The sequence below is a fragment of the uncultured Corynebacterium sp. genome, assembly GCF_946998835.1.
Classification (GTDB): domain Bacteria; phylum Actinomycetota; class Actinomycetes; order Mycobacteriales; family Mycobacteriaceae; genus Corynebacterium.
The window spans coordinates 1-115343 of the sequence record NZ_CAMQAZ010000002.1; the positions used below are offsets into that span (position 1 = coordinate 1).

General features: G+C 59.5%; 101 protein-coding genes and 4 tRNA genes. 29 read left to right on the forward strand and 76 right to left on the reverse strand.

The window, feature by feature from the left end; genetic code table 11:
* The 14 genes from Q0U90_RS00770 to Q0U90_RS00835 all read right to left on the reverse strand — a co-directional run.
* Positions 1–3151: DNA-directed RNA polymerase subunit beta (locus Q0U90_RS00770; protein WP_297450195.1), on the reverse strand; the 3151-nt coding region annotated here is incomplete at its 3' end.
* Positions 3152–3589: 438 nt separating this feature from the next.
* Positions 3590–4555: a DUF3068 domain-containing protein gene (locus tag Q0U90_RS00775; protein ID WP_297450199.1), complete on the reverse strand. Its 966-nt coding sequence runs from the start codon at positions 4553–4555 to the stop codon at positions 3590–3592.
* 213 nt (positions 4556–4768) lie between these two features.
* Complete coding sequence (gene rplL / locus Q0U90_RS00780; protein ID WP_038627619.1) at positions 4769–5152, reverse strand: 50S ribosomal protein L7/L12; 384 nt, start codon at positions 5150–5152, stop codon at positions 4769–4771.
* 124 nt (positions 5153–5276) lie between these two features.
* The gene (rplJ, locus tag Q0U90_RS00785; protein ID WP_016422046.1) at positions 5277–5789 is read right to left on the reverse strand and encodes a 50S ribosomal protein L10; all 513 of its coding nucleotides are present in this window, start codon (positions 5787–5789) and stop codon (positions 5277–5279) included.
* Between the two features lie 398 nt (positions 5790–6187).
* Positions 6188–6820: a hypothetical protein gene (locus tag Q0U90_RS00790; RefSeq protein ID WP_297450206.1), complete on the reverse strand. Its 633-nt coding sequence runs from the start codon at positions 6818–6820 to the stop codon at positions 6188–6190.
* A 229-nt stretch (positions 6821–7049) separates the two neighbouring features.
* Positions 7050–7754: a 50S ribosomal protein L1 gene (gene rplA, locus Q0U90_RS00795; RefSeq protein ID WP_297450209.1), complete on the reverse strand. Its 705-nt coding sequence runs from the start codon at positions 7752–7754 to the stop codon at positions 7050–7052.
* 96 nt (positions 7755–7850) lie between these two features.
* Complete coding sequence (gene rplK, locus Q0U90_RS00800) at positions 7851–8288, reverse strand: 50S ribosomal protein L11 (protein WP_070858514.1); 438 nt, start codon at positions 8286–8288, stop codon at positions 7851–7853.
* Between the two features lie 390 nt (positions 8289–8678).
* A complete protein-coding gene (gene nusG / locus Q0U90_RS00805; protein ID WP_297450214.1) occupies positions 8679–9584 on the reverse strand; it encodes a transcription termination/antitermination protein NusG in 906 nt (301 codons plus the stop codon).
* A 190-nt stretch (positions 9585–9774) separates the two neighbouring features.
* The gene (gene secE, locus Q0U90_RS00810; RefSeq protein WP_297450216.1) at positions 9775–10083 is read right to left on the reverse strand and encodes a preprotein translocase subunit SecE; all 309 of its coding nucleotides are present in this window, start codon (positions 10081–10083) and stop codon (positions 9775–9777) included.
* A 595-nt stretch (positions 10084–10678) separates the two neighbouring features.
* A tRNA-Trp gene (locus Q0U90_RS00815) sits at positions 10679–10751 on the reverse strand.
* Positions 10752–10854: 103 nt separating this feature from the next.
* Positions 10855–10928, reverse strand: a tRNA-Met gene (locus tag Q0U90_RS00820).
* Between the two features lie 40 nt (positions 10929–10968).
* Positions 10969–11041 (reverse strand) — tRNA-Thr (locus tag Q0U90_RS00825).
* Positions 11042–11403: 362 nt separating this feature from the next.
* A tRNA-Tyr gene (locus Q0U90_RS00830) sits at positions 11404–11485 on the reverse strand.
* A 219-nt stretch (positions 11486–11704) separates the two neighbouring features.
* Positions 11705–12760: a polyprenyl synthetase family protein gene (locus Q0U90_RS00835; RefSeq protein ID WP_297450219.1), complete on the reverse strand. Its 1056-nt coding sequence runs from the start codon at positions 12758–12760 to the stop codon at positions 11705–11707.
* Between the two features lie 118 nt (positions 12761–12878).
* Here Q0U90_RS00835 and Q0U90_RS00840 point away from each other — a divergent pair, with 118 nt between their 5' ends.
* Positions 12879–14231 (forward strand): geranylgeranyl reductase family protein, encoded by a 1353-nt coding sequence (locus Q0U90_RS00840; protein ID WP_297450222.1) that lies wholly within the window; start codon positions 12879–12881, stop codon positions 14229–14231.
* A gap of 78 nt (positions 14232–14309) precedes the next feature.
* Here Q0U90_RS00840 and Q0U90_RS00845 read toward each other — a convergent pair whose 3' ends face one another.
* The 5 genes from Q0U90_RS00845 to Q0U90_RS00865 form a co-directional block, all read right to left on the reverse strand.
* A complete protein-coding gene (locus tag Q0U90_RS00845; protein WP_297450225.1) occupies positions 14310–15002 on the reverse strand; it encodes a demethylmenaquinone methyltransferase in 693 nt (230 codons plus the stop codon).
* A 10-nt stretch (positions 15003–15012) separates the two neighbouring features.
* Positions 15013–16233, reverse strand: a complete 1221-nt coding sequence (locus Q0U90_RS00850) for a glycosyltransferase family 1 protein (protein WP_297450228.1) — start codon at positions 16231–16233, stop codon at positions 15013–15015.
* A 4-nt stretch (positions 16234–16237) separates the two neighbouring features.
* A complete protein-coding gene (locus tag Q0U90_RS00855) occupies positions 16238–16729 on the reverse strand; it encodes a DUF3592 domain-containing protein (RefSeq protein WP_297450231.1) in 492 nt (163 codons plus the stop codon).
* Between the two features lie 39 nt (positions 16730–16768).
* The gene (gene menD / locus Q0U90_RS00860) at positions 16769–18511 is read right to left on the reverse strand and encodes a 2-succinyl-5-enolpyruvyl-6-hydroxy-3-cyclohexene-1-carboxylic-acid synthase (protein ID WP_297450555.1); all 1743 of its coding nucleotides are present in this window, start codon (positions 18509–18511) and stop codon (positions 16769–16771) included.
* 353 nt (positions 18512–18864) lie between these two features.
* The gene (locus Q0U90_RS00865; protein WP_297450234.1) at positions 18865–19890 is read right to left on the reverse strand and encodes an o-succinylbenzoate synthase; all 1026 of its coding nucleotides are present in this window, start codon (positions 19888–19890) and stop codon (positions 18865–18867) included.
* A 25-nt stretch (positions 19891–19915) separates the two neighbouring features.
* Between Q0U90_RS00865 and Q0U90_RS00870 the strand changes: the two genes are divergently transcribed.
* The gene (locus Q0U90_RS00870) at positions 19916–20884 is read left to right on the forward strand and encodes a 1,4-dihydroxy-2-naphthoyl-CoA synthase (protein WP_297450237.1); all 969 of its coding nucleotides are present in this window, start codon (positions 19916–19918) and stop codon (positions 20882–20884) included.
* Between the two features lie 108 nt (positions 20885–20992).
* Here the strand turns inward: Q0U90_RS00870 and Q0U90_RS00875 are convergent, their stop codons facing one another.
* From Q0U90_RS00875 to arfB, 14 genes are all read right to left on the reverse strand, one after another.
* Positions 20993–21652, reverse strand: coding sequence for an ABC transporter ATP-binding protein (locus Q0U90_RS00875; RefSeq protein ID WP_080969612.1), 660 nt, complete (start codon positions 21650–21652; stop codon positions 20993–20995).
* Positions 21653–21831: 179 nt separating this feature from the next.
* Positions 21832–22881: an iron ABC transporter permease gene (locus Q0U90_RS00880; RefSeq protein WP_042389120.1), complete on the reverse strand. Its 1050-nt coding sequence runs from the start codon at positions 22879–22881 to the stop codon at positions 21832–21834.
* A 95-nt stretch (positions 22882–22976) separates the two neighbouring features.
* Positions 22977–24098 (reverse strand): ABC transporter substrate-binding protein, encoded by a 1122-nt coding sequence (locus Q0U90_RS00885; protein WP_224783767.1) that lies wholly within the window; start codon positions 24096–24098, stop codon positions 22977–22979.
* A 223-nt stretch (positions 24099–24321) separates the two neighbouring features.
* The gene (locus Q0U90_RS00890; protein ID WP_065421727.1) at positions 24322–25722 is read right to left on the reverse strand and encodes an MATE family efflux transporter; all 1401 of its coding nucleotides are present in this window, start codon (positions 25720–25722) and stop codon (positions 24322–24324) included.
* On the reverse strand, positions 25719–26804 hold the full coding sequence (locus tag Q0U90_RS00895; RefSeq protein ID WP_297450247.1) for a cysteine synthase family protein: 1086 nt from the start codon (positions 26802–26804) through the stop codon (positions 25719–25721). Before Q0U90_RS00895 ends, Q0U90_RS00890 begins: the two co-directional genes overlap by 4 nt.
* A 20-nt stretch (positions 26805–26824) precedes the next feature.
* Positions 26825–28318, reverse strand: coding sequence for a hypothetical protein (locus Q0U90_RS00900; protein ID WP_083296848.1), 1494 nt, complete (start codon positions 28316–28318; stop codon positions 26825–26827).
* Between the two features lie 31 nt (positions 28319–28349).
* Entirely contained in the window at positions 28350–29348 is a 999-nt protein-coding gene (locus tag Q0U90_RS00905; RefSeq protein WP_070653449.1) for an ornithine cyclodeaminase, read from the reverse strand.
* A gap of 164 nt (positions 29349–29512) precedes the next feature.
* Positions 29513–30265, reverse strand: coding sequence for an ATP-binding cassette domain-containing protein (locus Q0U90_RS00910; protein WP_016422021.1), 753 nt, complete (start codon positions 30263–30265; stop codon positions 29513–29515).
* Positions 30262–31212: an ABC transporter ATP-binding protein gene (locus tag Q0U90_RS00915; protein WP_016422020.1), complete on the reverse strand. Its 951-nt coding sequence runs from the start codon at positions 31210–31212 to the stop codon at positions 30262–30264. Before Q0U90_RS00915 ends, Q0U90_RS00910 begins: the two co-directional genes overlap by 4 nt.
* Entirely contained in the window at positions 31209–32036 is an 828-nt protein-coding gene (locus Q0U90_RS00920; protein WP_016422019.1) for an ABC transporter permease, read from the reverse strand. Before Q0U90_RS00920 ends, Q0U90_RS00915 begins: the two co-directional genes overlap by 4 nt.
* Positions 32029–32976, reverse strand: a complete 948-nt coding sequence (locus Q0U90_RS00925; RefSeq protein ID WP_016422018.1) for an ABC transporter permease — start codon at positions 32974–32976, stop codon at positions 32029–32031. The genes Q0U90_RS00920 and Q0U90_RS00925 overlap by 8 nt, the downstream gene beginning before the upstream one ends.
* A gap of 126 nt (positions 32977–33102) precedes the next feature.
* Entirely contained in the window at positions 33103–34755 is a 1653-nt protein-coding gene (locus tag Q0U90_RS00930; protein ID WP_297450261.1) for an ABC transporter substrate-binding protein, read from the reverse strand.
* 221 nt (positions 34756–34976) lie between these two features.
* Entirely contained in the window at positions 34977–35903 is a 927-nt protein-coding gene (pdxY, locus tag Q0U90_RS00935) for a pyridoxal kinase PdxY (RefSeq protein ID WP_242458701.1), read from the reverse strand.
* Between the two features lie 40 nt (positions 35904–35943).
* Positions 35944–36387 carry an alternative ribosome rescue aminoacyl-tRNA hydrolase ArfB gene (gene arfB / locus Q0U90_RS00940; protein WP_070858377.1) on the reverse strand — a complete coding sequence of 148 codons (444 nt, stop codon included), beginning with the start codon at positions 36385–36387 and terminating at the stop codon, positions 35944–35946.
* Positions 36388–36583: 196 nt separating this feature from the next.
* Between arfB and Q0U90_RS00945 the strand changes: the two genes are divergently transcribed.
* From Q0U90_RS00945 to Q0U90_RS00965, 5 genes are all read left to right on the forward strand, one after another.
* Positions 36584–37264 (forward strand): alpha-ketoglutarate-dependent dioxygenase AlkB, encoded by a 681-nt coding sequence (locus Q0U90_RS00945; RefSeq protein WP_297450273.1) that lies wholly within the window; start codon positions 36584–36586, stop codon positions 37262–37264.
* A 33-nt stretch (positions 37265–37297) separates the two neighbouring features.
* Positions 37298–38551 carry a histidine kinase gene (locus tag Q0U90_RS00950; protein WP_297450275.1) on the forward strand — a complete coding sequence of 418 codons (1254 nt, stop codon included), beginning with the start codon at positions 37298–37300 and terminating at the stop codon, positions 38549–38551.
* 52 nt (positions 38552–38603) lie between these two features.
* On the forward strand, positions 38604–39311 hold the full coding sequence (locus tag Q0U90_RS00955; protein WP_297450278.1) for a response regulator transcription factor: 708 nt from the start codon (positions 38604–38606) through the stop codon (positions 39309–39311).
* 116 nt (positions 39312–39427) lie between these two features.
* On the forward strand, positions 39428–40183 hold the full coding sequence (locus tag Q0U90_RS00960) for an ATP-binding cassette domain-containing protein (protein ID WP_297450280.1): 756 nt from the start codon (positions 39428–39430) through the stop codon (positions 40181–40183).
* Entirely contained in the window at positions 40180–41613 is a 1434-nt protein-coding gene (locus Q0U90_RS00965; RefSeq protein WP_297450284.1) for a hypothetical protein, read from the forward strand. Before Q0U90_RS00960 ends, Q0U90_RS00965 begins: the two co-directional genes overlap by 4 nt.
* 22 nt (positions 41614–41635) lie before the next feature.
* Here the strand turns inward: Q0U90_RS00965 and Q0U90_RS00970 are convergent, their stop codons facing one another.
* On the reverse strand, positions 41636–42817 hold the full coding sequence (locus Q0U90_RS00970) for a hypothetical protein (protein WP_297450287.1): 1182 nt from the start codon (positions 42815–42817) through the stop codon (positions 41636–41638).
* 99 nt (positions 42818–42916) lie between these two features.
* Entirely contained in the window at positions 42917–43573 is a 657-nt protein-coding gene (msrA, locus tag Q0U90_RS00975) for a peptide-methionine (S)-S-oxide reductase MsrA (RefSeq protein ID WP_297450289.1), read from the reverse strand.
* Between the two features lie 102 nt (positions 43574–43675).
* Between msrA and menE the strand changes: the two genes are divergently transcribed.
* Genes menE through Q0U90_RS00990 form a run of 3 tightly spaced genes read left to right on the forward strand, consistent with a single transcriptional unit; the run spans position 43676 to position 46980 of the window.
* The gene (gene menE, locus Q0U90_RS00980; RefSeq protein ID WP_297450291.1) at positions 43676–44836 is read left to right on the forward strand and encodes an o-succinylbenzoate--CoA ligase; all 1161 of its coding nucleotides are present in this window, start codon (positions 43676–43678) and stop codon (positions 44834–44836) included.
* A 56-nt stretch (positions 44837–44892) separates the two neighbouring features.
* Entirely contained in the window at positions 44893–45789 is an 897-nt protein-coding gene (locus Q0U90_RS00985) for a 1,4-dihydroxy-2-naphthoate polyprenyltransferase (RefSeq protein WP_297450294.1), read from the forward strand.
* A 9-nt stretch (positions 45790–45798) separates the two neighbouring features.
* Entirely contained in the window at positions 45799–46980 is a 1182-nt protein-coding gene (locus Q0U90_RS00990; protein ID WP_297450297.1) for an alpha/beta hydrolase, read from the forward strand.
* Between the two features lie 17 nt (positions 46981–46997).
* Here Q0U90_RS00990 and Q0U90_RS00995 read toward each other — a convergent pair whose 3' ends face one another.
* Entirely contained in the window at positions 46998–47405 is a 408-nt protein-coding gene (locus Q0U90_RS00995; RefSeq protein WP_297450300.1) for a DUF4229 domain-containing protein, read from the reverse strand.
* A 176-nt stretch (positions 47406–47581) separates the two neighbouring features.
* On the opposite strand from Q0U90_RS00995, the gene Q0U90_RS01000 reads away from it, so the two are divergent.
* Complete coding sequence (locus tag Q0U90_RS01000) at positions 47582–47848, forward strand: hypothetical protein (protein ID WP_297450303.1); 267 nt, start codon at positions 47582–47584, stop codon at positions 47846–47848.
* Here Q0U90_RS01000 and rfbA read toward each other — a convergent pair.
* From rfbA to Q0U90_RS01085, 17 genes are all read right to left on the reverse strand, one after another.
* On the reverse strand, positions 47845–48720 hold the full coding sequence (rfbA, locus tag Q0U90_RS01005; RefSeq protein ID WP_297450306.1) for a glucose-1-phosphate thymidylyltransferase RfbA: 876 nt from the start codon (positions 48718–48720) through the stop codon (positions 47845–47847). The genes Q0U90_RS01000 and rfbA overlap by 4 nt on opposite strands.
* A 20-nt stretch (positions 48721–48740) precedes the next feature.
* Positions 48741–49430, reverse strand: coding sequence for a dTDP-4-dehydrorhamnose 3,5-epimerase family protein (locus tag Q0U90_RS01010; RefSeq protein WP_297450309.1), 690 nt, complete (start codon positions 49428–49430; stop codon positions 48741–48743).
* Positions 49431–50021: 591 nt separating this feature from the next.
* Positions 50022–51014, reverse strand: a complete 993-nt coding sequence (rfbB, locus tag Q0U90_RS01015) for a dTDP-glucose 4,6-dehydratase (RefSeq protein ID WP_297450312.1) — start codon at positions 51012–51014, stop codon at positions 50022–50024.
* A 53-nt stretch (positions 51015–51067) separates the two neighbouring features.
* Entirely contained in the window at positions 51068–52078 is a 1011-nt protein-coding gene (gene ccsB / locus Q0U90_RS01020; RefSeq protein ID WP_297450314.1) for a c-type cytochrome biogenesis protein CcsB, read from the reverse strand.
* A 172-nt stretch (positions 52079–52250) separates the two neighbouring features.
* The gene (locus Q0U90_RS01025) at positions 52251–53969 is read right to left on the reverse strand and encodes a cytochrome c biogenesis protein ResB (RefSeq protein ID WP_297450317.1); all 1719 of its coding nucleotides are present in this window, start codon (positions 53967–53969) and stop codon (positions 52251–52253) included.
* Between the two features lie 15 nt (positions 53970–53984).
* Positions 53985–54845, reverse strand: a complete 861-nt coding sequence (locus Q0U90_RS01030; RefSeq protein WP_297450319.1) for a cytochrome c biogenesis CcdA family protein — start codon at positions 54843–54845, stop codon at positions 53985–53987.
* Positions 54846–54868: 23 nt separating this feature from the next.
* Complete coding sequence (locus Q0U90_RS01035; RefSeq protein ID WP_048759308.1) at positions 54869–55483, reverse strand: TlpA disulfide reductase family protein; 615 nt, start codon at positions 55481–55483, stop codon at positions 54869–54871.
* A 55-nt stretch (positions 55484–55538) separates the two neighbouring features.
* Positions 55539–56261 (reverse strand): histidine phosphatase family protein, encoded by a 723-nt coding sequence (locus tag Q0U90_RS01040; protein WP_297450328.1) that lies wholly within the window; start codon positions 56259–56261, stop codon positions 55539–55541.
* Between the two features lie 7 nt (positions 56262–56268).
* Positions 56269–57615 carry a glutamate-1-semialdehyde 2,1-aminomutase gene (hemL, locus tag Q0U90_RS01045; RefSeq protein WP_297450331.1) on the reverse strand — a complete coding sequence of 449 codons (1347 nt, stop codon included), beginning with the start codon at positions 57613–57615 and terminating at the stop codon, positions 56269–56271.
* Between the two features lie 36 nt (positions 57616–57651).
* On the reverse strand, positions 57652–60243 hold the full coding sequence (locus tag Q0U90_RS01050; RefSeq protein ID WP_297450335.1) for an HAD family hydrolase: 2592 nt from the start codon (positions 60241–60243) through the stop codon (positions 57652–57654).
* Positions 60244–60263: 20 nt separating this feature from the next.
* Positions 60264–60644: a hypothetical protein gene (locus Q0U90_RS01055; protein WP_297450339.1), complete on the reverse strand. Its 381-nt coding sequence runs from the start codon at positions 60642–60644 to the stop codon at positions 60264–60266.
* Positions 60641–61276, reverse strand: coding sequence for a hypothetical protein (locus Q0U90_RS01060; RefSeq protein WP_297450342.1), 636 nt, complete (start codon positions 61274–61276; stop codon positions 60641–60643). Before Q0U90_RS01060 ends, Q0U90_RS01055 begins: the two co-directional genes overlap by 4 nt.
* A gap of 45 nt (positions 61277–61321) precedes the next feature.
* A complete protein-coding gene (hemB, locus tag Q0U90_RS01065) occupies positions 61322–62380 on the reverse strand; it encodes a porphobilinogen synthase (protein WP_297450345.1) in 1059 nt (352 codons plus the stop codon).
* 119 nt (positions 62381–62499) lie between these two features.
* On the reverse strand, positions 62500–64167 hold the full coding sequence (locus tag Q0U90_RS01070; protein ID WP_297450348.1) for a bifunctional uroporphyrinogen-III C-methyltransferase/uroporphyrinogen-III synthase: 1668 nt from the start codon (positions 64165–64167) through the stop codon (positions 62500–62502).
* A gap of 205 nt (positions 64168–64372) precedes the next feature.
* On the reverse strand, positions 64373–65305 hold the full coding sequence (gene hemC, locus Q0U90_RS01075; protein WP_297450353.1) for a hydroxymethylbilane synthase: 933 nt from the start codon (positions 65303–65305) through the stop codon (positions 64373–64375).
* 15 nt (positions 65306–65320) lie between these two features.
* Positions 65321–66763: a glutamyl-tRNA reductase gene (locus Q0U90_RS01080; protein WP_297450356.1), complete on the reverse strand. Its 1443-nt coding sequence runs from the start codon at positions 66761–66763 to the stop codon at positions 65321–65323.
* 223 nt (positions 66764–66986) lie between these two features.
* Positions 66987–67229 carry a glutaredoxin family protein gene (locus Q0U90_RS01085; RefSeq protein WP_297450359.1) on the reverse strand — a complete coding sequence of 81 codons (243 nt, stop codon included), beginning with the start codon at positions 67227–67229 and terminating at the stop codon, positions 66987–66989.
* Between the two features lie 153 nt (positions 67230–67382).
* Between Q0U90_RS01085 and Q0U90_RS01090 the strand changes: the two genes are divergently transcribed.
* A complete protein-coding gene (locus Q0U90_RS01090) occupies positions 67383–68507 on the forward strand; it encodes an HAD-IB family hydrolase (RefSeq protein WP_297450362.1) in 1125 nt (374 codons plus the stop codon).
* Between the two features lie 230 nt (positions 68508–68737).
* On the opposite strand, the gene Q0U90_RS01095 is transcribed toward Q0U90_RS01090, so the two are convergent.
* The 5 genes from Q0U90_RS01095 to Q0U90_RS01115 form a co-directional block, all read right to left on the reverse strand.
* Positions 68738–68839 (reverse strand): AURKAIP1/COX24 domain-containing protein, encoded by a 102-nt coding sequence (locus tag Q0U90_RS01095; protein ID WP_003855542.1) that lies wholly within the window; start codon positions 68837–68839, stop codon positions 68738–68740.
* A gap of 243 nt (positions 68840–69082) precedes the next feature.
* Positions 69083–69274: a helix-turn-helix domain-containing protein gene (locus Q0U90_RS01100; RefSeq protein WP_005509751.1), complete on the reverse strand. Its 192-nt coding sequence runs from the start codon at positions 69272–69274 to the stop codon at positions 69083–69085.
* Between the two features lie 265 nt (positions 69275–69539).
* Positions 69540–70349 carry a pyrroline-5-carboxylate reductase gene (proC, locus tag Q0U90_RS01105; RefSeq protein WP_297450372.1) on the reverse strand — a complete coding sequence of 270 codons (810 nt, stop codon included), beginning with the start codon at positions 70347–70349 and terminating at the stop codon, positions 69540–69542.
* A 103-nt stretch (positions 70350–70452) separates the two neighbouring features.
* Positions 70453–71739, reverse strand: a complete 1287-nt coding sequence (locus Q0U90_RS01110) for a hypothetical protein (RefSeq protein WP_297450375.1) — start codon at positions 71737–71739, stop codon at positions 70453–70455.
* A gap of 1 nt (position 71740) precedes the next feature.
* Entirely contained in the window at positions 71741–72679 is a 939-nt protein-coding gene (locus tag Q0U90_RS01115) for a Ppx/GppA phosphatase family protein (RefSeq protein ID WP_297450378.1), read from the reverse strand.
* A gap of 34 nt (positions 72680–72713) precedes the next feature.
* On the opposite strand from Q0U90_RS01115, the gene Q0U90_RS01120 reads away from it, so the two are divergent.
* Positions 72714–73646, forward strand: coding sequence for a hypothetical protein (locus tag Q0U90_RS01120; RefSeq protein WP_297450381.1), 933 nt, complete (start codon positions 72714–72716; stop codon positions 73644–73646).
* 77 nt (positions 73647–73723) lie between these two features.
* On the opposite strand, the gene Q0U90_RS01125 is transcribed toward Q0U90_RS01120, so the two are convergent.
* From Q0U90_RS01125 to mshA, 5 genes are all read right to left on the reverse strand, one after another.
* Positions 73724–74419 (reverse strand): response regulator transcription factor, encoded by a 696-nt coding sequence (locus Q0U90_RS01125; RefSeq protein WP_297450383.1) that lies wholly within the window; start codon positions 74417–74419, stop codon positions 73724–73726.
* Positions 74420–74422: 3 nt separating this feature from the next.
* On the reverse strand, positions 74423–75730 hold the full coding sequence (locus Q0U90_RS01130; protein WP_297450385.1) for an ATP-binding protein: 1308 nt from the start codon (positions 75728–75730) through the stop codon (positions 74423–74425).
* Positions 75731–75876: 146 nt separating this feature from the next.
* Positions 75877–76623, reverse strand: a complete 747-nt coding sequence (locus Q0U90_RS01135) for a phosphoglyceromutase (protein ID WP_297450388.1) — start codon at positions 76621–76623, stop codon at positions 75877–75879.
* Positions 76624–76694: 71 nt separating this feature from the next.
* Positions 76695–77180 carry a YbjN domain-containing protein gene (locus tag Q0U90_RS01140; RefSeq protein WP_297450391.1) on the reverse strand — a complete coding sequence of 162 codons (486 nt, stop codon included), beginning with the start codon at positions 77178–77180 and terminating at the stop codon, positions 76695–76697.
* 70 nt (positions 77181–77250) lie between these two features.
* On the reverse strand, positions 77251–78513 hold the full coding sequence (gene mshA, locus Q0U90_RS01145; protein ID WP_297450561.1) for a D-inositol-3-phosphate glycosyltransferase: 1263 nt from the start codon (positions 78511–78513) through the stop codon (positions 77251–77253).
* Between the two features lie 293 nt (positions 78514–78806).
* Between mshA and Q0U90_RS01150 the strand changes: the two genes are divergently transcribed.
* On the forward strand, positions 78807–80642 hold the full coding sequence (locus tag Q0U90_RS01150; RefSeq protein WP_297450394.1) for a long-chain-fatty-acid--CoA ligase: 1836 nt from the start codon (positions 78807–78809) through the stop codon (positions 80640–80642).
* 327 nt (positions 80643–80969) lie between these two features.
* Here the strand turns inward: Q0U90_RS01150 and Q0U90_RS01155 are convergent, their stop codons facing one another.
* Positions 80970–82145, reverse strand: coding sequence for a UDP-N-acetylmuramate dehydrogenase (locus Q0U90_RS01155; RefSeq protein WP_297450564.1), 1176 nt, complete (start codon positions 82143–82145; stop codon positions 80970–80972).
* Between the two features lie 85 nt (positions 82146–82230).
* On the opposite strand from Q0U90_RS01155, the gene Q0U90_RS01160 reads away from it, so the two are divergent.
* From Q0U90_RS01160 to purU, 3 genes are all read left to right on the forward strand, one after another.
* Positions 82231–82728 (forward strand): DUF2505 domain-containing protein, encoded by a 498-nt coding sequence (locus Q0U90_RS01160; RefSeq protein WP_297450397.1) that lies wholly within the window; start codon positions 82231–82233, stop codon positions 82726–82728.
* A gap of 162 nt (positions 82729–82890) precedes the next feature.
* Positions 82891–83661, forward strand: coding sequence for an LmeA family phospholipid-binding protein (locus Q0U90_RS01165; protein ID WP_297450399.1), 771 nt, complete (start codon positions 82891–82893; stop codon positions 83659–83661).
* Positions 83662–83678: 17 nt separating this feature from the next.
* A complete protein-coding gene (gene purU / locus Q0U90_RS01170; RefSeq protein WP_297450401.1) occupies positions 83679–84584 on the forward strand; it encodes a formyltetrahydrofolate deformylase in 906 nt (301 codons plus the stop codon).
* A gap of 228 nt (positions 84585–84812) precedes the next feature.
* On the opposite strand, the gene Q0U90_RS01175 is transcribed toward purU, so the two are convergent.
* The 10 genes from Q0U90_RS01175 to Q0U90_RS01220 all read right to left on the reverse strand — a co-directional run bounded on the left by Q0U90_RS01175 (position 84813) and on the right by Q0U90_RS01220 (position 97185).
* Positions 84813–85118 carry a DUF2516 family protein gene (locus Q0U90_RS01175; protein WP_297450567.1) on the reverse strand — a complete coding sequence of 102 codons (306 nt, stop codon included), beginning with the start codon at positions 85116–85118 and terminating at the stop codon, positions 84813–84815.
* 124 nt (positions 85119–85242) lie between these two features.
* Positions 85243–86592 (reverse strand): DUF445 family protein, encoded by a 1350-nt coding sequence (locus Q0U90_RS01180; protein WP_297450404.1) that lies wholly within the window; start codon positions 86590–86592, stop codon positions 85243–85245.
* 191 nt (positions 86593–86783) lie between these two features.
* Positions 86784–87182, reverse strand: a complete 399-nt coding sequence (locus tag Q0U90_RS01185) for a hypothetical protein (RefSeq protein WP_048759343.1) — start codon at positions 87180–87182, stop codon at positions 86784–86786.
* 40 nt (positions 87183–87222) lie between these two features.
* Positions 87223–87972, reverse strand: coding sequence for a succinate dehydrogenase/fumarate reductase iron-sulfur subunit (locus Q0U90_RS01190; protein WP_048759344.1), 750 nt, complete (start codon positions 87970–87972; stop codon positions 87223–87225).
* Entirely contained in the window at positions 87972–89990 is a 2019-nt protein-coding gene (locus tag Q0U90_RS01195; protein WP_297450411.1) for a fumarate reductase/succinate dehydrogenase flavoprotein subunit, read from the reverse strand. The genes Q0U90_RS01190 and Q0U90_RS01195 overlap by 1 nt, the downstream gene beginning before the upstream one ends.
* A gap of 20 nt (positions 89991–90010) precedes the next feature.
* Positions 90011–90745: a succinate dehydrogenase cytochrome b subunit gene (locus Q0U90_RS01200; RefSeq protein ID WP_297450413.1), complete on the reverse strand. Its 735-nt coding sequence runs from the start codon at positions 90743–90745 to the stop codon at positions 90011–90013.
* 223 nt (positions 90746–90968) lie between these two features.
* On the reverse strand, positions 90969–91202 hold the full coding sequence (locus tag Q0U90_RS01205) for a hypothetical protein (protein ID WP_297450416.1): 234 nt from the start codon (positions 91200–91202) through the stop codon (positions 90969–90971).
* Between the two features lie 23 nt (positions 91203–91225).
* Positions 91226–93841, reverse strand: coding sequence for a glycosyl hydrolase family 65 protein (locus tag Q0U90_RS01210; protein WP_297450419.1), 2616 nt, complete (start codon positions 93839–93841; stop codon positions 91226–91228).
* 15 nt (positions 93842–93856) lie between these two features.
* Entirely contained in the window at positions 93857–94630 is a 774-nt protein-coding gene (locus tag Q0U90_RS01215) for an HAD-IA family hydrolase (protein ID WP_297450422.1), read from the reverse strand.
* A gap of 344 nt (positions 94631–94974) precedes the next feature.
* Complete coding sequence (locus tag Q0U90_RS01220; RefSeq protein WP_297450425.1) at positions 94975–97185, reverse strand: malate synthase G; 2211 nt, start codon at positions 97183–97185, stop codon at positions 94975–94977.
* Positions 97186–98206: 1021 nt separating this feature from the next.
* On the opposite strand from Q0U90_RS01220, the gene aceA reads away from it, so the two are divergent.
* From aceA to ramB, 5 genes are all read left to right on the forward strand, one after another.
* Positions 98207–99499: an isocitrate lyase gene (gene aceA, locus Q0U90_RS01225; RefSeq protein ID WP_297450428.1), complete on the forward strand. Its 1293-nt coding sequence runs from the start codon at positions 98207–98209 to the stop codon at positions 99497–99499.
* A 450-nt stretch (positions 99500–99949) separates the two neighbouring features.
* Positions 99950–100729: a hypothetical protein gene (locus Q0U90_RS01230; protein WP_297450430.1), complete on the forward strand. Its 780-nt coding sequence runs from the start codon at positions 99950–99952 to the stop codon at positions 100727–100729.
* A gap of 71 nt (positions 100730–100800) precedes the next feature.
* Positions 100801–101601, forward strand: coding sequence for a hypothetical protein (locus Q0U90_RS01235; protein ID WP_297450433.1), 801 nt, complete (start codon positions 100801–100803; stop codon positions 101599–101601).
* Between the two features lie 119 nt (positions 101602–101720).
* Positions 101721–102926 carry an Ig-like domain-containing protein gene (locus Q0U90_RS01240; RefSeq protein WP_297450435.1) on the forward strand — a complete coding sequence of 402 codons (1206 nt, stop codon included), beginning with the start codon at positions 101721–101723 and terminating at the stop codon, positions 102924–102926.
* A gap of 94 nt (positions 102927–103020) precedes the next feature.
* Positions 103021–104445, forward strand: coding sequence for an acetate metabolism transcriptional regulator RamB (gene ramB, locus Q0U90_RS01245; protein WP_297450439.1), 1425 nt, complete (start codon positions 103021–103023; stop codon positions 104443–104445).
* Positions 104446–104700: 255 nt separating this feature from the next.
* Here ramB and lpdA read toward each other — a convergent pair whose 3' ends face one another.
* Complete coding sequence (lpdA, locus tag Q0U90_RS01250) at positions 104701–106116, reverse strand: dihydrolipoyl dehydrogenase (RefSeq protein WP_297450442.1); 1416 nt, start codon at positions 106114–106116, stop codon at positions 104701–104703.
* A gap of 97 nt (positions 106117–106213) precedes the next feature.
* Between lpdA and Q0U90_RS01255 the strand changes: the two genes are divergently transcribed.
* The 7 genes from Q0U90_RS01255 to Q0U90_RS01285 all read left to right on the forward strand — a co-directional run bounded on the left by Q0U90_RS01255 (position 106214) and on the right by Q0U90_RS01285 (position 114266).
* Entirely contained in the window at positions 106214–108364 is a 2151-nt protein-coding gene (locus Q0U90_RS01255; RefSeq protein WP_297450445.1) for a prolyl oligopeptidase family serine peptidase, read from the forward strand.
* A 10-nt stretch (positions 108365–108374) separates the two neighbouring features.
* Positions 108375–109835 (forward strand): M1 family metallopeptidase, encoded by a 1461-nt coding sequence (locus Q0U90_RS01260; protein WP_297450448.1) that lies wholly within the window; start codon positions 108375–108377, stop codon positions 109833–109835.
* Between the two features lie 18 nt (positions 109836–109853).
* Positions 109854–111209 carry a hypothetical protein gene (locus Q0U90_RS01265; protein WP_297450451.1) on the forward strand — a complete coding sequence of 452 codons (1356 nt, stop codon included), beginning with the start codon at positions 109854–109856 and terminating at the stop codon, positions 111207–111209.
* A 103-nt stretch (positions 111210–111312) separates the two neighbouring features.
* The gene (locus tag Q0U90_RS01270; RefSeq protein ID WP_297450455.1) at positions 111313–112134 is read left to right on the forward strand and encodes a glycosyltransferase; all 822 of its coding nucleotides are present in this window, start codon (positions 111313–111315) and stop codon (positions 112132–112134) included.
* An 11-nt stretch (positions 112135–112145) separates the two neighbouring features.
* On the forward strand, positions 112146–112850 hold the full coding sequence (locus Q0U90_RS01275; protein WP_297450457.1) for a glycosyltransferase family 2 protein: 705 nt from the start codon (positions 112146–112148) through the stop codon (positions 112848–112850).
* Positions 112847–113245, forward strand: coding sequence for a DUF2304 domain-containing protein (locus tag Q0U90_RS01280; protein ID WP_297450459.1), 399 nt, complete (start codon positions 112847–112849; stop codon positions 113243–113245). Before Q0U90_RS01275 ends, Q0U90_RS01280 begins: the two co-directional genes overlap by 4 nt.
* A 49-nt stretch (positions 113246–113294) precedes the next feature.
* Positions 113295–114266 (forward strand): thioredoxin domain-containing protein, encoded by a 972-nt coding sequence (locus Q0U90_RS01285; RefSeq protein WP_297450463.1) that lies wholly within the window; start codon positions 113295–113297, stop codon positions 114264–114266.
* A gap of 6 nt (positions 114267–114272) precedes the next feature.
* Here Q0U90_RS01285 and Q0U90_RS01290 read toward each other — a convergent pair whose 3' ends face one another.
* Positions 114273–115238: a GDP-mannose 4,6-dehydratase gene (locus Q0U90_RS01290; protein WP_297450569.1), complete on the reverse strand. Its 966-nt coding sequence runs from the start codon at positions 115236–115238 to the stop codon at positions 114273–114275.
* Positions 115239–115343: the final 105 nt, after the last annotated feature.

The window sequence follows — 115343 nt, forward strand, 5'->3', positions numbered from 1 at the left end:
GGCCACCGAACTGGGCCTTACCACCCAGCGGCTGCTGGGTAATCATGGAGTACGGACCGGTGGAACGAGCGTGAATCTTCTCGTCGACCAGGTGGTGCAGCTTCAGCATGTACATGTAGCCCACCGAAACCGGGAACGGGAACTTCTCGCCAGAGCGGCCGTCGAACAGCGTGGCCTTACCGTCGGCGTTGACCAGCACCTCACCGTCACGGTTCGGGCGGGACGACTCGAGCAGACCAGCGAGCTCCTCGTTCTCAGCACCGTCGAACACCGGGGTTGCGACCAGGGAGTCGGACGGAACGTCGTGCAGGTCAGCCGGAAGACGCTTAGCCCAATCCGGATCCCCCTCGATGCTCCAGCCGGCCTTCGCCAGCCAGCCGAGGTGAACCTCCAGGACCTGGCCGATGTTCATACGACGCGGAACACCGTGGGTGTTCAGGATGATGTCGACCGGGGTGCCGTCCGGCAGGAACGGCATGTCCTCCTGCGGCAGGATCTTGCCGATAACGCCCTTGTTACCGTGGCGGCCTGCCATCTTGTCGCCGTCCTGGATCTTGCGCTTCTGCGCAACGTAGACGCGAACCATCTCGTTGACGCCCGGAGCCAGGTCGTCATCGTCTTCACGCGAGAAGACGCGGACGCCGATGACCTTGCCGGACTCACCGTGCGGAACACGCATGGAGGTGTCGCGAACCTCTCGGGACTTCTCACCGAAGATAGCGCGCAGCAGGCGCTCCTCCGGGGTCAGCTCAGTCTCACCCTTCGGGGTGGTCTTAGCGACCAGGATGTCACCGTCACGGACGTCGGCACCGATGCGGACGATACCGCGGTCATCCAGGTCCTTCAGCATCTCCTCGGATGCGTTCGGGATGTCACGGGTGATTTCCTCCGGACCCAGCTTGGTGTCGCGGGCGTCAATCTCGTGCTCCTCGATGTGAATCGAGGTCAGGATGTCTTCCTCAACCATGCGCTGGTTCAGGATGATGGCGTCCTCGTAGTTGTGGCCCTCCCACGGCATGAATGCCACGAGCAGGTTCTTACCCAGTGCCATCTCACCGTTGTCGGTACCCGGACCGTCGGCGATGACCTGACCGGCCTCAACACGCTGACCCTCGTCAACCAGTGGCTTCTGGTTGTAGCAGGTGCCCTGGTTGGTGCGCTCGAACTTGCGCAGCAGGTAGGTGTGACGCTGGCCTTCATCGTCCATGATGGTGATGAAGTCAGCCGACACGGTCTCGACAACACCGGTGGCGGAAGCAACAATGACGTCGCCGGCGTCGTACGCAGCGCGCTGCTCCATGCCGGTACCGACGAACGGAGCCTCCGAGCGTAGCAGCGGCACAGCCTGGCGCTGCATGTTCGCACCCATCAGGGCACGGTTAGCGTCGTCGTGCTCGAGGAACGGAATCATGGCGGTAGCCACGGAGACCATCTGACGCGGGGAAACGTCGAGATAGTCGACCTCATCGGCGCGAACAGACTCGACGTCACCACCCTTCTTACGCACAGACAGGGTCTCCTGAACGAAGTGGCCGTTCTCGTCGATCGGGGTGTTTGCCTGCGCGACGACGTAACGGTCTTCCTCATCAGCGGTGAGGTAATCAACCTCGTCGGTGATGACACCATCGCGGACGCGACGGTACGGAGTCTCAATGAAACCGAACGGGTTCACGCGTGCGTAGCACGACAGCGAACCAATCAGACCAATGTTCGGACCCTCAGGGGTCTCAATCGGGCACATACGGCCGTAGTGCGACGGGTGAACGTCTCGGACCTCAAGACCAGCACGGTCACGGGTCAGACCACCCGGGCCCAGTGCGGACAGACGACGCTTGTGGGTCAGGCCCGACAGCGAGTTGTTCTGGTCCATGAACTGGGACAGCTGGGAAGTACCGAAGAACTCACGGATAGCTGCGGAAACCGGGCGCACGTTAATCAGGGTGGTCGGCTGGATCGACTCCACGTCCTGAGTGGTCATGCGCTCACGAACCACGCGCTCCATGCGGGACAGACCCACACGAACCTGGTTCTGGATCAGCTCGCCTACGGTACGCAGACGACGGTTACCGAAGTGGTCAATATCATCGGTCTCAACCGGGATTTCGACACCTTCCGGCGAGGTCATTACCTTCTCGCCGTCGTGCAGACGCACGAGGTATTCGATAGTGGTGGCGATGTCCTGCTCGGTCAGAACCATCTCGCCGGAGGCATCGGTGCCCAGACCCAGCTTGCGGTTGACCTTGTAGCGGCCGACCTTAGCCAGGTCGTAGCGCTTCGGCTTGAAGAAGTTGTTCTCCAGCAGAGCCAGCGCGGACTCACGCGTCGGCGGCTCGCCCGGGCGCTGCTTGCGGTAAATCTCAAGCAGAGCCTCGTCAGTGTTTGCAACACCGTCCTTTTCCAAGGTGGCCATCATGATCTCGGAGAAGCCGAAGCGCTCCTTGATCTCTTCAGTGGTCCAGCCGAAAGCCTTCAGCAGAACCGTGACTGGCTGGCGACGCTTACGGTCAATACGAACGCCGACGGTGTCCCGCTTGTCGACGTCGAACTCCAGCCACGCACCACGCGACGGAATAATCTTCACCGAGTGCAGCGGGCGCTCGGTGGACTTGTCAATAGTCTCATCGAAGTAGACGCCCGGAGAGCGCACCAGCTGAGAAACAACGACACGCTCAGTTCCGTTGACGATGAACGTACCCTTGTCCGTCATCATCGGGAAGTCACCGATGAAGACGGTCTGGCTCTTAATCTCACCGGTCTCGCGGTTAGTGAACTCCGCGGTGACGTAGAGGGGGGCCGAGTAGTTGATGTCCTTATCCTTGGACTCATCCACGGTGTTCTTAACGGAGTCGAACCACGGGTCCGACAGCGTCAGGGACATCTTCTGGGAGTAGTCCTCGATTGGAGAGAGCTCTTCTAGAATATCTTCGAGACCGCTGGTAACCCGAGCGTCTTCTCCGAGCTCCTCCTGGCGACGAGCGCGCCACTCAGGCGTGCCAATGAGCCATGCGAAAGACTCACGCTGCAGGTCGAGCAGACCAGGAACCGCAATCGGCTCCTGAATCTTTGCAAACGAGTACCTCTTCGAAGCTCCGGGAATACCGGTTACTGCCTTGGTCTGGCGGGAGACTGCCAAGATGCGTCCTTCCAGCACCTCACGCGGTGAAGCACACCGGGGGCATCCGGTGGTGCGCTCCGCCCGCTTGGTTTATACGCGATTCAAGTTGCAGGAATTATTTCTGTTGCGTACCGGGATACTTTGCGTCTACCCTTTGGTGACACGCGAAAGTGATTCCCCCACCACTCGGCCTCCAAGACCAACCTTTAAAGGCATGTCTTCGAGCCCCAACGGCGAAGTCGCAGCAACTCCTTCTAACAGCTAAAAGCACGAAAACCGGTGCTACATAATAGCCTCGAGCCCCGCGCGCAAGCCATGAAAGAGCTGACGACAGATACACTAATTCCAGCGCAACGATTTAGCCTATATCAAAAACTGCTAGTTGTCTAGTAAAACTTGACAAAACGGGCGTGTCGCATTCCAGCGCCACTGACATAAACGATGAGGTCTGGGCGCTATGGTCGTCGTAAAGCGTTACTCTGCTTTACGACGGGTCGAGGGCCGCACGATACCCACGATTGCGATGAAGACCAGAATCGAACCGGACGTGATGAGACCAATCGACCACGGTTCCAATGCCGGGCGCTTGAAATTCTCCAACGCGCCGAAGAGAAGCTGATTGGAAAGAGCCTCGTCCATCGAGCCATTGAAGCGCAGGTAATCCATGATGGGCTCGCCGTCACGGGTCTCCCACCAAAGGTGAATGTCCTCAGACATATCAATGACCGAGCCCGACTTCGGCTCGACCCACAAATCACGAGTGCCCTGATACTGCAGAAAACCGGACTTGTCATCCTGGGTCAGCTGGGAAACATACGAGCGGTACTTTTGGGCGAGATTCGTCTTCTCAATATCCTGACGGAAATGCAGAACCCGATTGCCTCCGCGCTCCTCTTCCCCAACGAAGTTCGCCGGCAGGGAATCGTGCAGGAAGTCATCAAATACCAGGTATTCCTTTTCCTCCGTGTTCGCCGGAAGCTTCACCCAGTGTCCTTCAAACTTCACCGAGCGCGGGACACCTGCCATACGGTCAACCAGAGTGGCGGGTGCCAGAGCCTCACCTGTCAAACGATCGATGCTCACAGTCCAAATATTGGCCTCAATGAGTTCTGTAAGCGGGTCTGTACCCACCACTTCAGGTGGAAGTTCACGCATTTCCGTCACACCGACACGGAGAGAGACCTTGTCCTCATCGGCGGGTTCAATAAGCACACCGTGGAGCTGCCGCTGCAGCGGCGAATGGACTTCTTCCCGCTTGCCCTCTTCATTAATCCTCGTGGAGACACCGTCCTCGGCGCGCAACGTGTACGACACCGGTGGCAGGTCAAGTGGCATTTTAGGATCGACATTGAGCACCCGCGGCAGCAGAATGCCAGCGGCAAGCAATGCGGTGCCTAGACCCAGTAGAAGGATAGACAGAATTCTCGGCCGTGAGAGCATGATAGTTACTTTACAGGCCGTGGCACTGCCTCAAGGTCAGCAGTGGGCAGGTTTTGCCTGAGACCTCTATGGCAGTGACGGGTTAAGTGGCGGGCTGAGTATCGGGTTAAGTAGCTCAACAGAAAAACCGCCAACCCTGGGCATAGAAGCCCAGAATTGGCGGTATAGATTGGTAGCTTTAGGCCACTACCGGGGCCGAAGCAAGTAACTGAATTACTTGAGGGAGACCTTTGCGCCAGCCTCTTCCAGCTTAGCCTTAGCAGCCTCAGCGTCGTCCTTGGAAGCACCCTCCAGGATAGCCTTCGGAGCGGACTCAACCATCTCCTTAGCCTCCTTCAGGCCCAGGCCGGAGACGATCTCGCGGACAGCCTTAATAACGCCAATCTTCTTAGCGCCAGCGTCCTCGAGGACGACGTCGAACTCGTCCTTCTCCTCAGCAGCAGCCTCGCCGCCAGCAGCGCCTGCAGCAGCAACTGCAACCGGAGCAGCAGCGGTAACGTCGAACTCTTCCTCGAAAGCCTTCTTGAACTCGGTGAGCTCAACGAGGGTCATTTCCTTGAAAGCCTCGAGCAGTTCCTCAGTGGTGTACTTAGCCATGGATATTCTCCTATGAGTGTGGTGCGGCCGCTCCCCTCAGAGATCCCTGGGGTCGAAGCCGTCAAAGTGATATTGAAAAGTTTTTCGCGTGATTTAGTTCGCGTAGTTCGCGAGCCGCTCGGGATTACTTCTTTTCCTCGAGTGCCGCAGCAAGGCGGGCAACCGAGGAGGTCGGAGCATCGAGCAGGCCAGCGACGTTCGCCAGAACGCCGTTGAAGGCACCAGCCAGCTTTGCCAGCGTGGTCTCACGGTTATCCATATCCGCAAGAGCCTCGAACTGTGCTGCATCCATTGCAGCACCGTCCATGTAGCCGCCCTTGATCACGAGGTTCTTGTTGTCACCGGCGAACTTCTTAATCGCCTTAGCCGCATCCACAGCCTCGCCCTTGATGAAGGCGACTGCAGTCGGGCCGTTCAGGTGCTCATCAAGACCCTCAATCCCTGCCTCGTCGGCAGCGATCTTGATCATGGTGTTCTTGGCGACGGAGTACTTAACATCAGCACCGAGGGCGCGACGCAGTTCCGTGATTTCCGCGACGGACAGGCCGCGGTACTCAGTCAGCACGATAGCGTTGGACTCTTCGACGTCCTGCTTCAGCGCTGCAACAGCTGCAATCTTCTCAGCGTTTGCTGCCATGTGTACTCTCGCCTCCTTCCTGGTCTTTGCAATTTTCCGCTCGGCCAAACGAAGGCTTTTTGCCTAAATACAACAAACGCCCCAATCCTCGCACAAGGATGGGGCGCACAAATCTTCTCGCATGTTCCACTTCACCTCTGCCAACCCCTTGGCTGACATATGAAGTACAACTGAGCAAGCGCTTCCAAGTCCTCCTGCGTGGGCCGCTCACCGTATTCCTACAATGAAACCTTCAATCCGCTTCTTTCGACGCGAATGACCGACGGTCTTCGGTGAAACTTGAGTACCAGCTCCATCGTCCCAACTCGTTGTTGGTACCGATTGGAAAGCCGGTCAAACTTCGTGAAGAAACTTTATACCAGGACCGTGCAATTAACCAAATCGCCTAACCAAAGCGCCTACCCAAACCGCGCGGCCCCTGGCTCACCGAAACGGCCGAACTCCAGGTCCTTCTCGCGTTGCCGCACAATCATCTCAAGCTCTGCGAAGTAGGCATTCAGGTCATCGTCGGCAAGCCACAGCACCTGGTCCGCATAGTCAAGAACCACACGCACCATGTCGTCAGGATGCGCGTCCAACCTCGCGGCGTCGAGAATGTCCACGGTCAGCGATAGTGCCACACGCACCACCGGCGGAATCTCCGGGGCCAGGCACTGCTGCGCCACAACTTCGCGGAGCTCCACGGCCTCCATTCGCGCAATGATGCGCAGCAGACGCACCACCACGACCTGCGCCGCCCGCGCATGCAAGGCTTCCTCTTCGCTCATCCCCGGCCGCACCACGGAATCCTGGATATTGCGACGGAGCACCTCGGCAACGCGGTCGTCCTCCCCCAGACCCGTCAGCACCTCCCCCAGCAGGGTCTGCCCCGCGATGCGCAGGCAGGGCATGTCATAGGCATCGTCGCCCAGCGAATCCAAATACGAGATGAGCTGCGGTTCAATAATTCCGGAACCGTCGTCGAGCTGTGCCAGGCGATTAATCTCGCCGAGCGCCTCCAGCCCTTCTTCGGGTTCCAAAATTAACGTCATAGTCGCGATTCTAAGCAACAAACTTTCGCCGTGAGTCCGTTTCGGCGCGATTAATTATCAGCATTGGCAATTCGCTTTACGACGTCCACCGCGTCCGCACCCCCACTACACCATCAAAATCCCTTGTGAGAATGCAAAAACCGCCGCCTCGCACACTCGGGGAAAAGTGCACTAGGCGGCGGTTTCAAAGAGCTAGAGGAGCTCCACTGGCCTATCGACTGATGCCGATTTAGGCGGTGTAGTCCTTAATCACGCTGGTGTCAACCGGGATGCCCGGGCCGTTGGTGGCGGAGACGGTGATCTTCTTCAGGTACTTACCCTTAGCAGCGGACGGCTTGAGGCGCATCAGCTCGTCGATAAGCGCACCGTAGTTCTCGGCCAGCTTCTCGGCGTCGAAGGATGCCTTACCGATAACAGCCTGCAGGTTAGCGGCCTTGTCAACGCGGAAGGAAATCTTACCGCCCTTGATTTCGGTGACAGCCTTAGCAACATCCGGGGTAACGGTGCCGGTCTTCGGGTTCGGCATCAGACCACGCGGGCCGAGGATACGAGCCACGCGACCAACCTTGGCCATCTGGTCCGGGGTTGCGATAGCAGCGTCGAAGTCGGTCCAGCCGCCCTGAATCTTCTCAATCAGCTCGTCGGAGCCAACGAAGTCAGCGCCAGCCTCTTCAGCCTTGGTGGCGTTCTCGCCAGCGGCGAAGACGACGACGCGGACAGTCTTACCAGTGCCGTTCGGCAGGGAGACGGTGCCGCGAACCAGCTGGTCAGCCTTGCGCGGGTCAACACCCAGGCAGATGGCGACGTCGATGGTGGCGTCGTAGTTCTTGGAGGAGGTCTCCTTGGCCAGGTTAGCGGCCTCGAGCGGAGAGTAGATGCGGCCGGCGTCGATCTTCTCGGCGGCGGCGCGGTATGCCTTAGAGTTCTTGCTCATGAAAAGTCCAATCTCAATGAAGTGAAATGTTGGATTGTGGTGTGTAGCGGGCCGAAGCTGGCCCTACCACGGTTGACGACGACGTCGGAAAGCGTCTTACTTAGCGCCCTCGACGGTGATGCCCATGGAGCGAGCAGTACCGGCGATGATGCGTGCGCCCATCTCGATGTCGTTGGCGTTCAGGTCCGGCTTCTTCAGCTCGGCGATTTCCTTGCACTGCTCCCAGGTCACGGAACCGACCTTGTCGGTGTGCGGAACGCCCGAACCCTTCTGAATACCAGCGGCCTTCAGCAGCAGCTTAGCTGCCGGCGGGGTCTTCAGAACGAAGGTGAAGGAGCGGTCTTCGTAGACGGAGATCTCAACCGGGACAACGTTGCCACGCTGGTTCTCAGTTGCTGCGTTGTAAGCCTTGCAGAACTCCATGATGTTGACACCATGGGCACCCAGTGCCGGACCAACCGGCGGAGCCGGGTTAGCCTGACCAGCCTGGATCTGCAGCTTAATAATCGCAGAAAGCTTCTTCTTCGGAGCCATCGGATTAACCTACTTCCTAGTTACCGGGGTACGCCGCCCCGATGAAAAGGCGACTCACCCCGTCCGGATGCCGACGCTTTACGACGCCCCTTGCGCTCTCGGCCAAAGAAGCCGCTGACGCAGGTCATCGAGTTGGTGCCAGCCACCGGGGATACGATTTTCTTGGCGCATATGTGCTCAAGGCACAAAAATGCACGCCTGGCTACGTTACCGCAGCGTATGGCGTGCATCAAAATCCGTTGCCGGATGGATTGCTCAAGTGAGCGTTCTGGCGCTTGGCTTAGGCCTAGTGCCTGGCTTAGGGCTAGTGCCTGGCTTAGGGCTAGTGCCTGGCTTAGGGCTAGTGCCTGGCCCAGCGCCTGTCTTGAGATTGAGCTCTTGAGATCGGGCCTAGTTCAGCTTCTCGACCTCGTCGATGCCCAGCTCGACCGGCGTCTCACGGCCGAAGATGGAAACCAGAGCCTTCATGCGACCGGTGTCCGGGTCAATCTCAGAGATGGTCGCTGCCACGGATGCGAACGGACCGGACAGAATGGTCACGGACTCGCCGACCTCGTAGTCGATGGCGACGGTCTTCTTCTCCGACTGCGGAGCAGCTGCGACAGCCAGCTCGCCGTCGGCATTTGCTGCCTCTTCGGTTGTGTCTGCGGTGATGGTCTCCTTCGGCATGAGGAACTTAGCGACCTCGCGAATCTTCACCTTGGACGGCTGACCCTCGCTACCAACGAAGGAGGTAACACCCGGGGTGTCGCGGACAACAGACCAGGACGGGTCATCCAGGCTCATGCGGACCAGGACGTAGCCCGGCAGCAGCTTGCGCTTGACGATCTTCTTCTTGCCGTCGTCCTTGCGCTCTTCAACTTCCTCAACCGGAACGATGACCTCGTGAATCTGCTCATCGACACCCATGGTCTGGGCGCGCATCTCCAGGTTGGTCTTCACCTTGTTTTCGTAACCGGAGTAGCACTGGATGATGTACCAGTCGCCCGGGCGGCGCTTGAGCTCGCGCTGGAACTCGCGCAGACGCTTGCGGTACTCCGCATCTGCGTCGGCGGCTGCCTGAGCCTCAGCGTCTACAGCGGTCCCCTCTGCGGTCTCCTCTGCCGGTGCTGCGTTGGCTGCGTCGTCGCCAGCCGGAGCGGCGGTATCAGCTGCGGTGTCAGCAGCTGGAGCGGCATCCTCAGCCGGAGCCTCTACCTGAGCCTGTGCGTCCTGCACATCCTGCTCAGTTGCGGCAGCGTCCGCGGACTGGGCGTCAGGCTGGGCGTCGGAGAAAATATTCTGTCCATCGTTCATGTCGTGCTAACCCCTCTTGTATCTACATCTACGGCTCGCAACGTTGACATCTTCGAGTAAAAGTCTCAAGAGCCAATATGCCATCCGCGATTACTTCGCACAGCCACACACCAGCTGCGCTAACGAATAATCCCGCCGTCCGGAACTCGGAGGCGGGATGAAAAGCATCACTGAGAAACAGTATAACCGATTAGTTACCCAACACCGATCGGACACCCAGACCGGCGAGTGTGTCCACACCCCACACAAGAGTGATCATGGCAATCAGGAACAGAATCACAATGATGCTGTAGGTGACCATCTGACGGCCAGTTGGCCAAATCACCTTACGCAGCTCGTCAACAACCTGCTTGATGAAAACCACAGGGTTACGAGTCGAAAGCTCGTTGGTCTCCTTCTCACGCGCAGGCTTCTTCGCCACGGTGGTCTGCGCGCCCGTCGCCTGGCGCTTACCGGTCGGGCGAGCCGCTGCTTGGAAAGTCTGGTTTTCCTCAGCCACGATGCTCCTTCGCTACTTCGTGCATATGGGAACTAAAGATACTGCACAGTGAAACTCAACAGTGAATCCAACAGGAATGAACTTCCGGCGATAATGCCCGAAGCTCAGCCTCACCGCGCAGAGCAAGTCTGGTTCAGTGCGTAAATTCTAGCTGATTATCCACCTTATCGAAGAAATGCCCCTCGTGTGAGCGGCAGGGCTTGAAATCAGGTTCCAGTGCCAATCTCGAGATCAGACTTCGCAGCTAATGACTTCACTGCTACTACTGCGGTCGTATTCACTGATGGCTGCCTAACCGCTACATCCCCCCTTCTTAACCCTTAACTCGAGCTGCAAAACTGACGACCCAGAAATAATGCAGGCTGCAAATGTGAACCTGTGTGAGTTTATAGCACTTTCAAGCCATTTTTCGGGCCATTTTTGCCATAAGCGGGGTCAGTAACTCACATTGGTCTGCTGCCGCCAGACATAAACGCGGTCAGTAACTCGCGTTGGAGTTAAGCAGGGGTGGGTTAAGTAGCAAACGAATCAAGGGAGATACGAAAAACCCGCCACCCTAGGCGCATTTTCATACGCCCCAGATGGCGGGGTTTTGCAGGGGCGACAGGACTCGAACCTGCAACCTGCGGTTTTGGAGACCGCTGCTCTACCAATTGAGCCACGCCCCTTCACCACCAGCAAAAGCACTTTTCAGTCCTTAGCTGACAATGTCCCACCTTACTGCATTGCTGCGTTCGCAAGGCGGGGTTCAACGAACATCACTGTCCGTAGTAGCGATGGGGGGGATCGAACCCCCGACCTCACGATTATGAGTCGTGCGCTCTCACCATCTGAGCTACATCGCCCCTATTCCCTACCCGGACATAAGTCCGCATAAAAGAACAGAGCCCCCTGACAGAATCGAACTGTCGACCTTTTCCTTACCATGGAAACGCTCTGCCGACTGAGCTAAGGGGGCATCAGCATCCGTTGAACTCAGTGCGCAACTCTGTAACCATTTCCTGGCGACTTTGTTTCGCTCTGTGCTCTCCGTGAAGCCTTGCAAAGATTAACCCGAAATCACCACTAAGCACAAATCAGCAGGTAGTCAGCGGTATTTCTCGTCACGTTTGTAGACACTTTGGCGCGCACTTATGGCCAAGCTATTCACCTATCGATGAGCTACAGCAGGACCATAAGTGAATAGCTCATCGACAAGTGGCTGAACCTCTGCTCCGACCCCCGCTCCGCCCCCTGCCCCAAACCCCTGCTCCCCTCCCCACCAACAACCCCCTGCAAACAAAAATCACCGCGAGAAAAATTCTCGCGGTGATTTCGCTGTGCCAGATGATGGATTCGAACCAACGAAGGCAATGCCGACGGATTTACAATCCGCTCCCTTTGGCCGCTCGGGCAATCTGGCGTGCACTCTTAAACGGTGCGAATGGAATGCTACCCACTACTCTGTCGTTTATACAAATCGGCAGGTCAGGTAGGGATATTTTTGCGCCCGAGTCGGACCTCGGAGTATTTCAAATCTCAACAGGGCACGTCCCTCAGCAGGCCGCAGCCAGCAGCAGGGCTCAACACTCAACAGGCCTCAGCACCCGAGCGGAACTTATCCCACTACCGCACTACCGCACTACCCCACGCGCTCCACGGTGTAGCGAGCAACGTGACGGAGAGCCTCCTTGGCCGCACAGTCGGGGAGATCGGCGATGACGCGGTCGGATTCATCCAACAGCTCATTAACCTTTTCCATCGCGCGGGCCACACCGTTGGTCTGGGCCAGGAGCTCGAGGGCTTCGTCGACAAGCGCGTCGTCAGAGACCGGGCCGACGAGGATCTCCCGGAGGCGTGCACCGGCTGGGGTGTCCTCCTGCAGCGCATAGAGCACCGGCAGCGTGAAGACACCCTCGCGAAGGTCTGTGCCTGGGGTTTTGCCGGACTGGTCGGTGTTGGAGGAGATGTCGATGATGTCGTCGACAATCTGGAAGATGATGCCGATTAGTTCGCCGTAGCGGCGCAGCGCGTTGGAAATCTCAGCGGGCGCACCTGCGTGGTAGGCGCCGAGATAGCCGGCCGAGGCGATGAGTACACCGGTCTTTTCGGCGATGACCTTCAGGTAACGCTCGATGCGCTCGTCAATGGGCAGGTCCAGGTCGTTGAGGCATTCGCGCATCTGGCCTGTGACCAACACTCCGAAGGTCTCGGCGAAGTGGGCCACGGTCTCGGAGCCGAGCTCCGCCAGCAGGCGGGATGCGGTAGCGAAGAGATAGTCACCGGCCAAAATGGCGACGGTGTTGTCCCAGCGCGCATTGGCGGAGGGCACACCGCGGCGCTTGTCCGCTTCATCCATGACGTCGTCGTGGTAGAGCGTTGCCAGGTGCGTCAACTCCAGCACAGTCGCAGCGGTGATGACATTATCGCTTTCGGGCTTCTCGCCGAACTGCGCAGACAGCATCGTAAACATTGGACGGAAGCGCTTTCCGCCGGCCTGAGCTAGGTGGGAAACCCGCTCTACCAGGAAGTCCTCGCCACGCCCCAGTTCGGTAATCAGGAGGTCTTCGCTCTTACGCATTCCCTCGGTGATTGTTGCTTCCAGCGCTTCATCAACGAAGTGAGAACTAGTGGCGGTATGCTCACCAGTGCCCTGAGCACTTCCGGAACTGAGCCCGGAGTAGTCTCCAGTACGCATTCGAGACCTGCCTAACTGACGATAAAAGATAAGAAACTGCTAAATAAATTACCCTACGAGCATAGTTGCTAGCAGACCAGTTCCCATATTTGTTCCAACGTCGTTATACGCTGGGGCAATGACCTCAAGCCCGATTTCGCGAGTCTCCCCCACGTTCGACGGCGTCGCCGCTCTGCCCAGCAGCACTGATGTGCTGATTATCGGCGCTGGTCCCACCGGATCCGCGGCCGCAATTCACGCCGCCCGCGCAGGATTCTCGGTCACTGTGGTCGACTCACAGCGCTTCCCGCGCGACAAAACCTGTGGCGACGGGCTCACCCCGCGTGCCATCGCTGAGCTGCATCGCCTAGGGCTTGACGACGAACTCCTGCGCCGCAACCGCAACCGCGGACTGAAGCTCCACGGCTTCGGAGGCTCCATCACCACCCCCTGGCCCGATGATGCCTCCGGTACTTTCCCCGCGGTCGGGTCCGCTATGCCTCGCACTGAGCTTGACACCTTCTTGCTCAATGCCGCCGCTGATGCCGGTGCGCAGGTCTTTGATGGGGTCGCTGCGCGGAAGGTGGTTCTCGGGGCGCTGAATAGTGGCGGAACGCGGGGCCACGGCGTGCGCGCGGTGGAGCTTTCCGACCGCGAAGGCAAGCCACACACCATCTCGGCCCGCTGGTTGCTCGTCGCCGATGGGGTTCGAAGTACCGTCGGCAAGCAGCTGGGGCGTGCGTGGCATCGCGACAGCGTCTTTGGTGTGGCGGCGCGGTCGTATGTCAGCTTTGACAGCGCGGACGTGGCGGACGACTGGATTCACTCGCACCTGGAACTCCGTGACTCCGATGGGCAGACACACCCGGGCTATGGCTGGATCTTCCCGCTGGGTGAGGGCCGGGCGAATGTGGGATGTGGGGCGCTGGCGACGTCGGCACGCCCGGCGCGCACGAACGTGAAGAAGTTGCTGCGCGAGTACCACGGGCAAGTGCGCGATCAGTGGCAGATGAGCGAACCGGAGCACGTAACGTCTGCGCTGTTGCCGATGGGTGGTGCCGTGTCGAATGTGGCGGGGCCGAACTGGGCGTTGCTCGGTGATGCTGCGTGCCTGGTCAATCCGCTCAACGGTGAGGGCATTGACTACGGCATGGAGTCGGCGCGGCTGGCGGTGGAGCTGATCGGCTCGATTGGTGCGGGCCGCGATGGCCTGACGCACGCCTGGCCCGCCCTACTTCGCGAGCACTACGGCACTGGCTTCTCGCTGGCCCGCAAGTTGGCGCTGACGTTGACGTACCCGAGTTTCCTGCCGACCGTCGGCCCGCTGACCATCGGCGCCCCGTGGGGCAGCCAGCTCATGGGAGTCGCCGCACGGCTCATGGGCAATCTGGTCACGGAACACGACCGCGATGTGGTGGCTCGCCTATGGCGTGCTTCTGGGCAGGCGGCACTGGCGTCCGATAAGTGGTTTGGGCGCCAGCCTTGGCAGTAGGAATCGCTTTACGACGGCCTCAGCGGTCGGCACTTTGGAGCGCAGTTGTATGCGGCTGCGCTGCTGCGACCTAGCGAGCTACTGCGCCGACTTGGTTGCCGAATGCAGCGCTGCGATGCCGAAAGTGAGGTTCTGCCACCCGGCATCTTCCCAGCCCGAGGCATTGATATCGCGGGCGAGCTGCGGCTGATTTGGCCAGGCGCGAATCGACTCCGCCAAGTACACGTAGGCCTCCGGGTTAGAGGACACGACCTTGGCGATCTGCGGCAACGCCCTCATCAGGTACTCCTTGTAGAAAGTGCTGAACACCGGCACTACTGGGGTAGAGAACTCACAGACCGTCAGCTGGCCGCCGGGCTTGGTCACGCGAGCTAGCTCGGCAAGACCCGCCTTGTAGTCCACAATGTTGCGCAGCCCGAAGCTGATAGTCACGGCGTCGAAAGTGTTGTCTGCAAATGGCAGCTTCATGCCGTCACCGCAGACCTTGGGGACATCACGGTGGGCACCGGCTTTGAGCATGCCGCGGGAGAAATCACAAGCAACGACGTATGCGCCCGACTTTGCCAATTCCACCGAGGAAACGGCCGTGCCGGCTGCCAGGTCGAGGACCTTCTGGCCGGGTTGCAGGTTTAGGCGCTTTGCCGTGCGGACGCGCCAGTAGTGGTCAATACCACCGGTAAGCACGGTATTGGTGATGTCGTAATTCTTCCCCACTCCGTCGAACATCGAAGCGACTTCGCTGGGGTTTTTCGTTAAATCAGCCCTAGACACGATGTCCAGATTACGCGACCGACTTCTGACGGGTAGCAGCGCCCGCGGGGGAGGCACTCGTGGCATCACCCATGGCATCGCCTGCAACCTTGCTTGAAGTCGTAGCCGCGGAGACCCCAGAGACCTCCTCGTAATGGCGAACGAGGTCTGCGCATAGCGCTTGCCACGTGCGCTCGGCCACGGTGTCGCGGCAACGGTTGCGCAGCTGCTTGCGAGCCAGCTCATCATCGACGAGCAGCAGCTTATCGACGGCCTCAGCCAAATCGCGGGTGAAAGTCTTTGGCTCCAGCAGGTAGCCATTGACATCGTTGGTAATCAGGTCGCGCGGGCCGCCTGCGTTCGGGGCAATCGCCGGCACACCGGAGGCATGGGCTTCCTGTACAGCTTGGCAGAAGGTCTCAAAGTCACCAGTGTGGACGAACACGTCCAGGCTGGCGAATGCTGCTGCCAACTTATCGCCGGTGAGCTGCCCGGTGAAGACGGCATTCGGCATCAGCTTCTTCAGCTTCGGCATCTCCGGGCCATTACCAATAATGACCACCTGAATATCATCGCGCCCGTTCAGCGCCGCCAGTCGCTCCACTGACTTCTCCGCCGCGAGCCTGCCGACATAACCCACAATCGGCTTGCCCTCCGGGCTCCACTGCTTCCTGAGCTCCTCGCTGCGCTTGGCCGGTGTGAATCGAACCGCATCAACGCCGCGCCCCCAGCGGTAGATATCGCGGATTTTGTGATCCTGCAGGTCCTCAATAGTCGGCGACGACGGTGCCAGCGTCCGCGCACAGGAGTTGTGAATCACGCGCGTCCACAACCACGCGGCTGTTGAAAGTCCCGCCAACTTGTAGTTCTTGGCGAAACCCGCAACGTCGGTTTGATAAATGGCCACAGCCGGGATACCCAACGCCTTGGCGGTCAGCGCGCCCGCGCCGCCGAGAACAAACGGTGAGGCCAGGTGAACCACGTCCGGCTTAAACCGAGTCAGCGCCGACGCCACCCTGCGGTTCGGCACACCAATCGGCAGCGAATCAATCAACGGCACCATCACGGTGGGCACACGCTCAATGCGGTAGTCGCAGTAATACTCAGCCTCTTCCTGCCAGTCCCGAGCACCCGGCGCAATCACCAGCGCCTCGTGTCCCTCACGGCGTAAGTATTCCAACACCCGCAGCACGGAGTTTGTCACTCCATTGATGTTGGGCAAGAAGCTTTCAGCAATGATGGCAACGCGCATGGTGCTAGTTTTCCATCTCGTCGGAAAGCGAAGGTGACGCCTCGTTTACCTTTTGGGGATCTCTTTGTAAACGACGGGTAGCGCGCAGCGACAACCACCACAGCGGCGCGACGATAATCAGTGCCACCACAGCGATACTGGCAGCCGGAAGGAGCGACAGTGTCCACGTGCGTCCGGCGACGCGGACAACATCGGGATTGGTGCGGTCGTATTCGACGCGGACGCGCTGGCCTTCCTCTAGCCCGACGGGATAGAGCAAGCCTGTTGGCGGCGACTGGAACTCGCCATTCTCATCGACGAAGTCGACAGTGGTGCGAAGAACCTCCACCGAACGGACATTGGCGACGGACTGCCCCATATTCGACTCGATATTGCGGTCATTGATGAAGCAGCCAACCACAATGGCCAGGCAGGACAGTAGCAGGCAGCTCATTACGAAGAGCAACACCTGACGAAGGAAGCGCGGCCAATTGGCCAGGGCAGTTTTCCACTGCATGGCGGTCGCGACCTCCTTATTCTGTCTCTGGTTGTCCAACTAGTGCTTATCCAGCACTCCAATCTCCGCATTGTATGCCAGCTTGTGATGCAACTGCCGACGCGTCGCACGCGTGGTCGCCACCTCGATGACACGGATGCCGTCGACGTCGGTATCCGGGTGCAGCTGCGCGAGTAGGTCTGGGAGGCGGTCGACACGCACGTGTTCCACCCCATAGGCCTGGCAGATGCTCTCAAAGTCCACGTCCTGCGGCGTGCCGAAGATGCGTTCAAAGCTTCCCCGCAGCGCTGGGCTGCCCGCCTCTAACGTCTCGAAAATACCGCCACCAGCATCATTGGCCACCACGATGGTGAGGTTCTCCGGGCGCGGCTCCAGCGGGCCAATCGCCAGCGCTGCCGAGTCATGCTGGAACGTCAGGTCACCCATCAGCGCAATCGTCCGCGGCGGACGGATTTCGTCGGCATGCTCGCGGTCGGATGCCAGCGCAATTCCGATAGCCGTCGCCACCGTGCCGTCGATGCCCGCGGCTCCTCTCCCCGCATACGTGTTCACACCCGGGAAAGGCAGGCCCGTGTACGACGCATCGCGCACCGGGTTCGACGCACCCAGCACCACATTGTCACCCGTGCGCAGGCTATCCGTCAGCGCAGCAGCCACATGGAATCCGGTCAGCGGCTCCTCCGCTTCGATCGACTCGGTAAGCGTCTCCCGCACGGACTTCACCGCCAACTCGCTGGCGGCCTCACAGATTTTCGTCCACTGCGGGTCCTGCTCCCCCACAGTCTGCACATGCTTGACGACGGCCCTTGCGTTCGCCGTCACATCCGGAAACTCCACCCCAAAGCCGTGGTTCTCAGCATCGGAGACAACCGTCAGCTCAATGTCCGGATTAGCCAGCAGCTTAGAGATACCTCGGTGCAGCGTCGGCCGCCCGACCAACACAATCTGCTCCGGCGGAATCTGCGCGAAAGTACCCGCCGCGAGCGGGTGCACCGGGTGCGCCGGCGCATATGCATTCGGCTCAGCGATGGTTGGCAGATCCTCCAGCTCCGGCAAGTGCGGGGCATTCGAGCCCGCGATCACGAGTGTGCGGCGGCTGATGTCAATTGTGGCTGTGGTGGCCAAGTTGGCCGGGATGGTTGTGGTGGCCGAGTTGGCTGCGATGGCAGCCGCACCGACGTTGTTGCTGGTAGTAGGCGCAATCGTGGTCCAGGGGCCGCCGTCTGCGCGGCCCTCGGGGATGTCGGCGACGGAGTCGTCGTTAGGCACGAGCGGTTCGACAAAACGGACGTTAAGGTGACCGGCGCCGGATGCCATGGCGGCAACAACGCGATCAATGCGGGCGCGAATCTGCGCAGCGGTGGCCTTCGTGACCGGCGCGGTGCCGTCCAGATCGAACTCAACGACAGAGGCATCGGCGAACAGGCGGTCCTGGACGATGGTCTGGTTCGCGCCGGTGCCGCGATAATGCGCGGGGCGATCGGCGGTCAGCGCCAGCAGCGGAATGCCCGAGGCGGTGGCTTCGACCATGGCGGGCACGAGGTTTGCGACGGCTGTGCCGGACGTTGTAATTACCGGGGTCACCTTGCGGGTGCGCGAGGCCAGGCCGAGGGCGAGGAAGGCGGCGGAGCGTTCATCGATACGCACATGGAGGCGAACCTTCGCCGCGTCGGCGGCCTGGACTAGAGCGCGGGCCAGCGGGGCGGACCGGGAACCCGGGCACACCACGGCATCGACCATGCCGAGACGCAGCAGCTCATCGACGATGAGGCCCGCTACCACTGCGGATGGGGCCGCGGGAGTTGCAGGGGCCGCGGTGGTTTGGGACGCCGGGTTTGTGGCTGCAGCGTCGGTTGCCGAGGCTGGGGTACCAGCATCGGTGGTGGCGGCATTGGTGATGTTGGCGCCCTGAGCGTGCGAAGTCTGGGAGGTGTCCTGGTTGTCGTTCACACTCAATAGGCTACTTGTCTGGTCAGATATCGGACTTGTTGGGAGTTACTGACCCCGTTTATGTCAGTTTGGAAGCCGTTTTTCGGGCTCAAAGTGTCATAAACGGGGTCAGTAACTCTGGGTGTTCCGAGGGTTGATGCAGGTGGCGAGCAGCTACAGGTGGGATTAGACCGCCAAATGCGCCACTACAGGTAGGCATACGCCGCGCGGAGGCGGTCGAACCACCAATCGCGGCGGAGCCTCGGCGCGGCGAGCTCAGCCAGGCGGGAAAGGTCGGGCGCGGGGTTGGTGACGGGCAAACGGCCATCGATGAGCGGCCGGGGCTCGATGACGTCCTCAATAAACAGCGACGACGTGGCCAAACCCGCTGCGTTTGGCACCGGTTGCAGCTCGGTCACAGGCAGGGCCGCCGCCGTGAACAAACCGGCGGCCATGCCAACACCTGTATCCAAGGCACTGGCGACGGTCACCTTCACCGCCAGCTCCTCGGCCAACCGAAGCAAGCGGCGCGGACCACCGAGGGGTGCGACCTTCATTACGCCCACGTCAGCCGCCTGTTCGCGCGCAACCAAGTACGGATCCTCGGCCTTGCGGATCGACTCATCGGCCGCAATTGGGCAAAAGTCCCCCACAGCGTCGCGGACCTCGCGGAGCTCGGCGACAGTCGCAACGGGCTGCTCCATGTACTCCAGCGGGCCCAACTCATGAGCGGCGCGGATGGCCTGCTCCACCGACCAGCCACGATTCGCATCCACTCGCACAACAGGTTCATAGCCATAGGCTTCGGCCACCGCGGTGCGGACGGCGGCTACGCGCTCGATGTCGTCGTTAAGCGATTGGCCGCGCTCTGCGACCTTGACCTTGAACGTGCGGCACCCGGGGTAACGCCCCACGACCTCCGGCACCTGCTCGGACGTGACGGCGGGTATGGTGGCGTTGACCTCGACGAACGCACGCTTCGGGGTGGGCAGGCCGACGTATGCGCATTCGATGGCCGAGCGCAGCCACGCGGCAGCTTCGGGCGCCTCGTACTCCAGGAAGGGAGCGAACTCGCCCCAGGTAACGGGGCCGTCGATGAGGAGTGCTTCGCGGGTGGTGACACCGCGGAATTTCACCGCCATGGGCAGAGCCACGACGTGGGCGCGGTCGAGGATGTCGTCGATCGATGGAAGCGGGACGTTAGGCGCAGCGGACACAGACATACCCCTCATGCTAGAGACCTTTATGCTGGAAGCCATGACTGATACCGCGAAGTACTCGACCGATAATCCCTTCCGCCCCGAGCAGTGGAAGACGGTTGATGGTTTTGAGGATTTGACCGACATCACCTACCACCGCCACGTCGGCGTGGGCCGCGAGAACGGCATTGTGCGTATTGCGTTTGATCGCCCGGAGGTTCGTAACGCATTCCGCCCGCATACCGTCGATGAGCTCTACCGCGCGCTCGACCACGCGCGCCGCACCCCGGATGTCGGCGTTGTGCTGCTGACCGGTAACGGCCCGAGCACCAAGGACGGTGGCTGGGCATTCTGCTCCGGCGGCGACCAGCGCATTCGCGGTCGTTCCGGTTATCAGTACGCAACGTCTCACGAGCATGACGACGCTACGGCGGACGCATCCACCATCGATACCGCGCGCGCCAAGGTCGAGGGAGGTCGCCTGCACATCCTGGAGGTGCAGCGCCTGATTCGCACTATGCCGAAGGTTGTCATTGCCGTGGTCAATGGTTGGGCCGCAGGTGGCGGACACTCCCTGCACGTGGTGTGTGACCTGACACTGGCATCCCGCCAGGAGGCCCGCTTTAAGCAGACCGACGCTGACGTGGGATCTTTCGATGCCGGCTATGGCTCGGCCTACCTGGCGAAGCAGGTTGGTCAGAAGTTTGCCCGCGAGATTTTCTTCCTCGGCCGTTCCTACGACGCTGAGACCATGCACCGCATGGGCGCTGTCAACGAGGTCGCCGACCACGCTGAGCTGGAAGATGTCGCGGTGGAGTGGGGCCGCATGATCAACGGTAAGTCCCCAACGGCGCAGCGCATGCTGAAGTTCGCTTTCAACCTGACCGATGACGGACTGATGGGCCAGCAGGTCTTCGCGGGCGAGGCTACTCGCCTGGCGTACATGACCGACGAGGCCGTCGAGGGCAAGGAAGCGTTCCTGGAAAAGCGTGACCCGAACTGGGACGAGTTCCCGTTCTACTACTAGGGGCAGTTAGGGGGGGCGCCGGCTGGGGCGCTCGTCGGGCCCTGCACTTTAGCGCTCATTCGTGGCTGTAGAACAGCCGAGAGCGTGCGCTACAGTCACGGGTCTGCGCTAGAGTGCCTCCGACGCTTCGACCGCCAGCCCGCCATTGCGAGTCGGGAGCACCGCACCTTCTACCTGATAAACCTCTCGCAGCATAGCTTCATTAATGACCTCTGCCGGAGGCCCTGCACTGCTGACCCGACCATCGGCTAGAACAACCACATGTTCGCAAAAGCGCGCCGCTTGCCCCAGGTCATGAAGTGTCATCACTACCGCGCAGGGCAATTCCCGCGCACACTTGCGTACCTGCCCGAGAAGCATCAATTGGTTACGCAGGTCGAGTGCGCTGGTGGGCTCGTCGAGAAGCAATACCCGAGGTCGTCGCACAACCGCCTGCGCAAAACTCACCAACTGCCGCTGTCCCCCAGACAACTCAGACATCAGCCGCGATGACAACGCAACCAACCCAAGTCGTTCAATGGTGGCCTGCACTTCTGCCCGCACTGTGGATCCGACACGCAGTGCGGAAAACCCAGAAAACGACTGTTGCCGGGCAAGCAGGACGCTTTCGTACACGGTCAATGAGCTCAGCGGCGGAGGGTCCTGTGGCAAATATAGAGATCTTTCAGCACGTACCTGCCCCGAGCAGTTTTCAAGGCCCGCCAAACACCTCAGCAGTGTCGATTTGCCAGCTCCGTTGGGACCGACCAACGCAGTCACGCTTCCCATCGGAAGAGGCCCAACGTCGACATTGTGCAGGACATGATGGCCGTCGTAAGCAAAAGACACTCCTCGCGCGCTAAGAGCGGACGATTCTGGAGGGGTTTCGCCGAGGGGTTTACCGTCAGGTTTACTGGGGCTGTCGTGATGACCATGTACAGCGTCGTTCCCGACAAAGCGACTTGCCTTTAGCCAACCCACATTTTCCTCCTCTGGCCAGCGATAATCGCGACAAATACGGGCACTCCTACAATTGCGGTAATAATGCCTACGGGAAGAATTACACCCGGTTGAATCACCTTCGACACTGCCGATGCCGCAACCAGAAGCAGCGCCCCTACCAAAGTCGAAGCAGTAAGAAAATAACGTTGATCTTCGCCTACCAATAAGCGCGCAACGTGTGGGCCGACGAGACCGATAAATCCAATCGTACCGGCCATCGACACAGCGGTTGCCGCCATAAAGGACACCACGATAAGGGTCAGCGCACGCAGTCGATCAACGTCTACGCCAAGGGCTTTTGCGCGGTCATCGCCCATCCGGAATGCAGTCAGCGACCAGGCATTGAGGTAAAAGAAGAGTAGCCCCATCACGAATATCACCGCGAGCAACGCAATCTGCGTCCAGTTCGAGCGGGTGAGACTACCCATCGTCCAGAACACAACCTGTTCCAACTGCGTCTCCGAGGCCAGGTATTGCATCAGGGCCAGTAGAGCGTCGAAAAAGAATACAATCGCGATACCGAGGAGAATCATCCCCTCGACTCCTGGGCCACGAAATCGGGAAAAGAGCAGAATCGCAGCGCAGGCCAGCATCGCGAACACCCACGCAGTCCCGGCCATCCCCAGCACCGCACCGATTCCCTCAGAAGCGAAGCCGGTGACCACAGCCAGGGCAGCACCGAATCCGGCCGCCGCTGACACGCCCAGGGTGTACGGCTCGGCCAGGGGATTTCCCAGAATTGTCTGCATTTGTGAGCCCGCCGCTGCCAGCGTCGCTCCGACGAGCACTGCAGTCACGGTCATCGGAAGCCGAATGTCGAAAACAATCTGGTGGTCAATGGGTCGCGCACCAACCGGATGGGTCAATGTATGCAAAACTTCGCTGGCAGGCATGCTACCGCCACCGAGTAGAAAGTCAGCAAGCGATGTCAAAGCCAACACCACAGTAATCAGAGCGATTATCACCCACTTCTTCCGTGCTGCGCGCTGATACCAGTGAAAAGTTGACTGCACCATTACTCTATCAGGGCTGACTTCCTGCTCCCCGCGAACGGCGTCTCCGCTCCCCTGCGTTGTTGCCAGGTTTCCGTGCGAAACTTGCATGTTCGACATCACTCCAGCCCAGTCCAGAAGGTGCCCGAGGCCTCGATTGGCAGGAACTTATCGTGCAGGTCCTGTACCTCTCGTTCAGTGTCAATGTCGCCGAACAAGTCCGGGTGCATGGCCTTTGCAAACATCTCGACTGCCAGGAAGTTATATGGCGAATCGTAAAAATGATGCCATGCGACGAAAGTACGCTTACTTTTCACCGCGTCGACTTCACGCACAGCGGGCTGCTTACCGACGACATCGTGAAGGGCCTTTTGCGCCTCTTCCTTCGATTCCGAGTAACCCAGCGGTACGTAATTTCCTTCCTTGACCGGAGTCTTACCCTGATCCCAGTCTGCGCCTGTGGCAATGATGACTTCAGGATTCTTCCCGGCCAATGCCTCTGGCGATACCTGCCCTTGCTTCGCATCAATCATTTCGTCGCCAAGGTTTAGTCCACCGGCAAAATTGACAATCTGCGCCAGGTTGGACTTGGCGAAGGTTGAGCAGCAGTCAAAGTAACCGGGTGCTCGCCACAGGAATGTCGGTGTCGGTGCTGGTTTCTTCTCGGCAAGGCGGTCAGCGACCTTGTTGACCTTCTTCTCGTAGTAGTTGATAAAGTCTTCCGCCTGCTTTTCACGCCCCAGCAGTTGTCCCATCATTCGAATACTGGGCTCGGTGTTTTTCACTGGGTCAATGAAGTAGTCGACAGTCACCGTCGGCACGCCTGCCTTTTCTAATCCATCAACGATTCCAGCATCTTTAGCCGCGTCGAAGACACCCGCATTTACTACGAAGACATCGGGTCGGGACTCCAGAGCCTGTTCCAGCGACATAGTGTTGTTGTAAATCTCGCCTGTGGTCGGGATGTCCTTGATTTTGGGGAACTTCTCAACGTAGCGGTCGTAAGTGGCTTTGTCGTTTTCCTTCAGGTCCTCTGGCCAGGCAACGATCTTGTCAGTTGGATTGTCTGGGTTCAGAAGCGCCGTCGTGTAAAGCATCTTCTGCCCGCCCATCAGGATTCGCTCGACATTCTGCGGGACTTTAACTTCGCGTCCTAGCGCATCGACGACGGTACGCTTCTCACTGCTAGCGGATGCGTCTCCATTTCCATCTGAGCAAGCGGCGAGAAGGACGAGCGACATGCATAGGAGTACCGCGAAAAGCACCCTTGCGGGGAAGTCACGCAGTAGCACGCTTGGAGTAAGAGGAGAACTAACCTTCATTTTCTTCATTTTCTTCTTTCCGGAGCAGGCGGTCAGTCGACCGCATATTCAGCTCCTCGGATCCCCTTCGGTAGAGGGAAAACGTCATCTTTACGTGGATGGTTCAGACTATTTCTGGATGGGTGTTACGAAGCTTCGGCCGTCACACGGAACTAGTGGGTTGCAGGTGACGCTGCAGAGCGCGGTAAAGCAGAGCAGCGGTCGTGGAAAAGCCAAGGATGAGCCCAACCCAAACGCCATATCCTTCCCAACGAAGGCCAAGGCCAAGAATCAGGAGAGCTGGAACCCCCACCGCCCAGTAGCCCCAAAGGGTCGCACTGAGACCCGACTTCGTGTCGCGCAGCCCACGAAGGAGCCCCACCAGCACGTTCTGGGAGCCTTTAGCGAACTGCTGAAGCACGGCAAGGCACAACAAGATTGTCGCTATATGGCGTACATCGGGATTGGCACTAACGTTGGAATCAGTAAGGAACAGTCCAACGACGTACTTGCCCAGTAGCAACCAGAGCAAACCGACGACGGCAAGATAAATACCCACTGCGTGCAAAACCCGACGTGATACCTGTTTGACTGCCTCGGCACCATCCGCTAATGCACGGCTGACCAGTATAGATCCTCCGTGCGAGAAGCCGATACATACTTGGTAGACGATATAAGCGAGTTGGTTAACAACGGTGTGCGCTGCCAGCATGACTGGGCTAACCAGGCCCATCGCTAGACCTGCGATAGTAGTAATCGCAGCTTCAGAGCCGTAGGTAAGCGAAACTGGAATCCCAAGCCGAATAATGCGCCTCATGCATGCTGCGTCGCCGGGCCTCGGAATGACCGCGAAGAATTTCCGTAGCTGACGGTCTCTTTGCAGCAAGCCAGCAAAGGACAGCAGGGTAAAAACCTGGACGCAGGTGGTCGACAGACCGATGCCCACCAGTCCCCATGCAGTTCCCCATTCATTGACACTTGTTAGCCGGAGGAATCCAGCGTTGAGAGCAGCGTTGACAACGATGGAGATGAGCGTAACCACCAGCAGAGAGCCCGGCCGACGCATGCCGACTGCAAACTGCCGCAGGACATTGAGCCAAATCATCGGGATAAGGCCTGGTGCAAGCGCGACCGTCATCGAGAACGCTAGCTCGGCAACAGTGTCGTCGATGGGCAAGATGAGTGCAAGCGCACCAAATGAAATCACGATGAGGCCACCAATGATTGCAGTTGCGGTACCGACGGCCATGCAACTGCGTACCGCTTGGCGGATTCGCTCAGCCGCAACTTCCTCGCCTGTCTTTTCCCACTCCGACGCGGCCTCGGCTACTAGGTTGCCTCCGGCGGTGACCATACCGACACACATGGTGCGAATCTGGTTGTAGAACTGCATTGCGAGTCCGCCGCCGGCAATTGCCACTACACCGAGGGTCTGCAGCATCAGCACATCGGTCGTGGTTAGCGCAACCCCCGCTAGCTGAACGCCCGCGATGGGTAGCGCAAGCGAATAGACATCACGGTAGGACACGGTTTGCTGGCCAATTGCACGAGCTGGATTTATCACCCGGCCACCTCGAAGGAACTAGCAATGGCACGAGAATCACCATAGGCTCTGAGCATTCGCGAAACTTGACGCTCCATAACTTCTGAATACAAATGATTTTTCTGAAGCCAATCAGTATCAAAAATTGTGTCGAGATATTTCTCACCAGCATCACAAACAATGACGACCATTGTTGTTCCTGCCTGAAACTCGTGTAGATGACGCAAACCTTCGTAGATTGCAGCACCTGCTGTGCCTCCAACCATGAGCCCATGTTCCCTAGCCAACACTCGGGCCGCGGCGAATGCCTTGACATCGCTAACTTTGACTCCATGGTCGATGAGGTCGTAGCGGACGTTATTGCCGATTTTGAAACCCGACGGAGCACCGGCACCTGATTGCTTATATGCCCCTGGCACCCCACCAAAAATGATGGAGCCTTCGGGTTCAACAGCCAACGACTCGGCGGTATGCCCAAGCTTCCTCAGATGTTCCGTTGTACCGCACAACGTCCCGCCCGTTCCGATTGCCGCAACGAGAACGTCAACCTTTTCTGGGATTTGCTCATCGAGTTCGTATGCAAGCTGCCAGTAACCAGCTGGGTTGTTGGGATTATTGTGCTGGTCTGGCCACCATGCATCCGAGGTCTCGGCGACAATTTCTGCGGCCTTCGCACGTCTAAGGCTCGTAGACGGAACACAGGATTCTTTATCCCCGACGAAGACCAACTCTGCTCCAAGTGCTTGCATGGAACGCAGCTTGTCCTTGGCAGCGTGATGATCCACAATCGCCGTAAACTTGTATCCCCGCTGAGAGGCCACAAATGCCAGACCTAAACCAGTGTTTCCACTAGTGGGTTCAATGATTCTTCCGCCCGGCTTGAGCTCGCCGGAGATCTCCGCAGCAACAATCATCTCCAGCGCCATTCGCACCTTTACGCTTCCCGTCGGATTTAGGCAATCCATCTTCAGTAATAACCGGCTTCCGGATCCGGTATTACACAGTTCAAGAATTGGCGTGTTTCCAATTAAACTACAACTCTCAAGCGAACACGTTGCGCAAGGTTTTCTTAATTTTTTTTCAGAATATGGAAAATCAATCATGACAGACCCCAATTAGACATTTAAACCAATTCCCGATATAAAGGCCTATCTATTTTCGGCAAGCTTCCCTGACCTTCCCAAACAAACCGCATGGGCAGACGAATTTGATGAAATTCGCTTTCATTTTTATCCATCTGATAACCAGCCGTATTGTGATAAATAACCAAATCCCCAACTCTCGGAATTCGATTCATTTGGACCTTTCGCCAGGTGAGCATGTCATATTCCATACAGCTACTTCCGCCAACACAGACACCAACCGAGCGCGATAGACAATTACTGCCGCCGCTAGGCCTGCCCATGTAATTGGCGACATCATCTGAGCAGGGATTCTCCCATAACGTCATGTCAGGCATGTATTCACTGCCTTTCCATTGCTCAGAAAGACTCATACTTAAACCCGCAACAGTAATAATTATGTAGTTGTCTCTCCATTTCACACCCTGAATTGGAAAAACGCTCAATCCACAACCATCTAACGCCGCTCGGCCTGGTTCAATGGCCAACTGAAATCGCCCATTTTTTAGCCGTTCCGCAAGCGAAGCGCTAGTTCTATCAATCCTCTCAACTGAAGGCGAATTAGCTAATCCCGAAAGAATTTCATCTAACATTTCAGGGCCATCATTGCCCTGCCCGCCATACGGATAAAGCCCTTCTGGAATTCGACCAGCATGAAAATAGTCTCGCTTATCCGGTGAATCAATAACTTTTTCCCGAAACATTTCCCACTGGGATGGCTCACAATACTGAACCGAAAATCCTCCACCTATGTCCAGCATCTCTGCCGTCCATCCTTTAATTCGAAGAATTTCCATAAAATCCAAAGCTTTATGTGCTTGGCGGTTACGCTGAGCGGGACTGTATCCGTTCAAATGGAAGGTCACGCCCCTACAGTCAATCCCATTACTAGATTGTTCTCGCAGGACCTCAAGCTCTCGAAGCCACTGTGCCATGGAGGTGCCGAAGCGAGTCTCAGGCTGTTCTTCAGGCAGTAACCTAATCAACACCGGAGCATCAACGACTCCAAGATCCTTAGCCAGCGAATTAATTCGGAATAGTTCGCTCGGAGAATCTACTGCAATTAGAACTCTCTGCTTGAGAGCAAGAGTCAAAAGCGATTGCGATTTTTCCGCACCCGTAACAACTAAGTCGGCAGCACACACACCAGCGCCTAAAGCGCCGGTGAGCTCCTCCCCGCTCGCAACATCTACGCGATGACCCTCTTCGGCGACTGCGGGGATCCAGCACGCAGACTTATTTGCTTTGTGAGCGAAGTAGATATGCGAGTCGACTCCGTGACGCTCGCAAACAGCAGCAAAAGCATTCAAATTCTGGCGAAAGACCTGAGTATTTAGAACATGAAAAGGCCCTGCCGCTAGTGTGGCTAAACGAGTTAGTTCCGAGACGCCGTCACTTGGAATTGACAGTAAATCTTTCGCCCAGTCACGTTGTTTCGGGACCAGTGTCGAGGTCTTGGGCACAGAGAGTGTAGAAGCAAAAATTTTATCGTTCACTTTTCATTTCCCGTAGTGCCGACAGCGAGCGTTACGACCATAGCGACACCTCCGTACCTCGCCCAGCAGAAAATGCACGAACCGCAAGTTCCTGAGCAACTGGAATATCCGTAATAATCATTCCCGTCGAGAATGCAAAAACTCGGTCAGTTTCATTCGTGCGCCCTGGGGCCTTTCGCGCGAGAATATCGGGTAGTGTTGCATCCAATTCCACTTCTTTGCCCTGGAGCAATCGCTGCCCAACTAGCTCGAACTGTCCGGCACTAGTAGCAATTACCCTGTCTGCAGCAGCAACAGCACCATCCGCAATTCCCTTGGAAGCAACAGAAATTAGCAGCCCACCTTCGGGAATCCATTCAGTTTGAATCGATGGGTGCCAGGCACGACCGGAAGCAACTACGGTGATATCGCTGCTTTGAACTGCCTTCATAACAGAAGCATCATCGCGTTCAACTAGTTCGATATTCCGCTCGGGAAACCAGTGATTAAGCGACTTCCGGCTTTTTTCTAATCCTCCCGGATGAGTTCCATGCAGCTGTAGTTTTTCGAGGCTCGGCACTGCTGTGACCAAGTAGGAAAGTGTGTTAACTGACTGAATCCCAGTGCCAAAAACAGTCACAGTCTTCGCATCAGCGCGTGCACATTCTCGCGCAATCAATGCTGTCGTAGCGGGAGTTCGCGAGGCTCCAACTTTTTGGCAGTCCATTAGCGCGTATGGCATGCCGCTTTCATCGTCGTAGAGACTAATGGTGGTGTAGTACTTATCTGGGTTGTCGCTTCCGTGGCGATAAGAGGTCTTGTATCCAACGAGATCACGGTTGGCATCAAAACCGAGCATCGAAAAAGCAATCGAGTCCCGGCTCTCAACCGGTAAGTCAATCATCATTTTTGTCGGGCACTGCGAGGAACCTTCCGCGAATGCCAAGTATCCATCTTCTACTGCACGGATAACCAGCGAAGGTTCGAGTTCGATATCTTCCAAGTCCGATCGGGTCAAAAGTCGAAGCTTTGGAGTTTTTGAATCAATCAATAGAAGTCCTTCAAGCAAGTAACGATTGATAGCCAACCATTCAACCAACAAAAGGAGAGCCTACACTACCTGTCATAGGTATGGCTACCCTAATTCCTAAATTCTATCGGCGATCACAGGCAGTGAAGGTTCAATGACTCCAAGCTGGGCGCTAAGCAATATCGCTACTCTAAGGCGACGACGCCGTCGCACACGGCGGCGAGAAGCCTGTGTTCATGGCTAATCATGAGAACACCGCCGCCAGATACGGCGAAATCCCGGATGACCTCGACGATTGCCGCGGAGTTGGCGGCGTCGAGCATGGCGGTCATCTCGTCGCAGATGAGGTAGCGTGGACCGGCGGCCAGGGTGCGAGCGACTGCGGCACGCTGGAGCTGCCCGTCTGAGACCTGGCTAGGGAAGCGATCGAGAAGGTCCGGAGTCAGCCCAACGTTTCGGATGAGCTCGTCGATGTCCACACTTTTCCCGGTTCGCTGACCATCCCGCCGCCCTTGCCGCCCCTGTCGTGCGGCTGAGCGAATGGTGCGCCCCAAAGTCATCCGCGGGTCGCAGGACCTTCGGGGAGACTGAAACACCATCCCAATCTGGCCACGAACCCGCTGCCCGGCGCGGCTGCGCACAGCGCCGACCGGCACCCCGTCGCAGAAGCACTGCCCTAAATCGGGCACTTCCAGGCCTGCGAGGATACGGCCGAGCGTGGACTTGCCAGCCCCCGAAGGCCCACGAAGCCCGACGATCTGCCCTGGATCAACCCTGATGGAAACGTCCGATAAAACGACTCTCGCAGAGCCGTCCTTGGCGCCGAATGACTTCGACACGTTCTCGGCGACCAGCGCTTTGCCACTCGCCTGCGCGTCACAGCTCACCGAAGCCTGCTCACTCACCAACGCCTTACTCACCACAGCCTCCTCGTTCATTTCCCCGCCTCCTCGAGCCTGCGCGCGTAGCAATAGTCCTCGTCCAGGTTCGTCAAGCTCGGCACCACGCCGGGCATCGGCCGCATGCCGTTTTCGGGCAGCGCTGCGAGCAGGTCGCGCATGTATTCGCTGGCTGGGGCCTCAATCACCTGTTTTGCCGGTCCCGTCTCCTCAAGGCGCGATGCGTACATCACTGCAACTCGGTCGGCGATGCCGCTATCGCGCAGCTCGGAAATGTCGTGCGTAATTAGCATGACTCCCACACCACTGTCGGCGATTTGGCGAAGCATGCGCAGCAGGGCCATGGTCAGGTCGGGGTCGAGGGAGGCCGTCGGCTCGTCAGCAATCACCAGAGCAGGGTCGCCAGCCAGGGCGAATGCCACTGCTGCGCGCTGCGCCATACCCCCGGAAAGTTCGTGGGGATACAGCGCCGCGACCTCCGCATCCAGGCTGACTCGCCGCAGCATCTCCTCCACCGTGTGGTTGCGCCCCAGAACGGAAATTGTTTCTTTTAGCTGTGCCCCGACCGTGCGCACCGGTGTCAAAAACGTCGCCGCCGACTGCGGTACTAGCGCGATTTGCCGCCCCGCCAGCTCCTCGTCAGTGCGAGCAAGGCCCGCGCCGGTACGTCGCCGCGCCAGAATTTCGATGGGCTCGGCGTTCCTCTCCGCTTCTGCACCACTGTCAGCTGCCCCTTCGCGCGGATAGAAACGCACCTGCCCCTCTACTCTCGCGTGCGGCGGCAGCATGCCAACCACCGCCGAGGCAATAATCGACTTTCCGCAGCCCGACTCACCCACAACCGCGACGACCTCTCCCCTACCCACAGTCAGGGACACGCCCGTCGCGGCATGCACCACGTCACCACCGCGCAGGGGAATCCGCACTGTCAGTCTCTCAATGTCCAGCAGCTTCTCTCGCTTGCCGACGCCCTCCCGAGCACTCACACCAGCACCTCCTGTCCGGTCACCCGCTCCTTCAAATGCGTGCCGACGGCCGCAATACACAACGTTGTGGCGACGAGGAAAAACGAGGGAAACACCAAAATCCACCAATGGCCGAGAAGCAGGGCGCCCTCGGCGTCGGCAAGCAGAGTCCCGAGAGACGGCTTGTGCGGCGGCAGGCCCACCCCAAGGAAAGACAGCGTCGACTCGTGCCAGATTGCGTGCGGGATCAGCAAGATAAGGCCGACCAAGGACTGCCCCAGTGCCGCCGGAACAACGTGCCGAGCTAGCACGCGTGCGCGGCTCATTCCGGACAGGAGCGCGGCCTCGACGAACTCGGCGCCCCGCAGATGCAGCACGGACGCACGGACCGTTCGGGTGATGGTCACCCAGTGCGTCAGTACCAGGGAGATGATGATTGCGGGGACCGAGCCTCGGAAAAGGCTGACGATGAGCAGCCCCAGTAGCAGGTGCGGCAGCGCGTTGGTGACGTCGGCGCTGCGCATAATGACGCGGTCGACGCGCCCGCCGAGCATGCCTGCGGTAACGCCGAGGACGATACCGACGATCGCCGAGCACACTGCCGTGACCAGTGCAATGAAAAGGGAAATGCGCATTCCCGCAGCAACTCGAACGAAAACGTCGTGCCCCTTCGAATCGGTACCGAAGAAGTGCTCAGGCCCCGGGGCGACACCGGAATTGGCGAAGTCGGTGAGCACCAGGTCGGAGTCGTGAAACAGCGGAGTTAAAAAGGCGTAGGCAGCGATGAGGACCAGGCACGCCACGGCCACGACCGGGGCGACCGGCCTCTTTGTCGTTTTAAGCATCTGCATCCACCCGTGGGTCGAGGACGACGAAGGCGACGTCGGCAAGCAGATTTCCGAGCAGGACGATAGCCGTCGTCGCGATAGTGAGAATGCTCAGCAGCGGAAAGTCCAAGCTCTGAGCCGATTTGACCAGCGCGGTTCCGAGCCCAGGCCACGCGAAGACCGCCTCCACCAGTGTCGATCCGACGACCAGCTCAGACAGTCGCGCGCCGATGAGCGCGAGGAAAGGCGGCACTGCGGTCGGCAGGATATGGGAGAAAATAATCGTTCGGCGCGGAATGCCGCGGACCTGCGCTCCGGTGACCGCGCCGGAGTCCATGACCTCGACGATGGACTCACGCAACGACAGCACCAGCCACGGCACCTGCGTAATCGCAAGAACGACAGCTGGCAGCGTAAGGTGCGCCACCGTAGAGGAGAAAGTCACGGGCTCGCCCGGGTAGGTCAGGCCTCCGGTGGGAAATAGCTTCCAGGCCAACGCAAAAAGGCCGAGGCCGCCGAGTGCAACGACGAAGGGCGGGGTCGCCTGAATCACCGTCGAGATCGACAGGACTAGCCGGTCTAGCACTCCCCCGCGCCGCACCGCAGCCCACAGTGCCAGAACGAATGACAGCGCGATAGCTCCGGCAAGTCCGCAGGCGCCGAGCAGCATCGTCCACGGCAGACGCTCGGCGAGCACCTGCGTCACCGGCTGTGAGTAGGACCTCGAAATGCCAAGGTCGCCCACCGCCAGGCCCTGCAGCCACACCAACCACGACTCCCACCAGGGCCTATCCAGCCCCAACTGGTGAGAAATCGAGACTCTCTGCGCTTCGGTCAGGTTGCCCGCCTGACCTTTGAGATACGCATCCAAAGGGTCGAAGGGGCTCACCGCCGCCAGCGCGAACACTGCTGCCGTCACCGCCACAACGATGGGAACGGCTACCAGCACTCGCCTCACGACGATTCCTGCGACCTGCCGTTTCCGGCTCTTGAAACGGGGTTGATGCTCAGAGGGGTGTAGACGCGGGTGTGAGTGCGGGCGCGAGCGAGGGTGAGGACGTGGGTGTGGCTCGGCTTCTGTCATTTACTTGTGCCATGCCCCCAGGTTGAACCACGGGCCGAAGTTCAGGCCGTGGGCATGGGGCTCAAGGATGGCATCCGGGTGCGTGTAGCCACGGTCGCGCTCGACATAGACATGGTCAACGTAGACCAGCTGCAGCATGGCGGGCTTTTCGGCGTAGAGCTTCTGAATCTTACGGTAGAGCTCGTCTCGCTTGGCCTGGTCCGCTTCGACGCGCGCCTGGTCGAGCAGCTTGTCAATCTCCGGGTTGACGTAGTCGGAGCCGTTATCCCACTTGGCACCGGCACCCGGCTCAGCGTACTTGGAGTGCAAGATTGAGTAGATCTGGCCGTCGACGGAGTACGGGGTACCGCCTCCTCCCAGCATGACCGGGGTCTTGGCGTAGTCCTCGCGGGTGACAGACTTGGAATCACGGGCGACCGGATTGACCTCAATGCCGACCTTCTTCAGGTCGGAGGCTGCGGCCAACGTCAGGTCAGTGCGGGCGTGATCGCGGTTCGGGAAGTAGATGACATCGAATGCGGCGCGCTGGCCGTCCTTCACGCGGATTCCGTCCGAGCCCTTCTTCCACCCAGCGTCGTCGAGAAGCTTCTCGGCTTTCGCGGTGTCGTGCTTGATCTCGGCGGTCGGGTCGTAGGCGTCGCCGTAGAAGTCCGCGAGGAAGGTGGAGTTCGGCTTCGCGTGGCCCTTCATCACGTCTTTCGCCATGGCCTCACGGTTGACAGCCAGGTTGACCGCATTGCGGATTGCCTGGTCACCGGTGACCGGGTTGCCCGCTGGAAGGGTGATTCCGCGCCAGTCCGCCGAATGCGCCGACTCGACCTTGAATCCCTCCTGGCCTTCAAATTCCTGCGCCAACGCCGGCTCCATAATGGTTCCGTCGCCCTCGCCGCCGCGCAGCTGCTGAGCACGGGAGTTTTCGTCCTGATTGACTCGGTAAATGACTTTCTTCAGCTCAGGGGCCCCGCCGTGATAATCCTCGCGGGCCGTGAAGATGGCCTCGTCGGCACGCAAAGATTCGAGCTTGAACGGGCCAGTTCCCACGGGCTTGGTATTGAGATCTGAGTCCTCGGCGGGCTTCAAATCATCGAAGTTGAAGGCCTCCGACGGGGCGATGCCGTTGAGGAGCTGGTGATCGAATTCCGCGTACGGGATATTCAGCTCGAAGACGACCTTGTCTCCGTCGGCGTGCACCTCATCGAGCATTTCCCAGTTCGGAGCCTCAGAGGAGGCCGAGCGCTCGTCGAGGATGGCCTTGTAGGTCGCCACGACGTCCTCCGGCCCGAAGGTAGTCCCGTCGGAGAAGGTGATTCCGTCCTTGATTGGAACGGTCCACGTTTTGTTGCCATTGCTCGGCTCGGCGGGGCCGGAGGCTAGCAGAGGCTCAAAGTCGACGGGCTTCGTGGAGGTGTCACCCGACACCGGCTTGAGCCGGAAAAGGCCCTCGTAGACCGGGGAATCGCCGGACCTGCTGTAACCAGCAACCGGGTTGTATCCGCCGGTTTCGTTGTTATCCAGCAGGACCAGGGTCTGCTCGGTGCTGGCGCCGGAGGCGGACTTATCATCGGGGTTCGAACAGGCGGTCAACCCGAGGCCACAAATCGCAAGTGCAGAGACCGAGACAGCCAGGGTTCGCCCCGTGCGGGTAGAAAACATTTACTCCCCTTTATTGAAGGATAGGCACAACTAAGTAGTAACCGTTTTCATTATCTACTCATTGGAAACTTTATTTCAATGGTTCAAAATCTTTTCTTCTTGTTGCGCAAATGTTTAGAACCCAGGTAAAAGGCAGAAAAATCCCGAAGACCTGGTACGACGATGGCGGCAACACATAAGTGCTGCCGCCATCGACTCCCCCCATATTCGCTTATAAAGCGCTACGCTACCTTCGTAACCTCAAAACGCTGCTCCGGGTGGACGTAGGCCTCCTGCGCACGAACGAGCTCCAGCTCGCCAGAGCCGGACTCGTGCGTGACCTTTAGCAGCTCAAAGATGCTGGCCGCGGTGTTGCCCAACGCGACCGACAGGTCACCGTCAATACCGCGACCGCGCAGCAGGTTGCCCGCAAACAGCGCAGCCGTGACATCGCCGGAGCCGTTGCGCTTTAGCGGCAAGTATGGCGTCGCCACCAGCCATGCGCCCGAGCCGTTGACGGCGAGCATCTCAATCTCACCCTCCTTGCGCTCCGGACGCAGCACGCTGGTGACCAGCACAGCCTCCGGGCCCATCTCACGAGCAGCATGGGCTGCCGCAATGGTGGACTCCAGGTCGTTGACCTCGCGGCCCGTCAGGTATCCCAGCTCAAACTGGTTCGGCGTAATCACGTCTGCCACCGGCACAACCTTGTCGCGCAGCAGCGGCGGAATGTCATCCGAGACGTGGCAGCCGCTCTTGGCATTTCCCATCACCGGGTCACACGAGTAAATGGCCTTCGGGTTGCGCTGCTTGGCCATCGCCACGGCCTCGATGATGACATCCGCAATATCGCTACCGCCCTGGTAACCGGAGATAATCGCATCGACGTCGTCAAGCTTGCCCAGCTCATCGATACCCTTGATAACCTCGCGCACATCCGTGGCCGGAATCATCGGGCCGCGCCACTGGCCGTAGCCGGTGTGGTTGGAGAAATCGACGGTGTGGACCGGCCACACTTCAAAACCTGCGCGCTGCAGCGGGAAAACGGCAGCGGAGTTACCCACATGGCCGTAGCTCACATGCGACTGGATGGACAGGATCGAGGGCACGCGGTTGAACTCCGCGACGGCTTCAGCTGCCTTTTCGGTAGGGACCTGATTTTCGTTCATTCCTCTATATTGCAACGGATGCACGAAAATCCCATATCCCCTAGTAGGCGCTGGGGCGACGTCGGCTGGCTTTGAGCTCGGAGCGGCGTTGCTTCTGCGCTTTACGACGCGCAATCGAGGCCCGACTCGGCCGAGTCCTCCGGCGCCTCGGAGGCGGTGGCTGCACGGCTTCCCGAATGAGATTCGCCAAGCGACGCCGGGCTTCCGCGCGGTTGCGCACTTGGGAGCGCTGCGTGGTGACGGACACGGTGAGTGTCGTGCCGTCGAGTCGGTGGCTGAGATTCTGGAGAGCGCGGCGGCGGTAGACGTCGGAAAGCACGCTGAGCTCGGCGATATCGACCGATAGCTGCACCTTGGAATCCGTGGTGTTAACGCCCTGACCGCCCGGCCCTCCGGAGCGCGCGAAGCGTTCGGTGAGCTCCGCCGCGGGGATGACGAGGCCCTTTGGGATGCCGGGACCTGGTGGGATGTTCAGGGGTTTCATGGTGGCCAGTGTAATCGTGCCTCTTTATCGCTGGTCGCGACGGCAACGCATCCGCAGAACTTCATCGAGCGCCAGCGCCACTTCTACTCAGTATCGGCAGCGGACTTTATTCTGCGCTACCTGGGCAAGATTGGTCCGCAGTTCCTGTCCCGCCCGGTTAACGCAATCATCGCGGGTTAAGAGGCAAACTAGACCTATGCTCTTCGATCAACTCCCGCGCGACGATGCCCGCATCACGCCGGGAGTTGTTCATCTTCCGGGGTGGCTTCCATTGGAGCGGCAGGCGGGCATCATCACGCAACTCCGCGACATCGCCCGCGACGTTGCCGGCACTCCCCTGGCCATGACTCGCCCGCAGCTCAAAAGTGGTCAGATGCAGGTCTTCATGCTGCATCTCGGCCGCATGTGGGCCACAAATCCGTACCGCTACGTCACGCACGTCGGCGGCGTTCGCGTCCCGCCTGTGCCTGACAATCTGCTACAGCTCGCCACCGAAGCACTTCGTGCCGCCGCGCTTTACGACGAATCCCTCAGCCAGTGGCCCGCCACTTTTCGGCCCGACATGGCGTTGGTCAACTACTACCCACCCGGGGCCACCATGGGGATGCACCAGGATCGCAACGAAAACTCCCCTGCCCCAATTGTGTCGCTCTCTATCGGCGACGAGGCCCTGTTCCGCATTGGCGGGACTGAAAACCGCAACAAGCCCTGGGATGACGTGACTCTCGCCAGCGGGGATGTGATCGTGTTTGGTGGCCCCAAGCGGCTTGCGTTTCACGGTGTGCCCAAGACTCGTCCGGGCACTCTGCCGGAGAGGTGCGGGCTTAAAGAGGGCCGCATCAACATCACGTTTCGGCAAGTGGAAAACTCACACTAAACCGCGCAAGCCACCGACCGCTAGCCTAGACACATGCAGCGCACCGCTTCCTCCATGCACGCACAGTCTGCCACCACGCAGACTCCTGCCCCACTCGACTGGCGCAGCCGGGTGCGTTTCTTTGTCGGCCCGTTCCCAGCTGCCGACCTCGCTATTGCGGCTACCTTCCTGCTGTGCTGCTGGGTGAGCATGACACCGCTACTTACTTATGGCCCGAGCTTCACTTATGTCACCAATGTGGTTCTGTCCGCGATGATTGCCGGAGCCGCAGCGTTTCGTCGTAAAGCAGTGCGCGCATCGTTTGTGGTTACGTACAGTGCCCTAGCGGGCCTCGCCTTGCTAGTGTGGCTATCCCCGGTGAACCTTGGGCTAGACCCTATTATTGTTTCCGCCCCACTATCGTTATGGGCTGTGACCAGGTGGGAACAGAATCGCACCTGGGGCATAGTTGGGCTCTTTTTAGGGTTGATTGGCAGTTTCCTCAACCCAGCGGTTCCAGCCTTCGGTTTTACTCCGGAACGGCTGTTGGTCTTCGGTCTGCCCGCGGTGCTCATCACGGCGAGCGCGTACGCAGTGCCGCTGTGGCTCCGAATCAACGCCGAGGAACATGCCGCGGAGTTGGAGAACGTCGTGGCGCTCAACAAGCTGGAGTTGTCCAGGGAGCTTCACGACGTCGTGGGGCACGGACTCACCTCTATTAAGGTTCAGTCCCAAACCGCGCTGTACCTGGCGGAGATGAATGACTCACGAGCGGAACGCGCTGCTGAAAAGACCACGCTGGAAGGTATTGCCGAGACCGCAGAACAATCGTTGCGAGATGTGCATGCGCTTGTCGATGCACTACGTGATGGCGGCGAGATTAGCGCTGACCCGAATGATATTCCCCGTCTGGTTGCGGCTACCTGTCCGCCGGGGCGCGATGTATCGGTGACTCTGCCGGAGTCTTACGAGGCGCTGGCGGATTGGTCGCTTGCGAAGCGTTTGACTTTGGTGCGGGCCGTTGCGGAGTTGGCTGCGAATATGGCTAAGCACTCATCGGGTGCTGGTCAGTTCACGTTGACGATTGAATCGCCTACTGAGTCGCCTATTGCCCCATCTGCCGATGCCGATATCAGCCCGGCGCGGGTTCATCTGATGACCGTAAACCGGGCTGAGAGCGAAACTTTGGACCCCAGGAAGCGAGCTGGTGCTGGCCTGATTGGTCTGGATGAACGCGTGGCGCAGCTCGGTGGCGAGATGACTTATGGTGAAAGCGACGGCATGTTCCGCGTCAGCATTCAGCTATAAGTGCTTTGGCCAAAGCAGGTCTAACTATTGACACTGCATAGAAAGACGAGCAATGGGTGTAATTCGAGTTTTGGTCGCTGAAGATCAAGCGCTGATTCGGCAGTCTTTTGCGCAGCTTATTGATGCCCACCCGCAGATGAAAGTCATTGGTGCCGTGAGCGATGGTGCTGAGGCTGTACGTCTTGCCTCCGGCGCGGATGTGGTAGTCATGGACATTCGCATGCCTGTGATGGACGGTATCGAGGCCACGCGGCAGATTGTGCGAGGGGAATCGTCCGGAGGCGCGACTCACGCATCCGCTACGAAAGTCCTGGTACTGACCACTTTCCGCGAAGAAAACCTGGTGCTCGGAGCTTTAGAGGCTGGTGCCGCAGGCTTTTTACTCAAAGACTCCGATCCCCGCGAGCTACTTTCAGCCATCATGCGCATCCACCGCGGTGAAGGAGTCATCGATCCGAAGGTGACGCCAATGGTGTTGCGACACGTTTCACCGCGTACAACCCTTTTCGAGCAGCCAGCAAGCGCATCCTCGGCCAGTGGCTCTAGCTCAGATGCCATCCATTCAGCGCTTCAGTTCACACCCCGCGAACAGGAGATTTTGGACCTCGTCTGCCAGGGGCTTTCCAATGATGAGATCGCTCGCAGGTTGGTGGTCGCCACGACGACCGTGAAAACCCATGTGAAAGCCCTGTTGACCAAGACGGGCTCACGCAGTCGTGTGGATCTTGTCATTTGGGCTGCGAAAAACGGGCTGCTGTAGCTTCTCCTCGCTGGTGCCACCACCCTCGCTAGCGCCTCCTCCCTAGGGAGGATATTTCCGCCAACTCATCCTTAAGGAGGGCGCGAACCGAACCGGCCATGCCTACTACTTAAGGCATGAACGCACCAATCCCTACTTCAGGCCCTACCTCAGGCCATTCCGCAGATGCCGCCGCTGCCCTTCTTCAGCTGCGCGGCATCACTGTCTCCTACGGCAAGAACGAACCGGTCCTGAACGGTCTCGACATGAGCGTCCGTGCCGGCGAGGTCTACGGACTATTGGGACTCAACGGCGCAGGTAAATCCACGTTGATGAGCACGGCGCTTGGGCTAATTCCCTACTCCGGTGAAATCAGCATCGCGGGACACCCGTGGTCAATTGAAGACCTGGACCGCATCGGCGCCTCCATCAATGGCCCGGCGTTCTACCCACAACTCTCGGCCACCGACAACCTCAAAGTGCACGCACACCTGACAGGCACGGACAAGAGCCGTATCGCCGACGTCCTCGACTTGGTCGGGCTTCATGCTGGTAACAAGCGTGCCCAAGCTTTCTCAACGGGCATGAAGGTTCGTCTCTCGCTGGCGATGGCTCTGCTCACCGACCCCGATATTGTGCTTCTCGACGAACCCACTAACGGCCTCGATCCCGAAGCTATCGTGGGCCTGCGCACCTTGTTGCGAAATCTCGCCGATAGCGGCAAAGCGGTTGTGGTGTCTTCGCATCAGCTCGGTGAGGTCGAAAAGAGTGTTGACCACCTGGGAGTTCTTGCTGGTGGCCGGCTAGTCTACGAAGGCCCGCTGACTGGCTTTGCGGCTGCTGGTCAATCCCTCGAGCAGGCTTTCTTCACCGCAGTAGGTGTTGACCGATGAGCGCTCAACCGCACACTCGCACTCTTAACACGCGCGCTGTCCATACCCGCCACTACTTCCGTGCCGAGCTACTGCGGGCAAAGTGGTCGCTCACCATGTTTCTGCCCGTCATCATGGTGGCAATCGCTTTGGTCAGTATGGTCTTTTCTACAGGTGTTGACGCCACCCCCATGGCAAGCGCCCACATCTATTCGCTGATTCTGCTTCCTCCGCTAGCGACGATTACGGCCGTCATTGGCCAAAACCGTGAAGAAAAGCTCCGCCACGGCGGCCTAATCTGGCGCAATATTTCGAGCACTCGGGTGCTCCTTGCGCGCACCGCTACTGTCATTGCCTCCGCGGCCCTCGGTCACGCCTTGATGGCTGCGCTCCTTGCGAGAAGCATGACCAACGCATTGCAATTCACGCTCTTTAGCACGTTGTCATTCTTCGTGTTCTGGACATTCGGTCTTGCCCTATGGCACCTCATACCCCGCTCAGCTCTCTTCCTCGCCCCACTCACAGCCATCGCTTGGGCCATCGCAGGAACACTGGATGCCATGAGCCCAAACTGGCTACTTCGCCCGTGGACCTGGGCCATTCGTCCGACACTGCCCATCCACGGCGTGCAGGCCAATTCCATCACGGCTCCCGCAAACAGCGAGATCTGGAACATCGCCATCCTGCCACCAGCTCTGCTGCACTTGCTCCTCGGACTGGGCTTCTTTGCCATCGCATTGCTGGCACACGGAAAGACCCTCAGCTTGCCGACGGGCCGGGAGCGCAGCGCTTCGTCGTTAAGCCATGGCATGAGCGCGACCTTGCCCTGGCGCACCTGGTGGAGCCTCGCAGCGCTAATGCTTGCCGGCCTTTCAGTCGTGCGTGTGGTGTGGTCCCCGGATTATGCGCTGGGGCTACTGAGTTTCGTCTGCGTGCCGACGGCCGCAACCGTGGTCGCCATCATGACGTGGACCTCGCAAGCTGATGCCTGGCCAGCGCTGATGTATCGGCGGGCGCGACGGAGCATTACACTTCGCTTGTTTGCCTTGGATATGGCATTTCTCGCGCCAGTGCTCGTGATTGCGGTAATCATCAGTAGCGCAGGCGACGAGACCAATAGCCAGACCGGCACTAACCCCTGGCCGTATCAGGCAATCGTTGCACCTCTTGTGGCCGCAATGATTGTGGCAGTGACCGGCTTAATCGCGCGTCGAAGCGTGGCGGCTGCAATTTTTGGCTCGGTCGCGCTCGGCGGTTGGGCGGTGATGGTTGGCGGTGATGTCCTCAGTGCCTCACCACTGTGGTGGACCTCAGAATGGGGATGGACCTGGGTGGTCCGTGATTACCCCGAGCGGTGGCCGGTGATGGTTCTCGTGTCTGTCATTGTGATTGTGGCGTTCGTGGCCTGGGCGCGGGCAACGTCGCTGAAAGCCATCCGCGCCCGGAGCTGACAGCGGCGCTGAGAACCGCCACCTACTCCTCGATAGCCTCGCGTACCTCTTCGACGCTGAGGTTGGAGTCTTCGATTTCCTCGCGAGCTTCCTTCTTCCGACCACGGCGAACAAGGCGGAAGATGCGCTTACGACGAGAAGTCTCTTCACTGATGCGCTCACGACCGCGCAGCCAGGCAATGAGCATGACGGTAATGAGCAGCAACCCGATGTAGCCCAAGATCGGGTAGACCCAACCAATCAAGTTCTGGAAGCCCATAAAGCTCAAGGCGAAACCGAGCAGGACCAGAGCGACGTAGACAATCTTGAACTTCTCGGGGTGATTAGCGGTGACGCGGCGTCCCAGTGCGTAAAACATGCCAAGCGCCGTGTTGAAGATCATGCCGAGGATAACCACAGCCATGGCTTGCCCCAGCCACGGGTGCAGGCGGTTGATGACGGTGAGCATCGGCACGGCATCGGTAGCGACGGTACCAACGGTGTGGAACAGCGTGATGGTGGTAATCAGCAGCATTGCGGAGTACACCAAACCGCCAACGAAACCACCGGCTCCTGCCGCGCGAGGGTTGAACAGGCTACCGCCAATAACAATCGCCATGGAGACCGCAACCATCAGGTTAAAGCCGACATAGTTCACTGCGGCGACAACCCAGTTCGGCAGGGTCGTCGGTACTTCGGCAATGGCGGCAGCCTGCTCGGCGGCTGGGGTGGCATCGGTAAACACCAGAGTATAAATACTGGCCAGCAGGATAAAGCCGACGATGAACGGCGTGATGGAACCAATCACGGTGGTCACGCGGTCGACATCGAGGAAACCGGCTCCAATGGTCACCAGCACCATAATCACGGCACCAATCCACACGGGGATGCCCCACTGCTGCTCCATGTTGGCACCTGCACCGGCGAACATGACGAACCCGGTGGCGAAGAGCGTGATAATCACGCCGATGTCCAGTACGCGCGAAAAGATGGGATGCGATACGCGTCGGAAAACTTCGCCGTGCTCGGAGGCCTGGAAGTAGCTTCCCAGCTGCAGAATGATCATCGCCATCAGGCTCATGATTACCGCTGAGAGAACGGCACCCCAGACACCATTGATGCCAAAGGCGACGAAGTATTGCATGATTTCCTGACCTGTTGCAAAACCAGCGCCGACAACTACGCCGACGAAGGCAAATGCAACGCGCAGTACTTGCTTCACCACAAAGGTTCACTCCTATTCGACTATCGGATTGATATAACCACCTTACTTTTCTCAGTGAGTTTTCCTAATCGTGGCTAACCGTTCTAAGAAGTTTCGCCTTTAAATCCCGCAGGCCACGCCGGTCGAATGCACCGGGCAGTAGCCGTTCGGATTCTTAAACAGGTACTGCTGGTGTTCGTCCTCGGCTCGGTAGTACTCCCCTGCCGGAGTCTCCGACAGGGGCTTAATCTCCGTGGTGATGGGGCCCAGGCCAGCGTCGGCAAGCTTCGGTGCGTACGCATCGGCGATCTCCTGTGCCCGGCGCGCCTGCTCGGGCGTCGTCGTGTAGATCGCGGAACGGTATTGCGTGCCGACGTCATTGCCCTGACGGTAACCCTGCGTGGGGTCATGGGCCTCGAACGCCTTCGCGACCAGCTGATCAAAACTGATCTGCTCCGGGTCGTAGACGATCTCCACAATCTCGGTATGGTTGGTCCGGCCGGTGCAGGACTCGCGGTAGGTGGGATTCGGTGTCACGCCACCGGCGAACCCAACCGACGTGCTGAGCACACCCGGCGTTTCCCAAAACAGCTTTTCGGCACCCCAGTAGCAGCCAATACCGATGTAGACGACTTCCTGGCCGTCCTGCCACGGGCCGGTAATCGGCGTGCCGAGCACCGCATGCGGCTTCGGATTCTCCAATACCGGGTGCGAGCCGCCCTTGAGCGCCTCATCTTCCGGCACAAGCTCCGCTGACCTACCAAAAATCCAACCCATCTTCGACGCCTTTCTATCTACGACTTCCTATGGTCTGCGCAACGCGCCCAGGGCTCGGATTGTTCCGACCTCCTCACCAGAAACTACGGAGTAACACCGGCTATGGTTTGGGTTGTGCGTACGCTCAGCCTGCTTTCCGTCAATCCTCACAACCCGACCGCCATCCTGCACGACCTCCGCGCGGCGCTGGACGGCGAGGTCTCGCTGCTTCCCGTTCCGCTTCACGACGGCACGCGCGCCTCAATCTTGCGGAACTCGCAACGCGCAGGTGAGCCGATTGATGAATCCATCGCACTTGTTGTCGGCACCTCTGGTTCCACCGGCACACCGAAGGGTGCGCAGCTGACAGTGGATAACTTGGTCTCCTCTGCAACCGCTACACATCAGTGGCTCGGCGGTGAAGGACAGTGGCTACTGGCGATGCCGGCCTACCATATCGCTGGCCTGCAGGTTCTCATCCGTTCGCTGCTCGCGGGCACGGCCCCGGTCTGCGTGGATGTGACAGACGGTTTTGATGTAGCCGCATTCGCCGACGGCGCCGAGGCCCTCACAGGTGCCGGTGCCAGCGACCGCGCCTACACTTCGCTAGCTCCTATGCAGCTGGCCAAGGCCATGGAAGAACCCTTTGGTGCGGCCGCCTTGCGCCGTTTTGACGCCGTCCTCGTCGGCGGCGCGGCCTTGAACCCACAGGTCGCAGCACGCGCCAAAGAGCTCGGCATTAACGTCGTGACCACTTATGGTTCCTCCGAGACTGCCGGCGGCTGCGTCTATGACGGGCAGCCCATCGAGGGTGCACAGGTCGCCATCGAAAATGGGCGCGTTTGGCTGGGCGGACCGATGATTGCACACGGTTATCGCAACGCGCCCGGTCACGAGGCTTTCCATAAACCAGGTTGGTTCGCCACCTCCGATGCGGGCGAGATCCGCGATGGCCGACTCGTCATCACGGGACGATTGGACACCATCATCGACTCCGGCGGGCTGAAACTGCACCCCGAAGTCCTCGAGCGTGAACTGCTTGCCATCGACGGCGTTACGGGCGCATGCGTGGTCGGCGTTCCGCACCCACGGCTCGGTCACGCCATTGTCGCAGCGTATGAAGGCACCGCTGAGCTCGGCGATATCATGGACGGGCTCGGCGATGCCGAAGATGCCGGGCGAATCAATCACTGGATGATTCCCAAGGACCTACGACGCGTGGAGGCTCTGCCGCTGATTGGGCCGGGCAAGGTTGACCGGAAGAAGGTCGCGGCGCTCTTTTAGCTCACTCGGACCCGCATTAGTTCAAGGCATTTGGTGTCACGTCCTATTATTAATTCATGTCTGAAGCACCAAAGAGTCCTGCAACGGCGTCGTTAAGCGATTGGCTAGAAGGCGCGCGCCCCCATACCTGGGCGAATGCGTTTGCGCCGGTCATCGTCGGTGTCGGAGCGGCATCGACGCACGCGCCGATTATCTGGGGACGTGCGGTGCTCGCGCTGGTTGTCGCGTGGGCGCTGATTGTGGGCGTGAACTTCGCCAACGATTACTCCGATGGCATCCGCGGTACTGACGATGACCGCTCGGGCCCGCTACGCCTGACTGGTTCTGGGCTCGTGGAGCCGAAGGTCGTGAAGTACGCGGCGTTCGGTTCCTTTGGTGTCGCAGGTCTTGCCGGTGTGGCGCTGTCACTGATGAGCGCGTGGTGGCTGATTCTGGTCGGCGCGCTGTGCATCGCGGCTGCGTGGTTCTATACCGGCGGCAAGAATCCCTACGGTTATCGAGGGCTTGGCGAGGTATCGGTTTTCGTCTTCTTCGGTCTCGTCGCGGTGCTCGGCACGGAGTTCACGCAGACCGGCTCGCTGTCCTGGGTGGGCCTGGCATGCGCAATTGGTATCGGTTCGGTGTCTTCTGCCGTGAACCTGGCAAACAACCTGCGCGACATCCCCACCGACGCCGCCACCGGCAAGATCACCCTGGCGGTTCGCCTGGGCGACTTCCGCACCCGCATCGTCTGGCAGATCCTCTCCATCATGCCCGCCCTGGCCAGCATCTTTATCGCTTTCTGGCATCCGTGGGCGTTGGTGGGTCTGCTCATCGTGCCGCTGTGGGTGAAGGCCTCCGAGCCAATCCGCATGCATAGGAAGGGCAAGGCGCTCATCCCGGTCCTGGGCCTTACCGGCAAGATGATGCTCGTCTGGTCCGTCATCACGGCGCTGGCACTCGCTCTCAGCTAAGGGGTGCCGATGGACTTCCGTACACTGACTCACAAGGCGCTTGACGACGTCCAGGAGGCCGCAACCCGAGTTGGCGACACAGCAGCCAAGGCCCCGGCCTTCGTCCGCAGCACTGCTCTGCGTTTGACCAGCTCGGGGCGTCGGCGACTGGCGCTGGAGCACGGCGCGCTGCATTCGCAGACTCGTACACCGGGTCTGACTGATCTCACAGCCACCGGTGTGGTGCACATCAAAACCGCACCAGTCACCGCCGAGGTTGCGGCCAAAGATGATGAGCGGAAGGCCAGCGACAAGCCGGATGCTGTCACCACCGATATTCCGGTGCACTGGTATGAAGTTGAGCCTGAGAGTCCCCCTAGTGCTCCCGCCAACGACCCCGTGACCATCGTCTTTATCCACGGCTTCACCCTGGCTGGCGAGTCCTGGTACCGGCAGTTCAACGCACTGCGGAAGTCCCACCCGGAAGCGCGTCTGTTGACCATGGACCTGCGCGGCCACGGCCAGACCGGCGCGGTTCCGGCTTCACTCTGCACGGTCGAAGGTGCTGCGACCGATGCGTTGGCCGTGATTGCGGAACGTGCCGCGACCGGAAAACTCATCGTGGTTGGGCATTCGCTGGGTGGCTTGATTGCACTGCACATGGTGCGGGCTGCCGAGGAAAGCATTCGCCGTCGGATAGCGGGCGTGGTGTTGATTTCCACGTCCATCGACAAACTGGCCGCCCAGGGTGTGCCGCAGATTCTCGCCTCCCCGGTCGCGGATGCGGCGCGCAATGCGATTGAGTCCTCACCGAAGGAGATTCGTAAGTTCCGCGAGGCAATCGCGGCATTGATGGCGCCGTCGTTGGCGGTGGCGGTGTTCGCCCGGCGCACGGATTACGAGATCATCGAATTCCACGCAGCCATGATTAATGAGACTCCGCTGGAAACTTTCGTAGGCTATCTGGATGACCTGCAGGATCACGACGAGTTCGCGGCCGGACCTTACTTGGAGGGCTTACCGGGAGCGGTACTGGTGGGCACGAAGGACGATGTCACTCCCCGCGAACAAGCAGACCTGATTATGGAAAAGTGGCCGAACGCCGAACTGGTGGAAGTCGACGGTGCCGGCCACATGCTGCCGCTGGAAGCGCCGGACGCGGTGAACCGGGCAATCGAGCGGGTGCTGGAGAAGGCGCAGGAAAGCAGCTAGAGCCTAGTGCTGGTGCGCTAGTTTTCCTCGCGGTCCTTAATCTGCTGCGCAATGTATTCCTTGTGCGCGCGGCGGTTCTCCGACCACACGGCAACCGATTCATTGGCCTGGACGCGCAGCTTCGGGAACACAAACACCGACAGTGGCATCGCAATAATCAGCGCAAACACAGCCGTAATTGCGGCCGGAATCTGCACGTTAACGAGGTAGATAATTACGAGCAGAATGAAGAACAGGACCAGGAACAGCAGCAGACGAGCAAGGCCGTACCAGAACAGCCCCTTCATAGCATTGCCTCGACCAGCATTTTTGGCCGCCGGAGCTGCCGGAGCCGCTGGTGCCGAGGCCGGAGCTGAGGTCGGAGTCGAAGCCGACTCCACTTCAGCCTCAGAAGCCAACTTGTCCTGCTCTGCTGGATTGGTCATTAAACCCTCACCTCTACGTGTTACGCCTGTGCTGTGCCCGACGTTGTTCGTGTCCAACGTTCCTTTGTACCCTAACGAACGCTGTATGCCGTACCGCCTGCGTTGCGATACCCCTCGTGGGCACTACGGGACTCGTTGCGTATTCTAGTCGGTAAATCCAGGAGGTTAGCTATTACATGGGTCGGCTCATTCTGCTGCTGTTCATCATCCTTGTCGTAGTCATGCTGTGGAAGGCATTTGGCCCCGGCAGTCGCGGCAACGGCATGCGGCGTATTTCTGCTCCGCAACCGGAGCCCCGTCCGCTCGCTCCTGACGATGATCCGGAGTTCCTCTGGAAGCTCAAGAAGGCCGAATTCGATCGCCGCAAGCGTGAGCAGGAGCTACAGGAGCGGCGCGAACGCGAGCAGCGCGACAACCCCGACAACCCCGGCGAAACCGACTAAACGTCCTTGCCGCGCAGCAACAACTGCTGCAGATACTCGCCGTAGCCGCTGGCGCTGAGGGCGTCGGCACGCGCGCTGAGCGCTGCATCGTCAATGAATCCCATACGCCACGCCACCTCTTCCGGCGAGCCAATCTTTAGCCCCTGGCGCTGCTCAATCGTGCGCACGAAATCACCCGCGGCCATCAGGTTGTCCACCGTGCCCGTGTCCAGCCAGGCCGTTCCGCGCGGCAGCACCTCTACCTGCAATTTTCCGCGCTCCAAGTAGGCACGGTTCACATCCGTGATTTCCAATTCACCGCGTGACGACGGCCGCAGCGAGCGAGCTATCTCGACAACCTCGGCGTCATAAAAGTACAAACCCGGCACCGCGAAGTGGCTGCGCGGTTTCTTCGGCTTCTCCTGAATCGCCACGGCCTTGCCGTCTTGGTCGAAGTCCACGACTCCGTAGGCGGTCGGATCTGCGACCCAGTAGGCGAAGATTGCTCCGCCATCGACGTCATGGAAGCGACGCAGCTGCGTGCCCAGGCCGGCGCCGTAGAAGATGTTGTCACCGAGGATGAGCGCAACGGAGTCATCGCCGATGTGATCCGCGCCGATGATGAACGCTTCTGCGAGACCACGGGGCTCATCTTGGGTGGCAAAGGTGAGGTTGAGGCCCCACTGCGAGCCGTCGCCAAGCAAGCGCTCGAACTGCGGGGCATCATGTGGCGTGGTGATGACGAGGATGTCCCTGATTCCCGCGAGCATCAGCGTGCTCAGCGGGTAATAAATCATCGGCTTGTCATAGACCGGCACCAGCTGCTTGCTTATTCCCAAGGTGATTGGAAACAGCCGAGAGCCCGTGCCACCTGCGAGGATGATGCCCTTCATAGTGCTCGCGCCTTTCTGCCTTACTTCCCGGCCGCTTCGTTGGCAATCGCCCACTCGTCGCGAGCCATGTTTTCGAGGTCCTTGCAGTCAAACTCACTGGGGAGCTTATTGCCCTCGGCCTCGAACTGCTCGATCGTCGGGGCCTTCTGATCGCGCTCGGAGAGAATCATGTCCGCTTCGGTGAGACCACCCTTGGCCAGCAACGCAGCCAAGTCGATTCCCAGCGTCGGGTCCTGGATGCTAACAGCGCGTTCTGCCTCCGGGTTGTAACCGGTGGAAGTGAGGTAGGTGAGCACGGAGTCGTCGGCAAGCGAGACGAAACCATGACCGATGCCGTTGGGCAGATAGACCACTCGGCGCGTCGTGCTGTCGAGCTCGAAGACCTCAACCTTGCCGAATGTGTCGGAGCCGCGACGCAGGTCAACCGCAATGTCGAGGATGTGGCCTACGGGGCACGTAACCAGCTTCGCCTGGCCGGGGTGACCATCTGGCGCGGTGCTGACATCAGCGAAGTGGAGACCGCGGACAACGCCCGCCGCGGAGACACTCATGTTGGCCTGCTCTGGGAAGAACGGGTAGCCCGTGGCCTCGGCAAATGCGTCGAGGCGATACCACTCGTGGAAACTACCTCGGCTGTCGCCGTGGATGACCGGCTCGAAGGTGAAAACGCCATCGATAGAAGTGGGCTGGAATGTGCTCTTAGGGCTCATGGGTAACAAGTGTAGACGCGAGGAACGGGTTCGGGCTGGTGGTAGGTTGGGTGTGGGCTGGGTGTGGGCTGGGTAGTCGCCAAGACGAAATTAGCGTTTAACGGCATTCATGCGGGGGTTGTTGCCCTAGGGTCTCGATTTGTGTGTCCTTTTAAGTGAATCCACACTTCTTGACCTGGGAGTTTCTAATCTGAAGCCCACACAAATCGAGACCTTAGGGAAAATGGCCCGAATTTGAGGCTTATTTGTTAATCCTGAATACGAAAACAACGTTTAACGGCATTCACAAGGGGTGTTTTGACGCAGACTCGCATGTTTGGTGGGCTTCAGATTAGAAACTCCCAGGTCAGATTCACCCAAAAGCCCGAAAATGCCACCAAACATGCGAGTCTGGGTATTTTGGGCCTGTTTTGAGCCCTTTACCTGGTGCGCATGGGAACTATATTGCAGGCGTGGCTGAAGTGACGCATGGGGCGCACCAAGCAACCGGGGTGCACCAGGTAACCGGGGTGCACCAGGTAACCGGGGTGCTGGCTAGGCAGAGCCCAACCAACCCAACCAACCCAACCACCCCAACCAACCCAATCAGAACTACAACTCCTGCTCGCGCTCAGCGTAGCCAGCCTCAGCGGCATCGTAGGCCACGGCCCACCAGGACTCGTTGGCGCGATACCAGTCGATGGTCTCGGCGAGGCCTGCGGAAAAGTTGTGGTAGCGCGGCTGCCAACCGAGGGTTCGGATGGATGCAGGATCAATCGCATAACGACGGTCATGCCCCGGGCGGTCAGTGACATGAACGAAGTCCGACCGCGCATGACCAAAGCCCTCCAGGATGTCACCGACCACATCGAGGTTGGAACGCTCGCCATCGGCACCAATCAGGTAGGTCTCCCCCACCACTCCTGCATCCAGGATTGCCCAGACCGCATCATTGTGGTCATCGACGTGAATCCAGTCCCGAACATTCTCGCCGGTGCCGTACACGCGAGGGCTGCGCCCACGCAGCAAGCCACAGATCTGCCGAGGAATCAGCTTCTCCGGATGCTGCCGCGGCCCGTAGTTGTTCGAGCAGTTACTAATCGTCGCAGCCAACCCGAAGCTACGCACCCAGGCCCGGACAAAATGATCCGCTGAAGCCTTGGAGGCCGAGTAGGGGCTGGAGGGTTTGTACGCGGTGGCCGTCGTAAAGCGTGCTGGGTCGTCGAGAGCGAGATCGCCAAAAACTTCGTCTGTAGAGATGTGGTGGAGGCGAACATCGTGGGTGGCGCAGGCCTTCGCCAGATTCACGGTGCCCAGCACATTGGTGGTGACGAAGGGATCGGCATCCACCAGCGAGTTGTCGTTGTGGCTCTCTGCGGCGAAGTGGACGACGGCATCGAAGCGGGGAACGAGGCGATTGATCAGCTCTGCGTCACGAACATCGCCGCGAATAATCTCGCAGTCCGCGCCGTCCAAGCTCGCGGGGTTGGCGGCATAGGTGAAAGCGTCCAGCACCGTGACATTCGCATCCGGCCGTGTAGCCAGTGTACGGAGAACGAAGTTGGAACCAATAAAGCCGGCACCACCGGTGACGAGAACGCGCATGGAAGCGATTCTAGTTCACCCGGCGATGCCGGCTTCGTTCGTGTGTAATCGGCTTAGTTCAGGCCAGCGTAGGAGTGCAGGCCCGAAACCACCATATTGATGAAGAAGAGGTTGAACACCATGGTCGCAAAACCGAAGATGTTAATCCACGCAGCCTTGGTATTACGCCAACCCGAGGTCGCACGAGCGTGCAGGTACAGGGCGTAGATAATCCAGGTAATCAGAGCCGTGGTCTCCTTCGGATCCCAGCCCCAGAAGCGACCCCATGCGGACTCCGCCCAAATAGCACCCAGCACAATACCCAGACCGAACAGCGGGAAGGACCAAATAGCGGTGCGGTAAGCAATCGCATCCAGCTTCTGTGCATCCGGCAGTGGCGAGACCAGCTTGCCCAGGAAACCCTTTTCGCTGCCCTTGCGGTTGTACATCCTCAGCATGTAGAGAATGGATGCCACACCGGAAATCAGCGCAATACTGCAGCCGATAGAGATGATGGACACATGAATCGGAAACCAAATCGACTGCAGGGCCGGCACCACCGGAGCGGCCTCAGTGTAGAGCTTCCTACCGCCGTAGAACATCAGCGCCAGAATCGGTGCCAGCATCCACGGCCAGAACACGCGCATGGTCTCGCGGTGCAGGACACCGGCACCAACGACCATCGCAAACAGAATGGAGACCGAAATGTACTCGTAGAGGTTGCCCCACGGGAAACGCTGCACGGCCAGGCCACGCAGTAGCACCGATGCAAAGTGCACGGCTACACCGACGTAAATCAGCATTTCCGTCACAACGCCGAGCTTGTCCGTCAGCGCCTGATTCTTAGCCACGCTTGCCGACGCCTTCGTCTCCGACTCCACCGAGTTAGCGACACTAGCGGTGGGAGCTCCATCACCAGCACCGGCGGCTACCAGCTCGCGCTCCGCAACCTGGCTCTTAGCTTCAGCGGCCGCGATACGACGGCTGTAGTAGGCAATGGAAACAACAAAGGCCACAAGATAAAAGGCGAAGGCCGTGAAGTACGACCAGTCCGAAAACTGCGCCAGTGTCTTATTGACGAGCATGTACTTGACTCCAAAGTGTGGAATTAGCGGAATACTTCTTCAAACCCTAGTACTAAAGCGGGGCTAAGCAAAAGGGGGGCCAGACACGAGGGACGCAAAAAGTTGCGCGGAGGCGAAATTTTCGCCCCCTCGCGTTCACCCCTGCAGTGTGTGGATCGGCCTTAGCAGCTAGTTAGTTTTTGGCTCTCTTGCCTTCACTGTCCTCGTCATCACTACCGTTGTCCGCCGCATCAATGTCCACAGTGTCCTGGTCGGCAGTATCCTCGTCATCGCTGTCGCGTTCCAGGATGTCATCCACGATGTACTGGAATTCCTCGCCCCAACCGGCCTTGTCCGTGCGAGCCAGGCCACCGAACTCAACGCGAGTGCGGCCATCTTCCAGCGGGAACATGCGCACCCACACGCGCCGACGCTTAATACCCAGCGACATCACCATGCCCGCCAGTGCAGCCACAGTCGCCACCAGCACCCAGAACTGCGTGGGATCGTGCGAGATCTGCAAGTTGACAAATTCCTTCGCGCCGAGGAATTCAATCTTGGTGCCGTCGGCAAGCTCGGTGGATTCGCCCTGCTTGAGGTTGACGCGGGCTTCCTTGGCTAGCTGACCCGAGTGCATCAGGTCGCGGTCGAGGGAGAACAGGCCCTGCGAGCGACCAGTGTCCAGGCCCGCGTCGCCACGGTAGATATCGACAGCCACGGCCGGGTCTTGCATAGCCGGGTAAGAGGACTGCAGCAGAGCACCCTTTTCACCGGTGAACTCGGCCGTCGGGGCAAACAGGCCCTCGATGGCGATCTGGTTCTGGCGGCGCTCGAACAGGTCCGGGTACATGCCTGCCGGCGGATCGAAGCGCAGCGCGCCTGAAGACAGGAAGAAGGTCGGGTCATCCGGGCGGAACTGAACAATCGAGGTACGCGACTCGCCATTCGGCCAGGTCACCTTGAACGCAGGCGCAAAGCCGTGCCCCTGCAAGTACACACGGTCACCGGCGATGCGCAGAGGGTGGTTGACCTGCAGCGTGGTCTTCTCCCACTCATCGACCGGCTTACGCATATCCTCCTCTTCTGCGAATCGGATGTGCGAGGTAAACATCTTGGCCTGGCCGTTCGGCAGGTAATCGGCAGCAAAGTCCTCGACCTGAATACAGAACGGGTTCAGAGTCGTACCGTCGAAGGTGTTGCCCGAGCGCAGCGAGTCATAGTTCGCCGCAGCGGTGTTACAGAACGGAACGCCCACCGCGCTGTTGACGTTGTCATCAGAAATTTCGGTGCCGGTGTTGGTCAGCAAAATGACCTGGCCCTCGTAATAAATCATGCGGCCCAAGCCGACGATGATGATTAGCAGCGCAATGCCCAGGTGGAATACCAAGTTGCCGAGCTCACGCAGGTAACCCTTCTCCGCAGAAAAGGAACGTGCCCCAGCGCGGTCTTCCTCGGCCGGAGTTTCAGTCAACGCCCACTTGGCAAGTCGCTCACGCACCCGCTCAGAAACTTCGTCCGCGGAGGAGTCGACCACGGCCTCGTCGTGAAGCGGAAGACGCTCCAACCGTTTCGGCGCCCTGGCTGGCGGCGTTTTCATAGCCTTGTAGTGGTCGATGGTGCGCGGAATAATGCAGCCGACCAGGGAAATCAGCAGCAACGCCACGATGGCGACGAACCAGACGGACGAGAAGACATCGAAAAGCTGCAGCTTATCCATGATCTCGGCGGTCTTGCCGTTGGCGGCAAGATACTGGTCGACCTTGTCCTTATTCAGCGAGCGCTGTGGCAACAGGGCGCCCGGAACCGCTGCGAAAGCGAGGATGAACAGCAAAATCAGCGCTGTGCGCATGCTGGTCAACCAGTTCCAGACCTGCTGGAAGGGCTGTCGTACCTTATTCCAATTCACCGACATCGAAGAAATCTTTCATTAAATTGGCGTTACCGTATCAGTAATAAAAGCGGCCTGAACCCAGGCAACAAAAACATCCCACAGTCCTGTGACCAGGGCAATTCCCACCAGCACCAGCGCCACACCACCGATGATCTGAATGGTTCGCGAGTGCTTGCGCAGAAAATCCACTCCCCGCATCGCACGTGCCGACCCCAGCGCCACCAAAATGAACGGCAGCCCCAGCCCCAGGCAGTAGGCGATAATAAGTGCCACTCCCCTGGCCGCGGTCATGCCCTGCGTACCTGCGGACACCGAAATAATCGCAGTCAGCGTCGGTCCCAGACACGGCGTCCACCCCAGCGCGAACACTGCGCCGAGTAGTGGCGCTCCCAGCCACGTGGTCCAGCGCTTCGGCGCCATGCGGGTGTCCTTCTGCAGCGCTGGCACCATGCCCATGAAGGCGAGTCCCATCACGATGGTCACCACGCCACCGACAATCGTCAGCGTGCGCGCCTGCAAACGCAATGTGGACACGAGCCCGAAAATCGAGGCCGACCCCAGCACGAAAATGACAGTAAAGCCCAACACGAACAACAACGCAGCCAGGCCGACGCGGGCAGTCGAGGAACGCTTGCCACGGCCTCCATCGCTGTCACGCTTATCGACGGCGGTTGCGTCCGCAGTGCCCGTCGTCAAGCCCTGGCCCTGCGCCCCCGATGCTCCGGAAATACCGGTGAGATATGAGACATAGCCGGGCACGAGCGGAATGACGCACGGGCTGGCGAAGGAGACCAGACCGGCCAGCGCAGCGGCGAGTAACCCCAACACAATGGGACCACCGGTGGCGGCGTCGGCGAACTGCTGGCCGATGCCATCGGCAAGATAGGTCGTGTCCATGGCAAGAGTTCCCATGCTGGGGCCTAGCCCTCCGCCTTCACTTCATTGACGGCCTTCATCAGCATGGTGTGGTCGACCTCGCGGAGGAAAACCTTGGCCGGGCGGTGCTGCTTGTCCAGAATGATGGTCGTCGGAATCACCGATGCCGGGATACCGCCGAGCGCGGCGGCGTTGACGAATGCCGGGTCATAGATGGACGGGTAAGTAATACCGTTGTCTTTCACAAAGTCGACGGGGGCTTGGCGGACGTTGTCGCGGACGTTGATGCCGAGGACAGTGCCGATGCCTTCCTCTTCCATCTGTTCCTGGACGTACTGCAGGTCATCGGATTCAGAGCGACACGGTGCACACCACTGCCCCCAGGCGTTTAGAACCACAATCTGGTCCTTGAAGTCATCGAGGGAGATCTTCTTGTCGTCGTCTTCCAGAGAAGGACCGAAGACGTTGCCGACCGGCTTGCGTTCCTCCGGTGCGTAATCAATGATCTGCTGACCGCCTGGAGAAACGAACTCGAACTGACCGCCGACGGCAACGGCGTCGTGTCCCACTGACTCTCCGGGGTTACATGCCGCGAGCGACAGAGACAAAGTTGCTGCCGCTAGCGTTGCTGCAATTCGGGACGATGAGACCTTGGCCACCTGGGGTGCCACCTTCCGGGGGTCAGTGAAACTTCAACAAAACTATTTATTCACCTTACAGGTGACCGGCCGGCTCACTGTAGCGCACGTCGACAATGGTGTCGCCGACGAAGATTAACGAGGTCACGCTGGCCAGGTCACACTGTCTGGTTGCCGGGTTGTGAGCCAGCTTCAAGTACCGCGCACGACGCTGAGCGGCGATGATGCACAGCTGGTGGGTCACCAGAACTGCTTCTGCGCCCTCGGCGTACTCACGGGCGCACTCGATGACGCGGAACATTCGATCAGCAATCTCCTCGTAGGGCTCTCCCCAACTCGGCACACTCGGACGACGCAGCCGTGGCCAGTACTTCGGATTCCACAGTGCAGAGTCAATGCCCTTGATGTGCAAGCCCTCAAAGGTGTTTCCGGCCTCCAGGAGATCTTCATCCAGGATTGGTTTCGTACCAATTACCTCGGTGAATGGCTTAGAGGTCTCCTGCGTGCGCTTCAGCGGAGAGCAGGCGAAGTAGCGGATGTCGTGGCCTTCGAAGGACGAGGCCGTGGCCGCTGCCTGGCGCTGACCACGCTCTGACAGGTGCCAGCCAGGCAGACGACCGTAGAGAATCTTATCCGGGTTATAAACCTCGCCGTGTCGGACGAGATGCACAACCGTGGTCTTGGCGTGCTTCGTTACGCGCTTGGCTGCCTGGGCTTCTGGCTGAGTCGGCTGCGTTTCCTGCTGCGCGGCCTCCTGCGCGGCCTCCTGCGCTGCCTGCGAGTTGGACTTGTTCGCCACGTGTCACCTACTCCGGCTTGGCGGCTGCCGCCGCCTCGGCCGCACGGGCTGCTGCACGCTCGATGATCTCGAAGTCAGCATCGGTCAGCGCAGCGGAGACGAACCAGGTCTCGTAGCAGGAAGCCGGCGGGTAGACGCCGTTGGCCAACAAGGTGTGGAAGAAGGCCGGGTAACGGAAGGTATCCGCTGCCTGCATCTCCTCGAAGTTGTGGCCCTCGCCCTCGGCGAAGCGCGGCGAGAGCATCGTGCCCGCACGCTGAATGTGGTGGGCAACGCCCTGCTTGGTCAGTGCATCGGAGAGAATCGTGGCCAGGCGATCTGCGTTGGCCGCCACGGTGTCGTAGACATCCTTCGTAGCGTTTTCCAGGTTGGCCAGGCCAGCTGCCATAGCGACCGGGTTACCGGAGAGCGTACCGGCCTGATACACCGGGCCGTTCGGAGCCAGATACTCCATGACGTCGCGGCGACCACCGAAAGCAGCAGCCGGGAGACCACCGGAGACAACCTTGCCGAAGGTGGTCAGGTCACCGGCCACACCATCAATTCCGTACCAGCCGTTGTAGGAAGTACGGAAGCCGGTCATGACCTCGTCGAGGATCAGCAGAGCGCCGTCGGCGTGGCAGACTTCCTTCAGCTTCGCATTGAAATTGTCCTGCGGTGCAACGGTACCCATGTTGCCCGCTGCCGCCTCGGTGATAACACAGGCAATCTCGCCCGGGTTCTCAGCGAATGCGGCCTTGACGGCCTCGATGTCGTTGTAGGGAACGACAATGGTGTCTGCAGCCGATGCACCGGTGACACCCGGCGAGTCCGGCAGACCAAAAGTAGCGACACCCGAACCGGCCGATGCCAGCAGCGCGTCCACGTGGCCGTGGTAGCAGCCGGCGAACTTGATGATTTTGGAACGGCCAGTGAAGCCGCGAGCCAGGCGAACTGCGGACATGGTGGCCTCCGTGCCGGAGTTGACCAGACGCACCTCTTCTACCGACGTGCGCTCGACGATGTGGCGAGCCAGGTCGGTCTCAGCCGTTGTCGGAGCGCCGAAAGACAGCCCGCGGGTGGCGGCACTCTGAACTGCCTCCACCACTGCCGGGTGCGCGTGGCCCAGAATCATCGGGCCCCACGAGCAGACCAGGTCTACGTATTCATTGCCATCAACATCCACCAGACGGGAACCCTTGGCGTGGTCAATGAAACGTGGGGTGCCACCGACGGAGCCGAAGGCGCGGACCGGCGAGTTCACACCACCCGGCGTCACCGCCTGAGCCTGTGCAAAGAACTCTGCCGAACGGTCGGTGAGCTCGACGTTTTCAGGGACATGAGGAGCATTGATGTCTTGAGTCACGGTGACCATCGTAGACGGCCACCCAGATCGAGGGCTACCCCTGCCCTACCAACGGCCCAGCTTCACTCTGAACAAATGCTTCCGACGAGACGACACTCGGCGGGAACGCCAGTCAATCCACAAGCTGGAGAAAATCATCAAAAGCGATGCCAACAGCGGGTGAATCAGGCCAGTCATCCCCAGCAGGATGACCGCAACGTTGTAGAACCACGCAAAGTAGATATTGGAGTCCATCATTCGCGCCACAGCGCGAGCGATTTCAATGGCCTCCGGAATCGACAACACGTTGTTGCGCAGTGCCACAACATCTGCGTAATCGACATCAAGGTCCTGCTTACCTTCGGTGTTGTCCATCAACACACCCACATCAGCGGCACGCAGACAGTCTCGGACATCCTTGTCACCAACCATCACGACTGTCTCGCCGTCACTGTGAACTGAACGCACCGCAATGGCCTTGCGGGGAGCAATAATGCCCGCGAATACGCGCGAGATATTCAGTCGATCCGCAAAACGACGAGCTACTGGGTACGGATCTCGCGTGATCATCATGGTGTCCACGCCCATGTCCTCCAGCTGGTCAATGCTCTCAACCGCATCGGGCTTGATGTCCTCACCAATGGTGATGACACCACGGACCTTGCCACGCCACGACACCACCATCGGAGTACCGCCACTGAGCGCAGCCACGGCCATTTTCTCGCTGAGTGCCGTGAGATCACGCGGACGCCAAACACGCGCTTCGACAAAGCGCATCTCCAGGTTGTCGTCGGAGTCCTTCACCGGAATTTCAACCTGGCCCACGAACGCACCGTCATCGGCAATAGCGACATGCACCGTCTCAATCCAGTGCGGCACCTCGCCACCACCGGAGCCCGCATCGCGGGACACACGACACGCGCGCACGATGGCCGCCGATGCCGGGTGGTTGCTCTCCATCATCAGAGCGCCCGCCACTCGCAGAACCAGGTCCGGGTTTTCATTGCGCTCAGCGGCGACATCGAGCACATGAGTGTCGCCCTCTGTCAGCGTTCCAACGCGGTTAAAAATCACCACATCAGCGGTAGCCAACTTGCGGAAAGTCTCGTTGCCACGAATCAAAATTCCGTTATTAGCACCGGCCAGAATGCCGATGCGCTGCACGGTCGACGTTGACATTGCCAACGCCACCGGTGCGATGCCGGAGAGCATAGCCAGCGCCACCGCGAGAGCACCGCTCATTGTGCCCGTCGCCAGCCACCAACCGCAAAATGCCACGCCTGCCAACGACAGCGCCCACGGCACCAGCTCTGATGCCGAGCGCACTGCGGTCTGGTGCATCACCGTTTCTTCTCGAACCGCCTGACGCAGCCAGCGCGCCATCGATGATGCCCGGGTCTTAGAACCGGTGCGCTCCACGCGCACCTTGAGCTCCGAATCCAGGTTGATTGCGCCGGCCCAAACTTTGGAGTTGACCTTGACCTTCTGTGGCTCAACGCCGATACCGAGTAGCTGCGCATCCATCGTGGACGCACCACCGATGACCGAACCATCGACCGGAATCACCGAGTTTGGTGGAACCACGATGTCATCGCCGATATTGAGCTCCGCGACCGTCACTTCCACCTGTTTTGGCTCTGCGGACTTGGCGCTCTTGCGCACCACCGTCACGTTTCGCTCAGCTGGAATCCGCAGGTTGCGCATGATCTGTCCAGTGCGCACCTTGTTGTAGCGCGTAAACATGCGGCCTGTTAGCAGCAGTACGGTCAGGCCGCAGGCAACGTCGAAGAACACTTCCGCCGAGGCACTCTCTCGATAATTGAAGGCAAACCACGTGGGCGCAGTGGTATATCCAATCTGCCCCGCGGGCCCAATAACCAGCTGCACCAGCGACCATAGCCACGCCAACAGAATTGCAATGGAGCTTGCCCCGTCCAGCGCCGACATTCGCCGACGCAGGGACGCCGCCATCGCACGGTGGAAAGGCCAGCCGCCCCACCACACCACGATTGTGGTCAGCACAATGCACATCCACTGCCAGCCCGGGAACTGCCAATTGACGTTCAACGACGTCGCCAGCACCGGAATCGACAGGATCAGGCTTCCCCAAAAACGCTGCTTGGTCACCAGTTCACGGGCCGTGAACAGGACTTCTGCGCCGCCTCCGCTTTGGCGCAGGGCCGCTTCACGACGGCGAATGCGCTCTTCCTCAATCTGCTGTGCAGCAGCCGGAACAGCGGGACGGCGGTGTTGCGTCATATCCAACCGAGTTGCGCGACGACGAAGCGTGCTGCGCGTGAGATACGACTCCACTCCAATTTCACGGAGAGCTTCGATGAACCGATTGGGATCAGTATCATCGGGCGCGGTAATCCACGCGCGACCGGGCTTGTACACAACAGAGGCCGTTACTCCTGGAAAGGACTCCAGAACGCGCTCAGCCCGCTCGGCACTTTCGGCATCCTCCATGTTTTCCAGGATGAGTGCGAAAGCTGTGTTGGATTGACCTCTGCGGTGTGCAAGCCGCTGATGAGCGCTTTCTTCCTCGATGTCCTGACGGCTGCGTGGCAATGCCTTACGAGCTGCAACTTTGGCATCCACAATCGCTTGTTCAACGCGATTGTCCAGAGAGAAGTCAAACTCACCGGTGTTACTCATGGCCTTTAAAAACTTTCCGTCTAATCCTGCGGCTGGTCGGCGCGTATGAGCGCTAATTCACGATAGAGCAACAGCAGTCCACACACCATTACCAAGCTGGGCACAATAACCCACACGGTCAGCGTGCCCGCCATAATGGCAAAGGACATGGCGAGAGCCGTGATAATCACCATAATGAGCAGGCAGTTTCGGGAGAGTTTGAACTCGGTGGCCGTCGGCAAGCAGCCACTGCCGATAAGCGAGCAGACCAGCGACACGCTCGCGACGATGTAGATGTCGCGGCTGACAGCGGCGGGAGCCTGCGAGTAATCGCCGGTGACCAGTATCAAGCTCAGGACAATCTGGCCGATGAGGGCTACGAAGAGTACCCACTGCCAGGGGCGACTCGGAAGGGACATCATTTCTTAGACTCCTCGGGCTGCTTGGCCTGTGGCTCATTCAGCCGCTGCTTCGAATCGGTGTCCTGCTTCGAAGACTTCGGCAGATGCGAACCGGAACCCTGCGCGTGCGGCGTCCACGGCTTCGATGGCCGCTGCTGGTCGAAGTAGTGCTTGGACTCCTGCGACGCTGCCAACACCAGACCAGCTACTGCGGCGGTAGCCGAGGCGATTCGCACGATTCCGCTGACGAGCACGAGGGACGCCGGCACTCCCGATTCGGAAGCCGTAGATGAAAAGAAGGACATGAGCGCTGATATGGCCAGGTAAATCGAGCCGATGACCAGCACTGTGCGGGCGCCCTCACTGCCCTTGCGCATCCGCTCGATGATGGCGAAGAACGCAATGCAGATGCCCACTGCGAAGAGGAAAGCGATGACGATAGTCGCCTTCATGGCAGCATCAATCTGGCCCTCGGTGAAGCCGGGGAAATTTTCCTTGGCGGTTTCAGGGCTCATCAACATTTCCGGATGCAGCCAGTAGGTCACCGTCGCCACTGCGGCGAGGAGTAACTGCAACACGGCAGTGACCCGCCACGCCTGCCTAGCACCCTCCACCTGCTCGGGAATTGCGGGCTTCTTCTCTTCTTTAGTCATCCGTCCACTTCTCAATAGTGATTACTGCACTTTCAACCCAGCGGATTAGAACTGGGCACGCAGCTTCTTCGCCAAGTCCACTGCGGCGTAGGTCAAAATCTGCTCCGCACCGGCACGGCGAATGCTCAGTACTGCCTCCATCATCGCAGCATCCAGGTCAATCCACCCGTTGGCAGCAGCGGCGTGAATCATCGCGTACTCACCAGAGACCTGGTAAGCGGCGACCGGCACCGGCGAGATGTCTGCGACCTCGCGCAGGATGTCCAGGTAGCTCATGGCCGGCTTGACCATCACCATGTCCGCGCCTTCGTCAACGTCGAGCTGCACCTCAAGCAGGGATTCACGGCGGTTAGCTGGATCCTGCTGGTACGTGCGGCGATCGCCCTTGAGCGAGCTGCCCACGGCTTCACGGAACGGGCCGTAGAAGGCAGAGGCGTACTTTGCCGAGTAAGCCATGATGGAAACATCCTCATGACCTGCGGCATCCAGGCCCTCACGAATTGCGGCAATCTGCCCGTCCATCATGCCCGACGGCGAAACAATGTGGGCACCGGCATCGGCCTGTGCAACCGCCATCTTGATGTAGTTGATCAGCGTGCGGTCATTCTCAACGACCGTGTTGCCGAAGCGGTCCGTGCCCAACACACCACAGTGACCGTGATTGGTGAACTCGTCCAGGCAAGTGTCAGCCATGATCAGAATGTCGTCGCCGAACTCACCTCGGAGACGGCGCAGAGCGCGGTTGAGAATGCCCTCCGGATTCCAGGACTCAGAGCCCTCACCGTCCTTATCCTCATCCAGCGGGACACCGAAGAGGTCCACCGCCGAGATGCCCGCCTCAACAGCCTCGCGCACGGCCTCCACCAGGGAGTCCTCGGTGTGCTGCACTACTCCGGGCAGGGAGCTGATTGGCTTCGGCTCATCAATCCCATCCGCCACGAACATTGGCAGAATGAGGTTCTTCGGAGTCAGCGTTGTCTCCGCCGTCATCGCACGCATCACCGGGTTGGTGCGCAGCCTGCGTGGGCGACGAATCGGGATGGGAAATCCAAACTGGTCGAGGTCGATATTGCGGGATGATTCAGAAGCTCCAGATGTAGTCATAAAGACAACCTTAATCAAAACCCGAACTCGCCCCGATTAGCCCCACTAAGAACGTGGGGCACGCTTTACGACGGCCCCCTCCCCGGCAGCCTCCATGCCTCTTTAAGCCCCTACGCCGCTTAAGACTTGGCTTTGCGCGAACGACGGCGCTTCTTGCGCGGTGGCGGCAGCTGCCCTGCAGCTCGCAGCTGTGCAACATGTTCTGCCAGCGCATCGACCAGCTCGGGGATGCTGGCGCGCTCCGGCACAACATCAACACGCAGGCCGTATTCGCGGGCAGTGGCTGCAGCCATCGGCCCGATGCAGGCAATGATGGTACGAGCATGCGGCTTGCCGGCAATGCCGACCAGATTCTTCACCGTTGAGCCTGAGGTAAAGCAAACGGCGTCGAAACCACCGGACTTAATCATGTCGCGAATATCCGCACTCGGTGGCGCTGCCCGCACGGTACGGTAAGCGACCACATCATCAACTTCCCAGCCCAGGTCAATCAGACCGTCGACAAGCACATCCGTGCCGATGTCGGCGCGCGGCAGCAGCACGCGGTTAACCGGATCGAGGTCTTCGATGTACTCCGGGAACACGTCGACGATGCCCGCGGCGTTCTGGCGGGTGTCATCCGGGAGCAGCTCCGGGGTAATGCCGAGATCGCGGATAGCAGCGGCGGTGCGATGACCAACAGCTGCGATGCGAACACCCGCGAAGGAGCGTGCATCCAAGCCGAATTCCTGGAGCTTCTCCCACACTGCATTGACCGCATTGACGGAGGTGAAGACGACCCACTGGTAGCGGCCGTCGACAAGCCCCTTGATGGCGCGCTCCATCTGCGCCGGGCTGCGCGGCGGCTCAATCGAGATGGTCGGCACCTCAATCGGGATGGCACCGTGGCCGACGAGACGGGCGCTCATCGGGCCCGCCTGCGCCTTTGCGCGTGGGACCAGCACCTTCCAGCCGTAGAGGGCGCGGTTTTCCCACCACGAGTACTTCGAACGATTGTCCACGCCCTTGCCAAGCGTGACCACCAGCGGGCCGGTCAGGTCACCCGAGAGCTGTGCCAGCGTTCCCAGCGTGACATCGTAGGTGCGCTGCAGGCGAGTCGTACCATTGACAGTCACCGACACCGGCAACGCCGACGGCAGGCCACGTTCACTGAGTTCAGAGGCAATTGCGGACAGGTCGTCCTGCACGGCCTGCAACACCAACGGCTGCGGGGCCTGCGCCAACTCGTCCCAGTCCACGTCGGCACGACCGAGATCGGTTTCCGTGTACGTCGAGCCCAACGCAATGCCAGCGAATGCCGGAACAGTGGAGGGCACGGACATGCCAGGGACAATCTGGAACTCCACCTCGGCGTGTGAGACCTCGTTAATCTCGGCCAGGAGCGAATCGTTGGTCAGCGGATTGCCCGCGACCAGGCGCACCACGTCATTGCCTTTGGCTGCTTCTTCGACAAGCAGGTCGGCCATCTTCTTGGGATCGTCGATAGGCGTGCGCAAATCTGCGGCGGTCGGCGGCGCCGGGCGCGGCGGCTTACGACGAGATCCCTTGGCCTTAGCTGCGGCGCACATGCGCTCGTAGGCTTCCTCAGCTTCCTTCAGAAGCTCTGGAGGCACAGGCACATCGGTTGCGATGAGTTCTCGAACCCCCGGCATGACATCGGCGTCGACGTAGGCGATAGCGGTGTCTGCGAGAATCTCACGGGCGCGAAGCGTCAGCAGGTCGGGATTTCCAGGACCAGCGCCGACGAACAGGATGCGTCCCGTTGCTGAGGGGAGGGAGGTGTTCATCGTTGCGGAGTGATTTCTTTTCTATTGGTTGTTCACTTTTCGTGCCGATGAGTCACTAAGGAAGAAAGCGGACATGCGACAGCGCATGTGAGTGACAGACAGTCCCCTGAATTCTCACATGCGAGCGCACGAAGGGAACCCTTATCCCAACGGCATGCATACAGGCCTATTAGCATAAAGGGTTTGAGCCAAATTAACTAACCGGCTACTTTTGAGATTCCCGCAGGGTATCGCCCATTACCTCGTGAGCACCCCGTTCGAGCAGGGCCGCTGCAACCTTCCGACCAAGCTCATCGGCCTTATCCACGGTCGCAGTAGCGGTCTCCAGCAACTGGCGCGAACCGTCCAGAGCGAACACCCCCGCCTGCAGGGTGAGTTCACCGCTGTCGCTCACTGTTGCGTAAGCCGCGACTGGAGCAGTGCAGCCCGCTTCCAGCTCATTGAGTACCGCACGCTCAGCGACAGCGCGAGCATGAGACACCGGGTGGTCAATCTTGCGCAGGATATCCACAATTTCGCGGTCAGCAGTGCGGCACTCCAGTGCCAGCGCGCCCTGGGCCGGGGCTGGCATGAGGACGTCCACATCCAGCGACTCCGCAATCTCTCCGAGGCGCCCCGTGCGCTCCAGTCCGGCGCGGGCCAGAATGACAGCGTCCACGTCCTCATTGACGCGCCCCATACGGGTTTCGATGTTTCCGCGCAGCGGCACCAGTTCCAGGTCGGAGCGCAGCGCGCGCAGCTGCGAGACACGACGCGGCGCGGAGGTGCCCACACGAGCGCCCTCCGGCAGGTCCATCAGTGGCGTGGCATCGCGGGAAATCAGTGCCTCGCGCGGATCGACGCGCTCGGGCACCGCTGCGACCATCATGTCATCTTCCGGCAACGTCGGCAGATCCTTGAACGAGTGCACGATAATGTCGCACACGTCCTCACGCAGTGCGTGGCGCAGCGCCTGAGTGAAGACACCGATGCCAATCTTTTCCACCGGGTCGTGGCGATTGTGGTCGCCGGCGGTCTTCACAATCACCAGCTCTGCAGGCTGCCCCAGCTCAATCAGTGCATCACGGACGTGTCCGGCCTGTGTCGTGGCCAGTTCCGAGCCCCTGGTACCGATACGAATAGTCGCTGGGTCAGGCATATTTTCCTCCGAGTGTTAATTTTTGGTGGCTTTAGCAGCACCCTCAATAGTGGCACTACTGTCAAGACCATACTGCTCAAAGCCCTGCATTCGCCCAATTCGGCCCTCTACCATGAGGTCTGCAGGGATATCGGTGTCAGCATACAGGCCTGTGGGGGTCGACAGCGGCAGGTCGAAGAGCTTCTGCAGTGCAAGCGCGTAGTTTCCGCCGTCCTGCTGACTGGAAAGCTTCTTAACCTGCACCGTTGGTGCGTGCAGGAGCTTATCGACGACACGGCGAACCGTAGACTCGACTTCGCGACGTTCCTTTTGGGTAAGGCCCGGCGTCTTCGTTTCCAGGCGGGCGAGTTCTGCTGCGGCCACCTCCGCTGCACGTTCACGCAGAGCGCGAACAGTCGGAGCAACCTCGTTGGCACGCTGCGCGGTGAGGTAGGACTCCAGCTCTTCGGCCACAATATCGCGCGCTGCAGCCTCATCATCGCGGCCCGGAACCTCCGTGCGGGTCATCTGCAGCAGTTCGATGTTGAACAGGGCAATGCCCTCCAGCCCGGAGACATCCTCCGCGACGTCGCGAGGCATGGACAGGTCGACGATAGCGAGCGGGCCGTGGTCGATGACATCGGTAGCTGAGACCACTGGAGCCATGGCTCCGGTGGCGCTGACGAGAATGTCCACGTCGTCGAGAACGTCGGCGAAATCATCAAGGGCAATCGCGGTGGCGGGGATGCCCGCTTCGATGGAGTGGTTGGCCAGGTTCTGCGCCCGGTCAACAGTGCGGTTGGCAATGATCAGACGGTCAATACCGCAGCGTCCCAAGTAGCTGGCAGCCAGCGAGCTCATCGCACCGGCGCCGAGGATAAGAGCCGAACGGCCCGCCAGAATGTCTGTACCCTCGGCGACATCGACGCCGGAGTTAAATCCTGGGTGGAGCGCGGCAATCGCCTCGTCGATAGCCACGGAGACCATCGACGCGCCGGCGTTATCAATCTGAGTTTCACTGTGGACGCGTTTGCCTGTGTGCAGTGCCTTTTGTGCAAGGTCATGCAGCAGGCGACCGACGGTGCCAGCCTCGTCCGCCTCCTGGTATGCATTGCGAATCTGGCCGATAATCTGCTGTTCTCCCAGCACCATCGAGTCCAGTCCCGCGCACACCGAAAATGCGTGCTCCACTGCGGCCTGCGCATAGCGAACATAGAGATGCGGTGTCAGTTCATCGAGATCGAGCCCGGTACGACTGACAATTTCGCGAACCACAGCCGATAACCCCGAGTGGAAGCCGTCGGCCACCACGTAGTACTCAACGCGGTTACAGGTCGACAGCAGCATCGCCTCGCTAATCGCTTCATCCGCGACCAGAAGAGACAAAATAGCCTCTCGCTCAGCTTCTCCGACAGAGACCTTCTCAAGCAGGGTCACCGGTGCAGACCGGTACGACATTCCGACGAGAAGTACACTCACCGCTCAATCACCGCTCTATTGCTCCTTCACAGGCCCCGTCACGGGCTTTTCACACAGCTATGACTGTCAACGCTAGACAATTCTGGCATCTCACCACAACAAAGGCATACTTAACTTCGCCTCTACCTCGCTGTTCGCAGCACTCCACGCCCTCATTACCGCTATCCACATTCTGCCATGCCGCCGCAGCTCCCTGCAGTTCGAGGATTACTGACGTGCGCGCTTATTCAGCCTCCACGATCGCCTCGATGAGCTCATCGTCATCAATCTCCCAGCAGGCGATCTCCTCATCATTGACCAAAATCACCGGCACGCGATCGCCGAATTCCATCGCCAAATCTGGGTCCGTATCGACGTCTTCCACCTGGAACTGCGCATTTCGCTCCCGCACCAACGACTCGATCTGCGCAATCACTCGCGCGCACGAGCCGCACGTCTTCCTACTCATCACCGTCACAGTCACCATAACGGCCAGTCTAAAGGGCAACGGTCTCGCTTTACGACGGCCCCTCCCCACCCATCCCCGACACATGCAGCTCTTCCTATCTGCACCTTGACACTCAGCGCGCGGACTCACCTAAAGAGCGGATACTATTTCAACAAGAGCTGCCGATTACGGATGTCGGTTGCCATGCGTAGTGAAAGAGATTTTCGTGCCGTGAGTGAGTTCAGTGCCGACGACCGCTCCCCCTTCCCTATCGATATTCTGGGCGACCTTGCATCCTCGCAAGGTAACGTCCGCAATTTTCTCGAGCAGGTAGCGCTCGCTCCGCTCAACGACGAAGCGCAGGAGGAAGCCGGCGCTGCAGCTGCCGCCAACGCGTTGGAAGCTCTCGGCGAGGTTTATGACGTCGGTGGCGAAGAGCTAGCTACGGGTTTTCGCAGTGTCGCCGGTGCTGAAGATGCCGCAGGCGGTGCACGGGTGCTCTCTCAGCCCATTCCAGGTGTCGAGCGAGATCAAGGCGCGGCAGCTTTCTTCGACGTAGACAACACACTTGTCCAGGGCGCGTCAATCTTCCTATTCGCCATGGGGCTGGTCGAGCGCGGTTTCATTAAGAAGGGTGACTTGGCCGGCATGCTGTGGAAGCAGCTGAAGTTCCGCATCTCTGGTGCCGAGAACGCCGCCGATGTGGCCAAGGCCCGCGAGCAGGCACTGGAGTTCTTCGCTGGCCACGACGTGAATGAGATGGTCAAACTCGGCGAAGAAATCTTTGAAGAAAAGATTAGTGACCGCGTCTACCAGGGCACCCGCGATCTCGCGGAGCTACACATCCAGGCCGGCCAGGAGGTTTGGTTGGTCACGGCAACCCCGGTGCAGCTAGCTCAGGTGATTGCCAAACACATAGGGTTGACCGGCGCGCTCGGCACTGTCGCCGAGGTCAAAGATGGCAAGTTCACCGGTCGCCTGGTCGGCGATATTCTCCACGGCCCAGGTAAAAAGCACGCGGTAGCAGCTCTGGCGGCATCGTCTGGGTTGGACATGTCACGCTGCACGGCATACTCGGATTCCGCCAACGACATTCCCATGCTGTCCATGGTGGGCACTGCCGTGGCCATCAATCCAGACCGCAAACTGCGCCACTACGCCCAGAAGATGGGCTGGACCGTCTACGACTACCGCCACTTCCGCTCAGCAACTTTCGCCACGATGCGCTGGCTCTCTATCGGAGCTCTGCTGGCGGGAATTGTCGGGGGCGCGGGGGTCGTCGGCAAGCGACTGCGGGACGCGTACAGGCAGAGCTAAGCGCTGCTAGGAGTACTCGAGAGTAGTGACCGCGTTTATGACAAAAATGGCTCGAAAAATGGCCTGAAAGTGCTATAAACTCGCACAGTTTCACATTTGCAGCCCGTAATCGGCAGCCCCCCCCTACCAACGGCGAAACCCGCCCCATCTCAACGAGACCGGGCGGGATTTGCTTTTAAGACGTGTACGCGACGCAGCACGCGCTCCTGCTTTAGCTGCAGGAAGCTGGCTTACTTGCCGAGCTTACGACGCTGCACGCGGGTACGGCGAAGCATCTTGCGGTGCTTCTTCTTCGACATGCGCTTGCGACGCTTCTTAATGACGGAACCCATCGGCTCGACCTCGCTATTCGTTGACTGAAATTTCTTTTCTCGCACAATGGCGGCGCCCACAATGCGGCGATACAACCACCGAGGCGTCACGCCCTCTTTTTCCTTCCACCTTCACGGCTTGATAATTCATCACCTGAAGACGATAGGAAACGGGGGCGCAGTACGACACCATGTACTAATCGGATTAATCATAGCGGGGACATATGCGTTCAGGTCAAACAGCCCCGCTTAAAGGCAGAAAATTTAACCCGCGTTGTAGAAGGAGGAGTCCAGGTATTCCTTGACTGCGGACTCATGGACACGGAACGAACGACCTACGCGCACTGCCGGCAGTTCGCCAGCGTGAACCAGGCGATAGACGGTCATCTTGGAGACGCGCATGATGTCAGCGACTTCCGCAACGGTCAGAAAGGTGCCCTTATCTGCATTCTGCATTAGTAAATATTCCCTTCGGCGCACGCGACGCGCTGCAGGCTTCCCCTCCTGCAGAAAATCGTGACACGCACGTGCTTTTCATATCCTACCGGTAGGCAAGGGGCCGGTGCGATTTTTGATAAAAAATAGGGGCATTGGCGAATGGTGTGACAATTGTGACTTCCCTATCGTCCCTGCGTATCGGATTAGCTGCCACCCCAGGCAACTCCCGATGCCCCACATATTGGGGTTACTTGCACACCCGAGATAGCTTCCGACGAAATGATTATTTACCCATCTCGTTCGCCTTGTCATAGCAAGCCTGCAGCGCGCGATGTACCGCGCGGCGGATGCCCTCTTCCTCGAAAACTCGGGTAGCTGCAGCAGTTGTACCCCCCGGGGAGGTGACGTCGGCACGCAGCGCAGTCGGATCCGCACCCTCCTGCATCATCATCTCGGCCGCACCAGCAGCTGTGGCCGATGCCAGACGCTTTGCCTGATCGCGCTTGAGCCCCAGATTCACACCGGCGTCAGTCATCGCCTCAACGAACTGGAAGAAATAAGCCGGACCGGAGCCCGAAACTGCAGTGACTGCAGACATCAGCGACTCGTCGACGACCTCAACGCTGCCAACCTTCTGCAGCAGGTCGACAACTTCATCAGTCTGGTTCTCAGTGACAAATCGACCCGGTGCGACTGCACAGACCCCCTTGCCCACCAGCATCGGGGTATTCGGCATAACGCGGATAACCGGGGTACCGACAGCACAGACCCCTTCCATTTTGTCCAGCGTGATACCCGCTGCCATCGATACCACAATCGTGTCGACCTCAGAGTCATCGAGCACATCGGCAATTTTCTCGAGCATGTCGATAATTAGGTACGGCTTTACACACAAGAACACCACGTCGGCACCGTCTACCGCACCTACCGGGTCGTCGGTATCGACAATGCCGTAGGTCTCCTTCAGACCGGCCAGGCTCTCCTTGGTGCGTCCCACCACATAAATCGAGGAGGGTGAAACACCGCCGTCGATAAGACCACCGACGAGCGCGCTACCAATCTTTCCGCCACCAATTACAGCAATTCTTGTCATGGTGGCTAAGTGTGCCAAAACTAGCCCACACATGCGAATGCAGGGGCCGGAAAAATTCGCTTTCCAACCCCTGCACCAGGTGATGTTTATTCTGTTGAGCTCACTACAACTGGAAAATAACCCAAGGACCAAATGTCAACGTCAAACCGACAAGTCCCGCGAGAATCGGTGTCAGCTTGTCCTTCTCACGGCGCACGTAGTTGGCCATGCCCGCAAAGCCGCCTGTGATAACCAGAGCCATGATGATCGTGACAACCTTCGGTAGCGACGACCACGCCATCGTAAAGCCCAGGAACACCAACGCCCCGACAATCAGGCCAACAAAGACCTGAATCAGCAGCAACGGCACCGACAGGGAGTTGTCCTCGGCATAGTCTCCGCGATCGGCAGCCTTCGCGGAACCGCCTTTCCGCTTTACGACGTCCCGAGGTTCCGGCTCAGTCTGGTCCGGGGCCACCTCAGCCGGCGCGGACTCAGGAACTACAGCGGTAGCCGCTGCCGCTTGAGGAGCCTCAGAGGTCTCGACCGCCTCGAAGGTGTCGGTGGCATCAAGAACTTCAGCTTCCTCTGGCTCTGCCACAGCGTCAGCCGATGTAACCTGCGGCATCTCCCGAGCCTGCTCTTCCTGAGCCTCCTCGCTGTCCGCCTCATCAGACTGCCCGACAACAGAGTGATCAGAATCGACTGTCGCGTCGCTAAAGTTCTCCTCAACAACCGGAATGGTCGCAGTCGGGCGATCGTCATAGGCGTTAGAGCCGGTCAAGACTGCACGAGCGACCGGACCTGGCTCACCAACCGTGCACGAATCATTGCTCATGTCGCGCAGTTCGGTGAAGGTGTAGGTGATTTCCGAACGCGCGGAGTTAACCATGACCGGACGAGGATTCATCGGGATTACCGACGGCACAGTTACAGCTGGTGGCTGCGAAGCTGGCGCGTCCTCTACCTCAGCCTCAGCAGTTTCAGGCTCCGCTTCAGCTTGAACCTCAGATTCCGACGAATCCGCATCCTCGGCAGCTACCTCCGACTCAGCAGCGTCCTCAGACTGGTCCTGCTGCTCCGGAGCTTCCGACTGTGCCTCGGTTACCTGTGCTTCTTCTGCTGCCTGCGCGTCTTCTGCTGTCTGTGCTTCTTCGGCTGCGCTGTTCTCAGCTTCGTCGGCAAGCAGATCGCTGGTTGTGGTCTGGTCATCCTCTGAATTAGACAGCGCATGAGCACCACGGCGCGGCTCATCGGCCTTTACACGAGGAATTGAGCCGGTGAGTTCCTGAACGGACACACCGCCTTCTTCAAGGCTGCGTCGACGGCGACGCCGTGGCAGTTCAGAGGTGGCTCCCTCCTTCTGCCGCCGCGCCAGCAGTTCGGCAACGGTGAGCTTTTCCTCGCTCATCTCAACCCTTTCCGTGTAGGTCGCTGTCCAGTCGTCGGAAGATAATGCCCTCGCGCAGAGCCCAAGGACAAATCTCAACCTTTTCTAATCCTAATGCTCGCATACTAGCCTCTGCGACGAGAGCACCTGCGACAATTTGGTGAGAACGATTCGCACTAACCCCCTCAAGCTCAGCGCGGTCAGCGGCCGTCATGCGGGAAATAAACGCAATCAGCTGGCGCAAACCGGCAGCAGTAAGGGTGCGCTTAACGCGCGGACCAGCAGCGGAAGGAGCTGCACCGGTGAGGCGAGCAAGCGTGCGGAAAGTCTTTGAGGTGGCAACAGCCAAGTCCGGTTCACCGAGCGTGCGCAAGTGACGGGCCGGCTCAGCGAGCTCAGCATCAATGTAATCGCGCAGCAAATCAATCTTCTTGCGCTCAGGCGGGTCGGTCTCAAACCACTCGTGGGTAAGACGACCTGCACCCAGCAGCAGCGAATATGCTGCCTCCGGATCCTCATCGGTACCCGACGTCAGCTCGAGGGAGCCGCCACCAATATCCAGGTTGATTAGACGACCAGCCGACCAGCCGTACCAGCGACGCACCGCCAAGAACGTCAGCCGAGCCTCATCCTCACCGGAGAGAATCTGCAGCTTAATACCGGTTTCCTTTTCGACGTGAGCAAGCACCTCGTCCGCATTCGTCGCATCTCGAACAGCCGAAGTAGCGAAGCTAATCATCTCTTCGCACTTCATCTGCTCAACCAATTCCTTGGATTCAGCAACGTAGCCCGTAAGCTTGTCAATACCCTTCTTGGACAGGTTATTGTCCTTATCCAGGTACTCGACCAGCTTCATCGTCGACTTGGAATCGCTCATCGGAGTCGGATGTCCGCCACGGCGGGCATCCACCATCACCAAGTGGACGGTATTACTACCTACGTCTAATACACCTAATCTCACTCTTAGTAGGTTAGACGGTCTACGGTGTATTGGTGTGAATCAACCCCACCCCCGTCCCGGCCGTGGACCGCAACCTTCCCCGGCGGAAGTCGCCTTTGACTTTCCCCGAGAGTGGTTCGAGTTCGCCCACCCAGAGGACCCAGAACACATCATCACCTGCGACCTAACCTGGTTGATGAGCTCCTATCAATGCGCTTTCGGCACCTCCGCCTGCCAGGGCATCGACTCCGCGAATGCGGATGTCGGATGCTGCGGTCATGGTGCCTTTATCACCGATGACGAAGACCGCGAGAGGGTTATTGACGTCGTAAAGCGAATGGAAGGCGACTCTGCAGAGCCCCAGTGGTGGCAGAATCGCCCCCGGCAGACGCTGAAGTGGCTCGCGACCTACGAGACCGACCCCGCCGAACCGCTGGAACCGTGGCTCGTGTGGGACGAGCTTGACGACGAAAACGGAGAGCCTGAGCCGGCTCTGAAAACGAAGGTCGTGAAGAATGCCTGCATCTTTGCCAACCGCGATGGATGGCGCAATGGTGCAGGCTGTGCCATTCATCAGTGGGCTATGGCCAACGACATTGACCCGGTGAAGGTCAAGCCGGATGTGTGCTGGCAAGTGCCGCTGCGTCGACTGGAAGACTGGGAAGAACGCCCAGATGGCCAGGAAATTCTGCGCACGACTATTACGGAATACGACCGACGTGCATGGGGCGATGGTGGCGAAGACTTCGAGTGGTACTGCACGGGTGCACCGGCCACCCATGCCGGCGGCGAGCCGATGTGGCGCACCCATAAGTCTGAGCTGGTCGAGCTCATCGGTGAAGAGTGCTATGAGATTCTGGCGGAGCACTGCCGGGCTCGTGAGGCAGCGGGCGCAGCCAAGGCCTTCGGACCGAGTGGCTACCCGCTACTGGCAATTCATCCGGCCACGCGGGCAGCGGCCGAGGGGATGTCCCCGGACGAGGCCTAATGTTGGACAAGGCCTAATGCCTAGCGTCGGAGCTTCATCCGACTGCTGGAAAAGACTGTCTGCAGCAGTTGGCTGCGCTAGTCCTCGAACTTGTAGCCCAAGCCGCGGACGGTGACCAGGAACTCCGGCGAGGAAGGATTGCGCTCAATCTTGGAGCGCAGGCGCTTGATGTGTACGTCCAGCGTCTTGGTGTCCCCGACGTAGTCAGAACCCCAGACGCGGTCGATGAGCTGGCCGCGGGTGAGCACACGTCCGCGGTTACGCAGCAGGTACTCCAGCAGGTCAAACTCCTTGAGTGGCATTGCGACCTCGTCACCGTCAACCGTGACAACGTGGCGCTCGACATCGAGCACGACCGGGCCGCCGCGCAAGACCTCCTCGTAGAGATCCTCGACATCGTCGGATTCTTCATGACGACCGCGGCGCAGCACAGCTCGGATACGAGCGATGAGCTCGCGGGAGGAATACGGCTTAGTCACATAGTCATCCGCACCGATTTCCAGGCCCACTACCTTGTCAATCTCAGTGTCACGTGCAGTGACCATGATGACCGGGACAGAGGACTTGAGGCGGATATTCTTACAGACCTCGGTGCCGCTCATTCCTGGCAACATGAGATCCAGCAGCACGATATCCGGTTCCGCCTTGGAGAATTCTGCAAGTGCCTCCTGACCGTCAGCGGCCATCCGCACCTCGAATCCCTCACGCTGCAGCAGAAATGCGAGTGGCTCCGCCAAAGCGGTCTCGTCTTCGACAATAAGTACCTCAGTCACGGATTACTTCATTCCTTCCTTGGAATCCTTGTTCCGGGAATCCTTATCCTTGCCACGGGTTTTGCCCGAGCCACGCTGCGCGTTTTTCTTAGCTGTAAGTTTACCCGCCGATGGGCTGTGTCCGATTGGCAAACTTGCCGACACATCATTGTTGTTCGGCGAAGATTCGTTGCTTTCCATCAACGGAAGCTCAATGGTGAAAGTCGATCCAGTGCCCAGTCGGCTCCATAGCTTGACCGTTCCCTTGTGGTTGGCTGCGACATGCTTGACAATTGCCAAGCCCAAGCCCGTGCCACCCGTCGCCCGCGAACGTGCCTTGTCCGCACGGAAGAAGCGCTCGAAGATGCGTTTCTGGTTCGCCTGCGAAATGCCAATACCGCGGTCGGTCACACGGATGGCGACAGTGTCATTGCCCTCCTTGACCGCAGTCACAGACACAGGCGTGGCTTCTGGCGAGTAGTTGATGGCATTGGAAATCAGGTTGGACACCGCAGTGATCAGCAGGCTGCGCTCACCTTCAACAACCAGGTCCGGCTCGCAATCGACGGTGATGTCAATACCCGCTTGCTCCGAGAGCATCTGGTTACGACGCACTGCACCCTGAACGACCTCTTCGACCTTCACCGGAGACATGTCGGGCAACGGTTCTGCGCCCTGCAACTTCGACAACGAGATGAGCTCGGTAATCATCGTCGACATCCGCTTGGCCTCTTGTGTCAGGCTCTCGCTGAAGTGACGCACAGCAACCGGATCGTCAGTGGCTTCATTCAATGCCTCGACCAACAGGCTGATGGCCCCCACCGGCGTCTTGAGCTCATGGGACACGTTGGCCACAAAGTCACGTCGTGCGTCCTCCATACGGGCCTGCTCAGAGACATCCGCCGCGTAAATCACTACAAAACGGTCATCCACCAGCGATAACGGAGTGAGTTGGCAGCGGACAATCGTGTCCGGCGCCCCCGCCCGGCGCGACGGCAACACCAGCGTCAGCTCCTGGTCCTCCTGGGAATCAAAGACCTTGACTGCAGCTTCCCAGCCCACGTCATTCAGTCGGCGCTCATAGACCAGCCCCAACTTGTGTGCCATGGAATTGGACAAAATCAAATCACGCGAGATGTCAACGACCACCACGCCCGTCGGCGACTTCTGAATAGCCAGGTGCATGACCTGAGCCATGGTGGATATTGAACTTTCCTCGTCGCTCTTCTGACGCCGAGCAGCGTTATAGGCACCCGAGACAACTCCGCCGAGAATCAGCACAGCTGCCATAACCGCAGCACCTAGTAGAGCAGCGATAATGATTTTTGACACGGGTCTTACCCTAAGTCCTTTTCACAGTCCGCGCGCGCCGAAAAATTATTGCGCTAGATAGCTTTAGATAGACCAACTCTAAATAAACCAAGGAGCACAGCCCCACTCGGCTGCGCCCCTTATCGGTCTATTCATCACCTACATATTTACTTGTTGCCCTGAGCGGCAACAGCAGCAGCACCTGCAGCTGCAGCTTCCGGATCCAGATAGGTGCCACCCGGGTTCTGAACCTTGCCCTCAGCATCGAAATCGTAGACCAGCGGAATACCAGTCGGAATATTCAGCGCGGCAATGTCCTCGTCCGAGATGTTGTCCAGGTGCTTGACCAGTGCACGCAGGGAGTTACCGTGAGCTGCCACCATGACAGTCTCACCGGCCTTCAGTCGCGGCAGGATTTCCTCTTCAAAGTAAGGGATGAAACGCTTGACGACGTCCAGGAGGCACTCCGTGCGCGGAACCTCATCCAGGTTGGCGTAGCGCGGATCATTAGCCTGCGAGAATTCGCTGTCATCCGACAGCTCCGGCGGCGGAGTGTCGTAGGAGCGACGCCAGGACATGAACTGGTCCTCGCCGTACTTCTCCTTGGTCTCTGCCTTGTTCAGCCCCTGCAGAGCACCGTAGTGGCGCTCATTCAGACGCCAGTCACGGATAACCGGAATCCACACCAGGTCAGCGGTATCCAAGGCAATGTGTGCGGTGTTAATAGCGCGACGCAGCAGCGAAGTGTAGAGAACCTGTGGCTTCAGGCCTGCCTCTACGAGCATCTCACCGGCACGTACTGCCTCAGCGCGGCCCTTGTCGGTCAGTGCAACGTCGACCCAGCCCGTGAACTGGTTGGATGCGTTCCACTCACTCTGGCCATGACGGACAAGAATCAGTTTTCCATTGCTCATACCCCCAATTGTGCCCCAAAACTAGAAAGCCCGCCGTCCGTTGCCCCGCTATGCGGGTTACTACCCCCGAACTACTCAACCATGTGGCGGAACTGCTCCAGATTGGCCAGGTTTTCTCCCCGATCGACGCGCCACTCCCATTCACGCTTAATTGCTGACGCAAAGCCGCGTTCGAGAATCTGGTTGAAGTCCCCATCGGCCGTCTCTAGCAGCTGACCGAGGAGGCGGTCGAGGTCATCGTCGGAAAGCTCGGCGGGCAGTTGGCCGACCAAATAGATGTCGCCTGCCGCGTCGATCGTGTATCCAATACCGAATAGACGACGGTTGCGCTGCAGCAACCACTTGTAGACGTCCTCGTGGTTTTCCTCCACCGCACGACAGACGAAGGCCTCGACGCGCAGAGAGTCCGGCGCGGGGATGAGACCGACGACAGTTTTGAGCTTCTTCTTGCCAGGCAGAACCACCACGACGGCATTGTCTGCGAGGCCATGCTCGACGCCGAGTCGTTCCAGCTGCTCACCGAGGGATTTCAGCTGTGCTTGAATGTCCGTGCTCATCGTGAATCATCTCCCTGTTTATGCAGCTTTATATGACTACGGCCCCCGGGTGCTGCTGAAGCTAATGAAGCTAGCGGGAACCGCCCGCGTCCCGGACGGAGCCAGGACAATTTTCCTTTTGGAGCTCTGTTCGATGATAGACATCGGCCAATCGATCCACGGTCTTTTGCCAGGAAAACTCCATGGAGTGCTCGCGTGCCTGCGTGGCCAACTTGATCCGTAGCTCGTCGTCCTGCACCAGGCGACCGAGGGCATCGGCCCAGGTTGCGGGCTCGTGGCCGTCGACAAGCAAACCGCTGACCCCATCGGCGACGGCGATGGACAGCCCTCCAACGTTTGCCGCGACGACGGGCGTACCAGTGGCCTGAGCCTCCATCGCCACCAACCCGAAAGTTTCGTTGTAACTAGGTACGGCAACGATGTCCGCAGCCTGATAGAGCTTCGCGAGATCCTGCGGCGGGCGCGGGGGCATGAATCGGACGAGGTGGGCGATACCCTCTTCCGCAGCGAGAGTGGTGAACTCGTCGGGCGCGTGCAGCCCCGAACCGGACAGGCCACCGCAGATAATCACGCGGACATTGGTGGCGGGATTGCGACGCACGAGCTCGCCGACGCCGCGCAGCAACACTTGCGGGCCCTTCAGCCGCTGCAGTCTACCGACGAACAAAATGACCTTGGTGTGCAACGGAATACCCAGTTCACGGCGAGACCGCTCCGTCGCGCGATCACTGCCCGGGGAAAAGAGCCCCACGTCCACCCCGGGGGGCACGACATCGATACGCCACGGGTCGGCGTCGTGGAGATCCGCCAGCTGCTCGGCCTCTGCATCGGTGTTGACGATGAGCCGGCACGCGTTGTCCACAATCTGCTGCTCACAAATACGTCGCGACTCCGGCTCCGGCTTATCCCCCTCAGCCAAATGGAGGTTCTTCACCGCCGCCAGCGTGTGCGCCGTATGCACAAACGGAATGTCCCGCAGATCCGACAACAACCAACCGACCTGCCCGGAAAGCCAATAGTGCGAGTGAATCAGGTCATATTCAATCCCCTGTTCCCGGGCGAATTCGATGACACCACCGGCGAAAGCTGGCATCTGCGTGGCCAGGTCCGACTTCTCCAGCCCCTCATAGGGACCAGCCACGATGTTGATGACGCGAAAGTTCTCGCTGACCTGGATAACCTGCCCATCGCTGGAGCGGGTGGCGCGAGTGAAAACATCCACCTTCACACCGCGTCGGGCGAGCTCCTCGCAGGTGCGCAGCACGTAGACGTTCATGCCACCTGCGTCACCGATGCCCGGTTGCTCCAGCGGCGAGGTATGCATGGAGATCATCGCGATGCGGTTCGGCCACGCCGAGGTGTTTGAGGTGGAGCTGGCGGTGGTGTTTGGGGTGGTGTTAGAAGTGGTGGCGGCTACGTCCGCCGTCGCCGATGAAAGTGTTTCGGTCATACTGCCTAGAGTGCCTATGCCGAGGGCAACCCCGCAAATGAGTACCTCAAATACTTGTATAAAATCCGGACGAAATAGTGCGACGTACGGCACAATAGGGGTCGATACCTACTACGTCGTAAGTTATTATCACCTCACGACACGGTCAGGTCACACGCAAAACCAAGGAGGACTCCATGGCCGATACAACCAGCTCGAGCGCTGAAAATAACTCTGCCCCAGCCAACGGTTCGGCACCCAACGCCGCTGTCACCAAGGCCTGGCTAGACCTGTATCCGGAATGGACTCCGCCCCACATTGACTACAACTTCGACACCCTGCTCGATGTCTACCGTCACACTCTGACCAACTACCCGCGCCGCAAGGCACTGACCTTTTTCGGCCGCTCCACCACGTACGCCGAGCTGGATGCCAAGGTTCGCAGCGTTGCTGCCGGTTTGCGTGCGCTCGGTGTGCGCAAGGGCGATCACGTCGCGCTGCTCATGCCGAACTGCCCTCAGCACGTCATCGCCTACTGGGCAGTTCTGCACCTCGGCGCTGTTGCAGTAGAGCACAACCCGCTCTACACCGCCCACGAGCTGCGCCACCCATTCAACGATCACGGCGCACGCTTCGCTATCTGCTGGGACAAGATTGTTCCCGTACTTGAGGACCTCCGCAGCAACACCCCGCTCGAGACCATCATCGCGGTCAACATGCTGCATGACCTGCCGTTTGCCATGCGCACTGCACTGTCCATCCCGCTGCCGAAGCTCCGCGCCGCCCGCGCTAAGCTGCACTCCTCCGCGCCGCAGGTCATGGGCTTTGACGCTTTGCTTCACGACGCCGTCGGCGGAGACGGTCACGACCTCCAGGCCGATGATTCCATCACTGCCGATGACACTGCGGTGATGATGTACACCTCCGGAACCACCGGCTCGCCGAAGGGCGCACAGCTGAGCCACCGCGGATTGGTCGCCAACATTCTGCAGGGCAAAGCCTGGGTGCCGGGCCTGGGCAAGGAGCGGGAAATCTCTCTCGGCATTCTGCCGATGTTCCACGCCTACGGCCTGACCATTGTCACCAACTTGTCCATGCTGATCGGCGCTGAGCTGGTACTGGTGCCGGCACCGGAGATTCCGCTGATCATGAAGGTGATGAAGAATAATCGCCCGACGTGGGTGCCCGGTGTGCCGACCCTCTACGAGAAGATTGTCGAAGCCGCCGAGCGCGATAATGTCGACCTCTCTGGTGTGAAGTTCGCCTTCTGTGGCGCTGCTACCCTGCCGGTTTCCCTTGTGCAGAAGTGGGAGAAGCTCACTGGCGGCCGCCTTGTCGAGGGCTACGGCCTCACCGAAACCTCACCAATCATCGTCGGCAACCCGATGGACGGCAACCGCCGCCCAGGCTACGTTGGCTTGCCATTCCCTGACACCGAGGTCGCCATCGTTGACCCCGATGATCCCACCAAGCTCTGCGCTGACGGCGAGGAGGGCGAGGTCATCGTCCGAGGCCCACAGGTTTTCGCTGGTTATCTCAACCTCCCGGAGGCAACGGAGAGCTCTTTCACCGATGGGCCTGCCGAGCTTCCCGCTGGCGATCGCTGGTACCGCACCGGGGATGTCGGCGTCATGGAGTCGGACGGCTTCATCAAGCTGGTTGCCCGCATCAAGGAGGTCATCATCACCGGTGGCTTCAATGTTTACCCGGCCGAGGTCGAGGAAGTACTGCTCTCCCACCCGGACATCACCGATGCCACGGTCGTCGGCCTGCCGAAGAGCGATGGTTCTGAAATGGTCGTAGCCGCCATCACTCTTGCTGACTACGCCCGACTGGATTCCGACGCCTACCGTGACCACTGCTACGACAACCTGACCCGATACAAGGTGCCGCGCGCATTCTTCCACCTGGAGGAACTGCCTCGCGACCAGATGGGCAAGGTCCGCCGCCGCGACGTCCGCGACGTGCTGCTGGAGCAGCTGGAGCAGAAGGGCCAGAGCGTGGATTCGCTCAACCACCGCAAGCACCATTAATTCACGGTGGTTTTATAGTTGGGATAGGGCTCAGGGCTCTGAGTAGTGCTGGCCCCTACCCCCAAAGAAAGTCGGCGCCCCGTGCACAGGCTCGCTCCCCCTGCAGACTTAGTGACCAGGTTTATGGCAAAAAACTGCAGGTAAATGCAATTCATGGGCCATAAACCTGGTCACTTTCTTCATCTCACCCTGGGGAGAGGACCCTGCCCTGAGAGAAGGCCTGGGAGCGCGAAACCAAGGACTACTCAGCGATTCCTCCAGCACCTTCAATCACGTCAGTCTCTCTAGTTCCCGCCAGCCGCCAGCCGCCGGTCGCCGGTCGCCAGCCTAATCAATACTCACGCCGACCCACACTGGCTCAGGCACCAGGGTCACGCCGAATGCCTTTTCCACACCAGCGCGCACATCACGCGCTAAAGCCACCAAGTCAGCGGCAGTCGTAGCCGTACCGTCGCCGGACTCCCCGCGGTTGGTCAGAGCGAGAGTGTGCTTAGTCGACAGTCGCGCGGGCGCACCCTCACCGGGGTAGCCCTTGGGGAACCCGGCGCGCTCGATAAGCCACGCCGCCGAGAGCTTCACAGATCCCTCGTGACCAGGGCCAGCGGGGAATGCGGGCATACTCGCGGCCTCGTCCGCCCCACGCAGCGCGGCGACCTTTGCACGTACGGCCTCCACCGAGCTCTCCGGAATAATCGGGTTGGTAAAGAAAGAACCCGCCGACCAGGTATCGCGGTCAGCATCATCGAGGACCATACCTTTGCCCCGGCGCAGCTCAAGCACCTTTTCGCGCACCAGGTCAGCCGGCCTGCGAATCTCACCGGCCGCAGCCTCGGCCTCATCAACACCCAGGCGCCGCGCCAGTTCGCCATAGCGAAGTGGCGCGGACATACCATCTACACTGAGCTCGAACCGCACGGCCAGCACCACTGCCCGTGCGGTGAACTTCAGGTTCGAATAGCGGTAAGAAAGGTCGAGAGACTCCGGTTCCACCCAGTCGACTGAGCCAGTCGCGCGGTCGTAAAGCTGCACCGCGTCCAGGACCTGCGATACCTCAGCGCCGTATGCGCCCACGTTTTGCACCGGAGTGGCTCCCGCCGACCCCGGAATACCCGACAGGCACTCTAGACCGCCGAAACCGGCATCGACACTCATCTCCACGACCTCATCCCAGACCGCACCGGCCTCGGCCTCCACAATCGCCGAGACCGACTCCAGCCCGTGCCCGCGGGTACTCATGGTCACATTGTCGGCCTCGATTACCACGGCCACCAGCGGATCGAGCTCATCGGCCACCACCAGGTTGGATCCGCCTCCCACGATGAGGAGGGGCACGTCAGCGTCGTCAAGCGTGCGAACGACATCTACCACGGCATCCGTCGTACTGCACCGGGCAACCGCGCGTGGCACCCCGCCGAGGCGCAGCGTCGTCAGATCCGAGAAAGCGGTATGCGTGCTGAGCTCCACGCCCTCCAGCTCCGCAAGCCCGTTGATGGCTTCTTCCATGTCGGAGGTCAGGTGAATTAGATTCGGCGATTGGTCGAGATTTTCCACGCCCCTAGCGTAGTGCAAATTACGTATCATCAAGCGCATGACTACGACTAACACGCACACCGTCAACTTCGACCAGCCGATTGAGAAGGTTTACGAGGCCCTCACCGACGCAGGTTTCTGGGAGAAGGTCGCAAACCGTTTCTCGGTAGCGGACGGCAAGGTGGAGAAGTTCGAGACCACTGACGCTGGCACGACCGTCGTGATTCGCCAGACCGTCGCCGCAGACAAGGTTCCGGCGCAGGCGCAGAAGTTCGTCAAGTCCGGGGTCGGCATGACGCGCACGTTTGTCATCAGCCCGCTTACTGACGACGGCGCAACCTCCACCGTGACCACAGAAACATCGGGCGTACCGGCATCCTTCAGTGCGTCGCAGAAGCTCACCGCGCAGGGCGAAGGTGCAGTGTTGACCACCACTTCCGAGTTCGCAATCAAGGTGCCGCTGGTCGGCGGAAAGCTCGAGGAAAAGGCAGCTCCGTACCTGGAACGCGTCCTCAATGCCGAGACCGCGGTGCTGGCGGATTACGTCGCTAAGTAGCCCAAGTAGCCCAAGTAGGCGGCGCATGCCGTTTGCTGGGCTTTCTGGGCTCGCCGGGTTTGCTGGGCTTTCTGGGCTCGCCGGGTTTCCTGGAATCGCGCGCGGCTACCGGAGCAGGGAAAGTGGTAGCGACGGGGCCGTCGTTAAGCAAGACTGGGAACCATGAGTTCTTCCAACCGCTCGTCGAGCGTCAAAGTCCTGCCCACCGTCCTCGGTGTCATCATCGTGGTGGCACTCATTGCGATTGCCGGTGAAATCGGCGTTCGGATGATTGTGAGCAAGGAGATCTCCGACGGCTACCGCACGTCCGCCGAAGAGCGCGGTGTGACCGTGACCGAGGACCCGAGCGTTTCCTTCGGTGCCCGCCCGATGCTGCTCGCATTGGCAACGAAGTCCGTACCTGCAATGGACTTGATTACTCCGGAAACGCTGGAGGTCAAGAACCCAGAGGCACTAGCTGGCAAGCCGGAAATCAACGGCGACCCGACGGCGGAAGTGCACTTGGAAAATGTGGACCTGACCAATCGTGCGGATCCGACTGCAGAGTCACTGCGAATTGATGTCACGATTCCGCCTCAGTTGCTGCAGGCGCTGATTAACCAGGAAAGCGGTGTGCGTGCCTCCACACTCACGCCACTACCGGAAGAAGGCTTGTTCAACATCGAGTTTTCCTCCGGAATTGCGACCTCCAAGTTCCGCCCGATACCCAACGGCGGCCACATCGAAATCAACTTGGAGGGCGGATCTGTCCTCGGTTTGAACCTCGACGGCCTGGCCAGGTGGCTCGGGGAAGCCAGCGGCACCCTACTGAGCTACGAGATTGGCCATGGCATGCAGGTGGAGGAAGCACATGTCACCGGGGAGGGGCTGGCGCTGACGCTGACGGGCGCAAATCTGCCTTTGTCGACCGTGAGCGAACTTACCTTTAGCTAGCAGGTAAGATACCGAGAATGACTCGCTCTCTCATCACCGCAAATAGCGGTACTCCCACCGAGCGCCAGTACATCTTCTCGCTCGGCTGTCCAGACCGTACCGGTATCGTCTCCACCCTGTCGACATTCCTGTCCGACATCGGTGCGTGGATTACCGAGGCGGACTTCTTCTCCGACCCGGAGACCGGATGGTTTTTCACTCGCCAGGCTGTTCGCGCCGACGAGCTCGACCTGACTGTAGAGGAGCTGCGCGAGAAGTTCGCTGAGCTCGTCGCCGATTGGGGCCCCGAGGTCCGTTGGAAGGTCACCGACAACGCGGTTCCGAAGCGCGCTGTCATCCTCGTGACCAAGGAGGGCCACTGCCTGCAGGATCTGCTCGGTCGCGTCGCACAGTCCGATTACCCCATGGAAATCGCCGCAGTAGTCGGTAACCACCGGGATCTTGAGCCACTGGTCGCGGCGTATGACATTCCTTTTCACCACGTGCCCTTCCCCAAGGATGCCGTCGGCAAGCGCAAGGCCTTCGATGAGGTCGCAGAAATCGTCGATGCCGAGAACCCGGATGCCATCGTGCTCGCTCGATTCATGCAGATTCTGCCGCCGGATCTGTGCGAAAAGTGGGAAGGCCGCGCTATCAACATCCACCACAGCTTCCTGCCGTCGTTCATGGGTGCGCGCCCGTACCTGCAGGCTTATCGACGTGGTGTGAAGCTCATCGGTGCCACCTGCCACTACGCCACTGAGGACCTCGACGACGGCCCGATTATCGAGCAGGACGTCATGCGTGTCTCCCACAAGTACACTGCTGCGGACATGCAGCGTGAGGGCCGTGATGCGGAGAAGCAGGTCCTCGCCCGCGGTCTGCGTTGGCATCTGGAGGACCGAGTGCAGGTCTACGGCAACCGCACTGTGGTGTTCCAGTAGGTGTCTGTGGTGATTCAGTAGGTTTTTGGGGGCCAGACTTGGTCCACAAGGCCGGTCGGGTCTACACGCCTATGAAGCCGGTCCCGGCCTACGCCACAAAGAAAGTGTGCGCGCTTATGGCAGTTTCTGGGTGAAAAACCCAGTTGTTTTGCCATAAGCGCGCACACTTTCTCGGCTTTACGGGCTAATACTCGCCCTTAACCGCCTGAGACTAATACCCGCCCGAGGTTAGTATCCGCCCTGGGCGTTAGACAGGATGTCCTTAATCTGCGGGCGAACATCGAGCCAGTAAATGCCAGTGATAACCAGCCCGGCAATCAGCGGGATACCCAGCATTGCCCAGCCAATCCACGGCAACAGCAGAAAGATAGCTGAGCCAACCAGCATACCAGCCCACACGTTTCGGCTCTTTCGATCTGCAGCGTCAAAGGCATCCGCGCGGGTAGTGATAACGAGAACTGCACCAATCAGCGCCATGATGCCGATAAGGAATGGGATAGCAAACTGAAACACAATGTCCACATAGACGGAAATCGCCAACAGCGGTGAATCCGTGAAGCTGGGCAATGATGGGAACACCGGGGGAACAACTCCTTTAACAGGGACGCATTACTTTTTACATGCTAACGCACACGGGCAACGGTGCCGGGGTGCGCGGTTAAATAACTCCGAATACCAAGGTCGACAGGGTGTAGATAGCCAAACCGGCCAATGAGCCCACAACCGTACCGTTGACGCGAATGAACTGCAGGTCACGGCCAACCATCAGCTCAATCTTGTCGGAAGCCTCGTCGGCATCCCAACGCTCAACGGTCTCGGAAATAATCGAGGTAATCTCGCCCGCGTAGTTCTCCGCGATGAAGACGACAGCTGCTTCCAGACGGCGGTCCATTCGCTTGCGCAACTCGGGATCAGACTGGACCCGCTCGCCGTAGCGGGCGGCCGTTTCCGAGACCTTTCGACGGAGCAGGGAGTCTGGGTCGCGGGCGGCGTCGACAAGCTTGGCGGACGTGGATGCCCAAATCTTCGCCGGTGCCTGCGTGACTGCGGCGGACGAAAGAATATCGGTCTTGAGCTCTTCGACCTTGGCGATGGTCTTCTCGTCGTTCTGGAGGTCATTGGCGAGCTGCGTGAGGAAACGGTGGAGCGCCAGACGGGCATCGTGCTTTGGATCGTGTTGCACTTGCCAGGTCCAGTCGACCAGCTCGCGATAGACCTTGTCGCCGATGAGGTCGTTGACAAAACTCGGGGCCCAGGAAGGGGCTCGCTCTCCGACAAGACGGTCGATAAGGTTCTGCGAGCCCAGGGACTTCCGGTGCAACCACTCGGTCATCTGCTGGACGACGGGCTCAGTACGCCCCTCTTCGATGAGCTGCTCCAGAACCTTACCCGCCGGCGGCCCCCACTCCGGGGCTGCGACTTCGTCAATAACCGCAGCCTTCAGCACGGCAGCGGCATCGTCGGGATCGATGGCCTCCAGCACGTTCCCGGTGAACTTACCAACCTCCGCCGAAACCTTGTCAGCGTTTCCTGGAGCGACCAGCCATTCGCCAATACGCTCAGGGATTTCGGCCTTGCGCACCTTGTCCACAATGAGCGTTGGGTTCAGGAAGTTGTCACCGACGAACTGCGCCAGAGACTCACCAACCTGATCCTTCTTGCGACGAACGATGGCCGTGTGTGGAATGGGTATCCCGAGCGGATGGCGGAATAGAGCGACAACCGCGAACCAGTCAGCGAGAGCGCCAACCATACCGGCCTCAGACGCTGCACGGACGTAGCCAACCCATGCTGGCACGACTTCTCCTGCGGCCAAGTGCGAAGATTCAATGCCGCGGCAGGTGAAGTACACGGCGGTTGCGATGACCAGCAGCATCGTAGCGAAGGCCTTGGCCTTGCGCAGTTGTGCTCGCTTTTCCGCTTCGACCTCTGGTGATGGCCCGGGCACATCGAGACGGCTAGAGGCCGAATCGGCAGCTACCGGAAGCTTGGCAGCGTTGTTATCCATGTGTATAGATTAGGCACCGAAAACGCGAAAATGCCACCGCGCCGCAGTGCGCTGATGGTGAGGGAGGTACATAGGAGTACTTCCCCACCCCAGCGGACCGTGCGCGATGGCATCAGCTGTGGAGGTGCTAGTTCAAAAGGCTAGCGCTGCAACCGCCTAGAGGCGAGCCCCCTTTAAAAAGGGGCAAGCCTTTAGTGGTGAGTGCCGAATTCCTTTCGGTAGGCCTTGTAGTCACGACGACCGATGGAGATGCAGGCAACACCCGCGATAACCATGATCAGTCCAACTACCAGGCCAGCCCACATGAATACGCTGCCGTCGAAGTTCCAACCACCGGTGTAGTCGGTGTAGCTGGCGGCATCCTTAGCCAGGAAACCGTTGCTGTGAGAGGCAGCAGTCTGGTCGGCAAAAATGGTCGTTGCGAGACCGAAAATGAAGGTACCCCAGGCCGCCAGGGAGGCGAGCATGAGACCCATGCCAATCCAGGTAATGCTCTTGTGGAGCGAGGAGTACTCAGCATTCATGCTCTGAGGCACGTAACCGTCGACGAAGTGCTCTTCGCCCTGGTAACGCTTGACTGCATTCGCCATAATCTATGTCCCTTCTGGAAAACTCTAATTGAGAAAGAGTTTAGTCGTCCTTACCGCGGAAGAACGAACGAGCTCGTTCCTTGGTAACGGCGGCAACCGCAGTCAGCGGGATACCTGCCGGGCAGACGTCTGCACATTCACCATAGAGGGAGCACGGACCGAAGGTACCTTCGACCTCGTCAACCATCTTGCGGGCGCGCTTGCCACGCTCTTCCTTGCCCATCGGGACCAGGGAGAGGTGAACCAGCTTTGCGCCGGTGAACAGGTGAGCAGCACCGTTCGGGCAGGCTGCGACACAAGCACCACAGCCGATGCAGGCTGCGTGGTCAAGTGCGAACTCAGCGGTCTCGTGGTTCAGGTGCAGGGTATCTGCATCCGGAGCGGTACCAGCGTTGATGGAGACGTAGCCACCCTGCTCGAGGACGCGATCCAGAGCGGAGCGGTCAACGACCATGTCCTTGATGACCGGGTATGCGGCGGAGCGCATCGGCTCGATCTTCAGGGTGTCACCATCACTGAACTGGTGCAGACGCTGCTGACAGGTCGGGGTGTTCTGGCCCGGGCCGTGCGGACGACCGTTGACGTTCAGGCCACAGGTACCACAGATACCCTCACGGCAGTCAGATGCGAACGCGAACGGCTCCTTGCCGGACTCGACGTACTTGGAGTTGACGTGGTCAAGCAGCTCCAGAATCGACATCTCTGCGACGGCGTCGTCAACGTCAACGGATTCAAAGTGTCCCTCGACGTTTGGACCTGCTTGGCGCCAGATTTCAAGGTGCAGTTTCATTACTTGTAGTTCCTTGTCATGAGCGGGACGGCTTCGAAGGTGAGCGGCTCGGCGTGGCGAATGTATTCGTAACCGGTCTGATCCCATGCAGGACCGTTGTTGCCTCGCTCCCATGCGGAAACGAAGCACCAGTTAGCGTCATCGCGCTCTGCTTCACCGTCTTCGGAGATGTGGTCATCGCGGTAGTGAGCACCACAGGACTCATCGCGGTCGAGGGCGTCGACACACATGAGCTCACCGAGGTCGATGTAGTCAGCAACGCGGTTAGCGTACTCGAGCTGCTGGTTCATCTCGTTCGGCTCACCCGGGATGAACAGGTCAGACCAGAATGCCTTACGCAGTTCACGGATTTCCTTGATACCGCGAGCCAGGTCTTCCTTGTTGCGGGCCACACCACAGTCGCGGTAGAGAATCTCACCAAGCTGGCGGTGGAAGTACTCTGCGCCGTGGTTACCCTGGATGCTCATCAGCTTGTCCAGGCGAGCCTGAGCGCGGTTGAGAGCTTCCTTGGCCTCCGGGGCATCCTCAGCCAGGCGGTCAGTGCCGAGCAGTGGGCCGAGGTAGTTCGGAATGGTGAACGGCAGGGTGAACCAACCGTCGACCGAACCGGACAGCAGGGAGTTTGCGCCCAGACGGTTTGCACCGTGGTAGGTCCAGGATGCCTCGCCACCGGTGAACAGACCCGGGATGGAGGTCATCTGGTTGAAGTCGGACCACAGGCCACCCATGGTGAAGTGACAGGTCGGAGCAATACGCATCGGAACCTTGTACGGGTCCTCACCGATTGCCTCTTCGTACATCTGGATCAGGTTGGAGTAGCGTTCCTTGATGACCGGCTGGCCCAGGCGCTCAATTGCGTCACGCAGATCCAGGTAGACGGAGTTCTTCAGCGGGCCAACACCGTAGCCGGCGTTAATCTGCTGAGAGTTGGCACGGGAAGCGACGTCACGCGGGACGAGGTTACCGAATGCCGGGTAGCGACGCTCCAGGAAGTAGTCGCGCTCGTCCTCCGGAATGTCGTTGGCCGGGCGCTCGTCGCCCTTCTTCTTAGGGGTCCAAATACGTGCGTCGTTACGCAGGGACTCGGACATCAGAATGGTCTTCGACTGCCAGTGCGCATTGACCGGAAGGCCGGTCGGGTGGAACTGGATGAAGGACGGGGATGCGAAGTATGCACCCTGGTCGTATGCACGCATGATGGCCGAAGCGTTGGAGTTCTTCGCCAGCGTGGACATGTGGTAGACGTTGCCGTAACCGCCGGTAGCCAGGATAACTGCGTGAGCAGTGTGAATGGTCAGCTCACCGTTGATGAGGTTACGCATGATGGCACCCTGGCAACGGCCGTCAGCGACGATGATGTCAACCAGCTCGTTGTGGGTGAAGATCTCGACGTTGCCAAGACCAATCTGGCGCTGCAGAGCCGAGGTAGTCGACAGCTGCAGCTGCTGACCTGTCTGTCCACGGGTGTAGTAAGTACGGGAAACCTGCACACCACCGAAGGAACGGGTTGCCAGGGTACCGCCGTACTCGCGAGCGAACGGAGCACCAATTGCGTTCAGGTGGTCGATGACGCGGACGGACTCGACAGCCAGACGCCAGCAGTCGTTCTCACGGCAGCGGTAGTCGCCGCCCTTGACGGTGTCCTTGACGTGGCGGTATGCGCCGTCGTTGTCGACCTTCTTACCGCGGGCGGAGTTGACGCCACCCTGTGCAGCAATGGAGTGCGCACGGCGCGGAGCGTCGTGGTAGGTGAAGACCTTCACGTCATAGCCGAGCTCACCGAGAGCGGCGGCGGCAGCGCCGCCAGCCAGGCCGGTACCGACGACCATGACGCGGAACTTACGACGGTTCAGCGGCGAGACCAGGTTGGCGTGATCCTTCTGGTACTGCCAGTGGTCCTTCATGGAGACCTTGTCGCCCGGGGAGTTATCGGTCAGAACCTTGCCGATCTTGACCCCGTCGACAACGCTTTCCGGCGCGCGGAAGTCCGCAGCGGCGGTTGCTTCAGTGTTAGTCATTGTAAATTTTCCTCCTCGACCTACAACGCGACGAGCACGTAAACGGGGATGATGATGTTGCCGACAACAACCAGCAGCGGCAGCAGGCCGGACAGGAACAGGAGAACCTTGCGCCAGCGCTTACCCGTGATACCGAGGTCGGAAGTAGCGGTCCACAGACCGTGGGACAGGTGCATCAGCAGAGCGAGCTGAGCAATGATGTACCAAGCAACAACACCCGGACGGGAGAAGGATGCAACCACGTTCTGGTATGCCGCACCATGCTCGAACGAAGCCGGAGCAACACCAGCACCGATGGTCAGATCCAGCAGGTGGAAAATGATGAAGGCCAGCAGCACAATGCCGGTAATCACCATCGAGCGTGCAGTAAAGGTGTTCCAGCTGGACACCATGCCCTCACGACGGAACTTGCCGCGGGACTGCTTGGCACGCTTTGCCAGCGTGATACCACCGAAAACGTGCAGGACAATAGCTACCAGCAGGACAATGCGGAAGACCCACAGAATGCCCTCATCCGGGATTGCCGGAGCACCAACAGTGCGCAGGAAGGTCGCGTATGCGTTGAAGTCTTCCTCGCCAGCGAAAATCTTCAGGTTACCCAGCATGTGGACAATCACGAAGAGGCCAAACAGCACGCCAGTGACGGCCATGGTCAGCTTCAGAGCCCATGAAGGGTATTTAGGCTGCTCGCGCAGCGGTTCTACATTAATTTTGCCGTGCGCGATTGCGTCACGGTTTGAACTTTTAACAGTCATGGCACCTCCAGTGTCATATTCACTCTAAAGTCACTCAGCGCCTGGTAAACATTTTTCCCCCTTTTGGGTGGGGATTTTCACAGGTTACCTAGGTCTTTTCTCTGCCTTTTCTCAGGTTATCGCATTTCCGCCATTTCTGACGTCGTCACTGCATACAGGCTCTCTCCCGCCACAAAAACGCCCCTACCCCGATGTTTACCGTTTTCCGACCCACCCAAAATGGTTAATAACGCAACATAAATAGCACGAAAATAAAAAACCGCCCACCTTTCTCAGGTGAGCGGTAAAAATTCTCAACAAATATGTTGCGAAATTCGCTATTTTCACCCCTACCGAGTTTTTCCAATTGGGCAACCTCCAGAAGCAAGCCCGGGACGATCAATAGGGGCAAGCTGACGGTAATCCCGGAGCGCCCAAAGAAAACGGACATACCCGGCAAGCGCCCCTCATCGAGCATCGTTTACAGCCGAATAGGCCCGATTAATCCTCGCTCTGGTCCGCGTGCGCCATCACTACGGTCAACGGCTCCGGCCCAATGATCACCTCATGGCCCGCAACCATGATTGGCCCAACCTGGTGGTCGTCCTCCTCCAGGACAACTTCCACTGTGCGGCCACGTACCGTCACCCGGATACGGCAGCCACGAATGGTGACTCGGTAGGTCAGGCCGCTCCAGTCCTCCGGCAGTCGCGGGTCAATGCTGTAGCGACCATCGTGGTCACGGAAACCACCGAAGCCGTAGACCAGGGATTGCCACACACCACCGGCAGAAGCGACGTGAACACCATCGGCAGCGTTACCGTGCAGGTTCGCCAAGTCCACATAGAGCCCGCGCAGGAAGAAGTCCATCGCCTGCTCCTGCAAGCCCAACTCGGCCGCAACGATGGACTGCACAACGGCGGACAGCGAGGAATCACCAGTGGTGAGTGGATCGTAATACATGTAGTCTGCGCGCTTTTGTTCCGTCGTAAAGCGATTGCCCATGAGGAACAGGGCGAGGACGACGTCCGCCTGCTTAATGACCTGGTGACGATAAATCGTCAGCGGGTGATAGTGCAGCAGCAGCGGGCGCAGAGGACCAACCTCAGGATCGTCGAGATTCCAACGCTTACGCAGCAGGAACTGATCATCCTGCGGATGAATGCCGAGCTTCTCATCGAACGGGATGTACATCGCATCAGCTGCCTGCTCCCACTCTTCGACCTCGCGCTCGGTGAGATCGAAGCGGTTGGTCAATTCGCGGTAGGCGGCGGGGCGATCGCGCTTCATCTGCTTGACGACGTCCGCCGCAACCCGCAGGTTATACTGCGCCATCACGTTGGTGTACAGGTTGTTGTTCACCACCGTGTTGTACTCATCTGGGCCGGTGACGCTGTGAATCTGGAATTCCCGATGTTCGGCATCGAAGAATCCCAGCGACATCCAAAACCTGGCCGTGCCGAGCAGCAAGTCCGTGCCTTCCTTGAGCAGGAACTCCTCGTCACCGGAGGCATAGACGTACTTCATCATCGCGAACACGATGTCGGCATCGATGTGGTACTGCGCCGTGCCGGCCTCAAAGTAGGCCGAGGACTCCTGACCATTGATGGTGCGCCAAGGGAAGAGGGCACCGTCGTGCGCCAGTTCGTCGGCACGCGCCCACGCGGCTTCGAGCATGTCCCAGCGGAAACGCATGGCATTGCGGGAAAACTGCGGCGACGTATAGGTAAGGAATGGGGTCACATAGATTTCCGTGTCCCAGAAGTAGTGGCCGCCGTAGCCGGTACCGGTCATACCCTTGGCCGGGATGCCCTGGAATTCGGCGCGAGCGGCGGCCTGGATAATCTGCCAGATGTTCCAGCGCACTGCCTGCTGAATCTCCGGCTGGTTGTAGATGACGACGTCGGAGCGCTCCCAGAAGCGTTCGAGCCACTCCTCCTGGTTCTCCATCAGGCCCAGCATGCCGATACGACCGACGCGGTTCAGCGTGCGCTCACAGCGGAATGCCAACTCTTCGGCGCGCACCTTGCGGGAGGAGTGGTAGGACACCAGCTTCTCCAGGCGGATGACGGTTCCGACAGGCGCATCCAGGTTGAACAGGGCGCTGGCCACATCCGGCTCGGTCGATTGCGAAACCTCCACGAACGGTTCGGTGCCGTCGGGAGTGCGGACAGTAAAGGTGTGGTCCATGGAGGTGGCCACAGTCATACCGGAGTTTGCGCAGCGATAGCCCAGTGTCGAGCGCTGCCCATGCGCCGATTCCGACTGAAATGCCGGAATGAGAACGCGGTCTTCCAGCGCCTCGGCGCGACGGGGATCCAGTTCGGTGCCCTGTGCCTTGGCCGCGTCGTGGTACTCGTCCTCGCCGTCCTGTCGGTTGAGGATCTGCGAGTTAATCATCACCGCAGCATCCGCGTCCAGCAGTTCGACTTCCAGGCTCATCGCGGCGACGTGCTTTTCCTGGAAGGACACCATGCGCTCGGAGGTGACACGGACGTGCTTGCCACCCGGGGTGCGCCAAATGAACCGACGACGCAACACACCTTCGCGGAAGTCCAGGCTACGTTCGTAGTCGCTGACCTCAGCGTTACCGAGGCGCAGGGGCTCGTCGTCAATATAGAGACGCATTGCCTTGGCATCCGGAGCGTTGGCAATCGTCTGCCCCTGGCGGGCTAAGCCGTAGGCGTCCTCGGCGTGCCTAATGGGCCATGTCTCATGCAGACCGTTGATATACGTGCCGTGTTCACTGGAGTCACGGCCCTCCGGCGGGTTGCCACGCATGCCGATGTACCCGTTCGACAGCGCAAACAGCGTCTCGCCCAAACCGAGCGGGAGGCCGTTCGGCTTCGTCTCAATCAAACGCCACTCATCGACCGGAGTGATGTCTCGGTCCATGAGTCCCTCGGCATTCACCAGGTGGTGGTGCTTATCCGCACGACCCGCCGGGAAGTTGCGACGCTGCTTCCGACGAACTGGAGACACCATCTCCTCCTGCTTTTCAGCCTGTTCGGTCTCCTCGTCATGTCCCCGTCCCTGCGGAATCACACGCTCGGTCTCGTCGACTGCTGCTGTGGTCGAATCTTTGGCCATGATGCCTTCCGGTTTTGTCTCAGCCATTTGTCACGAGCCAGCCTAGACGAGTTCCGCCAAGTCACTGACCACAATGTCAGCGCCTGCTCGGCTCAGCGCTTCCGCACCGGCACCGCGGTCAACACCAATGACGAGGCCAAATGCACCCGCTGCGCCCGCCTGCACACCGCTGATGGCATCCTCGACCACCACGGCATCGCGCGGTGCCACCCCCAGATTCTTCGCGGCATACACGAAGGTATCGCCCGCGGGCTTGCCCGGCAGGTTATTCTCGTGCGCCACGACGCCGTCAACAATCTCCACGAACCGCTCACGCAGTCCCGCCGCCGTCAGCACCGGCACCGCGTTCTTCGACGAGCTAACCACCGCCAACTGCGGTTTGTCGCTTGCCGACGAGTCCCCCGCGCCCTGCAACTCATCGAGCAACGCAACAGACCCCGGGTATGCCTCAATGCCCCTGGCGACTCGCGCCAGGAAGTCATCATTCTTGCGCTTTCCGAGTCCAACAATCGTCTCGTCTTCCGCAGTGTCCTCATCGCTACCGTGTGGCAGCGAGATGCCCCGGGACTCCAGGATTGCCGCAATCCCCTCATCACGGCGACGGCCATCGAGGTAGGTGAAGTAGTCCTCCTCCGTATAAGCCGTGACTCCCTTGTGCTCGAAGTAGTCGCTAAACATGTCCGCCCACGCCTGCTCGTGAACATCGGCGGTGGGGGTAATCACTCCGTCGAGGTCAAACAGGATTGCGCCCGCGTTATGGAGGAATTCTTTGGCCTTGGCAAGGTTGGTAGCACTGTCGGTCGTGGAATTAGTCATGGGGTCGCAGCTCCTTGGACATTGCAGACTGCATATTCGCAATTAACTTCCCAACCAACGCTAGCAATATTGCCACTACCCCGCTTGCGAAGCCGGGTAGCTCAAACCCCGAGGCCGCGGCTTTTCCAACACGTCCAACACGGGCGCCCAAATGTCAGCCCTCCCCCCCCCAAAAAAAACAAACTGCCGGGTGGACGCGGAATCGGCCTCTTAAATCAGCCAACCCGACATACACACCGGCAGTTTGGGTGGTTATTTAGTTATTTTCAGCTCGGTCGCTGCCAGCTAACCCGCTAATCGCACTGACTAACGGGTCTGCTGACAAGCCCCGGCCAGACCAAGAATTAGTCCTGGTCAATGCCCTCGCGCTTCTTGAACTCCAGACGACGACGGTGCAGAATCGGCTCGGTGTAACCGGACGGCTGGTTCACACCATCAAGGATGAGCTCCTTGGCAGCCTGGAAACCGATGGACTTGTCGAAGTCCGGAGCCATCGGCAGGTATGCCTCATCGCCCTCGTTCTGGCGGTCAACGACCTCGGCCATACGCTGAAGCGAATCAATGATCTGCTCCTCGGTGACAACACCGTGCAGCAGCCAGTTAGCCAGAGTCTGGGAGGAAATACGCAGGGTAGCGCGGTCCTCCATCAGGTCAACATCGTTGATGTCCGGCACCTTGGAGCAGCCGACACCCTGCTCAACCCAGCGGATAACGTAACCCAGGATGGACTGGCAGTTGTTGTCCAGCTCGTTAGCCTTGTCCTCATCGGACCAGTCAGCGCCCGGCTCGCCAGCCTTAGCTGCCGCTACCGGGATGGTCAGCAGGTCACCAAAGGTGTCGCGGCGACCGTCGGTAAGCAGCTTGTCCTGAACGCCGAAGACGTCGACCTCGTGGTAGTGGGTAGCGTGCAGCACACCACCGGTCGGGGACGGAACCCACGCGGTGGAAGCACCCTGCTTCGGCTGACCAATCTTCTGCTCCAGCAGCTCAGCCATCTGCTCGGTCATAGCCCACATGCCCTTACCGATCTGAGCCTTGCCCTGCAGGCCGTGTGCCAGGCCGGAGTCAACGTTGTTGTCCTCGTAAGCCAGCATCCACGGAGCGGTCTTCTGAACTGCCTTGCGGAACATCGGACCAGCCTGGATGGAGGTGTGGATCTCATCACCAGTGCGGTCCATGAAGCCGGTGTTAATGAAAACGACACGCTCGGAAACAGCCTTGATGGCGGCATCCAGGTTGACGGAGGTACGACGCTCCTCATCCATCAGGCCGACCTTCAGGGTGTTGTGCGGCAGACCCAGCAGCTTCTCAACGTCTGCGAACAGCTCGTTGGTGAATGCAGCCTCATCTGGGCCGTGCTGCTTCGGCTTCACGATGTAGATCGAACCAGTACGGGAGTTCTTACGTACGTTGTCCTGATCCAGGCCCGGGATTGCACAGACAGCGGTGACGACGGCATCCATGATGCCCTCGAAAATCTCCTCGCCGTCGCGGTCGAGGATGGCCGGGTTCTGCATCAGGTGGCCGACGTTACGGACCAGGTTCAGGGAACGACCGTGCAGGGTGACCTCGGAACCGTCAAGAGCGGTGTAGGTGCGGTCGTCGTTGATGGTACGGGACAGCTTCTTGCCGCCACGGGTGAACTCGACTGCAAGGTCACCGACGTTAAGGCCCAGCCAGTTGGTGTAACCCAGGGTCTTGTCGGCAGCGTCAACTGCGGCGACAGAGTCCTCGAGGTCCATGATGTTGGTGACAGCGGCTTCCAGGACGATGTCCTTGACGCCAGCCTTGTCGGTCTTGCCGACCGGGGACTCCGGATCGATCAGCAACTGGATGTGCAGACCGTTGTGCTTGAAGTAAATGGACTCCGGTGCGTCCTTGTCACCGGTGTAGCCGACCAGGGTCTCCGGCTCGCGCAGACCAGAGGTAGCGCCACCCTCCAGGGTTGCCTGCAGGTGACCGTCGACAATGTCGTAAGAGGTAACGTCCGCGTGGGAACCGTCGACCAGCGGCAGAGCGTTGTCCAGGAAGTCACGGCCCCATGCGATAACGCGGTCACCACGGACCTTGTTGTAGCCCGGGGTGTCCTTCTCCGCACCGCCATCTTCAGCAATAGCGTTGGTGCCGTACAGCGCATCGTAAAGCGAGCCCCAGCGTGCGTTCGCGGCGTTGATGGCGAAACGGGCGTTGAGCACCGGCACGACCAGCTGCGGGCCGGCGGTGGAGGTGATCTCAGTGTCGACGTTAGCCGTGGTGACCTGGAAGTCACCCGGGTTGTCAACGAGGTAGCCGATTTCCTTCAGGAATGCGACGTACTTGTCCTGATCCTGCTTGCCCGGGTTCTCCTTGTACCAAGCGTCGAGCTTTTCCTGCAGCTCATCGCGCTTGGCCAGCAGCTCACGGTTGCGCGGGGTGTACTTGGCGACGATGTCACCAAAGCCATTCCAGAACGCGTCCTTGTCCTCAATGCCGGCGGCGGGGAGTGCGGTGTCATTAACGAAGTCGTAAAGAACCTTCGCGACCTGCATTCCACCTGCCGAAATACGCTGTGCCATTGCTCTCCTCAAAACTATTGATTGCAATTTGCTCACCCAGTCACGGCCACGTCAGCGGCTCACGCACTGGATGCGTTGTCCTCCTACTGTATGTGATTCGGCACACTTATGAACCCTCTTTTTCCAGAACCGCCATCCGTCGGCCCGATATTGCGCCCCTCACATTTGCCGTTTCTTTCGCTTGACGACGCGCCTCTCGCGAGCAGACCCCCACCCCCTCCAGGTGACCATTCGGGCATTCAACCTTGGGACCATGGAGTTAGGCTCCCACCCGTCATACATGCGACCTCCCCGCCCCGCTTACCGCTTCGCCACGAAGAACTGCACGGAGGGAAAATGTGTCGCCCGTTACAGAGATTTAGCATTGCGACCTGCATCTCAGCACTCACCACCAGAAGCCCTAAAGGCGGCACCTGCCTCCAAAACGCCCAAGAAAGACGAAATAACAAGCGGAGCTAACTCCAACCCCAAACCGCGTATCGGTGGCGCATTGACCGGTGTACGGACGGTGTACTTAGGAGCCTGTTTTCGAGCCAGATGCCGCATTTTCGGGGGTAGCTGGGCACCCCCTAAAGCCCAAACGCCGTTAGCCGCGCACTCGATTATTTACCAAAATATAAAACACCCCAAAGCGGGGGGAATGTTATTCGCGAGACTGCAATGAAGAAATAACAGTACAAATGTACCGGCCGGTCACAGGCGAAAATCGCTAAAGCCAAGCTACGCATCACAATGTTTGCAATCTTCACAAGTGTTATTCGGGTTACATACTTGAATTCACACCCGAAGCTGCTTGACGAACTTCGCGCTATGCCCCAAAATGTGAAACATGACACGCGGAAGCGGACATTGTTTTTGTTCGCATGTTTGTGTGCAGGGGTACAGCATTTTTCCAGATGCTGCCTGCATTCAACTGGCGCCGCGGTCACCATCGGGTCAGCCTGTAGATCGGTTCTGTAGGAATTGTTCTTAAGTCAGCACCCGGAGTTCAAAAAGCAAGCAAAAGGAAGTGACTCCGTTTATGTCTAACGTTGGTAAGGCACGTACCGCCGCCGAAATCCAGAAGGATTGGGACGAGAACCCGCGCTGGGAAGGTATCACCCGCGACTACACCGCTGAGCAGGTTGCTGAGCTCCAGGGCACCGTCGTCGAGGAGAACACCCTCGCTCGCCGCGGCGCTGAGATCCTGTGGGAAGGCGTCAACGTTGAGGATGATTCCTACATCAACGCTCTGGGTGCACTGACCGGTAACATGGCCGTTCAGCAGGCTCGCGCTGGCCTGAAGGCTGTCTACCTCTCCGGTTGGCAGGTCGCCGGTGACGCTAACCTCTCCGGCCACACCTACCCGGACCAGTCCCTGTACCCGGCTAACTCCGTCCCGAACGTCGTTCGCCGCATCAACAACGCTCTGCTCCGCGCAGACGAGATTGCTCGCATCGAGGGCGACGACTCCGTCGACAACTGGCTGCTGCCGATCGTCGCTGACGGTGAGGCTGGCTTCGGTGGCGCTCTGAACGTCTACGAGCTGCAGAAGGCCATGATTAACGCTGGTGCCGCTGGTACCCACTGGGAGGACCAGCTCGCTTCTGAGAAGAAGTGTGGCCACCTGGGCGGCAAGGTCCTGATCCCGACCCAGCAGCACATCCGTACCCTGACCTCTGCTCGCCTGGCTGCTGACGTCTCCAACACTCCGACCGTCATCATCGCCCGCACCGACGCTGAGGCCGCTACCCTCATCACCTCCGACGTTGATGAGCGCGACCAGAAGTTCATCACCGGTGACCGCACCTCCGAGGGCTTCTACCACGTCCAGAACGGCCTGGAGCCGTGCATCGATCGTGCGAAGTCCTACGCTCCGTACGCTGACATGATTTGGATGGAGACCGGTACTCCGGACCTCGAGCTGGCCAAGAAGTTCGCTGAGGGCGTCAAGGCTGAGTACCCGGACCAGCTCCTGGCTTACAACTGCTCCCCGTCCTTCAACTGGTCCGCTCACCTGGAGAAGGACGAGATCGCCAAGTTCCAGAACGAGCTGGGCAAGATGGGCTTCAAGTTCCAGTTCATCACCCTGGCTGGCTTCCACGCCCTGAACTACGGCATGTTCGACCTGGCATACGGCTACGCTCGCGAGCAGATGTCCGCATTCGTCGACCTGCAGAACCGCGAGTTCGAGGCTGCCGAGAAGCGCGGCTTCACCGCTGTCAAGCACCAGCGCGAGGTTGGCGCCGGCTACTTCGACCGCATCGCCACCACCGTCGACCCGAACTCCTCCACCACCGCCCTGAAGGGCTCCACCGAGGAGGGTCAGTTCTAAGCCACTTGGCTTAGGGCTTAGGTCTCGGACCTAACTTCAACACCCAGCGAGGGCTGCACCCGCAGCCTTCGCTGGGTGTTTTTGTATTTTCATCGACGTGTCGACTCCGCGCCGTCGTAAAGCGCGAAACCTTTCGACGAGTTCAGCTATCGCCACATCCCACGGCAATAAATCTGTTTTTATAAATGTCGTCTCACCTGGACTTATAAGGTTACCCCCATGTCACTTTTACATCGTGTGTCACTCTAGTCACACTGGTAACATTCTTATCGCCCTTGCGGTCATGGGATACAGCGACCTGCCCGTACCCCATGCTCCACCGTGGATAGTTTCGAATCATCGCGATTCTTCCTCGCCAACCCTTCGGGATTTCAGTTGCGCGTGGACACACGGGGGACTACACACTTCTCCACGAAAGACACTTTTATGAAATCCGGACTCTTCTCACGCATGTCCAGCATGTTTTCCACCAAGAATTCAGTCAAGACCGCCGCTACCATTGCAGTAGCTTCCGCCATGGTTCTCGGGTCCACATCCGTAGCCTCCGCACAGGACATGAACAGCCTTCTGCCCGGCGCTTCCGCCAACGGCCATGTGGTCGTCACCGACAGCCCACGAATCCAGGTCACTGTCAACGAGAACAAGGGCGAAGATACCGTCACCATCGAAGTCAAGAACAACTACGACAGCAAATTCTCCTGCTTCGCTCCAGGCGTTTCCACTGACCCAAAGAAGCCAGCCCGCCTGCCCAACACAGTGACGGAAGCCAGTATCGTAACGAAGGCCGTGGATTACTACCGTACCTGGCCATATGTTCCTTCTGACGGCATCAACGTTCCGCTTCTGGGAGTCATCCCGACCAATGGCTTTCTGGAATTCGTTCCAGGCGGACTGGTGGGCTCTGCCCTGGGCAAGCAGCTGAACGCTCGCGCCGAGCTCTTCCGCGCCTGGGAGCAAGCTAAGTTGGCAGGCCACACTGGCGAGATTCCCGCATTCGAGCTTGAGCCTTTCGGTACTTCTACTCACCAGGTCGGTCTGAACAAGCCGGGTGCTGGCGAGCGTAAGGACTTCGACGCCGCTGCCCTCGTCTACTGCACGGACAACGATGATCCGCACAAGCAGCACTACGTCTTCGCAGGCTACGAGTCCGGAAAGGCTCCCAGGGGCGGTAGCTCCAGCGGTTCGCTCGGCTCTCCTGGCCTTTCTTCCCCCTCGCTGAAGATGTCGTAGCAAGCCTCAGCTTTACGACGATTCCCCTTACCGGCCCACCTGCCCCAATCACCTCTAAGGACTCGGATTCCATGACTTTCTCTCTGTCACGTGCAGCCAAGGCTGCCGCACCTGCAGTGGCCCTTGCCGCCACCGTCACTCTGCTTTCCACTACTCCTGCTCTCGCCGAGCCTCACAGCAATGTGGTGCCCGGCGCGGATCAGTCCTCGATTGTCGTCCACACTGACACGAAGCTGCTGACCGTTACAGTCAATGCGGCTGATGCGGGCGCAACTGAGATTTCCGGAAAGGTTACAAACAACTCGGCTAAGAAGTTCATCTGCGCTGGCCCACGTGGTACCGACAAGGTCGCGGGCGATGTCACCACGTCGAAGCTGGTGGCAGCCTCTGAGGATTACTACCGCAAGAACACCTTCCGCGAATTGCCAAAGGTGCCGATTCAGCTTGGCGGCATCCCCCTCATTGGCAACATTGCGTTGGGGCAGCTTGATCTGGGAATGTTCGGCCCACTCCTGCAGGGACTCGGCGGTACGCTGGGCGACCCGAATGCCCAGCGCAACCAGATTGCACAGGACTACTCCGCTGAGCGGGTGAAGGGCCACGCAGGTCTCATCAATGCTTTCACCATTGAGCCTGGCGCAACTCACGACTTCTCCGCCTACTTGAACAACCCGAGCTCGGGTCCGCGCACGGATTTCGATGCCGCAGCTTTCATCATGTGCACCGATGAGAGCAATGCCGCATACGCCTTCACCGGCTACGAGGAGGGCACCCGCACACCGGGCAGCGCCTCCTTCGGTTCCCCGGGACTGAAGTCACCTCAGAGCCCAGGCATTCAGAGCCCTGGCGCAAAGAACCCTGCTAATTCCTAACCAGCACCGATGCCGGCGCCGGAACCTACACCAGCACCGATACTAGCGCCTGCTACTGAGTCCGGGACCTCCGAGTTTTCCCGCTACAATCCCCGGCCTTTCCGACAGAAAGCAATTCCATGACCTCTCGCAAAACTCTGCGCATCACCACAGCAGTGACCTGCGCCTCCACGTTTGCCCTGTTGTCCACACCGGCGGCCCTTGCCGACAGCGCAACCGAAACGCATACCGACCGCCGATCGGTCTACAGCCGCACTGTCAGCAACACGACACCGGCTCCAGGTGAAATCATCACCTACAGCCAGACCTTCACCACGACCTCCGGCAACGACTACATCTACGACTGGAAAAACAACGTAGACTCTTGCCTCGAATACCAGCCGGGCTCTGCCACCCTGCAGGTAGGCGACGCTTCCGCAACCGCGCTCCCCGAGGACAAAGTAACTGCTACGCCAGGAGCCACTGCCATCAAGTCGACGGATAGCTCCGGCTACTGGACCTTTAACAAGGACGCCCCGCACACATTCACCCTGCAGTACAAGGTAGGTGACTCATGCGTGCAGGACACCGAACTGACTTCTGGGTTTTATTACAAGTACGGCAATTTTTGGAGCTCAAAGACCTACGGCAGCGATAAGTTCAACGGTGGACCGGCAATTACGGTTGTCGACACTAGCCGCGTCCGTACCTCGATTGAGCTCGTCGACACTCCGGATACAGCAGCGGTCGACCGCCCACTGCCCCTGAAGGCAAAGGTAACTGTCAGTGCAGACGACGGCGTAGAGATTCCTTCTCTGACCGGCAAGACAGTAAACTTCGTTGCCGGTGGCACCACGCTGTGTACCGCCGATATTGCAGCGGACACGGACACCGCCGCGTGCGATTGGACTCCAACCAGCACCGGAAACTTCGATGTCAAGGCAGTTCTCGACGACTCCGATGAAATCCTCGGCAGCAGCTCAGCCACCAAGTCCATCAACGTCACCATCGCCCCACCTGAGGCACCTTCTGAGCTGAAGGCCGACCCCGCCAACGCTTTCGGCCGGGCACAGACTGTGATTAGCGGAAAGGCTGAACCGGGAACCACGGTTGAGGCTCTCGGCCCAGGTGGCACTCGCTGCGTGGCACAGACCAACGACGAGGGAGCATTCTCCTGCAACCTCGGATTCCTGCCGGCTATCTCTGGCACTGTCACCGTCACTGCAAACCGTGGTGATGCCAAGTCCGAGGCACGCGAAATTCAGGTCAATACCCGTCGAGGCTTCTTCGACTCCTTGGGTTCGCCAAGCCTACCGAAGCTCGAACTCCCGACCTCCGGCAACTAAACGCGACTGACACCTTCGCGCACCTCAACCCGGGAGCAAAGGTTGCAACGGTTTTCTACACAAATCCAGCTAACCTCGGGATATGCTGGGCAGTATGTCGAAAACCTATGTCGGATCTCGCCTCCGCCAGCTACGCCGCGAGCGCGACCTCAGCCAGGCCGCGCTCGCGCAGGCGTTGGGCCTCTCGGCTAGTTACGTCAACCAGATTGAGCACGATGTCCGCCCGTTGACCGTGCCCGTTCTGCTTCGCATCACAGACACTTTCGGCGTTGATGCGACGTTCTTTTCCCGCGATGACGATTCCCGTCTCCTCGCTGAGGTTCAAGACGTGGTGATGGACAAAGAGATTGCCAAGTCCCCCATGGACCTGCAGGAAATCTCAGAGATGGTCCGCGACCACCCCGACATCGCCCGCATCATGGTGGACATTCACCGCCGCTACCGCAACGTCACCGACAAACTTTCCCTGGCTACCGAGGAGCGCAACTTCGGCAATAGCACCGACACCTCCTCCGGCTCACAGGCGCTGACCATGCCACACGAGGAGGTCCGCGACTACTTCTACGCCCGCCAGAACTACATCTCTGCAGTCGACACCGCCGCCGAGGAACTAGCCCGCGAGCTGCGGATTACCGATGAGACCACCGATGTCGTCTCTATGCTGGCCGACAGGCTGTCCAACGACCATGGGATCCGGATTGCGCTGGAATCGTCGTTAGGCGATGTGCAGCACAGCCTTGATAAGCGAACGAAGACGCTCTACCTCGCGCGGCACCTCTCACCGGGGCAGCGCGCCTTCCGTATGGCCACGGAGCTAGGGTTTTTAGAGCAGGGGGAGACCATCTCCGAGGCCGTCGCGTCTGGGCATTTCATGTCAGAGGAGTCTCGGAAGCTGGCGCAGCGCGGAGTCGCGACGTACTACGCGGCGGCGCTGATTCTGCCCTATGAGTCGTTCCATGCGATGGCAGAGTCGAAACGCTACGACATCGAGCTGCTCTCACGCACGTATGGAGTCGGCTACGAGACCATCTGCCACCGCCTGTCCACGATGCAACGCCCCAGCTTGCGCGGTATTCCGTGGACATTCGTGCGCGTCGACCGCGCGGGCAACATGTCCAAACGCCAATCCGCCACCGGCTTCCACTTCACACATTCGGGCGGTACCTGCCCACTGTGGAACGTCTACGAGACCTTCTCCTACCCCGGCAAGGTCATGCGCCAGGTTGCGCTCATGCCGGATGGCCGGCCGTACATGTGGATTTCCCGTACCGTCGAACATCACGCGGCTCGTTTCGGCAAGCCAGGTAAGGTTTTCGCCATCGGTTTGGGCTGCGAGGCTCGGCATGCCGAGCGCACCGTATACGCCGATGGTCTCGATCTCGCGGACCTCGACGCCGCCACGCCCATCGGCGCCGGCTGCAGGGTCTGCTCCCGCGAGGCCTGCCCGCAGCGCGCGTTCCCACCGATTCATCGCGATATCGACATCAACATGCACCGCTCCACCGTCTCGCCGTACTAATTCGCTTTACGACGGGCGCAGGGCGGGCCTGCGGCTTGAGCCTGGTTGGCGAAGGTTGGTTCGCGGGGGCTTGGTTCGCGGGGGCTTGGTTCGCGCAAAATGCCCCAAAAAAGGAAGACCCAAAAAGAAAGTGCCCAGGTTTATAGCACTTTTGTGCCGAATTTCTCGGTCAAACTGCTATAAACCTGGGCACTAACTCGTATCTGCCCGAGCCGAGACCAGCGAAGGCTGATCCCAAGCCAGAACCCAAACCTTTTACAGGTTGATCATCTTGCCCATAACGCCCTCGGCAGCTTCCTTCATGGCCTCGGACATGGTCGGGTGGATGTGGACGGCGCGGCCGATTTCCTCAGTGGTCAGCTCGTACTTCTCAGCCAGGACCAGCTGCGGCATGAGCTCGGAAACGTTGGCGCCCACCATGTGGCCACCCAGCAGCTCGCCGTACTCGGCATCTGCAATGAGCTTCACGAATCCTGCCGGCTCCGCCAGGCCCTGCGCCTTACCGTTTGCAGAGAACGGGAAGGTAGAGACCTTAATCTCGCGGCCGTTCTCCTCTGCCCACTTCTTGGCCTGCGCCTCGGTCTTACCGAAGGAGCCCACCTGCGGGTTACAGAAGGTTGCGCGCGGCATCATGTTGTAGTCCGGGATGGTCTCGGTCTCGTGACCTGCCATGTGCTCAGCTGCGATAACGCCCTGCGCTTCAGCAACGTGTGCCAGCTGCAGCTTCATGGTGACGTCACCGATGGCGTAAATGTTGTCAACGTTGGTGCGCATGTACTCGTCGATAACAATCTCGCCGCGCTCGCCCAGCTCAACACCGGCCTTGTCCAGGCCAATGCCCTCAGTGCGCGGTGCGAAGCCGATGGAGACCATAACGCGGTCGACGGTCAGAGTCTGCTCGTCGCCGCCGTCCTTGGCCTCGACCTTGACCTCAACCGAGTCACCATTGTCCACGATGGAGGTGGTCTTGTGACCGGTCATGAGCTTGACGCCCAGCTTCTTGTATTCCTTGGCAATAACCTTGGAGACGTCTGCGTCCTCGTTCGGCAGAACGTTGTCCATGAACTCGACGATGGTGACGTCCACGCCGTAGTTGGCCAGGACGTATGCGAATTCCATACCGATGGCGCCAGCGCCGACGATGACCATGGAGTCCGGCAGCTCGTCGGAGAGAATCTGCTCTTCGTAGGAAACAATGTTGCCGCCGACCTCAACACCCGGCAGAGAACGGACGACAGAGCCGGTCGCAATAATCGCCTTGTCGAAGGTAATTTCCTTGCCCTCGTCATCACCCTCAGTGATGGCCATGGAGGTTGGGCCAGTGAATTCACCGAAACCGTTGATTTCGGTGATCTTGTTCTTCTTCATCAAGAAATGAACACCCTTGACGATGCCCGCGGACACCTTGCGCGAACGCGCGTGTGCGGCACCGAAGTCAAAGGAGACATCACCGGAGATACCGAAGGTCTTAGCCTCATGGTTGAAAATGTGCGCCACCTCGGCGTTCTTCAACAGAGACTTGGATGGAATACAGCCAACGTTGAGGCAGACACCGCCCCAGTATTGCTTCTCCACCACAGCGGTCTTCAGACCCAGCTGGGATGCACGGATTGCTGCGACGTATCCGCCAGGACCGCCGCCGAGTACTACAAGATCAAAATGTTCAGCCACGTGCACAAGTCTACGCACGACTTAGCTTTACTTCACCTCGCAAGCCCACCCGGCAAACCCCACTTTTTACCTTCAGCGGTGGGCTACGGTGGTGGACATGGGCAACGACACCGGCAACAACACGGGTAACGATTCCTCCTTCCTCTCCACCGACCTTGTCCCCGATTGGCTGGACGATATCGACGGTTCCCAGGCGCTGACGTGGGCGCGCGCGCAGTCGGAGGCCACCGTCGCAGGCGTCGATTCGCTTGCCGACGACACCCGCGACCGCACCAACCTGGAACAACGCATCCTGGCTGCGCTCAACACCGATGCCCGAATCGCGTATCCGGTGCGGCGCGGTGAGTACCTCTATAACTTCTGGCGGGATGCCGAGCATCCGCGGGGTCTGTGGCGGCGCACCTCCTTGCAGAGCTATCTAGCTGGCCAGGAAGATCCGCAGGCAACCGAATGGGAGGCGCTCATCGACCTCGATGCGCTGGCGGCAGCCGAGGGGGAAAACTGGGTCTGGAAGGGCACGGTGTGCCGTTATCCGGAGTATGACCGCGCGTTGATTATGCTCTCCCGCGGCGGCGCCGATGCCACCGTAGTGCGGGAGTTCGACCTCGTTACCTGCTCTTTTGTGGAGGAGGAGCCGTTCTACCTCCCGGAGGCGAAGTCCGATGTCTGTTGGGTGGGCCGCGATGAAATTCTCGTTGGCAGTGACTTTGGTCCGGGCTCGCTGACGGATTCGGGCTACCCGCGGCAGGTGCGTAGGTGGCGGCGCGGCACGCCGTCGTCAAGCGCGGACGTGATTTTCTCGGGCCACAGCGATGATGTGGCGGTGGGCGGTTGGTTCGATGCGACGGAAGGCTTTGAGCGGCTGTTTGTCGAGCGTGCGCATGATTTTTATAATTCGCAGCGGTTTGTGGCGGCGGAGCGTCCGGGCAAGTTGGCGGTGCAGCAGAACGGGGACTTTTCGCTGCAGATTCTGGAGGTGCCGCAGGACTGCCGGACGAGTGTCCATAGACAGTGGCTGGTGCTGATGCCGCGCACGGAGTTCAATGGCATTCCGGCTGGTGGCGTTGCCATTGTGGAGCTGGATAAGTGGCTGGCGGGCTCGCGTGAGGTGGAGGTGGTTTTCACCCCTGATGCGCACACGTCGTTCCAGCAGCTGGTGTGGACGAAGAACTTCCTGGTGTTGACGCTGTTGGAGGATGTCGCGACGAAGTTGGTCGTGCTGCGGGAGGGCTCGTGGGAGCCGGTGGAAACCTTCAGCGAGTTACCGGCGCAGGCCACTGTGAGCGTGATTGATACGGCCTCGGAGCGCGATGATGAGATCTGGTTGGTGTCGACCGCGACGACACAACCGGCCACGCTCTGGTACGGGCAGGTCGGCGGCCAACTCACGGAAGTGCGGCGTGCTCCGGCGCTCTTCGACAGTGAGGGCATGGAGACGCGACAGCACTGGGCGACGTCGGCCGATGGCACGCGGATTCCGTATCGCATCACCGGCCACTTCGGCTCGGGAGCTGACGCAGGTGCAGGCGCTGACGCAAGTGCCCCAACCCCAGCCCCCACCCTCGTGCATGCCTATGGCGGTTTCGAGGTTTCGCTGGTCCCGCAGTACTCAGCGATCCGTGGCCTGACCTGGCTCGAGCGCGGCGGCTACTTCGTGGAGGCCAACCTGCGCGGTGGCGGTGAATTTGGTCCGACCTGGCACTCCTCAGTGGTCAAGACTGAGCGGATGAGGGTCTATGAGGATCATCAGGCCGTGCTGCGCGATTTGGTCACGCGCGGCTACTGCACCCGGAAACAGTTGGGTGTGCGCGGCGGCTCCAACGGTGGGCTGTTGACCGCTGTGTGTCTGACTTCCTACCCGGAGTTGGTGGGCGCAGTGGTGTCCCAGGTGCCGCTGGCGGACATGATGCGCTACCACAGGCTGTCCGCGGGAGCCTCGTGGATGGCCGAGTATGGAAACCCGGATGACCCCACCGAACGGGCTGCGATTGCGCAGTATTCGCCGGTCCAGCGCGTCGTCAAGCGAGAGCAGCGTGCCTACCCACCAGCGTTGATTACGACGTCTACCAGGGACGACCGCGTCCACCCAGCACATGCGCGGAGTCTGGCGTGGCTGCTGGCAGAAGCGGGTCAACCGGTGGATCATTACGAAAACACCGAGGGAGGGCACGCCGGTGCGGCGGATAATTCGCAGGTCGCGTTTGTCGAGGCGCTCATATCTACGTGGCTGTGGAACAAGCTCAAGTAAGGTAACAGCCGTGAGTAGCGCTGATTTCACTAATCCATATACCGGTATTGCGTTCAACCTGGGTTTCCGGGTGAACAAGTACGAACTGGACCTCGATTATCGGGTCGGGCCGAATCGTCTGAAGGCGACGGCAACTCTGCACATCGAGATCAATGCTTGGACTTCGCACCTCACGCTCGACTTTGCGGATGCGCTGGGGGTCGATTCGGTGGATGCAATCTACGATTCGCAGGCACACTCTATCGATGTGAAGCGCTGGCGTCACTCGGGCCGCAAATTGCGTGTCACCTTCGACCGCGAGCTGGCTCCCGACGAGACGCTGCGGCTGATTGTCACCTACTCGGGCACGCCACGTCCGGTGCGCTCGAAGTGGGGCGAGATTGGCTGGGAGGAGCTGGAAAACGGCGCACTCGTGGCATCGCAGCCGGTCGGCGCGGCATCGTGGTACCCCTGCGATGACGATCCTGAGGTCAAGGCGTTCTACGAGTTCACGATGGTCACCGACGCTCCCTACGAGGTCGTCGCACCAGGGCTTGCCGACGCTCCGGTGAACGTGGGCGGATCGCGCCGCCGCTGGCGGTTTGTCACCGAGGAGCCCATGGCCTCCTACCTGGCCACCATCAATGTCGGCCAGTTTAAGAAGGTCGAGCTGCCGTGCCAGACCTCGACCGTGGTGGCGTGGGTGCCCTCTGAACTTGTAGCCAATGCTCGCCATGACTTCCGCGATCAGGGGCGCATGCTCGATGAATTCGCCAAGCTCTTTGGCCCCTACCCCTTCCGCGCATACCAGGTGGTCATTTGTGAAGATGACCTGGAGATCCCCATTGAGGCACAGGGCCTGTCCATCTTCGGCGCCAACCACGCCGACGGCAAGGACACGTGGAACCGCCTGATTGCCCACGAGTTGTCTCACCAGTGGTTTGGCAACAGCGTTGGCATTTCGCAGTGGCGCGATATTTGGCTCAACGAGGGTTTTGCCTGCTACTCCGAGTGGGTGTGGTCCGAGGTCAGCGGCGGTGCCAGTGCGGATGTGCACGCCCGCAAGCACTACCTGGATTTGCTTGAAGAAGATCAGGACATCGTTATCGCCAACCCGGGGCCAAAGCTGATGTTCGACGACCGCCTGTACAAGCGCGGCGCGCTGACTGTGCATGCTCTGCGTCTGCTGCTCGGCGACGAGGTGTTCTTCGACTTGGTTTGTAAGTGGACCACTACTAACCGCCACAGTGTGGTCGATGCGGTGGACTTCCGGGCACTGGCCAATCGCGTGTGCCGTGAGCGTGGCATCACCACCTCGCACCTGGATGTCATCTTTGACTCCTGGCTGTCACGCAGCCCTTTGCCGGACTTCCCAACTGACCCGACGCGCTCCCCTGCTGACCAGGGCATCGACGATGACGGTACCCCAATCGTGGACGAGGAGCTGGCTGCTCAGTTCGACAAGCTCGGCTACTCGAAGGCCAAGGACTAGAGAACTAGAGGCACGTCAATGTCCGGTTTCAAATGGCTGTCGCTGGCCACGATTGTCGCCGCGATAGGCAGCTTTGCGGTGCTGATTATCTCGGCCCGCGCGCTCCCCAATGCCGTCAACCTGCAGTTCGTGGCGTACTGGGGGCTTTTCTTCGCACTCACCGGTGTCCTCGGCGGGCTGATGCAGGAGACCACTCGCGCAATCGGTGCCGCAGATGCAGAGAATCGGACGCGGGAGCACAGCAGTGAGCAGGAGCAGACAGCTGCCAAAAACGCTCGGACTCTCGGAGCCCGCCCCATCACAGTTTCACTGGGCATGGCCGTGATTACCTTCATCACCATGGCTGCGACGGGCCCGCTGTGGGCGCCGCTGGTCGTGCAGGATGACACCGGGCTGGCAGTTCTTCTCATGGCTTTTGGTCTGGCTCTGTACTCGATGCAGGCCACCACATCGGGTCTACTCAGCGGTCGCCAACTGTGGGGTCCCTACGCCGCGCTAATCATGATTGACATTCTTGTGCGCGTGGCACTGGCGCTTGTGGCCTGGTACTTCGGCTGGGGACTTCTGGCCTGGCTGATTATTACCGTTTTCGGCACGGTCAGTTGGCTGATTCTCGCAATATTTTCGCCGGCAACTCGCTCGGTCATGTTCGCGCGTGCCGACGTCCCGGTGCGCCGCTTCGTCGCTCTCATGGTCACGGCCATGGGCGCATCCGGCGCATCCGCGGTGCTGGTCACGGGCTTTCCGACAATCGTCAAGATTGCCGGCGAAGCCGTGACCACCGGCTCCGGGATAGCTGAATCGCTCACTCCACCACATGCCAACAACTTCACCGCAGCGGTGACCATCGCGGGTATCGCCTACGCTGTGACGCTAACCCGTGCCCCGCTGCTCATGCCGCTGGAGAAGTTCCAAAACGCCATCATTGTGAGTTTTGTCCGGCACCGCTCCGAAGGCGTGCTGGCAGCGCTGGCCAAACCATTGGCAGCGCTGGCGGCTTTCGGCACTGTCGGGGCTGGCCTGGCATGGCTCATCGGCCCGTGGATTATGACTCTCATTCTGGATGAGAGCTACCGTGTCTCTGGCCCGGTGCTCGCAGCGCTGACGCTCGGTGCGACTTTGACCGCCATGTTGATGATCACCGGCTCGGTCACCCTGGCTGTGGAAAAACACAACATGTACCTGGCCGGTTGGCTGGCTGCGACCACAACCGCTGTTTTCATTTTGTTCCTCCCCGGCCACTTGTCGGTGCGCACGGTCGCGGCTATCGCCGTAGGCTCTGCGGTAGGTGTTGTCATTCACCTGCTTGCGCTGCGCACGCTCCCGCCGCGTGCTGCCAAGGAGGCGGTATCGGAGGCATTTGCGGTGGAATAGTTCCTCCCCCGCGCTCCGTTATCGTCACCTCGCTATCGTCCTTATTTCCTAGCGTCCCCTTTGTTCCCTACCGTCCCTGTAACTCCCGAGACTCGAGACTCACATGTCCACCATTACTAATCTCACGGTTCTTATGTCCGTCTATCACCGTGCTGTCCCCGACCAGCTCGATGCTGCACTGCAGTCGCTGTGGAATCAGACACGACCGGCGGCGCACGTTATTTTGGTCATCGATGGCCCAATTGGGCAGGACCTCGACCGAGTCGTCGTCAAGCATGAACAGGAGCACCCGGAATTGACGGTGCTGCGGTGTGCGGAAAATGGCGGCTTGGGAGTGGCTTTACAAGCAGGGCTTCAACTGGTGAAAACACCGTGGTTGGCGCGGCTGGATGCGGATGATATTGCGCGTGCGGATCGCTTTGAAAAGCAGTGGACCGCGCTAACCGCTGATTTGGAGTTGGATGTGCTGGGCAGTGCGATGGCGGAGTTCGAAGGCACGCCGGACAACGTAGTGCGCGTGCGGACTCTACCGAAGACACACGCCGAAATTGCACGCTATATCAAAATCAATTCGCCTGTGAACCACCCATCCGTGATACTGCGGACGGCGAAGGTGCGGGAGGTCGGTGGATACCGCGATATCCGTCTGATGGAGGACTACGACCTCTGGGCGCGCCTTATGGCTGCGGGCGCGAAGTTTGAAAACCTGCCCGAGCCGCTGGTGTACTTCCGTGCTGACGACATGTTCGAGCGGCGTACCTCGCGCGGCATCATCGACAGCGAACGTAAGCTCCAAGATACGCTCGTGGAAGAAGGACTGATCTCTCGGCCGCGGGCAGCGTTTAACTTGGCAGCACGGACACTTTTCCGGCTTTTGCCAACCAAGCTCATGTCCCGCGCATATCGACGATTGTTTGTGCGGTAGGCTTCGGAGCGATGACTGACAACATGGATTTTTCGGACACCTGGCTGATTGTGCCGTGCTACAACGAGGGCCAGGTCATTCGTGAGGTCCTCGAGCACGCTCGCGAAACCTTCCCCAACATTGTCGCGGTCAACGACGGCTCTTCGGATAACTCCAGCCTGGAAATCCACTTGGCCGGAGCACACTTGGTCAACCACCCCGTCAACTTGGGCCAAGGCGCCGCTATCCAGACCGGCGTGGAGTACGCCCGCGCGCAGGCTGGCTCGAAGTACTTTGTCACCTTCGATGCCGATGGGCAGCACCAGGTCAAGGATGTTGTCGCGATGGTGCAGCGGCTGCGCACCGAGCCGATTGACATCATTGTGGGTACCCGTTTTGGCCGCCCTCGCGTAGAGGATGACCAGGTGCCGCTAATCAAGCGAATTGTTCTAAAGACCGTGGTCATGCTGTCACCACGTACACGCCGACTCGGGCTTACCGACGCCCACAACGGCCTGCGCGCCTTCAACCGCACAGTGGCAGAGCAACTGAACCTGCGCATGAACGGCATGAGCCATGCCTCCGAGTTTGTCGAGCTCATGGACGATAAAAAATGGCGCGTCGCTGAACAGCCGGTCGATATTCTCTACACGGAATACTCAATGTCCAAGGGACAATCCTTGTTCAACGGTGTCAATATCCTTGCCGACTCCCTGATTTCGAAGAGGCTGCCATGACCGCATCCATCGTTCAAATTATTCTGCTGCTGGCGATGGTGGGCCTGGTGGGTTACTTCCTCGCAAACCGTCGTAAAGCGCGCGCCAAGGCGGGCGTGAAGCTGGGATTCGTCGTCTTCGTCATCGCATGCCTGTGGGCAATCGTGCGTCCCGACGATCTGACGGTGGTGGCCAACTGGATCGGTGTGAACCGCGGCACCGACTTGCTGCTCTACGCGCTGGTATTGGCGTTCGTGTTTACCACCGTGTCGTCCTACATCCGCTTCCGCGAACTGGAGCTGCGCTACGCGCGACTCGCGCGTGCGGTGGCGCTGAAGACCGCAGTGCGTCCAGAGGAAGAAATTGTAATTCCGGGCAGCCGGAAAAACAGCGGGAAGAACAACGGGGCCAACTAAGCGGAACGCTATGCGCATGTGAGTTTGGAACTGTGGTTCCATAGAAGCCATGAGCGAAGAAAAGAAGGACAACACCGCCGCTGACAACAGTGGCGATCCGCAGCAGCCCTCCGCAGCCGAAGCACAGCAAGATTCACAGCAGATGCCGACTGAACAGGACTTGGAGACGTGGTCTACCGGTAGCGATGTGAAGACCAAGTCGTGGTATTCGATTCCAAATGCAGCGTGGGCGTTGGCCGTCGTCGCGCTGATTGTGGTTGGTGCAGCGGGCTTCTTCGCTGGTTCACGCTCGGCTAGCTTCAACGGTGTAAATACGGTCAACATGGCAGGCGTTGCGCCAGGTAAAGGCGAGATAGCACCTGTGCCAGGACCGGACGGCTCTTTTGACGCCAGTATCTACGGCCCAAAGGCCGGAGCACAGCTGAAGTCCCCGGAGGATATGGACAATGTCCACCGCCGCAATGAAAATGATCCCTTTGCGCTCGGTGCGGTTGATGCTCCGGTCGTAATCTCGATCTACTCGGACTACGAATGCCCGTTCTGCGCGAAGTTCGCGAACGAGACCGAACCGACGCTTGTGGAAAAGTACGTCAACGAGGGCCTGGTCCGCCTGGAGTGGAACGATATGGCCATCAATGGCGATGAGGCTATCAAGGACGCGGAGGCTGGACGTGCCGCAGCAGCTCAAGGCAAGTTCTGGGAGTTCTCACGCGCGCTGTTTAAGAAGGCCGGGGAAAAGGGGCAAGGCCACCCGGAGTTCACTAAAGACGAACTAATCGCCGCTGCTCGTGAGGCCGGTGTGTCGGATATGAAGCGCTTTGAAAAGGAACTCGAGGAAGGCAAGTGGACCAAGGCGGTCGAAGATGCCACCCAGTTCGGTTCCATGCTGGGCATTTCCGGCACTCCGGGCTTCCTCGTTGGCACTCAGTTCGTCTCGGGCGCACAGCCTCTCGACGTGTTCGAGGACAACATCGAGCTGGCTCTCATCCACGCCAAGCGCATGGAAGAAGCCGGCAAGTAAGCTGCGCTAGCCCTGATTCCGGAAGTACTCAACAGTGCGAGCCACGCCCTCCTGAATACTCACAGCTGGCTCCCAGCCGAGTACCTCGCGCGCCCGCGTGGGGTTCAATGCCGAGCGCGCCACATCGCCAGTGCGCGCGGGCGCAAATTCCGGATTGTCCTCGGCCCCGGCAGCCTCCGCCACCAGTGAATGCAGTTGTCGGTCCGAGGTCTCCACACCGGTGCCGATATTAAAGCGCATTCCGCCACCGACCTCGCCGGATGCCCGGTAAAACGCATCCACCACATCGTCGACATACACATAGTCGCGGGTGTTTCCGCCGTCGCCAAACACCTTGGTCGACTCCCCAGCCAGCAACCGCTGGGAGAAGATAGCCACCACTCCGGCTTCACCGTGCGGGTCCTGCCGCGGGCCGTACACATTTGCCGGCGCAATGTGTGAGCACTCGAGACCGTAGAGGTTACGGAACATATTCAGGTACAGCTCACCCGTCGCCTTAGAGGCGGCATACGGGCTCAGCGGATTGACGGGCACGCTCTCGGAGACCGGCAGTTCCTCCGGGGTGCCATAGATGGCACCGCCTGAAGAAGTAAACACAACCTTGCGGACACCATGCTTTCGGGCCGCTTCAGCCAGCTTGATAGTGCCGATAATGTTCAATGTCGCATCCCGCACCGGGTCGGCCACGGAAATCCGCACGTCAATCTGCGCCGCTAGGTGGAAGATGACCTCGGGGCGAATGCGGTCAAGAAGCTCGTCCCAGTCAACCTCCAGCACATCGGCGGTGACGAACTCGAAATCGTCGTTAAGCGATGCCTGTTCGAGATTCGCCAGCTTTCCATGGGAGAGATCGTCCAGCGCCGTGACTGCATAGCCCTCAGCCAGCAACCGGTCGACCAGCGTTGAACCGATAAACCCGGCGCCGCCTGTCACCAGTGCGCGAGGTTTCGCGCTTGTCGACGGCGCGGTCATCGCGGTGGCCGATGAGTCGTTGTTTTGCTTTCCCATAGGAAGAACTATAGGCGCTTGGTAGGCAAAACCCCTTTATATTGTGCGCGTCCGCCCCAACACAATGGG

Bases quoted from the DNA above. Each gene is read 5' to 3' on its own strand.
- Q0U90_RS01155 (WP_297450564.1), bottom strand. From the start codon at position 82,145: ATGGAAGAAGCCATCAACGGGCTTGCGGAGCTGGAGGGCGTGGAGCTC.
- Q0U90_RS00965 (WP_297450284.1), top strand. From the start codon at position 40,180: ATGAGCGCTCAACCGCACACTCGCACTCTTAACACGCGCGCTGTCCAT.
- Q0U90_RS01180 (WP_297450404.1), bottom strand. From the start codon at position 86,592: ATGGATAACAACGCTGCCAAGCTTCCGGTAGCTGCCGATTCGGCCTCT.
- Q0U90_RS01275 (WP_297450457.1), top strand. From the start codon at position 112,146: ATGACTGACAACATGGATTTTTCGGACACCTGGCTGATTGTGCCGTGC.
- Q0U90_RS00995 (WP_297450300.1), bottom strand. From the start codon at position 47,405: ATGACCAATCCAGCAGAGCAGGACAAGTTGGCTTCTGAGGCTGAAGTG.
- Q0U90_RS01185 (WP_048759343.1), bottom strand. From the start codon at position 87,182: ATGGCGAATGCAGTCAAGCGTTACCAGGGCGAAGAGCACTTCGTCGAC.
- ramB (WP_297450439.1), top strand. From the start codon at position 103,021: ATGTCGAAAACCTATGTCGGATCTCGCCTCCGCCAGCTACGCCGCGAG.
- aceA (WP_297450428.1), top strand. From the start codon at position 98,207: ATGTCTAACGTTGGTAAGGCACGTACCGCCGCCGAAATCCAGAAGGAT.
- purU (WP_297450401.1), top strand. From the start codon at position 83,679: ATGACTCGCTCTCTCATCACCGCAAATAGCGGTACTCCCACCGAGCGC.
- Q0U90_RS01230 (WP_297450430.1), top strand. From the start codon at position 99,950: ATGTCCAGCATGTTTTCCACCAAGAATTCAGTCAAGACCGCCGCTACC.
- Q0U90_RS00875 (WP_080969612.1), bottom strand. From the start codon at position 21,652: ATGGGAAGCGTGACTGCGTTGGTCGGTCCCAACGGAGCTGGCAAATCG.
- Q0U90_RS01190 (WP_048759344.1), bottom strand. From the start codon at position 87,972: ATGAAACTGCACCTTGAAATCTGGCGCCAAGCAGGTCCAAACGTCGAG.
- arfB (WP_070858377.1), bottom strand. From the start codon at position 36,387: ATGAAACCCCTGAACATCCCACCAGGTCCCGGCATCCCAAAGGGCCTC.
- Q0U90_RS01240 (WP_297450435.1), top strand. From the start codon at position 101,721: ATGACCTCTCGCAAAACTCTGCGCATCACCACAGCAGTGACCTGCGCC.
- Q0U90_RS00985 (WP_297450294.1), top strand. From the start codon at position 44,893: ATGTCTGAAGCACCAAAGAGTCCTGCAACGGCGTCGTTAAGCGATTGG.
- rplK (WP_070858514.1), bottom strand. From the start codon at position 8,288: ATGGCTCCGAAGAAGAAGCTTTCTGCGATTATTAAGCTGCAGATCCAG.
- Q0U90_RS00945 (WP_297450273.1), top strand. From the start codon at position 36,584: ATGCTCTTCGATCAACTCCCGCGCGACGATGCCCGCATCACGCCGGGA.
- Q0U90_RS01010 (WP_297450309.1), bottom strand. From the start codon at position 49,430: ATGAGCCCTAAGAGCACATTCCAGCCCACTTCTATCGATGGCGTTTTC.
- Q0U90_RS01030 (WP_297450319.1), bottom strand. From the start codon at position 54,845: ATGGACACGACCTATCTTGCCGATGGCATCGGCCAGCAGTTCGCCGAC.
- Q0U90_RS01255 (WP_297450445.1), top strand. From the start codon at position 106,214: ATGGGCAACGACACCGGCAACAACACGGGTAACGATTCCTCCTTCCTC.
- Q0U90_RS01280 (WP_297450459.1), top strand. From the start codon at position 112,847: ATGACCGCATCCATCGTTCAAATTATTCTGCTGCTGGCGATGGTGGGC.
- Q0U90_RS01265 (WP_297450451.1), top strand. From the start codon at position 109,854: ATGTCCGGTTTCAAATGGCTGTCGCTGGCCACGATTGTCGCCGCGATA.
- Q0U90_RS01160 (WP_297450397.1), top strand. From the start codon at position 82,231: ATGACTACGACTAACACGCACACCGTCAACTTCGACCAGCCGATTGAG.
- Q0U90_RS01085 (WP_297450359.1), bottom strand. From the start codon at position 67,229: ATGGTGACTGTGACGGTGATGAGTAGGAAGACGTGCGGCTCGTGCGCG.
- Q0U90_RS01060 (WP_297450342.1), bottom strand. From the start codon at position 61,276: ATGACTAAAGAAGAGAAGAAGCCCGCAATTCCCGAGCAGGTGGAGGGT.
- Q0U90_RS00775 (WP_297450199.1), bottom strand. From the start codon at position 4,555: ATGCTCTCACGGCCGAGAATTCTGTCTATCCTTCTACTGGGTCTAGGC.
- Q0U90_RS00895 (WP_297450247.1), bottom strand. From the start codon at position 26,804: ATGATTGATTTTCCATATTCTGAAAAAAAATTAAGAAAACCTTGCGCA.
- menE (WP_297450291.1), top strand. From the start codon at position 43,676: ATGGTTTGGGTTGTGCGTACGCTCAGCCTGCTTTCCGTCAATCCTCAC.
- Q0U90_RS01055 (WP_297450339.1), bottom strand. From the start codon at position 60,644: ATGATGTCCCTTCCGAGTCGCCCCTGGCAGTGGGTACTCTTCGTAGCC.
- rfbB (WP_297450312.1), bottom strand. From the start codon at position 51,014: ATGCGCGTTCTCGTCACCGGTGGTGCCGGCTTTATTGGTTCCAACTTC.
- hemL (WP_297450331.1), bottom strand. From the start codon at position 57,615: ATGGTCACCGTGACTCAAGACATCAATGCTCCTCATGTCCCTGAAAAC.
- Q0U90_RS01140 (WP_297450391.1), bottom strand. From the start codon at position 77,180: ATGAGCACGGACATTCAAGCACAGCTGAAATCCCTCGGTGAGCAGCTG.
- Q0U90_RS00790 (WP_297450206.1), bottom strand. From the start codon at position 6,820: ATGACGTTAATTTTGGAACCCGAAGAAGGGCTGGAGGCGCTCGGCGAG.
- Q0U90_RS01150 (WP_297450394.1), top strand. From the start codon at position 78,807: ATGGCCGATACAACCAGCTCGAGCGCTGAAAATAACTCTGCCCCAGCC.
- Q0U90_RS00870 (WP_297450237.1), top strand. From the start codon at position 19,916: ATGACTGATACCGCGAAGTACTCGACCGATAATCCCTTCCGCCCCGAG.
- msrA (WP_297450289.1), bottom strand. From the start codon at position 43,573: ATGGGTTGGATTTTTGGTAGGTCAGCGGAGCTTGTGCCGGAAGATGAG.
- Q0U90_RS00880 (WP_042389120.1), bottom strand. From the start codon at position 22,881: ATGGTGCAGTCAACTTTTCACTGGTATCAGCGCGCAGCACGGAAGAAG.
- Q0U90_RS00855 (WP_297450231.1), bottom strand. From the start codon at position 16,729: ATGCAGTGGAAAACTGCCCTGGCCAATTGGCCGCGCTTCCTTCGTCAG.
- rfbA (WP_297450306.1), bottom strand. From the start codon at position 48,720: ATGAAGGGCATCATCCTCGCAGGTGGCACGGGCTCTCGGCTGTTTCCA.
- Q0U90_RS01135 (WP_297450388.1), bottom strand. From the start codon at position 76,623: ATGAGCAATGGAAAACTGATTCTTGTCCGTCATGGCCAGAGTGAGTGG.
- Q0U90_RS00865 (WP_297450234.1), bottom strand. From the start codon at position 19,890: ATGAGGGGTATGTCTGTGTCCGCTGCGCCTAACGTCCCGCTTCCATCG.
- Q0U90_RS01220 (WP_297450425.1), bottom strand. From the start codon at position 97,185: ATGGCACAGCGTATTTCGGCAGGTGGAATGCAGGTCGCGAAGGTTCTT.
- Q0U90_RS01195 (WP_297450411.1), bottom strand. From the start codon at position 89,990: ATGACTAACACTGAAGCAACCGCCGCTGCGGACTTCCGCGCGCCGGAA.
- rplL (WP_038627619.1), bottom strand. From the start codon at position 5,152: ATGGCTAAGTACACCACTGAGGAACTGCTCGAGGCTTTCAAGGAAATG.
- Q0U90_RS01095 (WP_003855542.1), bottom strand. From the start codon at position 68,839: ATGGGTTCCGTCATTAAGAAGCGTCGCAAGCGCATGTCGAAGAAGAAG.
- Q0U90_RS01100 (WP_005509751.1), bottom strand. From the start codon at position 69,274: ATGCAGAATGCAGATAAGGGCACCTTTCTGACCGTTGCGGAAGTCGCT.
- Q0U90_RS00930 (WP_297450261.1), bottom strand. From the start codon at position 34,755: ATGTTTTCTACCCGCACGGGGCGAACCCTGGCTGTCTCGGTCTCTGCA.
- Q0U90_RS00960 (WP_297450280.1), top strand. From the start codon at position 39,428: ATGAACGCACCAATCCCTACTTCAGGCCCTACCTCAGGCCATTCCGCA.
- Q0U90_RS00950 (WP_297450275.1), top strand. From the start codon at position 37,298: ATGCAGCGCACCGCTTCCTCCATGCACGCACAGTCTGCCACCACGCAG.
- Q0U90_RS01200 (WP_297450413.1), bottom strand. From the start codon at position 90,745: ATGACTGTTAAAAGTTCAAACCGTGACGCAATCGCGCACGGCAAAATT.
- Q0U90_RS01090 (WP_297450362.1), top strand. From the start codon at position 67,383: ATGTCGGTTGCCATGCGTAGTGAAAGAGATTTTCGTGCCGTGAGTGAG.
- Q0U90_RS01165 (WP_297450399.1), top strand. From the start codon at position 82,891: ATGAGTTCTTCCAACCGCTCGTCGAGCGTCAAAGTCCTGCCCACCGTC.
- Q0U90_RS00990 (WP_297450297.1), top strand. From the start codon at position 45,799: ATGGACTTCCGTACACTGACTCACAAGGCGCTTGACGACGTCCAGGAG.
- Q0U90_RS01215 (WP_297450422.1), bottom strand. From the start codon at position 94,630: ATGACTAATTCCACGACCGACAGTGCTACCAACCTTGCCAAGGCCAAA.
- Q0U90_RS00910 (WP_016422021.1), bottom strand. From the start codon at position 30,265: ATGAACGAGGAGGCTGTGGTGAGTAAGGCGTTGGTGAGTGAGCAGGCT.
- rplA (WP_297450209.1), bottom strand. From the start codon at position 7,754: ATGAGCAAGAACTCTAAGGCATACCGCGCCGCCGCCGAGAAGATCGAC.
- proC (WP_297450372.1), bottom strand. From the start codon at position 70,349: ATGACAAGAATTGCTGTAATTGGTGGCGGAAAGATTGGTAGCGCGCTC.
- Q0U90_RS01290 (WP_297450569.1), bottom strand. From the start codon at position 115,238: ATGACCGCGCCGTCGACAAGCGCGAAACCTCGCGCACTGGTGACAGGC.
- Q0U90_RS00835 (WP_297450219.1), bottom strand. From the start codon at position 12,760: ATGCGTACTGGAGACTACTCCGGGCTCAGTTCCGGAAGTGCTCAGGGC.
- Q0U90_RS01210 (WP_297450419.1), bottom strand. From the start codon at position 93,841: ATGGCTGAGACAAAACCGGAAGGCATCATGGCCAAAGATTCGACCACA.
- mshA (WP_297450561.1), bottom strand. From the start codon at position 78,513: ATGATCTCCATGCATACCTCGCCGCTGGAGCAACCGGGCATCGGTGAC.
- Q0U90_RS00850 (WP_297450228.1), bottom strand. From the start codon at position 16,233: ATGCGCGTTGCCATCATTGCTGAAAGCTTCTTGCCCAACATCAATGGA.
- Q0U90_RS00885 (WP_224783767.1), bottom strand. From the start codon at position 24,098: ATGTCGCTCGTCCTTCTCGCCGCTTGCTCAGATGGAAATGGAGACGCA.
- Q0U90_RS01050 (WP_297450335.1), bottom strand. From the start codon at position 60,243: ATGAGTAACACCGGTGAGTTTGACTTCTCTCTGGACAATCGCGTTGAA.
- Q0U90_RS01025 (WP_297450317.1), bottom strand. From the start codon at position 53,969: ATGTCGGTGAATTGGAATAAGGTACGACAGCCCTTCCAGCAGGTCTGG.
- Q0U90_RS00920 (WP_016422019.1), bottom strand. From the start codon at position 32,036: ATGCTTAAAACGACAAAGAGGCCGGTCGCCCCGGTCGTGGCCGTGGCG.
- ccsB (WP_297450314.1), bottom strand. From the start codon at position 52,078: ATGCTCGTCAATAAGACACTGGCGCAGTTTTCGGACTGGTCGTACTTC.
- nusG (WP_297450214.1), bottom strand. From the start codon at position 9,584: ATGAACGATGGACAGAATATTTTCTCCGACGCCCAGCCTGACGCCCAG.
- Q0U90_RS01235 (WP_297450433.1), top strand. From the start codon at position 100,801: ATGACTTTCTCTCTGTCACGTGCAGCCAAGGCTGCCGCACCTGCAGTG.
- Q0U90_RS01110 (WP_297450375.1), bottom strand. From the start codon at position 71,739: ATGAGCGAGGAAAAGCTCACCGTTGCCGAACTGCTGGCGCGGCGGCAG.
- hemB (WP_297450345.1), bottom strand. From the start codon at position 62,380: ATGACTACATCTGGAGCTTCTGAATCATCCCGCAATATCGACCTCGAC.
- Q0U90_RS00840 (WP_297450222.1), top strand. From the start codon at position 12,879: ATGACCTCAAGCCCGATTTCGCGAGTCTCCCCCACGTTCGACGGCGTC.
- Q0U90_RS01270 (WP_297450455.1), top strand. From the start codon at position 111,313: ATGTCCACCATTACTAATCTCACGGTTCTTATGTCCGTCTATCACCGT.
- pdxY (WP_242458701.1), bottom strand. From the start codon at position 35,903: ATGAACGAAAATCAGGTCCCTACCGAAAAGGCAGCTGAAGCCGTCGCG.
- Q0U90_RS01285 (WP_297450463.1), top strand. From the start codon at position 113,295: ATGAGCGAAGAAAAGAAGGACAACACCGCCGCTGACAACAGTGGCGAT.
- Q0U90_RS01070 (WP_297450348.1), bottom strand. From the start codon at position 64,167: ATGAACACCTCCCTCCCCTCAGCAACGGGACGCATCCTGTTCGTCGGC.
- Q0U90_RS01205 (WP_297450416.1), bottom strand. From the start codon at position 91,202: ATGCTCGATGAGGGGCGCTTGCCGGGTATGTCCGTTTTCTTTGGGCGC.
- Q0U90_RS00955 (WP_297450278.1), top strand. From the start codon at position 38,604: ATGGGTGTAATTCGAGTTTTGGTCGCTGAAGATCAAGCGCTGATTCGG.
- Q0U90_RS01000 (WP_297450303.1), top strand. From the start codon at position 47,582: ATGGGTCGGCTCATTCTGCTGCTGTTCATCATCCTTGTCGTAGTCATG.
- rplJ (WP_016422046.1), bottom strand. From the start codon at position 5,789: ATGGCAGCAAACGCTGAGAAGATTGCAGCTGTTGCAGCGCTGAAGCAG.
- hemC (WP_297450353.1), bottom strand. From the start codon at position 65,305: ATGCCTGACCCAGCGACTATTCGTATCGGTACCAGGGGCTCGGAACTG.